Origin of the sequence: Streptomyces sp. CBMA29, from assembly GCF_014596445.1 — a bacterium.
GTDB lineage: Bacteria > Actinomycetota > Actinomycetes > Streptomycetales > Streptomycetaceae > Actinacidiphila.
Genome location: NZ_MECL01000083.1, coordinates 1 through 113,271 on the forward strand (window position 1 = coordinate 1; position 113,271 = coordinate 113,271).

Sequence of the window (113,271 nt, forward strand, 5' to 3'; positions counted from 1 at the left end):
CGGCGGTCAGGGCCCCGGGCACGGCGGCCAGCCGCTCGCCGACCAGGATGACGGCGCCCGCGGCGCGCAGCGCCTCGGCCGCGGCCTGCCCGGTCTCGTCCAGGCCGACGCCCCCGGCGAGCGCGTCCAGCCACTCGGGTTCCGTGCCGGGGGCGGCGGGCAGCAGAACGCCACCCGCCTTCTCCAGGCCGCGGGTGGCGTGCGTGGCCAGGGCGTACGTCTGCTGCTTGCGCTTGCGGTGCGCCTTGCGGAGCCGCAGGAAGACCCCGGGGGCCTCCTCCTCGGCCTCAAGTCCCGCCAGCAGTACGGCCGGCGCCTTCTCCAGCGCCGTGTACGTGATGCCGGTGCCCGACAGGTCAAGGCCGCGCCCGGCGACCGTGGCGGCCAGGAAGTCGGCCTCCTCGGCGGAGTGCGCGCGGGCCCTGAAGTCCACGTCGTTGGTGCCGAGCACGACGCGGGCGAACTTGGCGTACGCGTACGCGTCCTCGACCGTGACGCGTCCGCCGGACAGCACCGCGGCCCGGCCGTGCGCCGCGCTGAGCCCGGCCGCGGCGGCGGCCAGCGCCTCGGGCCAGGACGCGGGGACGAGTTCGCCCTCGGCGTTCCGGACCAGGGGGTGGGCGAGGCGGTCGGGGCGCTGCGCGTAGCGGAAGCCGAAGCGGCCCTTGTCGCAGATCCACTCCTCGTTGACCTGCGGGTCGTCGGCCGCGAGCCGCCGCATGACCTTGCCGCGGCGGTGGTCGGTACGGGTCGCGCAGCCGCCCGCGCAGTGCTCGCACACCGACGGCGACGACACGAGGTCGAACGGCCGGGAGCGGAAGCGGTACGCGGCCGAGGTGAGCGCGCCGACCGGGCAGATCTGGATGGTGTTGCCGGAGAAGTACGACTCGAAGGGGTCGCCGACCCCGGTGCCGATCTGCTGGAGCGCGCCGCGCTCCAGCATCTCGATCATCGGGTCGCCCGCCACCTGGTTGCTGAACCGGGTGCAGCGCGCGCACAGCACGCACCGCTCGCGGTCCAGCAGCACCTGGGCGGAGATCGGCACCGGCTTCTCGTACGTCCGCTTCTTGCCCTCGAAGCGCGAGTCGGTGTCGCCGACCTGCATCGCCTGGTTCTGGAGCGGGCATTCGCCGCCCTTGTCGCAGACCGGGCAGTCCAGCGGGTGGTTGATCAGCAGCAGCTCCATCACGCCGCGCTGCGCCTTCTCGGCGACCGGCGACGAGAGCTGCGTCTTGACGACCATCCCGTCGGTGCAGGTGATCGTGCAGGACGCGACCGGCTTGCGCTGGCCCTCGACCTCCACGATGCACTGGCGGCAGGCCCCGGCCGGGTCGAGCAGCGGGTGGTCGCAGAACCGGGGGATCTCGATGCCGAGCAGTTCCGCGGCCCGGATGACCAGCGTCCCCTTGGGGACGGACACCGCGATGCCGTCGATCTGCACGGAGATGAGATCTTCCGGCGGCACCGCCGCCTGACCCCCTCCGGAGGGTGCGTTGGTAGTGACGGTCACGCGTGGGCCTCCGTACGGGACTTGTCGGCCCAGGCGGTGGAGCGGGCCGGGTCGAAGGGGCAGCCCTTGCGCTCGATGTGCTCCTCGTACTCCGCGCGGAAGTGCTTGAGTGAGGAGAAGATCGGGGCGGCGGCGCCGTCGCCGAGCGCGCAGAAGGACTTGCCGTTGATGTTGTCGGCGATGTCGTTGAGCTTGTCCAGGTCCTCGGGCCGGCCCTTGCCCGCTTCGATGTCGCGCAGCAACTGGACGAGCCAGTACGTGCCTTCACGGCACGGCGTGCACTTTCCGCAGGACTCGTGGGCGTAGAACTCGGTCCAGCGGGTGACGGCCCGCACCACGCAGGTCGTCTCGTCGAAGCACTGGAGCGCCTTGGTGCCGAGCATCGATCCGGCGGCGCCGACGCCCTCGTAGTCCAGCGCGACGTCCAGGTGCTCTTCGGTGAACATCGGGGTCGAGGAGCCGCCGGGGGTCCAGAACTTCAGCCGGTGGCCAGGGCGCATGCCGCCGCCGAGGTCGAGGAGCTGCCGCAGCGTGATGCCGAGCGGCGCCTCGTACTGCCCGGGTTTGGCGACGTGCCCGGAGAGCGAGTACAGCGTGAAGCCGGGGGACTTCTCGCTGCCCATCGCCTTGAACCAGTCCTTGCCGCGCTGCATGATCGCGGGAACCGAGGCGATCGACTCCACGTTGTTCACCACGGTGGGGCAGGCGTACAGGCCCTCGACGGCGGGGAAGGGCGGGCGGAGCCTGGGCTGGCCGCGACGGCCCTCCAGGGAGTCCAACAGCGCCGTCTCCTCACCGCAGATGTACGCGCCCGCGCCCGCGTGGACGGTCAGCTCCAGGTCGAATCCGCTGCCTTGGATGTCGCGGCCGAGGTAACCGGCCGCGTACGCCTCGCGCACCGCCTCGTGCAGCCTGCGCAGGACGGGGACCGTCTCGCCGCGCAGGTAGATGAAGGCGTGGCTGGAGCGGATCGCGTAACACGCGATGATCATGCCCTCGATGAGGGAGTGCGGGTTCGCGAAGAGCAGCGGGATGTCCTTGCAGGTGCCCGGCTCCGACTCGTCCGCGTTGACCACGAGGTAGTGCGGCTTGCCGTCGCCCTGCGGGATGAACTGCCACTTCATGCCGGTCGGGAAGCCCGCGCCGCCACGGCCGCGCAGCCCCGAGTCCTTCACGTACGCGATCACGTCGTCCGGCGCCATCGCGAGCGCCTTGTCCAGGCCCTGGTAGCCCTCGTGCGCGCGGTAGGTGTCCAGCGTCCAGGACTCCGGCTCGTCCCAGAACGCCGACAGCACGGGGGCGAGCAGCTTCTCCGCCGAGTCCACGGTCATCACTCGCCCTCCTCGGGGGCACGGGTCGCTCCGCCGGTGGGCCGGTCGTCCGGCTCGGCGCGCTGGGTGACCACCCGCGAGGGGGTCTCGCCCTTGTGCAGCCGCAGACCGGTGAGGGACGCGGGGCCCGCGCCGCCGCTGGCCTCGACCGCGCCGGGGCGCTCGTCGGGGAAACCGGCCAGGATGCGGGCGGTCTCCTTGTACGTGCACAGGGGCGCGCCGCGGGTCGGCCGGACCTCGCGTCCGGCGATCAGGTCGTCCACGAGCTGCTTGGCCGACTCCGGCGTCTGGTTGTCGAAAAACTCCCAGTTGATCATCACGACGGGCGCGAAGTCGCAGGCCGCGTTGCACTCGATGTGCTCCAGCGTGACCTTGCCGTCCTCGGTCGTCTCGTCGTTGCCGACGCCGAGGTGCTGCTTCAGCTCGTCGAAGATCGCGTCGCCGCCCATGACCGCGCACAGCGTGTTCGTGCACACGCCGACCTGGTAGTCGCCGGACGGCTTGCGCCGGTACATCGTGTAGAAGGTCGCGACCGCGGTGACCTCGGCGGTGGTCAGGCCGAGCACCTCGGCGCAGAACCGGATGCCGGTCCTGGTGACGTACCCCTCCTCGGACTGCACGAGGTGCAGCAGCGGCAGCAGGGCGCTGCGCGATCCGGGGTAGCGGGCGATCACTTCCTTGGCGTCGGCCTCCAGCCGGGCGCGCACATCGGCCGGGAAGTCCGGGGCGGGCATCTGCGGGATGCCCAGGGACACTCCCCCGGTGGCACCCATGGCCACGTCTGTCATCGGTCGACGCCTCCCATCACGGGGTCGATGGACGCCACCGCGACGATGACGTCGGCGACCTGGCCGCCCTCGCACATCGCCGCCATGGACTGGAGATTGGTGAAGGACGGGTCGCGGAAGTGCACCCGGAACGGGCGGGTGCCGCCGTCGCTGACCGCGTGCACCCCCAGCTCGCCCTTGGCCGACTCGATCGCCGCGTAGGACTGTCCCGCCGGGACCCGGAAGCCCTCGGTCACCAGCTTGAAGTGGTGGATCAGGGCCTCCATCGAGGTGCCCATGATCTTCTTGATGTGGTCGAGCGAGTTGCCGAGGCCGTCGGGGCCGAGCGCGAGCTGCGCGGGCCAGGCGATCTTCTTGTCCTCGACCATCACCGGGCCGGGCGCGAGCCGGTCGAGCACCTGCTCCACGATCCGCAGGCTCTGGTGCATCTCCTCCAGGCGGACCCGGAAGCGGCCGTAGGAGTCGCAGGTGTCGGCGGTCGGTACCTCGAAGTCGTAGTTCTCGTAGCCGCAGTACGGGTCGGACTTGCGCAGGTCGTGCGGGAGTCCGGCGGCGCGCAGGATCGGTCCTGTGGCGCCGAGCGCCATGCACCCGGCCAGGTCCAGGTAACCGACGTCCACCATGCGGCCCTTGAAGATCGGGTTGCCGGTGGCGAGCTTGTCGTACTCGGGCAGATTCTTGCGGAAGGTCTTCACGAACTCGCGGACGAGGTCGATCGCGCCGGGCGGCAGGTCCTGCGCGAGGCCGCCGACGCGGACGTACGCGTGGTTCATCCGCAGGCCGGTGATCAGCTCGAAGATGTCGAGGATGTACTCACGGTCGCGGAACCCGTAGATCATGATCGTGGTCGCGCCCAGCTCCATGCCGCCGGTGGCGATGCAGACCAGGTGGGACGCGATCCGGTTGAGCTCCATCATGAGCACGCGGATGTCGGTGGCGCGCTGCGGCACCTGCTCGGTGACGCCGAGCAGGTTCTCGACGGCCAGGCAGTACGCCGTCTCGTTGAACAGCGGCGTCAGGTAGTCCATGCGCGTCACGAAGGTGGACCCCTGGGTCCACGTCCGGAACTCCATGTTCTTCTCGATGCCGGTGTGCAGGTAGCCGATACCCGACCTGGCCTCGGTGACCGTCTCGCCGTCGATCTCCAGCATCAGCCGGAGCACACCGTGGGTGGACGGGTGCTGCGGGCCCATGTTGACGATGATGCGCTCGTCGTCGGCCTTGCTGACGGTCTCGGCCAGCTCGTCCCAGTCGCCGCCGGTGACGGTGAAGACCCGGCCTTCGGTGGTCTCCCGCTCGTCGGCCTGCTGGGGTGCGTGGTGAGTACTCATTTAGCTGTACGACCTCCGCTGGTCGGGAGCCGGGATCTGGGCGCCCTTGTACTCGACGGGGATACCGCCGAGCGGGTAGTCCTTGCGCTGCGGGTGGCCCGGCCAGTCGTCCGGCATCATGATCCGGGTGAGCGCCGGGTGGCCGTCGAAGACGATGCCGAAGAAGTCGTACGTCTCGCGCTCGTGCCAGTCGTTGGTCGGATAGACCGCGACCAGCGACGGGATGTGCGGGTCGGCGTCGGGGGCGCTGACCTCCAGGCGGATCAGCCGTGTGTGGGTGATCGAGCGCAGGTGGTAGACCGCGTGCAGCTCGCGGCCCTCGTCGCCGAGGTAGTGCACGCCGCTGACGCCGAGGCACAGCTCGAAGCGGAGCGCCGGGTCGTCGCGGAGCGTCCTGGCGACGGTGACCAGGTGTTCGCGGGCGATGTGGAAGGTCAGCTCGCCGCGGTCCACGACGGTCTTCTCGATCGCCTCGGCCGGCGGCAGGCCCTGCTCGTCGAGGGCGCCTTCCAGCTCGTCGGCGATCTCGTCGAAGACGCCGTCGGGTCCGCCCTTGGGGCCGCCGTACGGCCTGCTGCTCGCGCCGGGCAGCCGGACGGTACGGACCAGGCCGCCGTAACCGCTGGTGTCGCCGCCGTTGTTGGCGCCGAACATGCCCTTGCGGACGCCGATGACCTCACCGGCGTCGGCGCGCTGTCCTGGCAGGTTCTCGGGGGTCTCGGGTTCTTGGCCGGTCACCGGAGCAGCCCCTTCATCTCGATCGTCGGGAGCGCCTTGAGGGCCGCTTCCTCCGCCTCGCGGGCCGCCTCTTCGCGGTTCACGCCGAGCTTGGAGTGCTGGATCTTCTCGTGCAGCTTGAGGATCGCGTCCAGCAGCATCTCGGGGCGCGGCGGGCAGCCGGGCAGGTAGATGTCGACCGGCACGACGTGGTCGACGCCCTGCACGATCGCGTAGTTGTTGAACATCCCGCCGCTGGAGGCGCAGACACCCATCGAGATGACCCACTTGGGGTTCGGCATCTGGTCGTAGACCTGGCGCAGCACCGGGGCCATCTTCTGGCTCACCCGGCCGGCCACGATCATCAGGTCGGCCTGGCGCGGCGAGCCGCGGAAGACCTCCATGCCGAACCTGGCCATGTCGTAGCGCCCGGCGCCCGCGGTCATCATCTCGATGGCGCAGCAGGCCAGGCCGAAGGTGGCCGGGAAGACCGACGCCTTACGTACCCAGCCCGCGGCGGTCTCCACGGTCGTGAGCAGGAATCCGCTCGGCAGTTTCTCTTCGATACCCATGCGTTGGCTCCTGGTCCCCTCTGTCCCCTGGTCCCCTGGTCCTCTCGGCGTTCCCTAGTCCCACTCCAGGCCGCCGCGCCGCCACACGTACGCGTAGGCGACGAAGACGGTGAGCACGAAGAGGAGCATCTCCACCAGGCCGAACATCCCCAGCCGGTCGAAGGTGACGGCCCAGGGATAGAGGAAGACGATCTCGATGTCGAAGACGATGAAGAGCATCGCCGTCAGGTAGTACTTGATCGGGAAGCGTCCCCCGCCGACCGGTTGCGGGGTGGGCTCGATGCCGCACTCATACGCTTCCAGTTTGGCCCTGTTGTACCGTTTTGGCCCGATGATCGAGGCCATCAAAACGGAGAAGATCGCGAACCCGGCCGCAAGGGCTCCCAGTACGAGGATGGGCGCGTAGGCATTCACCGTCCCCCGCTCCTTCCTTTTCAGTCGCCAATGACTGCGTGGGTGTCCCCCCGCCGCGGTAGGCGGAGGAGCCGGCCCCGGCCGGTGGTCCGCGTCACCGAAACGACGAAGATCGCTTCTATGTGAGGCAGTTCACAAGCCTGAGCCGCCTGCATCCTATGCCCGGCGGTCTGTGATCTGCGACACGGGGTACGCCAAGACCTTTGTGATCTCCACCACCTGACGAACGATCATGAAGTCGGATGAGCGGTGATCATGGTGCGGAACGGCCGCAAAGGATCACTTCACATCACAAGCGGAAGCGTTGTCCCTGGTCAGAGCGGTGCGCGCATTATCAAGGCGTGCTCGGCAGAGGCAAATTGGCACTGGACGAATCCGCGTGATAGCGCGCGGCGGTCGAGCGGCGACGACCCCGGAGCCCGGCATTCACACGTGATTCACCCGCGTGAAAGCGTGCACGAGCGCATAGGTGACCGCCTATCCGAAAACGGGTGAAAGCGCTCGCGCGGCAAGATCACAAACTGGGCATTTGAGCCGTGAGCACGTCAACTGTGTCGCATCCCACCTTTGTTGAACGGAACCAAGCATTCCTGATAGCCAGGACCGCATGTCCCCGAACCAGATACGGACCTCCGCGTCCGACCGGACCTCCGCGTCCGGCTCGCATCCCACCGAATCGCATACCGGCCGCCGACGGCACGCCGCCCCCGGCCGCCCCAACTGGGTACGCAGGGCAGGACTCGTCGGCGGCGTCGTCAGCGCGATCGCTCTCGGCGGCTCCGCCGCCCCGGCTCTGGCCGACAACACCGACACCACCACCACTCCGGCGCACGGCATTCCGGCCCTGACACCGGCGGACCTCGTGGCCGCCCAGGCGTCCACGCTGACCACCGAGGTGACCGCGGCGCAGGCCGCGCAGGCGATCGACCAGGCCGCCATCGCGATGCAGCTCCAGGCCGCCAAGGACGCCTCCGTGGCCGAGGCGGCCAAGGACGCCGCCGCCACGAAGAAGGCCGCCGACGCCAAGGCCGCCGCGAAGGCGAAGGCCGAGGCCGAGGCGAAGGCCGCGAAGGCCGCGGAGGCCGCCAAGGCCGCTAAGGAGCGCGCCGCCGCGCAGGCCGCCTCCCGCTCGGCCGAGCGCACCGCGCTGGTCACGGCGTCGACCGACTCGTCTGGTTCTTCTGGTTCATCCGGTTCGTCCTCTGTTACGTCGACGCCCACCGCGTCGGCCACCCCGTCCACGGCGACCGGCAGCGCCGCGAAGCTGATCAGCTTCCTGAAGTCGCAGATCGGCAAGCCGTACGTGTACGGCGCCGCCGGTCCCGACTCGTACGACTGCTCCGGCCTCACCCAGGTCGCCTACGCCACCGTCGGCGTCGACCTGCCGCGCACCTCCCAGGAGCAGTCCAACGTCGGCACCCCCGTCTCGGTCAGCAGCGTGCAGGCCGGCGACATCATCTTCTGGGGCGGCCAGGGCAGCGCCTACCACGTCGGCGTCTACATCGGCGACGGCCAGTACCTGGACGCGGCCAACCCCTCGACCCCCGTGGCCATTCACCAGATGGCCGACTACATGCCCGACTGGGCAGTCAGGGTTCTCTGAGGACCTGCTTCCGCAGAAGGCCGCCGCGACCGCCCCTGCCGGGGAAGTCGCGGCGGCCTTAAGCCCGTTATGTTCTCTTTGCCGCTTACGTCCTCCGTGGGTGGCGGCTCAGACCAGCCACTTCCCGTCCCGCATGAGGGTGCGCCCGGCCAGCTCCGGCACGGTCCCGTATGCGCGCAGCACCTCCAGGGTCACCCGGTAGAAGTCGTAGCGCCCGTCGGACGTGCGCGGGTCCCAGCCGTCCTTCGCGGCGAAGGCGTCCCCGACCCCGTCGGGCAACTCCTCGGCGGTGTACGCCCGCACGGTGCCCTCGATCTGCACGACGTCCCTCGTGGTCCCCAAGGCCAGCCGCACCTGGCCGGTGGCCGCCATGTTCGCGCCGGTCGGATTGGTCGGCCGGGTCGACAGCCAGATCGCCTCGCCGTCCCACCAGAAGGCCAGCGGCACCAGGCACGGCACCCCCGTCGCGTCGGCGGTCGCCGCCCACACGTCGCCGTCCTCCGCCAGCCGCCGCAGCGCGTTCTCCTTCCGCGCCACCCGGCTCCGCGGCCCGCCGCCGCCCACCACCGCCTGCTCGTTTCCCGTCATACGCCCGCACGTTATGCCCCGCGCGAACCCCGCGCCTCGGCCCCCGGTCCTCGGCCTCCGGCCCTAGGTCCCGCGCAGGTCCCGGGCAGATCCCGCGCAGATCCCGGGCCCGAAATCCCGTTGCCCCCCGGGCCGGACGCGGTGAAAAGTCGCCCCATGACCGAGCGACCCGGGACGCCGAACCGGCGTTCAGACGGTGCCGAACTCCCCGTCCCGGAGCGCGCCGAGGAAGGCGGTGAACGAGTCCACCGGGAAGCCGAGCGCGGGCCCGGACGGGTCCTTGGAGTCGCGGACGGCGACGGTGCCGCGCGAAGCCGCGGTGTTCGTGGCGACCTCGACGCACTGGCCGCCGTTGTCGCTGTAGGAGGACTTGAACCAACGGAGCGATTCGGTCGTCACGGGGTGCCCTTTCGCATGTGCTCGATCATGGCCACGGACTCCGCCTGGGACGGCGCTTCGGCCTGTAGCTGATGATAGGCCGCGAGCATCGGCAGCACGGAAGTGCTTTCCCGCTCCAGACGTCCGTGCTGGGCCGACTCCGCGTACGACATGAGGGAGCGGTCCGCCATGGTCAGCACCGTTATCGGCAGGTTGAACGGCCGCCGGACACCCATGGAGAACGGGGCCACTTGCAGCACGCTGGTGGACAGCTCGGCGAATCCCAGCAAGCGGTCGAACTGCTCCTCCATGACCTCCGGTCCCCCGATGGGCCGCCGGACACAGCTCTCGTCCAGCACCACGAAGACCAGCGGCGCGGGCTGACGGACGAGCGCGGCCTGCCGGTCCGCCACCAGGTCGATCCGCTCCTGCGCCTGCTCGGGGGTGATCACGCCGCGCTTCACCGCGCTGTCCGCCAACACCGCCGCGTAGGCGGGCGTCTGGAGCAGACCCGGGATGACACCGACCTCGTAGAGACGGATCTCCGCGGCCCTAGCCTCGTACCCGACGTATTCCGGGAAGCCCTCCAGCAGGCTGCCCTGCCGCATCTCGCGCCACTCGCGCTCGAAGGAGTCGAAGGTGTTGGCGAGGCCGAAGGCGGTGTCCGCATTCCGCGCGAAGCGGAGAGTTGGCACCCTGCGACCAGTTTCGATCGCCGAAATGTGCTTGCTGGAATATCTGATCTCGTCGGCCAGACTCTCCTGGATCCAGCCACGCGCCTCGCGCAAACTGCGTAAACGCGCTCCGAAGGCCGCCTGCGGGCTGCTTTCAGGGTGCAGTTCCTTGCGGTTGACCACCGTGCCCCCAACTCTCTCGCCGGGCCCCCCACGTTGAGGGATCACCGACTGTAAGCCACTCTGAGGGCGCTGGGTAGTGGCAGCACTACACAGAGGAACGGCGGTGTCTGAGCGCGCCGCTGTTCCGGCCGCTGCCGAGCCGAGTGACCGTCCGTCCCCACCGCCCCCGGCGGCCCGCTCCACGCCGCACCCGACGCGCAAGGCTCCGACATGAGAGACGCGAGTAACTCCACGCACCACCTGGAACTGGCCTGTGAACCGGCGGCCGTTCACTGGGCCCGCGCCCATGCGCAGGCCGTGTTCAAGCAGTGGGAGCTTCCGGCCGACACCGCCGAGGATGCCCTGCTGGTCATCTCCGAGCTGGTCACCAACTCCCTCCGCCACGCGGGCGAGCCGACCAAGGCCCGCACCTGTCTGCTGACGCTGCGCCGCTTACCGGACCACCTGCTCGTCTGTGTCTACGACGACGACCGTCGGCCCCCCGTCCTGCGGCAACCGGCCGACGACGAGACGGGCGGGCGGGGGCTGCGGCTGGTGAGCGGCCTCAGCCGGCGATGGGGGTACGCCTATCCGGCCCCGACCTCGGGGAAGACGGTCTGGGCACAACTGCCCTTTCCGGCCGCCGCCCCCGCGAACGCCGCATGAGCCGAACCGGCCGCCCCGTATGCGGCGAACGCACCTACCTCAGCGCCGAACTAGCCGACCGGGCAAGGGACTTCCCGTCCAGGCGCGGAGCCGCCGAGCCCGAGGACGTCCAGCGGCAACTGCGCTGCACCCTCGAAAGCCACGACTCCGGGGACCACCACGCCTTCGTCATGGAGCTGGACGGCCCCGAGTCCGGCTCGCTGTGGACCCGTTGGATCCGTGGCCACCACCCCACCGCCGTCTTCGCCCTCCCCGACTGCCAAGCGGTTGGCCCCGCCCCCGACTCCGTGCCCTGCTGCGAATACGCCGACCACCCAGGCGCCCACACCTGGCAGGTGACCGACCCGTGGCGCGTCCCGATCGACACCTGCCGGGATAGCGTCGAGCCATGAAGCTGCCCCCGTAGCAGAGAGGTTCCGCGCATGGGTGGGCAGCCCACGTTCGACGCCGACCAAAAGCTCCTCGCCGGGCCAGGGGCCCTTGCCCGGCGAGGCTCGCGAGCGCAGGACCCTCGGGGGAGCGTTCGCGACAGGAGGCACGGCCCGGATCAGTCCGAGAACTCCCCGGGCCGGCCGTGCCTCCCGACACTCTCCCGACCAGCTGAGCAGCGGCGGGAAGGTTGAGGCGCAAACAGGAGTGTCCTCATGCGACTCCCTTGGAAGTGCGGGCCGGAAGTACCTTCCCGCCGCCTGACGTGCCCGTCCAGCGAGTTGCTCCTCGCCGGCCGGACCCTTCTAATTCACCACGCCGATTCAGAAAGGGGGCGGTTCAGGAATCGGGAAGTGGCGAAATTGCGACCACATTGTCTGGGTTGACCTCACGCACGCGACTAACTAAGTCGTAGGCCAATCCGGAAACTCCGCATGCCTGAATTAATTTCAACGTCATTCACATATGCCAGTTGCGACACAGGCTCAATTCCCTCTTCCCTTGGCCGAGTCGACGGGCTAGCTTTCCTGGGCGAGCAGGAATTCATTTCCGCTCGGTAAACAATCAGTCTCTACATCGGAGGTATTGCCTTGTCCACTGCGACCGAGATCAAGCCGGTCAACGCCACGGTCAACACCACGACCACCACCCCGGACGAGTGGCAGCTCGACATCGCCATCACGGACTCGCCCACCGTCGTCCCCACCGACTGCGGCACCGGTGACGGGTGCGGCAGCACGTGCGCCTCGGCGTGCGCGAGCTGACACCTGATCCGAGCTGAAGTCCGAAGTCCGTGCGGGGCGGGGAACTGCCCCGCACGGGCAGGGCAGAAGGGAACCTCGATGTCTCGGGCCAGAATCCTCCGAAGGGGCGACGTGCTCCTCGTACGGGCCGCCGTACTGCCGCTGGACGCCCAGAGCATCCGCTGGCCAGCGGAGAACGACCCATCAGACTGTCGACGTTGGATAGAGGAGGTCTGGGCCGTTCCGCCCTTCTCGGAAGCCGTTCGGTCCGCCACCCCTCAGCTCGCCCAAGCGGTGGACGACGTGCTGCGGGGCCAAGAGGTCTCGTCCAAACAGCTCCGCAAGGTGGTGCACGCGACCGCCAGATATTTCCTGCGGGCAGCCGGACGACCCACTCCGTTCGGGCTGTTCGCCGGTGTGGCCATAGCCGGCTGCGGACCGTGCGAGGGCATAATCAGCGCGGTGCACAAGCCCCTCGCCCGGCCGGACGCTCTGTGGCTGGACCATGTTCGCCGTGGGCTTGTGGCTCGGCCGGACGTGGTGCCTCATCTGCGTTTCTGCGTAAGCGACTTGGCCGTGCGGCGCGGCGATGTCCTCGACATGCCGTTGTCCGGCGGCCGGCTTGCAAGCACGCGAGTTCTCCGCCCCATGGCAATGCTCTTGGACCTCGCCGCAAGTCCGGTGATCGGGAGCGAAATCCTCGATCGGCTCTCGGGATTGGGTGGAACGCCCGCCCAAGCGACGCGGCTCCTCACCGACGCGCTGGAAGTTGGCGCGCTGACGAGCGACCTGTCCGCGCCCATGACCGATACCGATCCTCTCGGACACATGCTTCATGTGCTCATGCCGACGTCAGCGGACCTGAAACCGGACACGGTGGCTCTGCTCAACGAACTGAGCCTCGTGCACCGCTTGTTCGTGCTCCACAACTCCGCCCAGTCCCCTGTGGCGGCGAGGAAGCTGCGGGAGACAGCAGCCGCCAAGATGACCGGTGTCTGCGACGAGGGCCGTACGCGGCTCAGCCTTGACTTACGGCTGGACGCCACGGTCCGCGTCCCCCCGCTCGTCCTGGAGGAGGCTGAGCGCGCCGGGGAGGCGCTTCTTCGCCTGACCAGGAATCTGCGGGAACAGCCGATGTGGTCCAGCTACCACGAGGTCTTCTGGGAGCGGTACGGCGCTGGCAGTCTCGTTCCGGTCCGCGATGCTGTCGACCTGGCCGCCGGAGCGGGTCTGCCGGCGGACTTCCCCATGTCGCCGCTGCCTGAACCCCCTGTACGAGCACTGCCGCGCGATGAACAGTTCCTGCGCAGGGCGTGGCAGGCCGTCATGCACGGGGCCGAGGAAGTCCTGCTCACAGACGCCGATATCGACGAACTGTGCACCGCAGACCTCGACGCGCTGCCGATCGTGCCGCACATGGAACTGGGGATGCGCGTACTCGCGAAATCGCCAGCCGCAGTCGACCAGGGAGATTTCACCCTCGCAGTCCGCCCCGCGTGGAGCACCGGGACGCTCTCAGGCCGTTTCGCTGTCACGCTGGACGGCGACAGCATCGGGGCAGCCTACGGAAAGCTGCCGACACTGGTCGACGGCGCGCTCGCCGCCCAGCTCTCCTTCACCCCGCCGCATCCGCACGCCGAGAACATCGGGCGCATTCCCGCGTTCCTCCCCTACGTGATCCCCGTCGGCGAGCACCGGGAGCCGGCTGACAACGTGATCCCGCTCGGGGATCTCGCTGTGATGTCCACAGGCACGCGGATGCTGCTGGTGAGCATGTCGCGCCGCCGTGTGGTTGAGCCCGTCGTACTTCACCCGCTGGCCCTGGAGAAGCAGGCCCCGCCCGTCGCCCGGTTCGTCGCCCTGGTCGCGCGCAGCTTCGCCGGTGCCTGGACGCGCTTCGACTGGGGACCGCTGACCGTCGGTATGCCGTATCTCCCCCGTGTCCGCTACGGCCGGTCCATCCTGTCGCCCGCCCGGTGGCACCTGACGGTCAACGACTTTCCCTCCGCTGAATTCGGGCCCGCCTGGCACGAGGCCCTGTCCGAATGGGCCCGGACGTGGAAGTGCCCGTCCCGTGTGGAGTTGTATTCCGACGACCGGTACCTGCGGCTTGATCTCACCGAACCGTTGCACGCCCATCTGCTGCACGCCCATCTCCGGCGCAAGGGGAGCGCTGAACTGGTGGAGACTCCACCTGACCAGGAACTAGGTTGGATCGGGCATGCACACGAACTCACCTTGCCCATGACCTCTACGCGTTCGCCATTACCGCACCCCGACGTCGAGGTCGCCCCGATAGTCCGCAACCGCATGCTGCCACCACCGGCGGCTGCCAAGCAGCAGTGGGCTCAGGCCAAGATCTTCACGCACCCGAGCGTGATGGATCAGATCCTTACCCGTCGGCTCCCGGAACTGCTCTCCTCGTTGGACAGGCCGGCAACGTGGTTCATCCGTTACCGCACATCGCAAGAGGACGACCATCTCCGGCTGCGGATTGCCTTACCCGAAGCTGACGCCTACGCCACGGTCGCCGAGGCCTTGGCGACCTGGACCGGGCAGCTCCAGCGCAGCGCGCTCGCCTCCCGGCTCGTGCTCGACGGCTACCGCCCCGAGTTCGGCCGCTACGGCACCGGGGACGCGCTCAAAGCTGCCGAAGAAGTGTTCGTCGCGGACAGCGACGCCACCCGGTACCTGCTCGCTGATCTGCCCAAGGTCGACCGCCGCGTCCTGGTGGCGCTGGGCATGATCGATGTGGCGACCGGACTGTTGGGGTACAGGGAAGGCACGCGCTGGCTGGCCACCACTGCCGCCGATATGGTCGGCCGGCAGGAAGTCACGCGGACAGTACTGGACGAGGTCCGCGTTCATGGCCTTGGTCCACGGTTGGGATGGTCAGACCGCGTCAACGCCGCGTTGCAGCGACGTCGCGAAGCCCTCACCGCGTACCGCGCGCAGGTCCCGCACGGCCGACCCATCGGTCCGGTGTTGGAATCTCTCCTGCACATGCACCACAACCGGCTTATGGGTCCGGACCGGGAAGCGGAGGCAGCTTGCCGTCACGCGGCGCGGCAAGCGTGCCGGTCCCTCGTCGCGCGGTGGGCTGCCGATGAATGACATCACGCATGACCTAGGGCGGGGCCTGGCCGGGACCGTCGTATATGAAGCTGCGCTCGCCCGGGTCAGCGGTCAGTGGGACGCCGCGCACCGCGCGGCACGCGCGGTGGCTGCCGAGCCAGCCGCTGGTCGTCACGAGAGCGCCTCCCTGTTCTACGGAGCCCCGGCGGTGGCGTTCGCCCTGCATACCGCCGGGCATCCGGCGTACCAGTCCGCGCTCGGTCATCTGGACGGGGCGCTGACCGATTTGGTGGCCGTGCGGTTGTCGACCGCCAATCAGCGGCTGGAGACCGGTCGGCCCGCCCGCATGCGGGAATACGACTTGATCAGCGGCCTGACCGGGTTGGGGGCATATTTTCTGCACCGGGGGTCGAGCCCCGAGTCGCTTCACGGCGTGCTCCGGTACCTCGTACGCCTTCTTCAGCACCCACTCAATGTCGACGGCCATCTGCTACCAGGCTGGTGGACCTCGGACAGCCCCACCACCCTGCCCGAAGACGCCATGCCGGCCGGACATGGGAACTTCGGAATGGCTCATGGCGTCGCCGGACCGATTGCGCTGCTGGCTCTGGCCGGCCGAGCCGGGTATACCGTGCCCGGACAGTTCGAAGCCCTGGCGGCATCGTGCCGGCTCCTGGAGCGATGGGCTCAGCCCGAGCCGGGCGGCGGCGCGGCCTGGCCCGAAGTCGTCGACCGCGAGACGTGGTTGACCGGTCCGGAGCCCCGGTTCCGCGCGGGCAAGCCCTCATGGTGCTACGGCACACCGGGCATCGCCCGAGCGCTCCAACTGGCCTCGCTTGCCTGCGGTCTGGATGGCACACGGCGCCGAGCCGAGGCCCTGCTGAACGCGTGCCTGCGTGATTCCGACCAGCTCGCACGCGTTACCGACCCCACGGTCTGCCATGGCTGGGCGGGGCTCTGCCTCACAGCAGACCGGGCTGCCGCTGACGCAGATGCCAGCAGCCCGCTCCGTCATACGCTGCGCGGCCTCGCCGCCCGCCTGGAGCAGCATCCGATGCCCGAGAGCGCGGGGCTGCTCACCGGCTCTGACGGCGTACGCCTCACGATCCACACCCTCACACCTCCCCGCCCCGTTGCATCAGGGTGGGAGACCTGCCTTCTCCTCAATTGAAAGGGAACCTGTGAACAGCACGTCCGCAATCAACAGCCTCCGCAATCAACTCGTTGACGAAATCGTGGCCGCCCGTCCCCTGCCGGCCGCCGTCGAATTGGCCCTGCGCACTGTCGCGCGTGACAAGCACCTCCCGGGCCTCGACCCCGAAAACGCGTACACCGACGAGGCCGTGAGCATCAAGGACAACCCCGGCGGTCCGCTGCCGCTGTCGCTGGCCTCGGTACCGTCCATCGTCGCGATGATGCTCAAGCAGCTCAACGCGCAACCCGGTGACCACGTCCTGGAGATCGGCGCGGGAACCGGCTACAACGCCGCGCTCCTGGCCGAGATCGTCGGCGAGGACGGTGAAGTCACCACCGTGGACATCGAACCCGACGTTGCCGTGCACGCCCGGAACGCGCTCAACGCGACCGGATACGAGCGTGTCACCGTGATCGAGCGCGACGGCCTCAAGGGGGCCTCCGAGCATGCTCCGTACAACCGGATGATTGCCACCGTCGGCCTCTGGGACATCCCCTACGCCTGGCGGGAGCAGCTCGCCGACGGCGGTCGGGGCGTGGTGCCGTTCCGGTGGCGCGGCCAGACCCGATCCGTCGCCCTCACCCGCCACGGCGACACCCTCGTCTCCGACGGCATGGAGCTGTGTGGCTTCGTACCCATCATCGGCCAGGATGGCGAGCGCGTGGCCGAACTCGCCGACGGAACGATCCGCGTCCACTACGACCAGGATCAGGCTGTCGTCAGCGACCTTCTCGGTGCCACGTTCTCCGGGCCGCTCAAAGAAGTGTGGGCGGATGCCCGCGTTGGCGGCCAGGAGCCGTTCGACGGAATCTGGCTGCGCGCCACCGTCTCCGACGACACCGTGTGCCGCCTGGAGGTCACCAAGGAGGCGCTCGACGCAGGAGTGCGGCGGCCGGCGATCCCCGTACGGAGCCCGGCCCTCGTGGTGGGTGACTCTCTCGCCTACCTGATCCTCCACCGGGAGGACGCGCACCCGGACAGGCCCTGGCGCCTCGGTGCCGCCGGCTACGGGCCGGACGGGGCCGACCTGGCGCGCAGGCTGGTGGCCTACGTGGACGCCTGGGGCGCCGAACGCGAGGCCGTGCCCACCATGACGATCTACCTCGGCGGCACTGCTCTCGACGGCCTCGCCGAAGGGCACGTCATCAGGAAGAACACCAGCGTTCTCGTGCTGGCCTACTAGACGCCGGTCATCCTCTCCCTGATGGCCTGGAGAGTGGCGAGAGCCATATCCCACTCCCCCAGGTCTGGACGCCCAAGGCCGTGAACTCCCGTCCTGGGACACGCACAAGAAGTCGGAGACCTCGCAGGAGACCTCGATCAGGACAAGTCTCGACGGACATCCGACGAGGGCAGCGACCAGAACGGCGACAGTGACTGACCGTGCCGGCCACGCTGGTTTCGACTTCGGCCTGGCGCACGACGGGCGCTGGTGGTGGTACGAGTGCAACCCGAACGGCCAGTGGGCGTGGTTCCCGCCGGGAATCAACACGCCCATCGCGTCCGCCATCGCCGACCAGTTGCAGAAAGGCCCAGCCACGTGAGCACATCCGCTCAACTGCGCGCCGCCCTCGCCGAGGACGGCACGCTCACGGACCCGGAGTGGCGGACCGCGGCCGAGATGGTTCCCCGGGAGCTGTTCGCGCGGGCTTACTTCCTGCCGGTCAAGGGTACCGGTCCCACTCGGTACCGGCCTGTACACGAGGGTGAGGCAGGGTGGTTGGAAGGCGTCTACACCGACCAGACGCTCGTCACCCAGCTCGACGGTCTCACCCGGCCCGGCGATATCCCGAGTGGCACCGTTACGGGTTCCCCGTCATCGTCGTCCACCTTGCCGTCACTGGTGCTGCGCATGTGGCAGCAGCTCGACGCCGAGGCAGGACATCGGGTGCTGGAAGTCGGGACGGTAACCGGGTACTCGACAGCCCTTGGGGCTCATCGTCTCGGTGACAAGGATCTCACCAGCATCGAATACGACCCGTTGGTCGGCGCTGCTGCTGCGGCCGCGTTGCGGGGCGCCGGGTACGCGCCCCGGCTGGTCGTCGGGGACGGCCTGCGGGGCGACCCGGACGGGGGCACGTACGACCGACTGATCGCCGCCTGCTCGGTGCGCCACATCCCCATGGCGTGGCTGTACCAGGTGCGCCCGGGTGGGAAAATCCTCGTCACCCTCTCCGGCTGGAGCTACGCGTGCGGACTGGCGCTGATCACGGTGACGGGCCCCGGTACCGCCACCGGCCGATTGCTGTCCGGTTACACCAGCTTCATGATCGCTCGTTCGCACGACCGGCCGCCCCGCCCCACGCTGGCTCTGTTGCCCGGCGAAGAGCGGCCCAGCCGGATCGACCCCGCCGTCCTGGACGACTGGACCGGCCGCTTCGTCGCCCAGCTCGCCGCCCCGTCCGCGGAACGGCTGGGCATGGGCACCGGGCAGATCCTGCTCGACGTCGGCACGGGATCGCAGGCGCGGACCCGTCCGGCGGCGGACGGCAGCGGGTGGACGGTGACCCAGCGCGGGCCGGTCCGGCTGTGGGACGCCGTCGAGGACGCGATTGAGGTGTGGGAGCGCGCGGGCTCGCCACACCTGTCCGCATTTGGGCTGACCGTCACGGCGGACGCGCAGCGCGTATGGCTCGGAACGCCCGGGGGACCGAGTTGGCGGCTGCCCGTGTGAGGGGCTAGGCGCTTGGGGTGATTTTGGTCAGGCCGTTGATCACGCGGTCCATGGCGTCGCCGCCGGTGGGGTCGGTGAGGTTGGCGAGGAGTTTGAGGCAGAAGCGCATCAGCATGGGGTGGGTGAGGCCGCGTTGGGTGGCGATCTGGAGGACCTTGGGGTTGCCGATGAGTTTTACGAAGGCGCGGCCGAGGGTGTAGTAGCCGCCGTAGGTGTCCTGGAGGATGCGGGGGTAGTTCTGGAGGGCCAGTTCGCGCTGGGCGGAGGTGGCGCGGGCGTGGGCCTGGGTGATGACGTCGGCGGCGATCTGGCCGGACTCCATCGCGTAGGCGATGCCCTCGCCGTTGAACGGGTTGACCAGGCCGCCCGCGTCGCCGACCAGGACGAGGCCCTTGGTGTAGTGCGGCTTGCGGTTGAAGGCCATCGGGAGGGCCGCGCCGCGGATCGGCTGCGTCATGTTGTCCGGGGTGTAGCCCCAGTCCTCCGGCATCGAGGCGCACCACGCCTTGAGCACCTCGCGCCAGTCCAGCTCGCGGTACGCGGAGGAGGAGTTGAGGATGCCGAGGCCGACGTTCGACGTGCCGTCACCGAGGCCGAACACCCAGCCGTAACCGGGCAGTTGCCGGTCCTGCGGCCCGCGCCGGTCCCACAGTTCGAGCCAGGACTCCAGGTAGTCGTCCTCGTGCCGCGGCGAGGTGAAGTACGTGCGGACCGCGACGCCCATCGGCCGGTCCTCGCGGCGGTGCAGGCCCATCGCCAGGGAGAGCCTGGTGGAGTTGCCGTCGGCGGCGACGACCAGCGGCGCGTGGAAGGTGACCGGCCGCTTCTCCTCGCCGAGTTTGGCTTCGACGCCGGTGATCCGCCCGGTGCGCGCGTCCGTGATCGGGGCGCCGACGTTGCACCGCTCGTACAGCGTCGCGCCCGCCTTCACCGCCTGCTGGGCGAGGATGTCGTCGAAGTCGTCGCGCTTGCGGACCAGTCCGTAGTTCGGGTACGCGGCCAGCTCAGGCCAGTCCATCTGGAGGCGCACGCCGCCGCTGATGATGCGCAGGCCCTTGTTGCGCAGCCAGCCCGCCTCCTGCGAGATGTCGATTCCCATCGACACGAGCTGCTTGGTAGCGCGCGGGGTCAGGCCGTCGCCGCACACCTTCTCGCGCGGGAACGCGGTCTTCTCCAGCAGCAGGACGTTCAGTCCCGACTTGGCCAGGTAGTACGCGGTCGTCGAACCGGCGGGCCCGGCCCCGACGACGATCACATCGGCGCTGCGCTCGGACAGGGCGGTGTCGGTCACGGTGGGCTCTCCCGTTTCGGCGAGTGTCGGTGTCGGTGTAGGCGACGGTGTCGGTGTAGGCGACGGTGTCGGTGTAGGCGACGGTCGTTGTCGGCCGGGCGCTGCTCGGCCGAGCAGCGCCCGGCCGGTACCGAGTCTATGAGGCCCGGCGACGGGACACAGCGGGGCCCACCTGAACCGCGGTTCGCGGCAGCGCGACGCGTTGACGCGAGCGCGCGGCCCTACGCGGACGGAGCCGTCGCCGGAGCCGTCGCCGGAGCCGTCGCGCGGTGCAGAGCGACGATGCCCCCGGTGAGATTGCGCCAGGCCACCGCGTTCCAACCGGCCTCCTGGAGCCGGGTGGCGAGCCCCTTCTGGTCGGGCCACGCGCGGATGGACTCGGCGAGGTAGACGTACGCGTCGGGATTGCTGCTGACAGCCGTCGCGACGGGCGGCAGCGCCCGCATCAGGTACTCGGTGTAGACGGTCCTGAACGGCCGGTACGCGGGGTGGCTGAACTCACAGATGACCAGCCGTCCGCCGGGCTTCGCCACCCGCCGCATCTCGCGCAGCGCGGCGGCGGTGTCGTGGACATTGCGCAGCGCGAAGGAGATGGTGACCGCGTCGAAGACGCCGTCCGCGAACGGCAGCCGGGTCGCGTCCCCCGCCGTCAGGGCCAGCTCCGGGTGCCGCTTCTTGCCCTCGCGCAGCATCCCGATCGAGAAGTCGCACGGCACGACGTCCGCGCCCGCGGCGGCGAAGAGCAGCGAGGACGTGCCCGTCCCCGCCCCGAGGTCCAGCACCCGCTCGCCCGGCCCCACCTCCAGCGCCTGCGCCACGGCCTTCCGCCACAGCCGCGTCTGGCCGAGCGACAGCACGTCGTTCGTCACGTCGTACTTGGCCGCCACGTCGTCGAACATCGCGGCGACTTCGTGCGGTTGCTTGTCCAACGATGCTCGCGTCACCCCCCCACCCTATTCGCCTCCCGCCACCGCCGAGGACGGTGCCCGCCTCGGGTACGGGACCGGGTACCGCCTCGGGTACGGGACCGGGTACGGGACCGGGCCGCCGAACCGGTCGTCCGGAGGCGTCAGGACCCGGGCAGGTTGATGACGTACCGGCCGGCGGAGTCCCCGCGCATGGAGCGCGCCAGCCCGCTGACGTGCTCGGCCTGGCCTGCGGACAGGCGCCGCGCCTCCCACAGCAGCGCCGCCGCGTCCACCGCCTCGGGGGCGGGCGGCGGTGGCACCTCGCGCAGCGGGACGCCCGTCAGCCCGGCCAGCTCCCGGGCGTCGATCCCCAGCAGGGCCGCGATGTCCGTGACCAGGCGGGGTGTCAGCACCTTCCTGCCGTTGCCGATCGAACCGTAGGTGGCCGACGACAGGTAGGTGGGCGTCACGACCGCCAGGATCTTCGCCATGCCCGTCCAGCCCAGATTGCGGTACTGGAGCATGCGGATGAGCCACCCGCCAGGACCCGCGTCGGGTGCGAGCCGCACCGCGGCGGAGCCGGAAGGCCGTTCCTCCTGCGGCAACGAGCGGATGACCCGCAGGAGTTCACCGCGCCCGGCGGCGGGAAGGTGCACCGCGTCCTGCACGAGCTCCGCCGCCCACCGCCCGGCACCGGCGTCCAACGGCGCCATGTCGTCCGGGACCGCGATCTCCGCGAGGAGGAACAGATCCACGGCGTGGAATCCCAGGGCGGCCGCGATCCGCCCGAGCGTTCCCTCGCCGGGGGCCTCGCCCGCGAGCACCGCCAGGACCTCGTCCGCCGTCAGTCCCGCCCGGCCGGCCAGCTCCCGCGCGCTGAGCTTTCTGTGGTCGAGCAGCCATGCCAGCGTCTCGCCGAATCCGGGGTGCTCCGTCATGTCCGCCGCCTCACTCGTCTGCCGCCTCACTCATCCGCCGCCTCACTCATCCGCCGCTGGAACGTGCTCACCTGCTCACCTGCTCAAGGTGTAACGCATCGCGGCGCTACGCGCGGCGGTGGACGAGGCGGCCGGCCAGGACGGTGGCGACGCAGGAGCCGTCGGTGGCGAGGACGGCGAGGTCGGCCCGGCCGCCGGGGGCGAGTCCGGGCGAGGTGGTGCCGGGCCAGAGCCGGAGCAGGCCGGTGCGGTCGACGGCGGAGCGGACGGCGGCGTCGGTGAGGTCGTCCACCACCCCGGTCACCCCCCGGGAGAGCAGTTCGTGGATGCCGCGCCGCACCGACTCGGCACGGTCGCGCGGCCGGTCGGGGTCCTGCGGGTCCTCGTGGTAGGTCTCTTCGAGGAAGACGCGCACGCCGTCGGCGACGAGTCCGGGGCCGATGGTCCCGCGCCAGCGCCGTACCCGGGCGTCCGGGTGCGCGGCGGCGACCTCGTCCATCGGCCCGACGGCGACGACCCGGCCGCCGTCGACGAGGACGGCGCCGTCCGGGACGGCCTCGCCGCCCGCGGTGAGCCGGAGCAGCGGGGCGACGTGAAGGGTCAGCATGGGTCCATGATCCAGCACGCCGGGCATCCGGGGGCAGACCGCCCCCGCACGCCGGGCGCCCGGGGGCGGACCGCCCCCGGTCACCTCAGCGCGAGACGTCCAGCAGCTTCAGCTCCGGGTGCGCCGTACCGCCCTCGATCGCCGTGGACGACAGGTGCGACACGACGTGGTCGTTGACCGGGTCGTTCGCCGGGTCGTCGTGGATGACCAGGTGCTCGTAGGTGGTGGCGCGCTGCGCCGGGACGCGGCCCGCGGTCCTGATGAGGTGGATCAGCTCCATCCGGTTGGAGCGGTGCTTGGCGCCGGCCGACGACACCACGTTCTCCTCCAGCATCACCGAGCCGAGGTCGTCGGCCCCGTAGTGCAGCGAGAGCTGGCCGACCTCCTTGCCGGTGGTGAGCCAGGACCCCTGGATGTGCGCCACGTTGTCGAGGAAGAGCCGCGCGATGGCGATCATCCGCAGGTACTCGAAGAGGGTGGCCTGCGTCTGCCCCTTCAGGTGGTTGTTCTCCGGCTGGTAGGTGTACGGGATGAAGGCCCGGAAGCCGCCGGTACGGTCCTGCACGTCGCGGATCATCCGCAGGTGCTCGATCCGCTCGGCGTTGGTCTCACCGGTGCCCATCAGCATGGTGGAGGTGGACTCGACGCCCAGGTTGTGGGCGGTCTCCATGATCTCCAGCCAGCGCTCGCCGGACTCCTTCAGCGGCGCGATGGCCTTGCGCGGCCGGGCGGGCAGCAGCTCGGCGCCCGCGCCCGCGAAGGAGTCCAGGCCCGCCGCGTGGATCCGGCGGATCGCCTCCTCGGCGCTGACCCCGGAGATCCTCGCCATGTGCTCGACCTCGGACGCGCCGAGGGAGTGGATGACGAGCTGCGGGTACGCGGCCTTGATCGCGGAGAAGTGCTCCTCGTAGTACTCGACCCCGTAGTCCGGGTGGTGGCCGCCCTGGAACATGATCTGGGTGCCGCCCAGCTCCACGGTCTCCGCGCAGCGCCGCAGGATGTCGTCGAGCCCGCGCGACCAGCCCTTGCCGGTGTCTTTGGGGGCCGCGTAGAAGGCGCAGAACTTGCACGCCGTCACGCAGACGTTCGTGTAGTTGATGTTCCGCTCGATGATGTACGTCGCGATGTGCTCGGTGCCCGCGTACCGGCGGCGGCGCACGGCGTCGGCGGCCGAGCCCAGCGCGTGCAGGGGCGCCGAGCGGTAGAGGTCCAGCGCCTCCTCCGGCGTGATCCGGCCACCGGCGGCGGCACGGTCGAGGACGGCTGCGGTATCGCTCACCGGGAGGTCCTTTCGGAGGAGTACGGACGTGGAGTACGGACACGGACGGGGAACGCGGACGGACCAGCCCAGCGTACGCCAGCGTCCCGGACGGCCCACGGCCCCCACGTACGCGTGTGCGCCGCGGCGAGGGGACCACCGCGGCGCACACGTCGGACCTGAGCCCTGCGGCTCGCGGGACAGCTCAGCCGTTCAGACCCTTGGCGAGCTGCTCGTCCGCCTGCTGGAACGCGTCGGCCGCGCTCTCCAGGAACTTGCCCATGCCGTCCAGACCCTCGATGGTCTTGGTGGCACCGGTGTTGAACTCGCTGTAGGACTGGTCGAACTGCTTCGAGGAACGGTCCGTGACGTAGCCGCCGTTGACGAGATCCTGAACGAACTTGTGCAGCGTGTTCAGCTTCTCGGTGATCTCGTGCTGACCGGTGCGCAGCTTGGTGGCCGCATCCCGCATGTCCTGATACGTAACGTTGACATTAGCCATAGCGGCTTACCTCTCGTCGAACGTGCCGCAGGGCCGACCCCCGTGGCTCCTGATCGCAGATTTGTCTGATGGTCTGCTGATGCCTCAACTTACAGGGGAGGACGTGAGGGGTGCAGCCCCTGGTTCCCGGTACCGAAACGTCGACGTGACGGCGTCGAAGATGTCGAAGAACGAGTCCGCCAGGTCGAGTACGGCGCTGCTGCCCGCCACGAGCGCGACCTTGTCGGTGTGCCCCGGCAGCGGGATGAACGTCTGCATCAGCACGGTCCGCACCGTCCGCGAGTCGCCCGGCACGGTCACGTCCTCGATGCCGTACGTCCGCGCCGCGAGGCCCGTCTCCGGGATGTCGACGGTGGTCACCTTGCGCCACGGGTCGCCGTCCTTGGCCGCCTCCCGCGTGCGCAGCCCGGCCACGATCGACGCCGGGTCCGCCGCGAGCAGTTGGCCCTCCGGCGTCCGCGCGCCGACCAGCGAGACCGTCACCGACGCGGTGAGCGGCAGCGCGCCAAAGTTCTGCGCCATGCAGCCGACGTACACCGCGCCGCTCTCGTACGCGTCCCGCGCCGCCTTGCGCAGGAACCGCGCCAGCACGTCGCGGTGTTCGGCCAGCGCCGGATTCTCCTTGACGCGCTGCGCGAGGGTGCGGCGCACGCTCTCGTCGCGGGTCGCCGGGTGCAGGTCGAACTCCCACCACGTCATGGGCACCGTGATGGAGAAGCCCTCCCGCTCGACGGGCATCACCCGTACGGGCCGCGGCTGTTCCGTATCGTCGGCGTCCGCGCCGGGGGTCGTCACTTGCCGTCTCCCTTGGCGGACTTGGCGAGTTGGTCCGCGAGGTCCTTGTCCGCCTTCTTGATCTCGCGCACCGCGGTGTCGGCCATCTTCGACAGCCCCTCCAACTGGCCGTCGATCTCCTTACGGCCGTCCTTCCAATTGTGCTCGAAGCTGTCGAGCGCCCCCGACACCTTGTCCGAACCCAGCTTGGCCTCGTACGAGTCGAAGAGTTTCCGCGTCCCGTTCATGGTCGTCCGCACGGAGTCCAACGTCCGCGCGAAGTCCTCAAGCCCGGTCAGATCAACCGCGAGCCGATCCGGAGCCCCACCCATCCAATCCCCCTCCCCACGTCACGTCGCCCACTCCGACAGTCCCACTGTCCCCCCACCGTCCGGCGTCCCGCCACCGTCCGGCCGCCGGGAACCCGCCCGCCCGCGTGTCAGTCGGCATGGCGGGTCCAGACCGGGGAGTCGCGCGGTGGGGCCGGGCGGACGCGCCAGCGGGTGCGGTCCGCTTCCGGTTCCCAGTACGGCACATCGCCTTCGTAGTACAGGCCGTAGGCCCAGTGCTCGGGGTCCTCGTGGCCGAGGAGGTCGGGGCCGGTCGCCAGATCCTGTCCGCCCCACGCCTGGTTGACGCGCGCCACCGCCTCGGCGCGCGACAGGCCGAACAGGCCGACCAGCTCGTCGGTGATGTCCCGCAGGGACTCCCGCGCCTCGGGAGACGTCGGCATGATGAACTCGGTCTCGGACACAGCGCCTCCCTCAGCGCACCAGTGAACGGGTGAACAGGTCGGCCGCCTTCGAGCCGAAGACGGCGATCTGATGCCCGTCGAAGACCCCCGCCGCGCCCTTCCGGAACGCCTTGAGGTTCAACAGCATGGGCCCTTCCACCAGTTCGTAGTCGTGCATGGCCCCGCCCATACGGTTGTGCCGGATGAAGTTGGCCAGCTCGTCGCTCGTACCGTTGAAGACCTTACTTCTCAGGGCCTCCAGCTCGCTCTTGGGCACCTTGAAGTGCACCACCTCGGGGATGTCGCCGGAGCGCCCGGCCAGGATGCGCGACCACTTCTGCGCCTGTTCGAGATCGTTGGTGACATAGAAGCCGCCCTTGCCGAAGTCCATCGCACGGGTGCTGAACGTGGTGTCCACGCCGTTGGCGAGGATGCCCCGCAGACCGCCGCCGGTGGTGCCGTGGTACAGGTCGACCAGGCACTTGCCCTTGAGGCCGCGCGGGTCGGACCAGTTCAGCGGATTGAGGACGTAGGCGTAGGGGTCGGTGCCCGCGTCCAGGCCCAGCGGGTCGGGGCTGAGGTAGCGGGCGGTCTCGGGGTCGTAGTACCGCTCGTAGTTGTAGTGGAGCCCGCTCTCCGCGTCGTAGTACTGCCCGGGGAAGCGCAGCGGGCAGTCCGCGGCGTCGTCACGGCCGCCGTCCCCGCCGCCCCACAGGGCCGGTCCCGGCCGCCGCCACACCACGACGCCGTAGAGATCGACCATCTCGGTCGGGGTGCCGATGAGGTCGGTGACGATGGCGTGGAAGCGCTCGTCGACCTCCCGCGGCGACAGCTCCGCGCTCCCCGCGGGCCGCTCGGGGCCCGTCGTCCGGACCGTCTGGGCGATCGGGACGTCGTCGTCACCGTAGTCCCAGGTCACACTGGTCCCGTCGGAGGTCCGCTCCGCCAGCCGGGTGCCGTCCCACGTGAAGTCGGTGTGCTGTACGGCGTCCCCCGCCTCCGACACGCGCGTCTTCGCGATCCGGCGGCCGAGCGGGTCGTAGCGGTACCGCCACGTCTCGCCGTCCGGCGTACGCAGCTCCGTGAGCCGGTCCGCCGCGTCCCATGCGTAGTGCCAGGTCCGCCGGCCGCCGGACAGCAGCCTGCGCACGCGCCGGACGACCCGGCCCTGCGCGTCGTGGACGAAGGTGCTCCGCCCCACCGACCGGACCCGGGGCCCGGCGTCGTACGTGTGCGCCGCCTCGTCGTCCCGGCTCGCGCCGACCCTGGACGAGCCGAGGCCGCCGCGGGCGTCGTACGCGTACGACTCGCTCCAGTCGGCCCCGGTCACGGCGGTCACCCGTCGACGGCTGTCGAGCCCGAACCGCACCGTGGTGCCGTCGAAGTCCGTCACGCCTTCCAGATAGCCGTCGATCGTGTGCTCGTACGTCCGGGTCGTCGGCCGGCCGTCGGCGCCGCGGGTGACGCGCAGCGCGGTGGCCCGCGCCTCGTCCCGCCAGTCCCAGGTCAGGGTCAGGTCCGTGCCGATCCGGCGGACCGACTCGCGGCCCACGGTGTCGTAGCCGATGTCCACGGTCTGACCGCCGACCTCCCGGCGCGTCGGCCGGTTCCCCGCGCCGTAGGTCCAGGTGCTGACGGCCCCCGCGGGCGTACGGCGCCGCGTTCGTCGGCCCAGCGGGTCGAACCACGACCTGAGCTCGCGCCCGTTGACCCGTTCGGCCAGGACCCTTCCGGCCGGGTCGAGTTCGAAGGCCACGTCCGCGGCGGGCCCGACGGCCCGGGTCATGCGGCCGAGCACGTCGTAGTGGAATTCGGTACGTTCCCCGTCCGCCGTCTGCTCCACGACGTCGCCCAGGACATCGCGCCGGAAGGCGATGGCCTGTCCCGCCCCGTTGACCCGCTCCGTCAACTGCCCCGCTTCGTCGTAGCGGTAGGTGAGGGACCGTCCGGCGAAGTCCGTCTCGGCCGTCAGCCGTCCGGCCGCGTCGAAGGTGTAGCTCCACCGGTCGCCACGCGGATCGACGACGGAGGTGAGCCGCAGTTCGGAGTCGTACGTGAACTCGTAGCGGGAGCCGTCGGGTTCGGTACGTGCCGTGCACAGGTCGAAGTGCGTGTTCTCGTAACGGGTGACGCCACCGGTCGCCGACCGGTGCTCCGCCAGGCTGCCCTCGACGTCGTACGTCCACTCGTCCACGGCACCGTCCGGTGTCACCCGCCGGGCCAGCCCTCCCTCCGGCGTCCACTCCAAGCGCGTGACCGCGCCCGCCGGGTCGCGGCTGAGGGTCACCCGCCCGAACGCGTCGCGTTCGACCTCGGTCACCGCGCCGGTCCCGTCCGTCACGGTCAGCGGAAGTCCCGCCGCGTCGTTGACGACGGTCTGCCGCACCGTGCCCAGCCCGTCGATCACGGCTTCGAGCGCACCGCGCGCGTCGTAGCGGAACCTGGTCGTCACGCCCAGCGGATCGGTGGCGGACACCTGGTTGCCGGCCTCGTCGTACGTGAAGCACGCCGTCGACCCGTCCGCGTGGGTGACCAGGACAGGCCGTCCGAACGCACCGTATTCGACCTGTGTGGTGGCCCCGTCGGGGCGAGCGGTGCCGGTGACGTTCCCGGCCTCGTCGTAGCGGAACCGGGTGGTCCGGCCGAGTGCGTCGGTACGGCTCAGCAGGCGTTCCCCGACGCCCGGCGCGGGGTCCCAGGCGAAGGAGGAGGTGTGGCCGAGCGGATCGGTGATGCCGGTCAGTTGGAACGCCTCGTTGAAACGGTATTCCGTCGCCTCGCCCAGCGAGTTGGTGGCGACCGTCCGGCCCTCCTCCGGCGCGTACGCGTAGGAGTAGTCGAGGATGCCCTCCGAGCCGTGGGCGCGGACACAGCGCCCGCCGGCGTCGTACTCGTAGGTGTACGTGGTCTCCCGGCCGTCCCGCCAGCCGGTGACACGACGCTGGTCGTCGTAACGGAGGGAGAACGCGCCGCCGTTGGCGTCCACCGTCCGGTTCAGATTGCCGCGGTCGTCGTATCCGTACGCGACCAGGTTCGGCTCGCGCGGGTCGCTCAGCAGCCGCATCGCCGTGATCCGGCCCTTCCGTGTCTCCACTCCGACCCGGTAGCCGCCGGAGCTTTCCACGGTGAGCGGGACGCCGCCCGGTGCGTAGGTGATCTCGACGGTGTTCCCGTTGCGGTCGACGCTGCGGCGCAGCAGCAGTTCGGCGGCTCCCTCGCGCGGGAGGAAGTGGTGCGTGGTCCCCGACTCCGGCAGGTGGACGGTCATCCCGTCGTCCGGGTCCCCGTTCCACCGCAGCGGCCAGAGCGGCCCCACCACCGGAAGGATGTCGGTGTCGGGCCGCGGGACCGGGTAGTGGGTGACGGTGCCGTCCTCCTTGACGAACCGCACCCCCTCGTCGTCGAGGATCAGCCGCATGTCGAGCACCGACGACCAGGAGGGGCCGAGCCAGCGACCGCCCCGGAAGGTCGACCGGTGGTGCCGTTCCAGCGCGACAGGCAGAATCCCCGGCAGCCTGAAGTCCGTGGCCGACATGACCACTTGGCCGGTGGCCACGTCCACGGGGTCGCCGCACGTGATGAGCTTCTGGAACTCGCGGCCCATCTCCCGCAGGCCGGTGGCGCCTTTGCGGACGCTGTTGGCGATGCTCTCCAGTGCTTTGCCGGATTTGAGGAGGGTGGGGAGTTCGCGGGCCATTTTGAGGAGGCCGCCGGCGGTGGTGAGGCCCTTGAACATGGGGATGCAGTCCAGGGCGGCGAACAGGACGTCCCACAAGGACGCCTGGCCTTTGAGGTACTTCATGACGGTGTCGGCCAGGACGAGGACGGCGGCTGCCAGGACCAGCCAGGCCAGGGGGCCGCCGATGATGAGGACGACGATGCCCAGGACGGCGACGATGACTTTGCAGACGGCGATGATGTCGTCCCAGTGGTCGGCGACCCAGTCGACGGCCTTCTCCCACCAGTGCTTGTTCTTGATGCCCGCGTCGGAGGCTTCGTGCAGGGCGTGCTGGGCGGTGGAGGCGGCGTCGTCCCGCAACTGGGCGGCGTCGGCGGCCAGCTGCTTGGCAGCGTCCAGCTTCGCCTGCGCGCTGTGGACAGCCGTGGACGCGGTGGTGTGGGCGCTCTGCGCGTCGGTGGCGTTACGGGCCGCGGCCCGGACTTCGTCTGCGGACGGCGGCGGCACATCCGGCTTGGGGTCGTCCTGATAGGACTTGGACTTGTCCTGCGCCCGCTTCACCCACGCGTCGGCGTTCGTCAGCTGGGACTTCGCGGAGTCCAGCTCCTGCCGTGCGGTGCGCCCCTGGGCCAGCGCCCGGTCCGCGTCGGACTGCGCGGTCTCCAGCTTCGGCCAGTAACCGTCCAACGCCCCCGACGCCAGACGGTAGGAGCGCTCCAGCTTGTCCAGCTCACCCGGCAGGTCCCCGAACTGCTGCCGGTACGCATCACCCGAAAGCCCCGCCCACTCCTGCACCACGGAGTCACCGCTGAGCCCGCGCACCGACCTGAGCGCCGCGGCCACGTCATCGGCGAAATCCCCGAGCTTGCGGGCGAGTTCCTTCACCTCGAACGGATCACCCGGCACCGGATCCCGGTCCAGATCCAGCACATCCCAATCCGTCGGACGCCCCGCCACCCGTCAGCACCCCCGCCGCAGTACGACAACACCTCAACTCAACGCATCATGCCCGCTAGGACGGTGCGCGCAAGGGTGCCGGTTCCCGGGGACGGGGACGGGGGCGGAGGACGGGAAGGAGGGGGTGCGGGGTCAGATGAGGTCGACCTTGGCGCTGGGCGGGAAGCCGACGCGGCGGGCGAATTCGGCGATGCCGGTGAGCTGGTCGCGGCCGAGGGAGAAGTCGAGGGTGGTGAAGTAGCGGCGGAGCAGGTCCTGGTCGAAGGACTCCCAGCGGGCGGCCTGTTCGGCGACCTTCTCGACCTCTTCGAGGGAGAGGTCGCGGGAGGCGAGGAAGGCGCGGTGGACGTCGCGGACGGCGTCGGGGCGGGCGGCGAAGTAGTCGCGGCGGGCGGCCCAGACGGCGAAGACGAAGGGCAGTCCCGTCCAGTCCTTCCACATCTGGCCGAGGTCGTGGACCTCCAGACCGAGGCGGGGCGCGTCGTGGAGGGAGGCGCGCAGGGCGGCGTCGCCGATGAGGACGGCGGCCTGGGCCTCCTGCATCATCAGCGAGAGGTCGGGCGGGCAGCGGTAGTAGTCGGGCGTGACGCCGTACCGCTCGGTGAGCAGGAGTTCGGCGAGGCGGACCGAGGTGCGGCTGGTGGAGCCGAGGGCGACGCGCTGGCCGTCGAGGCGGTCGAGCGGGAGCTGGCTGACGATCACGCAGGACATGACGGGGCCGTCGCAGCCGACCGCGATGTCCGGGAGGGCGACGAGCTGATCGGCGTGCTTCAGGTACTCCATGAGGGTGATCGGGCCGATGTCGAGGTCGCCCTCGACGAGTTGGGCGCTCAGCTTCTCCGGAGTGTCCTTGGTCAGCTCCAGGTCGAGCAGCGCGCCCGTTCTGGCCAGGCCCCAGTAGAGGGGGACGCAGTTGAGGAACTGGATGTGGCCGACCCGGGGGCGGGTCCGGCCGCTTTCGGCGTCACGCTCAGAAGTGTCCACCTGTCGGACGCTACTCCTGGGCCGGGGCCGTACCGCCCTCGGCCCTCCCCCGGCACCCTCCCCGGCGCCCCTCCGCGACCCCTTCCGCGACCCCCTCCACGGCCTCTCGCACGGGCTCGAAAAGACCGATCTTGAGACCCTTCCCCGGCCTCGACCCTGCGTGCTACGCTCATCGCAAGTTGCAGTTTGGTTTCCCTTGCAGTACAGAGCCTGCGGAGCATGTAACCCGCAGGCTTTTGTAGTTTTCAGACTTCGCAGTTGCAGGTTCTGGAGCAGGGCAACCCTTTGGGCCCAAGGAGGGCTTTATGGCTACCGGAACCGTGAAGTGGTTCAACGCTGAAAAGGGCTTCGGCTTCATCGCCCAGGACGGCGGCGGCCCGGATGTCTTCGTTCACTACTCCGCGATCAACGCCTCCGGCTTCCGCTCCCTCGAGGAGAACCAGCCGGTGACTTTCGACGTCACGCAGGGCCCGAAGGGTCCTCAGGCGGAGAACGTCACCCCCAACTAGTCCTTGGACTAGCTCAAGGGTAGAGATCACATCGCCCGAACCTGCAGTACCAAGGGGCCCCGCACTTCCGTGCGGGGCCCCTGCCTTTTACGGGTCAGCGAGGCCGCTTCCGGTACAGCTCCTCGATCTCCTCCGCGAAGTCCCGCGCCACATTTGAACGCTTCAACTTCATCGACGGCGTGAGATGCCCGCCCTCTTCGGTGAATTCCACCGGAAGCACCCGGAATTTCCGGATCGACTCGGCTTGTGACACCGAGGAGTTCGCGTCGTCCACCGCCTTCTGGAGTTCCGCCAGCAGCTCCGGATCGTCGACGAGCTGGGCGGGCCGCAGCCCCTCCTTGTGGTGCATCCGCTGCCAGTGCCCGAGGCCGTCCGCCTCCAGGGTCAGCAGCGCCGCCACGAAGGACCGGTTGTCGCCGACGACCATGCACTGGCCGACCAGCCGATGCGCCCGCAGCCGGTCCTCCAGCGGCGCCGGGGCGACGTTCTTGCCGCCCGCCGTGATGAGGATCTCCTTCTTCCGGCCGGTGATCGTCAGATAACCGGCCTCGTCCAGCGCCCCGATGTCCCCGGTCGGGAACCAGCCGTCCCCGGAGTCCTGCCCGGGAGGTGCCACGGGCGCTCCCGGTACGCCGCCGGGCGTGTTCCAGTATCCGGCGAAGATCTGGCCGCCGCGCAGCAGCACCTCGCCGTCCGGCGCGATCCGTACCGCCGTACCCGGCAGCGGCCAGCCGACCGTGCCGAGCCGGGGCCGCAGCGGCGGTGTCACGGTGGCCGCGGCCGTCGTCTCCGTCAGGCCGTACCCCTCGAAGACCATCACGCCCGCGCCCGCGTAGAAGGCGGCGAGCCGCTTGCCCAGCGGTGAGCCGCCGCAGATCGCGTACCGCACCTTGCCGCCGAGCGCGGCGCGGATTCGCCGGTAGACCAGCGGGTCGTACAGCGCGTGCGCCAGCCGCAGTCCGAGCGAGGGGCCGCCGCCCGCACCGGACTGCCGGGCGACGACGGCCTCCCCGTACCGCTGCGCGATCCCGGCGGCCCGGTCGAAGGACGCGGCCCTGCCGATCTTCTCGGCGGTGGCGCGGCCGGTGTTGTAGACCTTCTCCAGGACGTACGGGATCGCCAGCAGGAACGTCGGACGGAACCCCGCCAGGTCGGCGAGCAGGTCCTCGGTCGCGATGCTCGGCGCGTGCCCGAGGCGTACCCGGGCGCGCAGGCAGCCGATCGCGACCATCCGCCCGAAGACGTGCGACAGCGGCAGGAACAGCAGCGTCGAGGCGGGCTCCTCGCTCACCGACGTGAACACCGGGTGCAGCAGCTCGATCGCGTTGTCGACCTCGGCGAAGAAGTTGCCGTGCGTCAGGACGCAGCCCTTCGGGCGGCCGGTGGTGCCCGAGGTGTAGATCAGGGTCGCCACCGACCCGGGCGTCAGGGTCGCCCGCCGGCCCTCCACCAGCGCGTCCGGCAGCGTCCTGCCCTCCGCCGTGAGCTGCGCCAGTCCGCCCGCGTCGAGCTGCCACAGATGCAGCAGGTCCGGCAGCCCGCGCCGCTGCCCGCTCACCAGGCGGCTCTGCTCCACGTTCTCCACGACGCACGCCGCCGCGCCCGAGTCCGCCAGGATCCACGCCGTCTGGGACGCGGACGACGTCGGATAGACCGGCACCGTGATCAGGCCCGCCGCCCAGGCCGCGAAGTCCGTCAACGTCCACTCGTACGTCGTCCGCGCCATGATCGCCAGCCGGTCGCCCGGCTTCAGCCCCGCCGCGATCAGGCCCTTCGCGACGGCCACCACCTCGTCCCTGAACTCCGCCGCCGTGACGTCGTGCCACCGGGCCTGGTCGTCCTTCCTGCTCAGCACGGGTTCCCGCGGAGCCTGCGCCGCGTTCGTGAACGGGATGTCCGCCAGGCTTCCCTTCTCCGGGGGCGGGACGAGCGGCGGGACCCCGGCCTGGACGACTCGGTCGCCGTCCCTGAGGGTTTCGGGTTCCCCGCTGGTACGTATCGGCATGCTGCGGCTCCAGACGTGGTGAGGGTTCCCCCTGCCGGGGGTGAGCTGTGCGCTGCACTGACGGAGGACCTGTTTTCAGGGGCTCGGCCCCTGGCCCCCGCGGCTGACGGTGGACGGTGCCTAGTTAGGGGCGCGGGGCTGTGTCTGATCTGCGGCTGCCGCCGCGCGGGCGCGACAAGCCCCCACCGGCCGGTGGTCAGGAGACGACCGAACTGCCCCGCCAGGGCGGGTGGTGACCTGCGGGGGCACCGCGGCTGGCCGCGCAGTTCCCCGCGCCCCTGGGGGGGCGCCCACTTTCGTCGGCGGACCGCAGGTCAGGGGCGCTCCAGGACGGCTGTCACGCCCTGGCCGCCGGCGGCGCAGACGGAGATGAGGCCGCGCCCGGTCCCCCCGCCCTCCGCGAGGAGCCCGGCGAGGGTGGCGACGATACGGGCGCCGGTGGCGGCGAAGGGATGCCCGGTGGCGAGGGAGGACCCGGCGACGTTGAGGCGGGCGCGGTCGACGGCGCCGAGGGGGCCGTCGAGTCCGAGCCGCCGCGCGCAGTAGTCCTTGTCCTCCCAGGCGGCGAGGGTGGCGAGGACCTGGGAGGCGAACGCCTCGTGGATCTCGTAGAAGTCGAAGTCGGCGAGGCCGAGCCCGGCGCGGGCGAGCATGCGGGGTACGGCGTAGGCGGGGGCCATCAGCAGCCCCTCCTCGCCGCCGACGTAATCGACGGCCGCGGTCTCGTACGCGGTGAGGTAGGCGAGCGGTTCGAGCCCGCGCTCGCGCGCCCACTCCTCGGTGGCGAGCAGGACGACGGCCGCGCCGTCGGTCAGGGGCGTGGAGTTGCCGGCGGTCATGGTGCCGTCAGGGCCGCCGTACACCGGGCGGAGCCCGGCCAGTTTCTCGACGGTGGAGTCGGGCCTGAGGTTCTGGTCGCGGTCCAGGCCGCGGTACGGGGTGACGTACGGGTCGAGGAAGCCGCGGTCGTACGCGGCGGCGAGATTCCGGTGGCTGGCGGCGGCCAGTTCGTCCTGCGCCTGGCGGGTGATGCCCCAGCGCTCGGCGGTGAGCGCGGCGTGGTCGCCCATGGACAGGCCGGTGCGGGGTTCGGCGTTGCGCGGGATGTCGGGCGCGAGGTGCCGGGGCCGTACGGCGGTCAGCGCGCGGGCCCTGGCGCGGGCGGACGTGGCGCGGCGGGCGGCGAGCAGGATGCGGCGCAGATCGTCGTTGACGCCGAGCGGCGCGTCGCTGGCGGTGTCGGCGCCGCCCGCGATGCCGGAGTCGACGACGCCGAGGGCGATCTTGGCCGCGACCGCGAAGACGGCCTGGAGGCCGGTGCCGCACGCCTGCTGGATGTCGTACGCGGGGGTCGTCGGGTCGAGGACGCTGCCGAGCACGGTCTCGCGCGCGAGATTGAAGTCGCGGCTGTGCTTGAGGACGGCGCCCGCGGCGAACTCGCCGACGCGTTCGCCGCGCAGCCCGGTGCGGTCGGCGAGGCCGTCGAGGGCGGCCGTGAGCATGTCCTGGTTGGAGGCGGTGGCGTACGGGCCGTCTGAGCGCGCGAAGGGGACGCGGTTGCCCGCGACGACGGCGACACGGCGGAGGGTCTGCATGCGATCTCCCGGGCTCCCCGAGGCGGCTCGGGGCTCTTTGCTGGAACGGTGACTCACCAGTAGCCTTACCGCCGGTAAACTTACTCCAGAGTAAGGAGAAGGCCAATGGCCGATCGCTACCTTCGTCTGACCGGCACGGCCCCCGGCCGCTTCCTCACCCGCCGTCTCGGCCTGCCCCAGCCGGCCCCGCTGCTGCGGTGGTCCGCCGAGCACCCCGAACTCGACGGTCCCGTGCTGCGGTTGACGGCGGGCGACCCCGCTCCCGCCGACGGGGCGCCGTACGGCGCGGTCGTCCTCGACGCCACCGCCGTCGCCGAGCCGGCCGGGCTCGGCGCCGTGCACGCCGCCCTGCACCCACTCGTACGGTCGCTCGCCGCCTGCGGTCGGATCGTCGTACTCGGCGCGCGTATCGACCCCGCCGACCCGCACCAGGCCGCCGCCCAGCAGGCGCTTGAAGGCTTCACCCGCTCCCTCGGCAAGGAGGTCGGCCGGGGCAGGACCGTACAGCTCGTACGACTGGCGCCCGGTGCCGACGCCGGGGCCGCGCTGGGGTTCCTGCTGTCGCCGAAGTCGGCGTACGTCAGCGGGCAGGTCATCGAGGTCGGCCCGGCGGCGTCCGGGGCGGAGGCCGCCTCGCGCGACCGCGCGCGCGTCGCGCTCGTCACCGGCGCGGCCCGCGGCATCGGGGAACAGGTCGCCGCGACCCTGGCCAGGGACGGCGCGCACGTCGTCTGCCTCGACGTACCGCGGGCCGCGGACGCGCTGGCCGCCGTCGCCGCCCGGCTCGGCGGCAGCGCGCTGCCGCTGGACATCACGGCGCCGGACGCGGGCGAACGGATCGCCGCCGCGGCCCCGGGCGGCCTCGACGTACTCGTCCACAACGCGGGCATCACCCGTGACCGCAAGCTCGCCAACATGCCCGCCGACCGCTGGGACCCGGTGCTGGACGTCAACCTCGGCAGCGTGCTGCGCACCACCGACCACCTGCTGAAGTCCGGCGCGCTCAACGCCCACGGCCGGATCGTCGCCACCGCCTCCATCAGCGGCATCGCGGGCAACGCGGGCCAGACCAACTACGCCGCGTCCAAGGCGGGCGTCATCGGCTTCGTCCGCGCCCTGGCCGCCGTCCCCGAGGTCCGCGAGCGCGGCATCACCGTCAACGCCGTCGCCCCCGGCTTCATCGAGACGCAGATGACCGCCGCCGTTCCCCTCTTCATCCGCGAGGCGGGCCGCCGGATGAACTCCCTCGGCCAGGGCGGCCTTCCCGTCGACGTCGCCGAGACCGTCGCCTGGCTCTCGGCCGCGGCCTCCGGCGGGATCACCGGACAGGTCGTCCGCGTCTGCGGGCAGTCCCTGCTGGGGGCCTGACCATGGCCCTCATGCTGACCCTCGGCCGCGGCGTCGTCACCGGCATCGGCAAACGGCCCTCCGCGACCGCCGCCGTGCCGCCGGTACGGCTCACCGATCCGGCCGTACGCGTCGACCCGGCGCGGCTCGCCGCCTACGCCTCGGTCTGCGGCTTTCCCGCCTCCGGCGCGGGCCCGCGCCCGCTCCCCCTCCCCCTCACGTACCCGCACGTCCTCGGCTTTCCGCTCGCCGCGCGGATCATGGCCGCCCGCGCCTTTCCGCTGCCGATGCTGGGCCTCGTCCACACCTCGATCTCGCTGGTCTCCCACGCGCCGCTGACCGCCGCCGACCGTCCCGACATCACGGCCTACGCGGCCGGGCTGCGCGGACACCGGCGGGGTACGGAGGTGGAACTGGTGACGGAGGCGCGGCTGGACGGGGAGGTGGTGTGGGAGGACCGCAGCACGTATTTGGCGCGGCACGGGACCGACTACGTCGCGGCTGACGACACCCCGGCCCACGCGGAGCGGCCCCCGCTGCCGACGCTGGCCGAGTGGCGGCTGCCCGCCGACCTCGGGCGTAGGCACGCGCGCGTCTCGCGCGACTACAACCCGATTCACCTCTATCCGGTGACGGCTCGGATGCTCGGCTTCCCCCGCGCCATCGTGCACGGCATGTGGACGGTTGCGCGGTGCGCCGCCGAGGTTCCTGAGGCCACCGGCCTTAGCGCGGCCTTCCACTCCCCCGTGCTGCTCCCCGCCACCGTCGCCTACGGCGCCACGGCCGACAGCTTCGAGCTCCGCTCGGCGCCCCACCGGCTCCACCTCACCGGGACCGTCTCCGCCCCGTAGGGGCCTTGTTCTCCTTTTTCCCGCCCGCCCACCCGTGCGGGTGCTTTCTTCGTCTGCGGGTGCCGCTTGTGCCTGGTCGGTCCCGGCCCGGGGTACCTCCTCGAAATCCGTAACACCTGGCCCTGGGTATCCGGTGACCTTCTTGTCAACGTATTTCTGCGGGGGCACCCCGCCCCGTCCCCTCCTCGCCCGTCGGCGTCCGCCTGTCCGTGGATGGCCGGGGAGGGTGTCAAAGACCGTGAGGTCGCCCCGCGCGTCCTCCGCCCAGGGTGCTGGGTGACGCCCTCGGACGGTCCGCAGACGGACGGGTGCCAGAAGACAGCCGGCGTCCGCCAATCCCCAAGGTGGACGAACAGCCGGACACCGTCACCCGCCGCCGTACCCAAACCCACCCACGCCCCTCCCGCCCCCCCGGCTGGACGGCCGGTCGCCCAGGGGCCCAGCCCCCACCCACCCCCTTCCCCGGCCACCCCCACCGGACAGCCGGACGCCGACGTACCCGAGCCCCACCCACCCCCTTCCCCGGCCACCCCCACCGGACAGCCGGACGCCGACGTACCCGAGCCCCACCCACCCCCTTCCCCGGCCACCCCCACCGGACAGCCGGACGCCGACGGACCCGAACCCACCCACCCCCGCCCCCCCAGCCACACCGGACAGGCGGACGCCGACGGACCCGGAGGGGACGGGGCGGGGTGCCCCCGCAGAAATACGTTGACAGGAACGGTGCCGGATACCCAGGACCAGGTGATACGGATTTCGAGGAGGTACCCCGGACCGGGACCGACCAGGCACAAGCGGCACCCGCAGACGGAGAACACACCCGCACGGGTGGGCGGGCGGGAAAAGAAGAACAAGGCCCCTACGGGGCAGGCACCCAGCGGTGGCCGGACATGAGGTTGGCGAGTCCTGACCAGGCGAAATTCATGAGGGTGGCGGCGGACTCCTTGCCGGAGGAACCGGCGGGATGGGTGCTCGCACCCCACCCGGCAAGGGATTCGGCGGCGCCGACAAGGGCGTGCGCGAGGGCGGCCACCTCGCGCTCGGCGAGGGCCTCGTCGCAGCCGGCGCCGGCATCGCGAGCCGCGGCGGCGATGAGTTCGGTGACGAAGGCGACGATCTCCGCCCGCATGACGGCCACTTCGGCCGCGAACGGCTCACCGACCGTACGGGCCTGGCTGTAGAGGACGGTCCAGCCGTCCGGATGGGCCTCGGTGTGCTCGAAGAAACCGAGAAGCCCGCTCCAGAGCTGCCGGTCGGCGGCGGCGCCGGGCTCGACGGCGGCGCGCACGGCCGCCTTCAGGGCCTCGGCCTCGCGGCGGATGCAGGCCGTGAAGAGTTCGTCCTTCGAGTTGAGGTAGAGGTACACGAGCGGCTTGCTGACCCCCGCCGCCTCGGCGATCTCGTCCATGGACGCGGCGCGGTACCCGCGCCGCGCGAAGGTCGCCACCGCGGCGTCCAGCATCTGCTGCTCGCGTACGGCTCGCGGCACCCTCTTGCCCCGGACAGCCACCGGCCCCACCTCTCCCCTGACACCCCCAGCCTAAACGGCAGGCGTCAGGCGGTGTGCGGCTCGGCGTCGCGCGCGGTCTCACGCGCGGAGTCGCGGGCGGCGTCGTCCGCCTCGTCCTCCATGGTGGTGTTCGCGGCGAGGTTCAGCCGCGTGCGCTCCACCCGGTCGGACACCTGACGGGCCGCCCGCTCGCGGGCTCCGCGCAGCAGCACCCAGCTCAGGGGGGCCGACACGATCAGCGCGAGCAGGACCACCCACAGGTAGTTCGAGTTTCCCAGCCCCGCTGGCAGGACATGCAGCCGGACCAGCCCCCAGATGACGCCGAAGGAGGCGACCATGAGGCCGAAGCGCAGTGCGGTGTAACGGAACATGTCTTCAGTGAAGCACGCCGCCTCCGCGCCGGCGGAAGAGGGTACGCGACCCGGAACACCGGCCGCCCCTCGGAGCGTCGCGCCGACGTCACAGCGTCAGGAGCATCACGATGTCGTCGCGGTCGTCACCGGGAGCGACCCGGATGGCGGCCGGAATGCGGCCGACCTCCTTGTAGCCGCAGGCGGCGTAGAAGAGGTCGACGCCGGTGCCGCCGCGGCAGGTGAGGCGGACGGCCTCGATGCCGTGGAAGCCGCGGGCCGCCTCCTCGACGGCGGCCATGAGCGTACGGCCGTGGCCGTGGCCCTGGTGGGAGGGGTGGACCATGAGCGTGTAGAGCCAGATCCAGTGCGTCATGAGCCGGTGGCTGTTGTACGCGAGGAAGGCGGTGGCGGCGACGCGCCCGTCCTCGTCGCGGCCGACGAGCAGGCGGCGTTCGCCGGAGCGGACGGCGGCCAGCGACCGGTCCATGTCGGGACGGACGTCGTCCGGGGTGACGGGAGGCACGAAACCGACGGCACCGCCCGCGTTGGACACATCGGTCCACAGGGCGAGGATGCCGTCGGTCAGTTCGTCGTCAATGAGCGGATCAAGCTCACAGGTAAGACCCATAGGGCGAGCTTAGCCATTACCGGCGCGGGACGCTGTCACCGGCGTCACACCCGCATGGGCTGCGGCGACTCCCGGCGCGACTCGTCGGGGCCCGGGTACTCCCGGATGATCTCGTAGCGGGTGTTCCGCTCGACCGGCCGGAACCCCGCGTCGCGGATGAGGTCCAGAATGTCGTCCCGCGTCAGCTTGTTGGGCGTGCCGTAGTCGTCGGCGTCGTGCGTGATCTTGTACTCGACGACCGAGCCGTCCATGTCGTCCGCGCCGTGGTTGAGGGCGAGCTGCGCGGTGGACAGGCCGTGCATGACCCAGAAGACCTTGACGTGCGGGACGTTGTCGAAGAGCAGCCGGGAGACCGCGAAGGTCTTGAGCGCTTCCGCGCCGGAGGCCATCGTCGTACGGGCCTGGAGGGTGTTGCGGACCTTGCCGTCCTTCATGTCCACGAAGTCGTGCTGGTAGCGCAGCGGGATGAAGACCTGGAAGCCGCCGGTCTCGTCCTGGAGTTCACGCAGCCGCAGGACGTGGTCGACGCGGTGCTTCGGCTCCTCGATATGGCCGTAGAGCATGGTCGAGGGGGTCTTGAGGCCCTTGGAGTGCGCGAGGCGGTGGATCCGGGACCAGTCCTCCCAGTGGGTGCGGTGGTCCACGATGTGCTGGCGGATCTCCCAGTCGAAGATCTCGGCGCCGCCGCCGGTCAGCGACTCCAGACCCGCGTCGATGAGCTCGTCCAGGATGTCGGAGGCCGACATGCCGGAGATCGTCTCGAAGTGGTGGATCTCCGTGGCGGTGAACGCCTTGAGCGACACCTGCGGCAGCGCTTCCTTGAGCGCCTTCAGCGAGCGCGGGTAGTAGCGCCACGGCAGCGACGGGTGCAGGCCGTTGACGATGTGCAGCTCGGTGAGGTTGTCGCCCTCCATCGCCTGGGCGAGCTTGACCGCCTCCTCGATCCGCATCGTGTACGCGTCCTTCTCCCCCGGCTTGCGCTGGAAGGAGCAGTACGCGCACGACGCGGTGCACACGTTCGTCATGTTGAGGTGCCGGTTGACGTTGAAGTGGACGACGTCACCGTTCATCCGCGTGCGCACGTGGTGGGCGAGGCCGCCCAGCCACGCGAGGTCGTCGGACGCGTAGAGCGCGATGCCGTCCTCGCGGGTCAGCCGCTCACCGGCGTAGACCTTCTCCTCCAGCTCGCGCTTGAGCCCAGCGTCCATCTGCTCCTCCTACCGATTCGACCCGATCGACAGTACCCCTACGCCTCCTCGGGAAGCGCCCCGACCCGGTTCTCCCACTTGGTGGACAGCACGATCGTGGTACGCGTCCTGGCCACGCCCTTGGTGCCGGACAGCCGCCGGATGGTGCGCTCCAGGCCGTCCACGTCGCCGACCCTGACCTTGAGCATGTACGAGTCGTCGCCCGCGATGAACCAGCAGTCCTCGATCTCGTCCAGGTCGCGCAGCCGGGTGGCGACCTCCTCGTGGTCGGCGGCGTCACTGAGCTGGAGGCCGACGAGCGCGGTCACACCGAGGCCGAGCGCGGTGGGCGCGACGGTGGCGCGGTAGCCGGTGATCACCCCGGCCTGTTCGAGGCGGTTGATACGGTCGGTGACGCTGGGACCGGAGAGACCCACGAGTCGGCCCAGCTCCGCGTACGACGCCCGGCCGTTCTCGCGCAACGCCTGGATGAGCTGCCTGTCCACCGCGTCCATCAGAATGGACCCTCCCGTTCGTGCCGTGACTGCGCTGTCCGGACAAGAATCTAAGGCATGAACGGGTGTGCGCCCTGCGCATCTGCTCTTCCGATGCCCGAATCACCCAGGTCCGGACCATCTGACCGGCGGGAATCGTACGCATCGTGCGCGCCGCGCGACTCAGCCGCCCGCTCCTTCACTCAGCCGCCCGCTCCTTCGCCCAGGCCCCCGCCCAGCTCGCCGCGCCAGCGGCGGTACAGCTTGTGCGGCACCCCCGCCGCGTCCAGCGCCCGCCCGGCCACGAAGTCCACGAGATCCTGGATGTGCGTGGCGCCCGCGTAGAAGGCGGGCGAGGCCGGGAGCACCACGGCGCCCGCGTCGTCCAACGCCACCAGGTGACGGAGCGTCTGGCCGCCGAGCGGCGTCTCGCGGACGGCGACCACCAGCGGGCGCCGCTCCTTGAGCGTGACGCTCGCCGCGCGCTGGAGCAGGTCCTTGGACAGGCCGAGCGCCACCCCGGCCACGCACGCCGTGCTCGCGGGCACGATCAGCATCCCCTTGGCCGGGTACGAGCCGGAGGAGGGACCGGCCGCCAGGTCGCCCGCGGGCCAGTACCGTACGGCCGACAGGTCCGCGATCCCGGTGTCGCGGGTGATGTCGGTGGTGCCGTCCGCGCCCCGGGCCAGCCAGCGGGCCAGGTCCTCGCGCCAGTGCGCGTCCCTGAACGGCTCGCCGGTCTCGTCCAGCAGCGTCAGCCGGGCGGCCCGGCTGACCACCAGGTCCACCGCCTCGCCCGCCGACAGCAGCGCGCGCAGCACGGCCGCGGCGTACGGCGTCCCGGAGGCCCCGGACACGCCCACCACCCACGGCCTGCGCTCGGTGTCGTCCATACGGTCGACCCTAACGATCCCGCGATCGACCCGCGCGAGCGGGAACCCGGGAGGCGGGTGCGGACGTTGTGCACACTGAAGAGCACTGGACCTGAGGGGGGATTCGGTGACGTACGGACAGACCGCGGGACGACCAGCCGGTACGGGAGGGCGCGCCGACTCGCTGCTCGCACCGCTGCGCGCGGGCGGCCGGGTGACGGCCGCCGGCGTCCTCATGCTGGGCTGGGTCGGGCTGCTGTGGGTGATCGAGGCGGTCGACGTGATCGCCGGACACCGTCTCGACTCGCTCGGCATCGTGCCCCGCAAGCCCGCCGAGCTGATCGACGTCATCCCGTCCGCCTTCATCCACTTCGGCTTCGGGCACGTGGCCTCCAACAGCCTGCCGCTGCTCGTCCTGGGCTTCATCGCCGCGCTGCGCGGCATCGGCCGCTATCTGGCCGTCGCCTTCACCGTCATCGTGATCGGGGGCCTCGGCGTGTGGCTGATAGCCCCGGCCCACACCAACACCGCGGGCGCCTCGGGGCTGGTCTTCGGGCTGTTCAGCTATCTGCTGGTGCGCGGCTTCGTGGACCGCAGGGCGCTGGACATCGTGGTCGGCGTCGTCGTCGGCGCGGTCTACGGCTCGATCCTGTGGGGGGTGCTGCCGACCGCGAGCGGAGTCTCCTGGCAGGGGCACCTGTTCGGGCTGATCGGCGGCGTGGTGGCCGCGTTCCTGTTCCGCGAACGGACGGTGGCCGTCACGGCCTGACGGTGTCACGTCGTCAGACCACAACACCGGGACGCCGCGACTCCGTAACACCGCGACCGCGATCACGCGCTGAAGTGCGCCGATCCCCCGCCGAAAGCCCCCGCCGAAAGCCCCCGCCAGCAGCCCCGTGCCGGGCGGAAACTCCCGCGAGTCACAGCCTCCGCACAGTTATCCTTCTAGTCATACTTTCTTCCGTCACGTCCAAGGACCAAGGAGTCCGTCATCATCACCATGCGCAAGGGCCTTGCCGCCGCCGGAGTCGTGGCCATGATCGCCGCCGGTTCCGCAGCCTGCGGGACGGCCGCGGCCTCCAGCCCGGACACGAAGGTCAAGAACGCTTTCGAGAAGCTCAACGGCGAGAAGTCGCTGACCCTCGGGGTGCGCTTCGACGCCTCGGCGGACCAGATCTACACCGCGCTCCAGGGTGAGGAGGACTTCACCAAGGAGACGGCCAAGACGCTGGCCGGTCTGCGCGTCGCCGTCGCCCTCAGCGCCGACAAGGCGTTCAAGGACCTCAAGGACGGCGACAAGAGCTCCTTCGCCTTCCAGCTCGGCGCCGACGGCTCCGGCAAGAAGAGCCTGGTCGACGTCCGGGCCGTGAACGACAAGGTGTACCTGCGCCTGGACCTCAAGGGCTTCGAGACGCTGATCGGCTCCTCCAGCAAGGACGCCGCGCAGCTCAACGAATTCCTCGGCATGGCCGACGAACTGCCCGCCTCGCTCGCCTCGGTGAAGTCCGCCCTCAAGGGCGACTGGATCAGCCTGGACCTGAAGTCCTTCGAGTCCTTCGCCAAGTCCATGTCCAAGGACGGCGACTCGCCGCTCGGCGCGCTCCCCGACACCAGCAAGGGCCTGGACGCCAAGACGCAGCAGCAGGTCGTGGACGCGCTGCGCAAGGCGCTGGTGAACAACGCCAAGTTCAAGGAGCTGGGCAACCACGACGGCGCCGACCACGTCGAGGTCACCGTGCCCGCGCGGCAGCTCGCCAAGGAGCTGGAAGGCAGCCTCGGTTCGCTGACCAAGCAGATCCCCGACTTCAAGCCGTCGGACCTGGAGAAGGTGCCGAACAAGACGGTGGCCGTGGACGTCGCCGTCAAGGGCGGCAAGCTCGCCGGGATCAGCCTGGACGTCGCCCAGTTCGACACCGAGGCCAAGGGCAAGCTGCCCCTGGTGGTCGACGTCAACAGCGGCGCCGACCCGGTCAGTGCCCCCTCGGGCGCCAAGGTCCTCAACCCGCAGGACCTGATGGGCCTGTTCATGTTCGCCTTCGGCCACGGCGACGACAGCTCGGCTGACGACTCCGGCCTGGAGTCGTAAGCCTCAGTGGTTCAGCCTCGCGGCCTCGGTCTCACCGACGTTCAACGACGTCTCACAGACCGAGGCCGCGCACGCTCAGGTCGAGCAGCGCGCACACGAAGAGCGCGATCCCGATGAAACCGTTCACCTGGAAGAACGCCCGGTTGAGGCGGCTCAGGTCGTGCGGCCGGACGATCGAGTGCTCGTAGAGGAACGCCGCGCCGACGACGGCCAGGCCGATCCACCAGAAGACGCCCGCGTGGGTGGCGAGTCCGTACCAGACCAGCAGGCCCGTGGTCACGGCGTGGCAGACGCGGGCGCCGTATAGCGCGGCCGGGATGCCGAAGCGGGCGGGGACGGACTTCACGCCCTCGGCGCGGTCGGCGGCCACGTCCTGGCAGCCGAAGATCAGGTCGAAGCCGCCGATCCAGACGCCCACCGCGAGCCCCAGGATCACCGCGTCCCACGACCAGGCGCCGGTCACCGCGAGCCACGCGCCGATCGGGCCCATCGCCTGCGCGACGCCCAGGATGGCGTGCGGGAAGTTGGTGAACCGTTTCCCGTACGGGTAGACCACCATCGGCACCACCGCGACCGGCGCGAGCGCCAGGCACAGCGGGTTGAGCAGCGCGGCGGCGCCGAGGAACACCACGACGGCGATCAGCGCACCGGTCCACGCGGACCGTACGGAGACCGCGCCGGTGACCAGTTCGCGCCCGGCGGTCCGCGGATTGCGCGCGTCGATCTCGCGGTCGATGATCCGGTTGCACGCCATGGCGAAGGTCCGCAGGCCCACCATCGCGACGGTGACCAGCAGCAGTTGCAGCCAGTGCACCGAGCCGTCGTCGAGGAACATCGCGGTCAGCGCCGCGGTGTAGGCGAAGGGCAGCGCGAAGACCGAGTGCTCGATCATCACCAGCCGCAGGAAGGCCCTGACCGGTTCGCCCCCGCTCGCGCGGGGAGGCCCGGCCTTCGCGCTGCCTCCGTCCAGGATCGCCTCGCCGCTCACAGCCCGAACTCCGGTTCACCTCCGCGGATGCGGAGAGCATCCACGGCTCGGCATTCCATAAGGATCAGCCTACGACTCACAGCCCATACTCCTTCCAACGCTTGGTCACCCGTTCCGCGGTCTCCGGGTCGGAGAGCACCATGTCCGGCCAGCCGCCGTCGCGGGTGTAGCCCTCCTCCGGCAGCTTACGGGTCGCGTCGATGCCCGCCTTGCCGCCCCAGAACTGCTGGTACGAGGAGTGGTCGAGGTGGTCGACCGGGCCTTCGACGACGGTGAGGTCACGGGCGTAGTCGGTGTTGCCGAGCGCCCGCCAGGCGACTTCGTGCAGGTCGTGAACGTCACAGTCGGCGTCCACGACGATCACGAGCTTGGTGAGGGACATCATGTGCGCGCCCCACACGGCATGCATCGTCTTCTGCGCGTGCTTCGGGTACTTCTTGTCGATCGAGACGATCGCGCAGTTGTGGAAACCGCCCGCCTCCGGCAGGTGGTAGTCCACGATGTCCGGAATGATGACCTTCAGCAGCGGCAGGAAGAACCGCTCGGTGGCGCGGCCCAGCGGTCCGTCCTCGGTCGGCGGGCGGCCGACGACGATGGACTGGAACAGCGGGCGCCTGCGCATGGTGACGCAGTCGACGGTCAGCGCGGGGAACGGCTCCTGCGGGGTGTAGAAGCCGGTGTGGTCGCCGAACGGCCCCTCCGGCAGCGTCTTCCCCGGCTCCAGCCAGCCCTCCAGCACGACCTCGGCGTGCGCGGGCACCTGGAGCGGCACCGTCTTGCAGTCGACCATCTCCACCCGCTTGTTCTGCACGAAGCCCGCGAAGAGGTATTCGTCGATGTCGCCGGGGAGCGGCGCGGTGGAGGCGTAGGTGACGGCGGGCGGGCAGCCGAAGGCGATGGCGACCGGGAGGCGTTCGCCGCGGCGCTGGGCGGCCTGGTAGTGGTTGCGGCTGTCCTTGTGGATCTGCCAGTGCATGCCGATGGTGTTCCGGTCGTGCCGCTGGAGCCGGTAGAGGCCGAGGTTGCGGACGCCGGACTCGGGGTCCTTGGTGTGGGTCAGGCCGAGGTTGAAGAAGGAGCCGCCGTCCTGCGGCCAGGTGAACAGGGCGGGCAGCGCGTCGAGGTCGACGTCGTCGCCGGTGAGGACGACTTCCTGTACGGGGCCGTCCTTGATCTTCTTCGGCGGCACGTGCGTCATCCCGGCGAGCTTGCCGAACGCCTCCCGCATCCCGACGAAGCCCTGCGGCAGTTCCGGCTTGAGCAGCCCCGCGATCTTGTCGCTGATGTCGGAGTACGCGCTCAGGCCGAGCGACTTCAGCAGCCGCCGGTCGGTGCCGTAGACGTTCATCGCCAGCGGGGCGACCGAGCCGCGGACGTTCTCGAAGAGCAGCGCGGGGCCGCCCGCCTTGTTGACCCGGTCGGTGATCTCGCCGACCTCCAGATACGGGTCGACCTCGGCCTTGATCCGCCGGAGGTCGCCGTCCTTCTCCAGGGCCCGCAGGAACGAGCGGAGATCGTCGTAAGCCATGGGCCCCAGTCTTCCATCCCGCTCCCGCCGCCGACGCGCCGCCTCGTTAGGCTGAGGGCCTTGAGCCATGCTTCGTGGGGGGCCTTCGTGCTGCGGTATCTGCCTTATCTGATGGTGATCGCGCTGTGGATCTACGCCTTCGTGGACTGCCTCGGCACTCCCGAGCGGGAGGTGCGCGGGCTGCCGAAGGTGGTGTGGGTGCTGATCATCCTGTTCTTCGGCGAGGTGCTGATCGGGCCGGTCGCCTGGCTGCTGATCGGCCGGCGGCGCGGCCCGGTACGGGTGCGCACCGTCGAGGGCGCCACGCCCTCGGAGTGGCACCGGGACCACGAAGGGACCCGCGGGCGGCCCGAGGACCCGCGCGAGGTCGACGGGCCGCGGACGCGTACCCGCCAGGTGTGGGTCGCCCCGGACGACAATCCGGAGTTCCTGCGCTCGCTCGGCGAACTGAACAAGCAGAACAACGGGGAAGGCAAGGACGGCGGCGCGACGCCGTCCGAGGGCGACCAGGAGGACTCCGAGGGCGACCGGTGAGGAATCCGGCCCCCCGGGATCAGACCCCCGGGGGATCGGACCCCGCGAGATCAGACCCCGGCGTACGAGTGCTTGCCGGTGACGAAGATGTTCACGCCGTAGTAGTTGAACAGGAAGCACGCGAAGGCGATCAGCGCCAGATACGCGGCCTTGCGGCCCTTCCACCCGGCGGTGGCCCGTGCGTGCAGGTAGCAGGCGTACGCGACCCAGGTGATGAACGCCCAGGTCTCCTTCGGGTCCCAGCCCCAGTAGCGGCCCCAGGCGGCCTGCGCCCAGATCGCGCCCGCGATGATGGTGAACGTCCACAGCGGGAAGACCAGCGCGTTCATGCGGTACGCGAACTTGTCGAGGCTCGCCGCCGCGGGCAGCCGGGACATGATGTCGGCCCAGCGGCTGTCCTGCGTACGGCCCGCGGCCAGCGCGGTCTCGTAGCGGTCGCGGAACAGGTAGAGCAGCGTGCCGACCGCGGCGAGGTAGAAGATCGCGCCGGAGATGATCGCGCACGACACGTGGATCCACAGCCAGTACGAGTGCAGCGCGGGCACGAGCTGGTCGCTGGAGGTGTAGAGCACCGACAGGGCCAGGCCCAGGTCGAGCAGGACCGTCGTGGTGAGGAACAGACCGATCCAGCGGACGTTCTTCTTCAGCACGAGCAGCAGCAGGTACGCGCCGACGGCGACCATGCCGAAGGTGGTGGAGAACTCGTACATGTTGCCCCACGGGGGGCGCTGTACGGAGATGGCGCGGAAGAGGACGCCGCCGAAGTGCAGCAGCCAGGCCAGGACGGTGAAGGCCACCGCGATCCGCCCGTACAGGTCGCCCTTCTCGTCCTCGCCCGCGGCGCCGGGGCCGTCGGCGATGCCGCGGTCGCTGGCGGAGGCGCGGGTGATGACCTTGGGGACGTTCCGCGGGCGCGGGCGCTCCAGCGTGGTGGTGGCGCCGCCGCGCTGGGCGACCTTGACGGTGACCGCGGGGGCCGCCGCCTTGGCCGCCTCGGCCTCGCGCGTCTGCGCGGCGAGGGCCGCGGACTGCACGGCGACCTTGCTGCGGCTGCCGAAGACCCACTCCGCGAGGTGCGCGAGGAAGGCCAGCGCGTACACGAACATCGCCGAACGGATCAGGTAGTTGCTGTAGTTCGCGAAGTTCTCGTTGACCGCGGACGCGATATTCACGCGCGGGCTCCTTCGTCGTCGGTCCCGGGGGATGTCCGGGGAGTTGACTCTGGTTCGTCGTCGTCCGGGAGGGCCGGGGCCTCCGGCTGGAGCTGGAGCGCGATGTCGCCGATCTCCTCGGCGATCCGTACCGACTCGCTGCGGCCGAGGCCGCCCATCTCGACCACGGTGGTGCCGTCGGGGCCCGGCGCGGCGCGCAGCCAGATCCTGCGGCGCTGGATGAACAGCGAGCCCATCAGGCCGAGGATCGCGGCGACACCGCTGATCAGCGCGGTCTCGTTGCCCGACTGGTGGGAGACCTGGAAGCTGGCCCAGGTCTTGACCCCGGTGAAGGTGAGGCTGCCCGCGCCGTCCGGCAGGGTGATGGCCTCGCCGGGCTTGAGCGCGACGGCGTTGATGCCGGGCGTCGAGGTCTCCAGCTTGAACTGCTTCATCTTCGTCGTGTCGAGCTGGTAGACGTTCTTGGAGACGCCCCCGTCGATGCCGAGGTCGCCGTGGTAGGCGTTGAGGAACAGCAGCGGGCTCTCCAGGCCGGGGAAGAACGAGCGCGGGCCCTGGCTCGCGTCGCCGGTCGGCGTGAAGTAGCCGGTGAAGGCGAGCTGTTGCGGCTTGCCGTTCTTGCCGACCGCGTCGGGCACCTTGACCGTGCCGGTGGACGTGATGTTGCTGTCCTGCGGCAGGAACGGCACCGGGCCCCGGAAGGCCACATTGCCCTGGGCGTCCTTGACGGTGACGATCGGCGCGTAGCCGTGGCCGATCAGATAGACCTTCTCGCCGCCGATGCTCAGCGGGTGGTTGGTGTCGATCGTGCCCTTGACGGGCTTGCCGTCGGCGCCGTCCCAGTAGTGGATGTTGGCCTTGAAGACCCGCGGGCTGCCGATGTCGGGGCCGCTGGTCTCGTAGGCGGAGTCGAAGCTGTCGAGCGTGAAGCCGAACGGCTTGAGGTCGTCCGCGGTGTAGAGGGTGGACGGCGAGAAGTCGTCGTACTGCGTGAGGTTGTTGGTGAAGCCGTCGCCCTCGACGATCAGCTTGCCGCCCTCGGCCTTGTTCAGGGAGGTGACGGCGAAGGAGATCAGCAGGCCGAAGAGCGCGATGTGGAAGAGCAGATTGCCGGTCTCGCGCAGGTAGCCCTTCTCCGCGGCGACCGCACCGCCGCCGCCCTTGCCGTCCTTGCCGGTGCCCTCGCTCAGCGCGGTACGGAAGCGGCGTCCGCGCAGCGCCTTGTGCGCGGCGTGCAGCACCTGCTCGGGCTCGGCGTCGGTGCGCCAGGTCGAGTACGCGGGGAGCCGGGTGAGGTGGCGCGGCGCGGCCGGGGGCCTGGCCCGGAGCTGGCCGACGAACTGCCAGGTGCGCGGGACGATGCAGCCCGCGAGGGAGACGAACAGCAGGATGTAGATCGCCGCGAACCACGGCGAGCTGTAGACGTGGAACATCCCGAGCCGGTCGTACAGCGGGCTGATGCCGGGGTTGGCCTTCTTGAACGCCTCGACCTTGAGCGCGTCGGAGTGCTGCGGGATGAGCGAGCCGGGGATGGCGGCCAGCGACAGCAGGAAGAGCAGGACCAGGGCGATCCGCATCGAGGTGAGCTGCCGCCACATCCAGCGCAGCAGGGCGAGGGTGCCGATCGCGGGCGCGCTGCGCAGGGTGTCGACCGGCTGGGTGCTGAGCTGCGCGCCCGCGGCGCCCAGCTCCTCGCGTTCCTCGGGCGCTTCGCCGCCCGTCCCCTTGCCGTTGCCCTCGCGCGGCTCGCGCTCGGTTTTCTCCGTGACGCTCATGGGTCAGACCCCTGGGGTGAAGCTGCTCGACCAGATCTGCATCTGGTAGGTGATGTGGTCCCAGACGCCGGTGACGAGGAGGACGCCGACCGCGACGAGCATCGCGCCGCCGGCGCGCATCACCCACACGTAGTGGCGTTTGACCCACGCGAACGCGCCGAGCGTACGACGGAAAGCTATGGCGGCCACGATGAACGGCACACCGAGGCCGGCGCAGTAGAACGCCATCAGCAGCGCCCCGCGGCCCGCGCTGGCGTCGTTGAAGGCCAGCGCGTTGACGGCGCCGAGGGTGGGGCCGACGCAGGGCGCCCAGCCGAGGCCGAAGAGCAGGCCGAGCAGCGGCGCTCCCGCCAGGCCCAGCGCGGGCCGGTAGTGGAAGCGGAATTCGCGCTGGGTCAGACCGCCGACGATGCCCATGAAGGCCAGGCCGAGGACGATGGTGAGGCCGCCGAAGATCTTGGAGAGGATCTGCCGGTGCACGAGCAGTTCCGCGCCGAAGTTGCCGAACAGGGCGCCGCCGGAGACGAACAGGGCGCTGAAGCCGAGCACGAACAGCGACGAGCCCAGCAGCATCCGGCCCCGCTTGGCCTCGGCGAGGTCGGTGCCGGTGACGCCGGTCACGTACGACAGGTAGCCGGGGACCAGCGGCAGGACGCAGGGCGAGAAGAAGGAGATCAGCCCGGCGAACATGGCGATCGGGATGGCGGCCAGCAGCGCCCCGGTGAGCACCGTCTGGTTGGGGTCGGTCGCCGCGCTCAGCGTGACGACGACGGCGGCGCTTGCCTGCACGTCACTTCTCCGCGATGAGCGGGTCGATGATCTGGTGCAGGTCCTCGACGCTCAGCGGCTTCAGCGCGCGGACGGCGAGCTTGCCCTGCCGGTCGATGACGAGGGTGGCGGGCAGGCTCTGCGGGTTGAGGCTGCCCTTGGGGAAGCGCAGGATCAGCGAGCCGTAGGGGTCGTACAGGCTGGGGTACGGGATCTTGAAGCGCTTGTCGAAGCGTTCGGCGTTGGAGACGTCCAGGTCCCGGGTGTTGATGCCGAGGAACTGCACGCCCTTGTCCTTGTCGGCGTTGGCGACCTCGGCGAGGTTCGGCGCCTCCGCGCGGCAGGGCGCGCACCACGAGCCCCAGATGTTGACGACGACGACCTTGCCCTTGTACGCGGCCAGGCTGTCCGTGCCGCCGGTGACCGTCTTGCCCGAGATATCAGGGGCGGGTTCGCGGTCGGCGGCCTTGACGACGTTGATCTCGCCGGTGCCGCCCATGAAGTTGGCGTTGTCGGTCCCCGAGGTCGAGGTCGACGAGCAGGCGGCCGTCGTCATCGCGAGCGCGGCGGCCCCCACCAGTGCCGCGGCACTGCGGGGGAAGCGGCGTCGGAGGGCGCGCGTAGGACTCATGTGAAAAGTTTCGCATGGGCCTTCGCACGATCTTCCACGCCCCCGACGCCAACCCCAAAAACGGCAATTGCCCCAAGTAAGGATCAGGTAGTCGCGGTTCCGGCGCCGACCGGCGCCTTGCTCGAGCCGCTGGTTCCGCTGCTGGTCCCGCCGCTGTTCACGGCGGGCGCGGCGAGGAATTCCCGCCAGCCGCCGGTGGGCGCCTGCCCGACCTCCAGCGTACGGAGCTTGTCCAAAACGGCCGGGTCCTGCGCGTCCAGCCAGTCCACGTACTGCCGGAAGGACACCATGCGGATGTCGCCGTTGTTCGCCTTGTCGCGGGCCGCGGCGACGTGCTTGAACGCTTCTTCAACGGCGTCCATGTAGATCCCGCCGTTCCACTGCTCGAAGTGGTTGCCGATGTAGAAGGGCGCGCGGTTGGTCGTGTACGCGCGCTGGAAGCCCGCGATGTACGAGGCGGTGGCCTGCCGGCGCCAGCCCGGGTAGTTGGCCGGGTCGGACTTGGTCGCCGCGTGCGACTGGTTGGCCAGCATGTTGTAGTCCATGGACAGCACCTCGAAGGAGTGTCCGGGGAACGGGATGAGCTGGAGCGGCAGGTCCCACAGGCCGCCGCGCTTGGCGGGCCACACCTGGTTGCCGCCCGGCGAGCTGGCGTCGTACCGCCAGCCCAGTGCCTTGGCGGTCGGCAGCAGATTGTCCTGGCCGAGCAGGCACGGGGTCCGGCCGCCGACCAGCTCCTTCTCGTAGTCGAAGGGCAGCGGGTCCTGGTCGTGCCAGCCGGTGCTGGTCTTCCAGCTCTTCACGAACGACTTGGCCTGGTCGATCTCGCTCTTCCAGTCGGTCGGCGTCCAGCGGCCGACGGAGCCGCTGCCGGCGCAGAAGTGTCCGTTGAAGTGCGTGCCGATCTCGTGGCCGTCCAGCCACGCCTGCCGGACGTTGTCCAGCGTCATCCGTACGTGCTGGTCGGTGAGGTAGCCGATATCGGAGGCGCCCCGGGGGCTGTTCGGCGGCGCGTACTGGAGCTTCTTGCCCTCCGGCAGCAGGTAGAGGCCGGAGAGGAAGAACGTCATCAGCGCGCCGTGGTTCTCGGCGAGCTTGCGGAAGCGGGGGAAGAGGCCGTTGCCGACCTCGCCCGCGCCGTCCCACGAGAAGATCACGAACTGCGGCGGCGCCTGGCCGGGCTCCAGCCGCTCGGGCCTGGCCTGATTGGGCTGTACCCCGGTGTACGCCGTCGATCCGTCGCCGATCAGCGTCACGGTCTTCTTCGGGGCCTGGCGTCCGCTGGCTCCCGACTTCTCACCGGTCTTGCTCGCCACAGGCGTCGCGCCGCCACCGCCCACCCCCTTCCCCGTACCGCAACCGGCGACGCCGAGCCCGGCTGCCGCCGCGCCCGCGCTGGTGGTCAAGAGGGTCCTGCGGCTCATGGCGCACATCGTGGAACGATCCCGTCTCTCGGCTTCTCCGGCCTGACGGCCGAGATGGGCAGAAAAGTGGTCACCCACCATGACGTTCACACGTTCCTCATGGTTACGTCCCATGCGGCAAAACTTGCCGAGCTTCCCTCGGGTGGCTCCTACATATCACTGGGGCGGTGTACGCACACCGACGCGGCGCCGAACTTCTGGGGGCACGCCCTAAAGGAGCCGCGCGGGGACCAGGTCCCGGGCGGGCTCGCTGTAGCCGACGGAGACGATGCGGTCGCCGTCGTAGGTGAAGGAGGTCAGGGAGGCCAGCGTGCACTGGCGGCGGCGCGGGTCGTGCCACAGGCGGCGGCGCTCGGCGTAGCTGCGGGCGATCCAGATGGGGAGCTGGTGGGAGACGCAGACGGCCTCGTGCCCACGGGCGGCGTCGCGGGCGGCGGCCAGCGCGGCCGTCATCCGGACGACCTGGTCGACGTACGGCTCGCCCCAGCTCGGCCGGAAGGGATTGGTGAGGTACTTCCAGTTCGCGGGCTTGCGCAGCGCCCCGTCGCCGACGCCGAAGGTCTTCCCGGCGAAGACGTTCGCCGCCTCGATCAGCCGCTCGTCGGTGCCGACCTCCAGCTCGTGGGCGGCGGCGATGGGCGCGGCGGTCTCCTGGGCGCGCTCCAGCGGGGAGGCCACGACATAGGTGATGTCGCGCGAGGCCAGGTGTTCGGCGACCCGGTCGGCCATCTTGCGGCCCAGCTCGGACAGGTGGAAGCCGGGGGCACGCCCGTACAGGATGCCGTCGGGGTTGTGCACCTCGCCGTGCCGCAGCACGTGGACAACGGTCATCTCGCTCATGCGTGGGCCTCCGCTGCGGCGCGTGCGGCGGCGGGCAGCGCGGCGGCGATCCGCTCCACGGCCCGCTCGTCATGGGTGGTCGAAACGAACCAGGACTCGAAGGCGGAGGGCGGCAGATAGACGCCCTGCGCCAGCATCGAGTGGAAGAAGCCGGTGAAGCGGAAGGCTTCCTGCCGCTTCGCGCCCTCGAAGTCACGGACCTCGTCGTCCGTGAAGAAGACGGAGAACATACTGCCCGCGGTCTGCACGCGGTGCGCGACCCCCTCCTTGGTCAGCGCGGCGCCGACCAGCTCCCGGATCTCCGCCGACACCGCGTCGACGCGCGCGTACGCGGCCTCGTCGAGCAGCCTGAGCTGCGCGAGGCCCGCGGCGGTCGCGACCGGGTTCCCGGACAGCGTGCCCGCCTGGTAGACGGGGCCCGCGGGGGCGAGACGGCTCATCACGTCGGCCCGGCCGCCGAAGGCCGCGGCCGGGAAGCCGCCGCCCATGACCTTGCCGAAGGTCATCAGGTCGGGGCGCACCCCGTCGAGCCCGTACCAGCCGGAGCGGCTGACGCGGAAGCCGGTCATCACCTCGTCGGAGATGTAGAGCGCGCCGTCGTCGGCGCAGAGCTGCTGGAGTCCGGCGTTGAAGCCGGGCAGCGGCGGGACGACGCCCATGTTGCCGGGCGACGCCTCGGTGATCACGCAGGCGATCTCGCCGGGGTGCGCGGCGAAGGCGGCGCGTACGGCGTCCAGGTCGTTGTACGGCAGCACGAGGGTGTCCCCGGCCTGCGCGCCGGTCACCCCGGGGGTGTCGGGCAGGCCGAAGGTGGCCACGCCGGATCCCGCGGCGGCCAGCAGCGCGTCCACATGACCGTGGTAGCAGCCCGCGAACTTGACGATCTTCGCCCGGCCGGTGAAGCCGCGCGCGAGCCGGATCGCCGACATCGTGGCCTCGGTGCCGGACGACACCAGCCGTACCTGCTCCAGCGGTTCGACCCGCGCGACCATCTCCTCGCCGAGCGCGACCTCGCCCTCACCGGGTGTGCCGAAGGACGTACCGCGCGTGACCGCGGCCTGGACGGCGGCGATCACCTCGGGGTGCGCGTGGCCGAGAATCATCGGTCCCCACGAGCAGACGAGGTCGACGTACTCGCGGCCGTCGGCGTCGGTGAGATAGGGGCCCGTGCCGGACACCATGAACCTGGGCGTGCCGCCCACGGCGCGGAAGGCCCGCACCGGGGAGTTCACACCGCCTGGTGTCACGGCCGCCGCGCGGTCGAAGAGTTCCTGGGACACTGGTGCTTCGTACGGATAGCTCACATGCACATGCTCTCAAATGCCTGGCGTTGCGCGGCAACGTCTCAACCCTGCATCTGAGACGATGATCGGGTTGCGTGGTTGGGTCTGCGGATGGTCGGGTAGTGGAATGCAGCAGCGCGGTGGCGGACCGGGCGAAGGACCGGGCGAGCACGAGCCCGAACGCGCCCGTCCCACCGGCAGGCGACGCCGTCCCGCGAACCCCGCCGACCGTGTACCGGAAAACCGTTCAACCGCGAGCGAGGGCAGGAGCAGGGGTGGCCGAGTGGGGGTGACCTACAAGTACTTCGGTGCGCCCGACGGCGCCACCGCGGCACGCGTCCCGATCTCCATGCGCCCCGAGGAACTCGGCGGCGACGAACTCGGCCACGGCATGTACACCAAGGTCAAGCCGGAGACGATGGCCGCGATGGTCCTCACCGGCATCGAGGGCATACCCCCCGCCAAGGTCCCGCCGCTCGAACTGGTGGTGCTGCACCCGGACTACGCGGTGGTGCGGCTGCCGCACTCGGTCGTCGAGCCGCTGCGCACCGCCAACGAGGAATCGCTGGGCGCCGCCGCCTTCATATGGTCCACCGTGCCGGACCGACGAGGTCCGAGAGACGCGTTCGTGATCTATCAGATGCTCCACGAATGGCAGGATTTCGCCCGCCGCTGCGAGGAGTCCGGTCACCAGCTCTACTGTCTCGTCTGGCCCTGACCGGCCGCCCGGATTGCGCGTTTCCGGCCACCTGGTGACTGGCGGATCACCGCAACGGCTTGCACGCGCCAAATACCCCCCGCGATACGGGATATCGCACCCTCAAGCGCTCAATTTCCCGCGCGTGCCGCCGAGTCCTCGTACAGCTCGAAGTCGGCGAAGCTGAAGCCGGGCGTCACCAGACAGCTCACCAGAACCTCGTGCTTCTGCGCGGGCTCGGCGCTCTGCCAGGTGCCCGCCGGGACGAGAGCCTGGAGATGGGTGACGGGATGGTCATGTCCCGGCCCCAGCAAGGTCGTTGAGGCGCTCGCGCCGCTCTCCTGCGGGGCGTCGCCGGTGCCGCCCTGCCGCAGCAGGAGCTGGCCGCCGCGCCGCCACAGCCACAGCTCGTCCGAGCGCACCCGGTGCCAGGCCGACCGCTCCCCCGGACTCAGCAGGTAGTGGATCAGCGTGGCCGTCGGCCGGACACCGTCGAGACCCGGCACGGCCACCTCGACCGGTGAGCTGTAGACCCGGCCGTACCAGCCGCCTTCGGGATGCGGTTCAAGACCCAGTTCATGCGCGGTACGCGGACGTAGACCCATATGACACCTCCTGCGCCACTACGGCTGCGCCCGCGGAGGCGGACGCCGTACCGTCGCGGCGACCGTACCCCGCGGGGGCGGCGGCGCCGTAATCAGGCCGTCGTCACCGTCTTGATCACGCCGACTTGGGTCACGCCGTCTTGAGGCGGAGGATCAGGGTGATCACCGACAGCACCGCGAGGACGGCGGGGAAGGCGGCGACCGGTGCCGGGTCGTGGACCTTGAGGTGGGTGCCGGTGGCGCCGATCAGCAGCAGGACGGCGCCGGTCGCGGCGGCGACGCCGAGCGGGGCCCAGGCCAGACCGATCAACAGGCCGCCGCAGGCGGCGATTTCGAGCAGGCCGATGGCGCGGGACAGGGGCAGGGACAGGCCCAGGTGCTCCGCGGTCTCGGCCGCCTTCGGATGGTTGATCACCTTGAAGGTGCCGAGCGCGGCGAAGACCAGCGCCAGGACGAGGGACAGCACGACGGTGACGGCGAACATCGGGGCTCCGGGGTGAGGGGAAGGCTTACGGGGTCGCATACGGCCGTCAGATCCAGCTCGACAGCCGGCCGAGCTGGGGGATGATGTGCGCTTCCTCAAGGTCCAGGTGGGCCGCGAGGTGGTCGGCGAGCGCGCGGACGGCGTCCTGCGCCGGGGCCCAGTCGGCGTCGGGCAGCGCGCCGACCGACGTGATCATCGCGTCGAGCAGCGAGCCGAGCGCCAGGTGGTCCGCGGTGAGCTTGTCGACCACCGGGCCCAGCTCGGGGGCGATGCGCAGCACCGCGGGGAAGATCCGGAAGTCCTCGATGGAGTGGTGCGCGTGCACCGTCTGGCAGTACATGTCGCAGAACGACTTGAGCTGCCAGGCCGCTTGACGCAGCGTCAAGTCGTCCATGCGGGCGTGGACTTCGCCGAGCGCGGCCGGGTCCTTCGCGGCGAGCAGCCGCAGGGCCTCGCCGAGCGAGTCCAGGTCGCGGCGCAGCGCGGCGTGCGCGCCGAGCAGCGTACTGACCATCGCGCGGCCCGCGGGCGTGGTGGCCGTACCGCCGCCGCCCGTGCCCGGGGTCTCGGGCGCGCTCATCGGTTCGCGCCTTCCTTGCTCACCGCTTCGCGGACCGCCGGGACGACCTCGGCGTGGAAGGTCTCGATCTGCCGGGCGTGGTCGGCCATCGGGGTCAGGACGAAGGCGCTGACGCCGCCGTCGAGGACCAGTTCGGTGAGCCGTTCCGTCCACGCGGCGCTGCCCTCGTTGAAGGGCGCGCCGCCGTTCCCGTCGATCCGGCCGATGATGTTGTAGAGCCGCCGGACGTCGGACGGGGCGCGTCCTGCGGCCGAAGTGGCCTCGTCCATACGGTGGTTGAGCGCGATGACCGCGGCCGGGTCGAGGTAGGGGAAGCTCGGCAGCCAGCCGTCGCCGAGCCGCGCGGTGACCTCCAGCATCCGGGGCCGGTACGCGCCGAGCCAGATGCCGATCGGGTGCGCGGGCGCGGGCCCGGGGACGACGCCCTCCAGGCGGTAGTGCTCGCCCTCGTACGCGGCGGGGGCGTCCCCGGCCGCCCACACCCGGCGGATGACCGCGACGGCCTCCTCCAGGGCGTCGATGGCGACCTTGGGCGAGCGGCGCGGGCCGCCCATGCCGCCGCCGCCGTGGTCGGCCGCGGCTCCCGCGCCGAGGCCGAGTTCGACCCGGCCGCCGCTGATCAGGTCGAGCGAGGCGGCGGCCTTGGCGAGCATGGCCGGCGGGCGCAGCGGGAGATTCGCCACGTCGGGAAAGAGCCGGATGCGCTCGGTGCGGGCGGCGAGCACGGACAGCAGCGTCCACGCTTCCAGGGCGGCGCCCATGTAGGGGTGGTCCATGAGGCCGAGTAATTCGAAGCCGCGGCTGTCGGCGAGTTCGGCGAGCCGGATCAGCTCGTCGATCCGGGCGGCCTCCGGGTTCAGCGCGATGCCGAATTCCAGCGGGTGGACGCGCTCGGCGGTCGTCGGGGCGGGTGCGGGCACGGGCTCGGACATGAGTGGTCTCTCCGGGAGTTCGGCGTGAAGTCGTTGTCATTAAAGCCGTCGGCCGCGGGCCCCCGCTGTACCGTTGGCGTGACGGTAATTGACACTGGGCGTCAGGAAAACTGACGGTGCCCGGGACGGGAGGGGCTGCGGCGTGCTGGACGTGAGGAAACTGCTGCTGCTGCGCGAGGTGGAGGCCCGCGGCTCGATCGCCGGGGCCGCGCAGGCGCTCAACTACACGCGGTCGGCGGTCTCCCAGCACCTGTCGGCGCTCGAAGCGGAGACCGGGGTGCCGCTGCTCGACCGGACGAACGGCAAGGCGACGCTGACCGCCGTCGGCCGGCTGCTGGTCAGGCACGGCGAGGACATCCTGTCCCAACTGGAGACCGCCGAATCGGAGTTGCTGGAATTCAGCGGCCAGGTCTACGGCGACCTGCGGGTCGGCATGCCCTTCCACGAGGGCCCGGCGCTGCTCGTGCCGGTGCTGGCCGGGCTGCGGCGCGACCATCCCAACCTCCGGATCACCTTGCACGACGTCCGCAGGAGCGAGGCCCGGCAGGCCGTGCGGCTCAATCAGCTCGACCTCGTCGTCGCCTCCCGCTACGACCAGATCCCCGAGCCGGACGTGCCGGGGCTGACCGAGGAGCCGGTCGCGGGTGACCGCGTCCGGCTCGCGGTGCCGCCGGGCCACCCGCTGGCGGAACGGGGCGCCTCGGGGACGGCGGTGCCGCTGGCCGACTTCGCCCGTGACCCGTGGATCTACGACGAAGGCTCGGCGCTCGGCCGGCTGACCCTGCACGCCTGCCACGGCGCCGGTTTCGCCCCGGACGCCGTGGCCGAGACCGACGACATGCAGGCCGTCCTCGGCCTGGTCTCCCACGGCTGGGGCGTCGCCCTCGTCCCCGACCTGGTCCCCGACCGCCCCGGCTTCCCCGTCGTCCGCGTCACCCCCGCCGCCCTGACCCTCACCCGCCACGTCACCCTCGTGGCCCGCACCGGCACCCTCGCGTGCCCCTCGATCGCGGCCGTCCTCACCGCCGTCCGATCCCTGGTCACCCCCCACCCCCCGGCTGCCGCCGACCCCCCACGACGGCCCGCAGCCGCCGCCGCTGCGGCCGCAGCTGACCCCCACTGACCGCCATCCGGCGGTGGCTGTCCTCCCGTCCGGGAAGACCGAGGCCATCACCTCGACCGCGTCCGCTGACGATGCCCCGCGGCAGCGCGGACAGCGCGGACAGCCGAACCGTAACGGCCTGGCCGCCGTGCGCCGACGCATCGGCGAACGCCCCCCGGCCGGGGACAGAGCCGAAGCCCGCGCCTCGAACAAACCCCGCTGGCCGCAAAGCCCATGCGCCCGCAGGCCGGTGCGGGCCGTAACGGCCTGGCCGCACGCACCACGAGCCCGGCCGCAGGCCGGGGGGCGGGCATCGAGGCTCGCGCCTCGGCCGACTCGCGCTGGTCGCAAGGCCAGCAGGGCGTGCGGAGCCGGCCGGAGGCCGTATCGGGGGCTGTTGGCGGTCGCAGGCCGCGCGCGCCCACGTCGGCGACGGCCTCTCGGCCCGGGGCCGACTCACGCTCGTCGCAAGCCCGGCCGCAGGCCGTTTCGGCTGCGGGCCGGACGTCACGCACCTGCCCGGAGGGCTATTTGCGGGCGGTTACCAGGGCGACCGGGCCGTCGAGGGGGCGGGCGGAGCAGGACGTGAAGCCGGTTTCCTCCAGCCAGCGGACGCAGTCGGCGCCGGTGTAGTCGAAGCCGCCGGGGCTTTCGAGGAGCATGTGGAGGCTGGTGAGGAGGCCGAAGGCGTTGACGCGGCGGTCGTCGTCGATCATCGACTCGTAGACGACGACGGAGCCGCCGTCCGGCAGGGCCTCGTACGCCTTCTTCAGGAGCATCCGCTTGGTGTCGAGGTCCCAGTCGTGCAGGACGCGGCCGAAGACGACGACATCGGCGGTCGGCAGGACATCGGTGAGGAAGCTGCCGGGCTCAAAGCGGAGCCGGTCGCCGAGCCCGGCGCGCCGTACCGTCTCGTGGAAGGTGGGCGCGACGGCCGGAAGGTCGAAGCCGGTGCCGCGCAGGTGCGGGTGCGCGGTCAGTACGGTGTTGAGCAGGATGCCCTCGGAGCAGCCGATGTCCACGACGCTCGTGACGTCCGTCCAGGCGAAGGCGGCGGCCAGCGCCTGCGAGGCGGCGAGCGAACCGCCGGTCATCGCCTTCTGGAAGCGACTGGTCAACTCCGCGTCGGCGTACAGGACATCGAAGGGGTTGCCGTCCGCCCCGCCGACGTTGTTCTGCGGCTCGCCGGTCCGCAGCGCCTCGGTCAAGTGCCCCCAGGACTGGTACCACTGCTCCTGCGCCATCTCCAACAGGCCCCCGATGTACGTGTCCTGGGCGCGGTCGAGGAAGGCCGCCGTGTCGGGCGTGTTCGCGTACACCCCGTCCGTCCGCTCCAGCAGGCCGAGCGCGACCTGGCTGTCGAAGAAGTCGCGGGCGCCGCGCGGGTGCAGGCCGAGGCGGGCGGCGAGCGCGGACGCGTCGGCCGGGCCGTGCGCGGCGAGGTCCGAGTACACCCCCAGCTCCACGGCGGTCAGCAGCACCTTGGACTGCCAGAATCCGAGGCCGAGTTGGACCAGTCGGTCCTGGGCGTTGCCGACGGGCGGGCGGGACGCAGTGCTCACGGCGTGTCCTTCCTGGGGTGGGGGTACAGGGCGCGGGCGGGCGGGTCACAGGGTCACAGGGTCACAGGGTCACAGCACGACGGCGGGGAAGGGCGGTGACGGCAGCGGCACCCGGCGCCTGAAGGCCGTGGCGGCCGTGGCGGCCGTGGCGCGAGCCCCCGCGCGCGGGTAGCTGCCGAGGAAACTGGCCCGCGCCCCGACGTCGGAGAGCGCGGCCACGGCGCGGCGGACCCGCTGGTCGTCGATATGGCCCTCGACGTCCACGAAGAAGCGGTAGGTGCCCAGGCGCAGCCCGGTCGGCCACGCCTGGACCCACGCGAGGCTGACGCGTCCCGCCGAGAAGACGGACAGGATCCCGGGCAGCGCGGCCGGTGTGCCGTCGCCGACCGACACCAGCAGGGACGTACGGTCCCGGCCGGTGCGGGCGGGCGGCGCCCCGGCGCGGCGGACCATGACGAAGCGGGTCACGGCGTTCTCGCGCTCGCCGATGTCGGTGGCGAGCACGCGCAGCCCGTACCGCTCGGCGACGGCGGGCGCCGCGACGGCCGCGTCCCGCGGGTCGCCGGACCCGGCCAGGTCGCGGGCGGCGCCCGCCGTCGAACCGGCCGCCTCCGTCACGGCGTTCGGGAGCTTCAGGCCGAGCCAGCGGGCGCACTGGGCGAGCGCGTGCGGGTGGCTGCGGACCCGCTCGACGCCGTCGAGTGGGGCGCCGGGCAGGCCCAACAGCGCGAAGGTGACGCGCAGTTCGGTCTCGCCGACGATGTGCAGATCGTCGGTGGCGGCGGCGAAGCCGTCGAGGGTGGCGGGGACCACGCCCTTCAGGGAGTTCTCCACCGGCACCATCGCGGCGGCGCAGTGGCCGCGCCGCACGGCGTCCAGGGCGTCGGCGACGGTCGGGTACGGCTCGCACACCGGACCCGGACCCGGCACCGGCACCGCGCCGAGCGCGGAGCGCAGCGCCGTCTCGGTGAAGGTGCCCTCGGGCCCCAGATAGGCGTACCTCATGAGGGCCGCTCCCTCAGCTCTCGATGAGGCGGTGGAAGAGGACGGTGTCGAAGATGTCCTCCATGGCGGTGGCCCGGCCGTCGCGCATCGTCCAGGAGTGGACGAACTGAAGGGTCTCGGTGTGGCCCGTCAGCGACGTGACGTGCCGGATGCCGAAGACCACGATCCGGTCGCCGGACTCGATGAACTCCATTGGTTCCAGGCGCATTCCGCCCAGGACGGTGGGGACGTGGGCGAGGAATTCCTTGACGCCCGCGTGCCCCTTCTTCGTACCGCCGAGTCCGTAGACGTCCATCCCGTCCGGATGCACCCAGTCGACGTCCGGGTGCAGGGTCGCCAGCAGCCCTTCGACGTCGCGTTCCGCGAAGGCGCGGTAAGCGGCCCGGACCGCCTCGGAGTTGCTACGCCTGGACACCGGCGCCCACCTCCCCGGCGCTGTGCTCGCGCAGGCGCCCGGGGTACATCGCGGCCAGTGTGCGGCGGATGCCGTCGCGCCAGCCGACCTCGCAGGGGCCGGTCAGCTCGCGGCGCAGCGCCGGGTCGAACTGGTAGGTCTCGCGGGTGACTTCGGACGGTACGAGCGTGGCGGTGATCCCGGTCAGCTCCTCCAGGTACCGCACGCAGTCGGTGATGCCGACCGCTTCGTCACCGCCCCAGTTGACGAGCGTGGTGGGGACGGCGGCGGCCTCCCACAGGCGCGGGACCTGGCGTACGAGGTCGTCGGTGTGCAAGAGCGAGCACCAGTTCTGGCCCTCGACGGGGACGGGGATCGGCTCGCCGGCCAGCATCCGCTTGAAGTAGAGCATCGGGACGCCGCCGTAACCGCCGGGCCCGTAGGCGATGTTGAGCCGGGCGATGGTGGTCGGCAGGCCGAGCACCTGGCCGAAGGCGCGGACGGTGCCCTCGGCGGCGATCTTCCCGACCGGGTACGCGGGCAGCCAGTCGGCCCTGCCGTCGACCGGGTCGGTCTCGGTGTAGCGGTGGTCGAGGGTCTGGCGGGCGTAGAGCGCGCCGGTGGACACGTACAAGAACGCGTCGGCGGCGCGGCAGTGGGTCATCAGCCGCCCCGCGGCGATGGAGTTGACGGCGACGGCGGCGTTGAAGTCGCCGTCCTCGCCGCGCCGGACGGCGCAGTGGACGACGTGGGTGAAGTCGTCGGGGAGGCCCTTGAGGGTGTCGGGGCCGAGGTCGTCCATGTCCCAGCGGAAGGTGGTGATGCCGCTCGCGGTGAGTTGGGCGGCGACGCCAGGGGTCCCGAAGCGGCCGAGACACCAGACGTCGTTGTCGGCGGCGAGCGCTTCGGCGACGGGCCTGGCGACCTGCCCCGTGCCGCCGGTGACCAGGATCTTCTTGCCCTTCACGGTGTCACGTCCCCGATCGTGTCGTCGGCGTCGCCCATCGCCTTGTCGAGTTCACGGCGCAGGATGGCCTGGAAGGCGGCGACGTGCTGCGGGCCCATCAGCGTGTAGTGCTCGCCCGGCACGTCGATGTAGTCGTTGGGCCCGGTGGTGTAGTCGTCCCAGCGGCGCAGTTCGTTCTCCAGCCAGTCCTGCTTGGTGCCGCGCAGCGGAACGGCGTAGAAGACCTTCATCGAGCGGGTGGTGCCGCTCGGCTGGTAGCCGCGGCCCAGGTCCGTGAGGCCGTCGGCGAGTTCGGCCCAGGCGGCGAACTTCTCTGCCGTCAGGTCGAGTTCGGCGAGCCGGTCGGCGGGGGCGATGTCGATGAAGTGCTGGAGCTGCCGTTCGCGGGGCAGCCCGCGCAGGGTGCCGGGGATCTCCAGCGACTGCTTCTTGTTGATCAGGGCCAGGAAGAAGGCGAGGTTGGCGGCGGTCTCGACGAAGTCCAGTTCTTCCATGCGGTACTTGATGTGCGGCGGGAGGTTGAAGCTGCCGACGAAGTCGACGCGTTCGCCCTGCGCCTCAAGGGTCTTGGCGATCTCGAAGGCGACCGCGCCGCCGTAGGAGTAGCCCGCGACCGCGTACGGCCCGTGCGGCTGCTTGGCGCGGATCGCGTCCACGTAGGTGGCGACCATCTCCGCGAAGGTGGCAAAGGGCTTCTCGCCGCGGTTGAAGCCGCGGGCGCGCAGCGCGTAGAAGGGCCGGTCGGCCACGAAGTACTTGGCGAGGTTGACGAAGACGAGGACTTCGCCGACGCCGGGGTGCACGCAGAACAGCGGGGTCTTGCCGCCGCTGAGCTGCATGGGGACGATCGGGTCGTACGGCCGCTCGCCGGGCGTGGTGTCCCCGCCCGCGGTGGCCCCGGCCGCGAGGTCGGCGGTGATCCTGGCGGCCAGGCCGCGGACGGTGGGGGCGGTCAGCACGGTGATGATCTGGAGGTCGGCGGCGCCGAGCCGCCGGGCGACGCTGAGCCGCAGCCGCAGGATGTCCAGCGAGGTGCCGCCGAGGTCGAAGAAGCTGGCCGTGGCGCTGATCCGGTCGGCGGTGGTGTCGAACATCTCGGCGTAGATCGCGGCCAGTTGCCACTCGGTCTCGCCCTCGGGGGCGGTGTATCCGCCGAGTTGACGTGCGGTCAGCTCCTGTACGGCCGCGGTGGCGGCGGCGAAGTCGCCCTTCTCCAGGCGCTTACGGAGCAGCGCCCGCTGGATTTTGCCGAGGCTGGTCTTGGGGAAGGCGCTCTCGGGCAGCGGCAGCAGCAGCGCGGGACGGAAGCCCCAGTGCATGACGACGGTGGAGCGGACGGCGGTGAGCAGCCGGAACAGCCCGGCCTCGTCGTCGGCGGGGATCTCGGGATGGAAGGCGACGACGAGCTGTTCGGTGTCGGCGCCGGGCACGCGGGTGGGGAAGGCCGCGACGAACGAGCGCGCGACACCGTCCAGTTGCTCCAGGGCGGTCTCGATGTCGTGGCTGTAGTAGTTGACGCCGTTGACGATGACGCTGTCCTTGCTGCGGCCCACCAGGGTGAGCCGTCCGCTGTCGATCCGGCCGAGGTCGCCGCTGCGGAACCAGCCGTCAGCGGTGAACGCGTCGGCGGTGGCCTTGCCGTTGTTGTAGTAGCCGCCGGTGATCATCGGCCCGCGGAGCTGGAGTTCACCGACCTGCCCCTCCGCCAGCGGCCGGTGGCTCTCCTCGTCCGCCACCCGGATGGCCAGGCCCTCCACGGGCAGTCCGAGGTTGGCGAACTCCTGCCCCGCGTCCAGTTCGGGGAAGCCGGTGGAGTAGACGCTGCCCGCGCACGTCTCGGTCATCCCGAAGGCGGGCCACAGCGCGAAGGACGACAGGCCGTACGGGGCCAGCTCGTCGAGGAAGGTACGGCCGGTGGCGCACACGATGGCCTCGCCGCCGCTGATGATGTGGCGCAGGCGGGACAGGTCGAGCGGTTCGCCGCCGGTCGCGGTCTCGGTCGCGGCGGGCGCGATCGTGGGTGCCCCGCTCACGGCCGCGTTGACCAGGCCCAGCAGGAAGTTGGGCGTGAAGGTCATGGTGACCCGGTGGCGGGAGAGCAGCCGCAGGAAGTCCAGCGGCTCCTTGAGCACCACCTGCGGCTCGACGTGGAGTTGGAGCGCCCCCGCGTACAGCGGCAGCAGGTGGCACTCCAGCAGCGCCGCGACATGGTCGAAGGACACCCAGTTCAGCGAGGTGTCGGCGGGGGTGAGGCGGTGGAAGCCGTTCTTGCCCGCCATCGACGCCAGCAGATTGGCGTGGGTGAGCATCACAGCCTTGGAGTTGCCGGTCGAACCCGAGGTCAGCACCAGCAGCGCCAGCTCACCGGGCTCGGCGTCGTACAGCTCCCCGGCGGGCTCGTGCCCGCGCAGCCCTTCCAGCGGTACGGCCGACAGGCCCGGCACCTGCGGGAGTTCGGCGGCCAGCGCCTCGTCGGCGATCAGCAGCGGCTTGTCGAGCAACTGGTCGACGTGCGCCAGTTGGGCCGCCCAGCGCTCCGGGTCGCCGCGCAGCGGCACCAGCGGGCAGGGCACGAGTCCGCCGAGCAGACAGGCCCAGAAGACGGTGAGGAATTCGTGCGGGCGCTCCACCAGCAGCGCGACCTTGTCGCCCGCGCGCAGTCCGTGTGCGCGCAGTCCGGTGAGCGACCGGCGCGCGTCGTCCACTAATTGCGGGTACGTCTGGAGCCGGGTGGATTCACCGGCCATTCCGTGACAGTAGCGGATGCCCGAGTCCTGGTGCTTTTCCGCGGCGCGCAGCAGCAAGTGCGCGATATTGCGGACGTTCTCGTCGGCGGCGGGATTTTCCGAAGCCTCGCGTAATCGCGGCGCATTGGACATGGCTGTGCCGGGTCCTTTCGTCGCACTGTCCGGTTCACCGAGGGAATCCGTGTCAGCAAGCAAGCCCCTGAGCAGCACAGTTGACCGGCGAAGGCGTGACGCCGGCACCGTACCGATGTAGCACAGGGGTAACGAAGGAGGTACCTCGGGCAAACTTCCGGAAACACTCGACATTGAGAGAACCGGCCAGCGCGGATTATTTCCGAAACACTGGGTGAGGTCGATGGTTGAACTTTAAGAGGTCGCTCACCGCGCATTCAAGGCGGCCGGGGCTACATGGCTCAAAGCAGCCGGACGCGACTGCCGCGAAGCATGAATTCCGCAGTTGGCGGCGCTCCACGTGAGATGAGCCACAACGCGGCGGCGCTGGCCGAAAACACGTGACGCACCCGCCCGACCGCACAGCGCCACCCGCTGGGCCCCCGCGACCGGCCGCTTATGCTGCTGATGCCCAGGGCAGACACCCAGCAGGCACCGTCCGTGGAAGGCAGCACGACATGAGCCCCCGTACCGCAGTGGTCACCGGCGCGAGCAGCGGCATCGGTGCCGCCACCGCGCGCAAACTCGCCGAGGCGGGCTTCCATGTCGTGCTCACCGCGCGCCGCGCGGACCGGCTGGAGGCGCTGGCCAAGGAGCTGACGGAGCAGGGGAGTTCGGCGTCGGTGTACGGGCTGGACGTCACGGACCGGGCCGCCGTGGACGCGTTCGCGGCGGGCCTGGACCAGTACCCGCCGGTGCACGTCCTGGTGAACAACGCGGGCGGCGCTGTCGGCACCGAGCCGGTGGCCACCGCGGACCCGGCCGACTGGCGGGCGATGTTCGAGGTCAATGTGCTGGGCGTGCTCAACGTGACGCAGGCGCTGCTGCCCGCGCTGACCGCCTCAGGTGACGGCACCGTCGTCGTGCTGTCCTCGACCGCGGGCCTGGCCACGTACGAGGGCGGCGGCGGTTACGTGGCCGCCAAGCACGGCGCGCACGTGATCGCCGAGACGCTGCGCCTGGAGCTGAGCGGCAAGCCGGTGCGCGTCATCGAGATCGCGCCCGGCATGGTGCGTACCGACGAGTTCGCCCTGACCCGCTTCCGCGGTGACGCCGACCGCGCCGCCGCCGTCTACGCGGGCGTCGCCGAGCCGCTGACCGCCGACGACGTGGCCGACACCGTCTCCTGGGCGGTCACCCGGCCCGCGCACGTGAACGTCGACCTCCTGGTGCTGCGCCCGCGCGCGCAGGCCAGCAACTACAAGGTGCACCGTGAGGAGCCGCAGTGATATCCGAGCCGGAGCTGACGGGCGGCGACCCCAGCAAGCGCGGCGAGCTGGACTACGGGGTGCTCGGCGCGGCCGACGCCGCCGATACGGCCGACGGGCCCGGCGCCTCGGGCCGCGCGGCCGACCTCGTCGTGGACTTCGAAGGCGGTTCCGAGGGCGGTTCCGAGGGCGGCCCGCCGCCGGCCGCCGCCTCCCGCGTACGACCGCCGTGGGTGTGGGTGCTCGGCGCGGCCGTCGTCACCTCCGCGCTGTGGACGGGCGGCCTGTTCGTGTACGACCGGGGCCACAGCGACCTGCCGGACCTGCACGGGTACCACGTCGCCGACAGCCCCTGCGAGGGCGCGACCCTCCAGCCGCTGACCGCCGCCGTCCGGGCCAACAGCCCGGGGACGCTCTCCGTGGGGACGCCCGAGACGTCCTCGCCCGCGATGCGGCACCTCGGCTCCGCCCTCGACCAGGTCGCCTGCGACTTCTCCACCCAGGCGCCGTACGCGCGGGGCGCCACGATGTCCTACATCGTCGACGTCGCCGTCGACCTGCACAAACAGACCGATCCCCGCGTCGAATTCGAGGACCAGGTGCGGATGATGACCGGCAGCCTCCAGACCGCGAGCGAGGTCTCGTCGGTGCCGGGGCTCGGCGACCAGGCGTATTTCCTCACGCGCAGCGACGAGGGCCAGGAGCTGAAGATCCTGCACGGCGGCGCGGTCATCTCGCTCAGGTTCAACGCCTACAGCGACGTCAACGTTTCCGAGGACACCCTCAACGGCCTCGACGGCGGCTCCTATCCGCTCTCCCCCGACCTCCTCCAGTACCAGCCCGCGCTGATCGAGACGGCGCGCAACATCATGGGCGCGCTCCGGAAGTAGCCGCGGGCCGCGGGCCGCCCTCATGACGTTCCCTGCGGGCACGGCGTACGCGGCTGGCGAGCCGTACCGCCCGCGCCGTCACCGGCTGCCCGGTCAGGACGCCGGCCAGGACGAGCGCCAGGCCGCCCCACTGCTGCGCGCCCAGCGTCTCGGCCGCGACCAGCGTCCCGAGCAGGACGCCGGTGACCGGGTTGAGCAGGCCGATCAGCCCGACCCCGGCCGCCGTGAGGTGCCGCAGGCCGGTGAACCAGGCGGCGAAGGCGACGGCCGTACCGACCGTGGTGACGTAGCCGAAGCCCAGCAGCGCGCGGCCGTCCAGGGCGGGCGGCGCGCCCTCGGCCGCGGCGGCGACCGGCAGCAGGACGAGCGCGCCCGCGACGAGCTGCCAGGCCGTGGAGGACAGGACGTCCACGGCGCCGCCCCAGCGCTTGGCCAGGATGTAGCCGATCGACGACATCGCCATGGCGGCGACGGACGCGAGCAGGCCGAGCGGGTCGATGCCGTCCGCGCCGTCGAGCACCATCAGGCACACGCCCGCGATGCCGACGCAGGCGCCGAGCAGCGGCAGCGCGCGCGGGCGTTCGGACAGCAGCGGCCAGGCGAGCAGCGTCATCACGACCGGCGAGGTGGCCATGACGGTGGACGCGACGCTGGTCGGCAGGAGCTGCGCGGCGACGTACACGAGCGCGAAGAACGCGCCCATGTTGAGCGTGCCGAGCACCAGCGACTTCCACCACCACGCGCCGTGCGGCGCCCGCCTGCGGACCGCCAGCAGGAGCAGCCCCGCGGGCAGGGCGCGCAGCACCGCGCCGTACAGCGGGTAGTCGGCGGGCAGCGCCTCGCGGGTGACGTAGTACGTCGTGCCCCAGGCGACCGGGGCGACGGCCGTGACGAGGGACCACCGCACATTAGCTTCCATGGAAGCTAATGTAGCTTCCTCGGAAGGTATTGTGGAGGGCATGACCGCACGCAGACCGCCGGACTCGCCTGAACCGCCCGATCACGTCGCCCGGATCCAGCGGGAGTGGGCCCGCGAACGGCCCGATGTGGACGTACGGCCGCAGGGTGTCATCGGCAGGCTGCACCGGCTCGCGGGCCGCCTCACCGAGGAGCTGTGCGTCGTCTACCGCGAACACGGCCTCGGCGAGGGCGACTTCGACGTCCTGGCCGCGCTGCGCCGTGCGGGCGCGCCCTTCGAGCGGGCGCCCTCGGAGCTGGCCGAGCACACCATGGTCACCACCGGCGCGATGACCAAACGGATCGACCGCCTGGAGCGCGCGGGCCTGGCGACCCGCCGCCCCAGCGAACTCGACGGCCGCGGCCGGGTGGTCGCGCTCACCGCGCACGGCCGCCAGGTCATCGACCGCGCCTTCACGGCCCACATGGCCAACGAGCGCCGCCTGCTCGGCGCCCTGACCGGCGACGAGGCCGCCCAGCTCGAAGCCCTGCTGACGAAGTGGCTGGCCCGGGTCGAACCGCCCGGCGCGTGACCCGGTCCGTCGTCAGGAACGGGTTCAGCCCTCCGGGTCGAGGTCGACGCGCATCGTGAGCAGGTTGGTCCCGAACACCCGGACCGCCGCGCTGTTGAACCTCGGCAACCGCTTCAGCCGTTCACGCGGGTCGTCGTCGTCCACGAGGGCGGCCGTACCGGCGTGCCACGTGCCCTTGATCTGCACGCGTACGCGCGGGTCCGCCTCGATGTTCCGCACGTACTGCGACTGCCGGCCGAATTCACTGACCCACCAGAACGTGGTGCCCTCCAGCGCACCCCCCACCGGCGTCCGCCGGGGCAGCCCGGACACCCGGCCGGTCGTCTCCACCACCGCCGCCCCCGGCGTGAACGCCGCCGTCCGCCGCGCCACCGGATTCACCACCCACCGCTGCCCCCAGACCACCAGCCCACGACCCGCCACACCCACCACTCCCTCATCCACCCGCACCAACCCAACACCCCCACTTCTACCCCCCGCGACAGCCGATCCGCACACACCAGGCGCGGACCCGCCCAGCACAAACCCCGCCCGCCCCCCGGCAACCCACCACCCCCGGCCAACACCCCCGCGGCAGCGGATTCGCACACACCGGACGCGGACCCGCCCAGCACAAACCCCGCCCGCCCCCCGGCAACCCACCACCCCCGACGAACACCCCCGCGGCAGCGGATTCGCACACACCGGACGCTCGGTGGACACGGAACCGTCGCCGGATGGCGGGATGGTGCTGATGTGGTGTGGGTTGACGTGAGCATGTTTGGCGAAGCCAAATCCTTGGGGATGATTCCCGCGGCGTTCTTCGCGCGTAGATCCTTACGACAGCAGGGCCGTTGACGCTGGAGCCGCTCGATGCCACACCCCGTGCAGTCAGAGATCAGAGCGTTACCCCGTCCCCCCACTCACCCTCACGCCCCCACCCTCACCCCCCACCGTCACCGCCATCGCGGTCTACCGCTCAGAGCCATCTTGACATGCCCACATCAGTGCACCTCGGCGCAGCTCGTTGCTGAAGTGACCGCTGAAGCGATCGTCCCGCCGATGGAGGTTCCGTGAACCGCACCAAGTCCCTGTCCGTGCTGGCCACGTTGGTCATGGGCGCCGCCCTGGCCCTCGTGGGCGTCAGCCCGGCCCACGCCGCAGGCCCCGCCTATGTCGCCCTGGGCGACTCGTACTCGGCCGGAAACGGCGCGGGAAACTACGACAGCGCCAGCGGCGACTGTCACCGCAGCTTCAGCGCGTACCCGTACTTGTGGAAGAACGCGCACGCCCCGTCCTCCTTCGCCGACACCGCCTGTTCCGGCGCGGTGACCTCGGACGTGCTGAACAACCAGCTCGGCCCGCTCAACTCCTCCACCGGCCTGGTCACCCTCACCATCGGCGGCAACGACGCGGGCTTCTCCGACGTCATGACCACCTGCGTGACCGGCTCCGACAGCGACTGCGTCAACCGGGTGAACACGGCGGAGAACTTCGTCAGGAACACGCTGCCCGGCCGCCTCGACGCGGTCTACAACGCGATCCACGCCAAGGCCCCCTCGGCGCACGTCGTCGTCCTGGGCTACCCCGACATGTACACCCTGAACACCTTCTGCATCGGTCTCAGCGCCACCAAGCACGCCAAGATCGACGAGGCCGCCGACGTGCTCGACACCACCACCGCCGCCCGCGCCGCCGCGCACGGCTTCTCCTTCGGTGACGTCCGCTCGACGTTCAAGGGCCACGAGCTGTGCTCGGGCGACGCCTACCTCCACTCGCTGGTCATCTCGCCGAGTTGGGAGTCGTACCACCCGACCGCAACAGGTCACTCCAACGGCTACCTGCCGGTGCTCAACGCCAACGACTGACGGCACCGGCTGACGGCGTCGGCTGACAGCCGCCCCGCTCCGGCCGAAGGCCCCCCGCCCGCTCAACCCCCCACCGGGCAGGGGGCCTTCGCGTACGCACGTCGCGGCGGCGGCGGCCTCAGAAGTCGACGTCCTTCGTCGTGACCGTCCCCGCCGTGCGGCCGGGGGCCGCCTGAAAGCTCCAGTAGAGATTGGTGTGGGCGATCACCTGGGCCGGGGGCGGCGCGCCCCACTCGGTCAGATCCTCCGTCGTGTGGGCGTCGCCGACCAGCGTCGTGTCGTATCCCCGCACGAGCGCGCCGTGCAGCGTGGAGCGGATGCACGCGTCGGTCTGGCCGCCGACGACGAGCAGGCGCCCGACGCCGAGACCGGCCAGGACCTCCTCCAGGTCGGTGTCCTCGAAGGAGTCGCCGTACGCCTTGTCGATGTGCGGCTCGGCGTCGTCCGCACCCAGTTCGGGCGCGATCCGCCACGGCTCGCTGCCCTTCGTCCTGTCCTCGCCGGAGTCCTGGACCCAGACCACCGGGGTCTGTTTCTCCCGTGCCCGCGCGACGAGCGCGGCGATGTTGGCGACCACCGCGTCACGTTCGTGGCAGCCGTTGAGCACGCCCACCTGCGAGTCCACCACGAGGAGTGCGGTGTGCGGCCGGTTCCTGAGAGTGGTCATGGTCTTTCCCCCTTGCTCACGCGCCGTTCTGCTCACGCTCTGTGTCGCACCGCGCGTCACGCCTGCGTCGTCACGCTCTGTGCCGATCTCCGTCCACCGTAACCCCCACCACCGACAACGGGCCCGACGATCTCTTTGCCGTTTCGAGCCGCGCATTCAGGTGATTCCGGCACGAACGGCGATTTTCAGCCACCTAGTATCTGGTTCCGTGACAGACGGGAAGAGCCGGCGGCGACCGGCCGGCCACGCGACCGGGGCGGGCGGCCACGCGACCGGCGTGGTCGTCCTCGGGGCCGGTCCCGCCGGGCTCGTGCTCGGCAACATCCTTGCGGACCGGGGGATCGACTGCGTCGTCCTGGAACGGGCCGAGGCCGCGCAGGTACGGACCCGTGCGCGCGCCGGATTCCTGGCGGCCAACACCGTACGGATTCTCGAACGGCACGGCCTCGCCGAGGGGTTGCGGCGGCGCGGGCAGCCCCACAGCACCTGCGAGTTCCGTACCGAGGACGGCCGGTTCCGGCTGGACTACGGCGCGCTCGGGCAGCGCGAGCCGCACACCGTCTACCCCCAACAGGACCTGGTGAGCGACCTGTCGGCCCGGTTCCTGGAACGCGGCGGGCAGATTCGTTTCGGCACCGAGGCCGTGGCCGTACGCGACGTCGACAGCGAGCGGCCCGAGGTCGTCGTGCGCGAGGCCGACGGACGGCCGGGCCTGTGGCGGGCGCGGTACGTGGCGGGTTGCGACGGGCGGCACGGCGCCGCCCGGCGTTCGCTGCCGCCCGGCGTCGTCCGCCACCACCGCGATCACGGCGTGACCTGGCTCGGCCTGCTCGCCGAGGCGCCGCCCAGCCTGGACGCCGTCGGATACGCGGTGCACGAGCGCGGGTTCGCCGGGCACATGGCCAGGACCAGTGAGGTCACCCGCTACTACCTCCAGTACGAGCGCGGCGCCCCGGCCGACGCCTGGTCGGCGGAGCGGATCTGGGACGAGCTGGAACTGCGCATGCGGGCGAAGGAGTTCGGGCCGCTGCTGCGCGGCCGGTTCGTCCAGCGGTCCGTCGTCGACCTGACGTCCGACGTGCTCGAACCCCTGCGCCACGGCGCGCTGTTCCTCGTCGGCGACGCCGCCGGTCTGATCAGCCCGTCGGCCGCGAAGGGCGCCAATCTGGCCGTACTCGAAGCGGCGGTCCTGGCCGACGCCCTGACCGCCGATCTCACGGCCGGGGACCCGCGCGGCCTCGACGCCTATTCGGCGCGCTGCCTGACGCACATCTGGCGGGCGCAGGAGTTCTCGCACTGGATGATCGGGCTGCTGCACGGTCCGTCCGGCGCGGACGGCGAGTCGCTGTTCCACAACTCCCTGCGCCGCGCCCGCCTCGCCTCGTTGCGCACGTCGCGCAGCCAGCAGGACTGGTTCGCCGAGCACTACGTCGGCGTCTAGCCGCTCCGGCCCGCCGCCCCGGCCGCCCACCCGGCCGCCCACCCGTACGCACGCGTCCGAACCCCGAACGAATGAGGGTCCCCCCGCAAATGATCACGGCACTGTCGGGCGATACGTCCGACGCGTCCCGCCTGCGCGCGACGGTCGGCTTCGTCAGGGAGCAGGACACCGCCACGCTGCTCCGGCTCCTGCTTCCCGGGCTCGACGGACCGGAGTCGCGGACGCTGGCGGAGCACTGCGCCTTCTCGCACGCCGCACTGCTCGTCTTCCCGTCCGACCGGGCGGAGTTGGAGGCCACGCTCGCCGGCTGCGGGCTGGTCGCGGACGCGCCGCCGACGCCGAGCGTCGTCGTACGCGAGCGGCTGGCCGTGCGGCACAAGCGGAGCGCGGCGGAGCTGGACGTCGGGATTCTGCGGCCCGCGGTGGAGTGCCGGGACGGGGAGCGGCGGACGGTCGAGGTGTTCGCGCTGACCGTGCCGCCGGGCTCAGAGCTCGGCGAGGTCGCGGCGTACGAGCGTGAGCGGCAGCACGAGACGCATGTCGCCTTCGAGGTCGGGGCACCGGACCCGTCGGTGCTGCGCGGTCTGTGCGCGGCCTTCGGGCGGTACGGCGCGACGCCCGACGGCGGCGGCTACAACCCGCACGAGAACGGCACGGTGTTCTACTTCGCCGCGCCCGCCGAGGCCAAGGCCGGTTACCGGCGGGTGGAGTTGTACGTGCCGGGCGACCACCGCGACCTGCTCGACGGATAACCGTAGCCCGTTGCCGTACCCACCCCTCAGCACGGCCCGTAACCCCAAAAGCCGAAGCGGCCACGGGCGCACGGTTCCAGGAGCCGTGCGCCCGACGCGTCAGCCCTTGACGCAGACGACCTGCTTCAGCTTGGCCACCACCTCGACCAGGTCGCGCTGCTGGTCGATGACCTGGTCGATGGGCTTGTAGGCGGCGGGGATCTCGTCCACGACGCCGGAGTCCTTGCGGCATTCGACGCCGCGGGTCTGGTCCTCCAGATCGCGGGTGGTGAAGCGGCGCTTGGCCGCGTTCCGGCTCATGCGGCGGCCGGCGCCGTGGGAGGCGGAGTTGAAGGCGGCGGAGTTGCCGAGGCCGCGGACGATGTAGGAACCGGTCCCCATGGAGCCGGGGATGATGCCGTGGTCGCCGGAGCCCGCGCGGATGGCGCCCTTGCGGGTGACCAGGAGGTCCATGCCGTCGTAGCGCTCCTCCGAGACGTAGTTGTGGTGGCAGGAGATGACCTCGTCGAAGGTCGGCCGGGCCTTCTTGAACTCCTTGCGGATGACGTCCTGGAGGAGCGCCATCATGATGGCGCGGTTCTTCTTGGCGTACTCCTGCGCCCAGAACAGGTCGTTGCGGTACGCGGCCATCTGCGGGGTGTCCGAGATGAAGACCGCGAGGTCGCGGTCGACCAGGCCCTGGTTGTGCGGCAGCTTCTGCGCCTGGCCGATGTGGAACTCGGCCAGCTCCTTGCCGATGTTGCGGGAGCCGGAGTGCAGCATCAGCCATACGGCGCCGGACTCGTCGAGGCAGACCTCCACGAAGTGGTTGCCGCCGCCGAGCGTGCCCATCTGCTTGGTCGCCCGGTCGGCCCGGAACTTCACGGCCTCCGCGAGCCCGTCGAAACGGTCCCAGAAGGAGTCCCAGCCGGAGGTCGCCATGCCGTGGAAGCGGTCGGGCGCGACCGGGTCGTCGTGCATTCCGCGTCCGACCGGAATCGCCTGCTCCACCTTGGAACGCAGCCGGGAGAGGTCGCCGGGCAGGTCGTTCGCCGTCAGGGAGGTCTTGACCGCGCTCATGCCGCACCCGATGTCGACGCCGACCGCCGCGGGGCAGACCGCGCCGTGCATCGCGATGACGGAACCGACCGTGGCGCCCTTGCCGTAGTGGACGTCGGGCATGACGGCCAGGCCCTTGATCCACGGCAGCGAGGAGACGTTGCGGAGCTGCTGCATCGCGACGTCCTCGACCGTGGTCGGGTCCGTCCACATCCGGATCGGCACCCGGACACCCGGCACCTCCGTATAAGACATGACAATCCCCCGTAAACGGCAAAATCAAGGATGCTTCACGCGATAAAACCGCCCCAAGAGGTGGTTTGGGTGAAGCTTGCGGTAGACATTGTGTCCACGGCGCACCCGCTCACGCCAAAGGTTTAGCGCGCGGGAGCGGCAGAACCCGAGGGGAAGGGGGCCCGCCAAGTGCGGTCCACGCGAAGTGTCCCGGCGGCGCGAGGTGCCCAGGCGACGCGGCGTGCCCCGGTGGCACGCGGCCTCCCGGCCGCCGTCGGCACGGCCGTGACCGCGGTGGCGCTGGCCCTGGCCACACTCGGCGCGTGCACCGGCGGCGGGGACTCGGCGGGTTCCGCCTCGGACCAGAAGGCGCAGCTCGCGGGCGGCGGCAGTACGAGCACGGTCTCGCCCGCGCCGCCCGGCAAGTACCAGACGCTGCCCGCGCCCTGCACGGCCGTCGACCAGGACCTGCTCAAGTCCCTGGTCCCCGCCGTCCCCGACGTCGCGGGCTCGGAGTCGCTCACCTACGACACGGACCGCCGGGTCGGCTGCTCCTGGCGCGGCACCCAGGCCGACGGCACGTCGAACACCCTGAAGATCGACCTCGAACGCGTCGTGTCGTACGACCCGGCCGTCAGCGACGAGGTCCAGGCCGACCTCGACTTCTCCAACAAGGCGGCCGACGCCTCGATCCCGCCGCTGTCGCCCTCCGCCACCCCGACCGGCCAGCAGACCAGCGCCACACCGACGGGCGGTACGACGAACGGCGGTACGACGAACAGCGGTACGACGAGCGGCGGTACGACGAACGGCAACGGTTCCACCCCCGGAAGCAGCACGAGCGGCAACGGCACGAGCACGGGGAACGGCACGAGTTCCGGCGCGGCCGGTGACGGCGGTGCCGACCTCCTCCCCCGCCGCCTCACCGATGTGGGAAACGCCGCATTTATCAATGACGTCCTCACGCCCCACTCACAGCCTCCCCGCCGCGACGTGACACTGGTTTTCCGCACTGCCAACGTCCTGGTGACCGTCACCTACGCGGAGTCGTCACCCCGTGGCAGTACGCCACCGGACAGCGCTGACCTGCAAAAAGGTGCCCGGCAGGTCGCGGAGCAGCTCGTGCGGAAAGTCAAGGACTGACCGGGGGCCGACAGCGCGGCCCTTTAGGGTGACCCCCATGGAACGACGACACACCGCCTCCCGCCTCGCTCTGCTGCTCGCCTGTGCGGCCGTCCCCGCGATGGCTCTCGCGGGATGCTCGTCCGGTTCGGGCTCGTCCGACGCGAAGTCCACGGCCCCTTCGGGCTCCTCATCGACGGGCTCCGGCTCGTCCGGCGGCTCGGCCACCCCGACCCTCGCGCCCGCGAAATTCGCCGCGCTCCCGGCGTCCTGCAAGGCGGTCGCGCAGACCACCGTGAACGCGCTGGTGCCGAAGGCCAAGACGCCCGGCGGCAGCCCGGTGAAGTCCGACGACATCACCTCGCGCGCCGGCTGCTCCTGGACGGGCAACGGCAAGGACGGCTACCAGTACCGCTGGCTGTCGGTCACCCTTCAGCGCTTCACGTCCTCCACCGCGCTCGGCGCGGCCGAGGACCAGGCGAAGAAGCGGTACACCGAGCAGGTCGGCACGTTGAACCAGGTCCCCGGCGCGGCCTCCGCCACCCTCACCGGCTTCGGCGACCAGGCGGCCTCGGTCGGCAGCAAGGCAACCGTCGCGAAGGTCACCTCGCAGAACGACTCGGTGGTCGTCCGCAGCGGCAATGTCGTGATCCTGGTGGAGTTCAACGGCGCGGGCCTCGAAGGCAAGAAGAACCCCTCGGCCGGCGACGTACAGAGCGGTGCGCAACGGGCGGCGAAGGAGGCCGTCGCGGCGGTCGCGGCGGCGAACGCGTAACAACTCCCGCCCCCCTCGCCCGGTATTCGCGCGTTTGTACGGCGTTCGTTCGTCAACGCCGCGCCTCCGCGTCTCACCCGTATGGCAGTCTGGGGCCCGCTGGAGCCGGTACGGTTCCGGTCCGCCAGTGAGGCTGGAGCCAAGGGGTAGGAGGGGTCGCGGGTGGCCGCGATACGTTTGACCCGGACGCACCGCATATTGATCGGCGTGGTCGTCACCGGAGCGGTGGTGATCGCGGGGATCGGCTTCGCCGGTTCGTACGCGGCCGTGCGCTCGCTCGCCCTGGACAAGGGATTCGGCTGGTTCGCGAACGTCTTCCCGATCGGCGTGGACGCGGGCATCGTCGTTCTGCTCGCGCTCGACCTGCTGCTGACCTGGCTGCGCATCCCGTTCCCGCTGCTGCGGCAGACCGCGTGGCTGCTGACGGCCGCGACGATCGCCTTCAACGGCGCCGCCGCCTGGCCCGACCCGCTCGGCGTCGGCATGCACGCGATCATCCCGGTGCTGTTCGTGGTCTCGGTGGAGGCCGCCCGGCACGCGATCGGCCGGATCGCCGACATCACCGCCGACAAGCACATGGAGTCGGTGCGCATCACCCGCTGGCTCCTCGCCCCCGTCCCCACCTTCCGGCTGTGGCGCCGGATGAAGCTGTGGGAACTGCGGTCGTACGAGGAAACGATCCGGCGCGAGCAGGACCGCCTGGTCTACCGGGCGCGGCTGCGGGCGCGGTACGGCGCCGCGTGGCGCCGCAAGGCCCCGGTCGAGGCGATCATGCCGCTGCGGCTGGCGAAGTACGGGGTGCCGCTGGCGGAGACGGCCGACGCCGGACTCGAAGCGGCGGGCATCGAGATCACGCGCCCCGCCAAGGAGTTGACGGCCGCGCCCGAGTCGGCCGCGCCGATCGCGGCGCAGGCCGCGGAGCCGGTGGCGGCGCCGTCGAAGGCCGCCGCTCACGGGACGGTGAACGGAGCCGTGAACGGGGCGGCGAACGGCCATGTGAACGGCCATGTGAACGGCCACACCCTCCCGAACGGCGTTCCCGACCTCGCGGCCGAGGCGGCCGCGGCCCTCGCGGAGGCGGCCCGGCAGCAACAGAACGGCCAGCAGAACGGGCAGCCCGGCGGGCAGCAGCTCCAGCCGCAGTCGGAGTTCGAGCACCAACAGGCTTACGAGCAGCGGCAGTTCGAACAGTTCCAGCAGTATCAGCAGTACAACCAGCAGCCGTACCCGCAGGAGTGGCCCCAGCAGGACATGCCGGGCGCGCACGACAGCCCGTGGTTCGCCGCCGCGCAGCTCCAGGCCCAGCGCGAGCAGCAGGCGTTCATGGCGCAGCAGATGCAACAGGCCCAGCAGCAGGGACAGCAAGGGCAGCAGGGCCAACAGATTCAGCAGCAGCCGGAGCCGGACCAGCCGCAGATCATGGTCCCGGCCGGTCCCAACCGGTCGCGCCCGCTGGGCGGTTCCGGACTGAACGGCAACGCCGCCGCCGCGCAGCAGCGGTTCCAGCAGGGCCCCGAGCCGCAGTACGCCGCTCCGGAGCCGGAACCGGTGCCCGCACCCGAGCCGGAGCAGGCTCCGGCACCGGAATTCGTCTCGGGGCTCGAATTCCCCGACGGCATCTCGCAGGACGAGGCGTTCTTCGGCGCCTACCGCCGCTACGTCCGCGAGTTCGGCACCTTCCCCAACGCCCGCCAGTTCGCCCGCTTCCTCGCCGACATGTACACCGGTACGCCGCCGGAGGAGCGCGAGCTGGTCCCGTCCCTGCGCGACCTGCGCTACCGCTTCCAGTCCGAGTCGGACACCGAGCACATCCCGTAGACCGCAGACCGTAGACCGTAGACCGGGGCCCGCGGCCGGGGCCCGCGGCCGGGGGGCGGGACCGGGATCCCGCACCCCCGAACGCGAACTACGCGCTCGCGCCCAGCAGCGTGCGGACGCGGTCGGCGCCCACCGCCAGGAGCAGCGTCGGAAGGCGCGGACCGGTGTCGCGGCCGACCAGCAGCTCGTAGAGCAGGGCGAAGAACGACCGCTGGGCGACCTTCAGCTCAGGAGTCGGCTTGGCGTCCGGCTCAAGACCGGCCAGCACCTTGGGCACGGCGTAGACGAGGGTCGTCAGGCCGTCCAGCGACCAGTGCGAGTCGAGGCCGTCCACCAGGAGCTTGAGCCCGGCGCGCTCGCTGTCGCCGAGGGCGGCGAGGCGGGCGGTGTCGGGCTCGGCGCGCACGACGGTGCGCTGCTCGGCGGGCACCTGGGTGGTGATCCAGGACTCGGCCCGGTCGAGCCGGGGCCGTACCTCGTCCAGCGAGCCGATCGGCCGGGCCGGGTCCAGCTCGGTCAGGATGCGCAGCGTCTGGGCCTCGGCGCCCGCGGTGATGTCGGCGACGGACGCCAGCGTGCGGTACGGCAACGGCCGTACGGTACGCGGCAGCTCACCGGCGGCGGTGCGGGCGGCCCTGCTGTGCGCGGCGACGTCGGCCGGGAGCGCGGTGCCCTCGGCGACCTTCCGCTCCAGCGCGTCCCACTCGTCGTAGAGCCGCTGGATCTCCTGGTCGAACGCGATCTTGAAGGACTGGTTGGGGCGGCGGCGGGCGTAGAGCCAGCGCAGGATCTGCGGCTCCATGATCCGCAGCGCGTCGCCGGGGACGGGCACACCGCCCTTGGACGACGACATCTTGGCCATGCCGGAGATGCCGACGAAGGCGTACATCGGGCCGATCGGCTGCTTCCCGCCGAAGATCGGGCCGACGATCTGCCCGCCGACCTGGAACGACGAGCCGGGCGAGGAATGGTCGACGCCCGACGGCTCGAAGATCACGCCCTCGTACGCCCAGCGCATCGGCCAGTCGACCTTCCACACCAGCTTGCCGCGGTCGAACTCCTCCAGCCGGACCGTCTCCCCGTGCCCGCAGGCGCAGGTGTACGTCAGCTCGGTCGTCCCGTCGTCGTACGCGGTGACCGTGGTGAGGTCCTTGCCGCAGACCGCGCAGTACGGCTTGTACGGGAAGTAGCCCACGCCGGAGCCGCTGCCGTCGTCCTCCTCCGCCGCGCCCGAGCCCTCGGCGGCCTCCAGCTCGGCCGCGTCCACCGGCTTCTGCGACTGCTGCTTGGCCGGGGCCTTCTTCGTCCGGTACTGGTCGAGGATCGCGTCGATGTCGGCGCGGTGCCGCACCGCGTGCAGGATCTGCGCGCGGTAGGCGCCCGCCTGATACTGGGCGGTCTGGCTGATGCCGTCGTACTCCACGCCCAGCTCGGCCAGCGACGCGGCCATCTGCGCCTTGAAGTGCTCCGCCCAGTTCGGATACGCGGACCCGGCGGGCGCGGGCACCGAGGTCAGCGGCTTGCCGATGTGCTCGGCCCACGACTCGTCGACCCCGGGGATGCCGACCGGGACCTTGCGGTACCGGTCGTAGTCGTCCCAGGAGATCAGGTGCCTGACCTCGTGCCCGCGCCGCCGCACCTCGTCGGCGACCAGGTGCGGGGTCATGACCTCGCGCAGATTCCCGAGGTGGATCGGGCCCGAGGGGCTGAGCCCGGACGCGACGACAACGGGTTTCCCGGGTGCGCGGCGCTCCGACTCGGCGATGACGTCGTCCGCGAAACGGGAGACCCAGTCGGCCTCGTTGCTCTCAGCCACGGTCCTCTTCTTCCTGAGGGTTCGATGGGGGTGTTCCGACGGCTCCGATTCTCCCAGACATCCGGCCCCCGATCGCCAGCGGATTACCCGGCCTGTGGATAACTCGCACGCTCCGTCCCCACCTGTGGATAACCGGCTCGGCCCATCGGGGCCCGCGTGGGACACTGGGACCTCGCCTCACCGCGAGGCGAAGTCCGCCATCCACGACACACGGAACGGCACACCCATGGCCTCGGTCACCTCCCTGTCCGCTTCACTCCAGCAGCGTGTCTCGGCCGCCCTCGCGGCCGCCGTGCCGTCGGCCGACGGCGCCGACCCGCTGCTGCGCCGAAGCGACCGGGCCGACTTCCAGGCCAACGGCGTGCTGGGCCTCGCCAAGAAGGCGAAGGCCAACCCCCGGGAGCTGGCCGCCGCCGTGCTGGCCGGGCTGCCCGCGGACGGCCCCGACGGCCTGATCGGCGAGATCGAGGTGTCAGGACCCGGCTTCCTCAACATCTCGGTCACGGACACCGCGATCACCGCCAACCTCGCGCTGCGGGCCGTGGACGACCGGCTCGGTGTGCCCCTCGCCCAGCACCCCGGCACCACCGTCATCGACTACGCGCAGCCGAATGTCGCCAAGGAGATGCACGTCGGGCACCTGCGGTCCTCCGTCATCGGCGACGCGATCGTGCGGATTCTGCGGTTCAGCGGCGAGACGGTGATCCCGCGGCACCACATCGGCGACTGGGGCACCCAGTTCGGCATGCTCGTCCAGTACCTGATGGAGCACCCGGACGAGTTGGAGAGCACGCAGACCACCGCGGATTCCGCGGTGGCCGGTGAGGCGTCGATGTCCCGGCTCGACCGGCTCTACAAGTCGTCGCGGACGCTCTTCGACTCCGACGAGGAGTTCAAGGACAGGTCCCGCAAGCGGCTGGTCGAGCTCCAGTCGGGTGACGCGGAGACGCTGAAGATCTGGCAGTGGCTGGTCGACGAGTCGCTGATCTACTTCCACTCCGTCTACGACAAGCTCGACATCGCGATCCAGGACGCGGACATCGTCGGCGAGTCCGGGTACAACGACATGCTGGTCGAGACCAGCGACCTGCTGGAGAAGTCCGGTGTCGCGGTCCGGTCCGACGGCGCGCTGTGCGTGTTCTTCGACGACATCAAGGGCAAGGACGGCGAGCCGGTCCCGCTCATCGTCCGCAAGTCCGACGGCGGCTTCGGCTACCCGGCCACCGACCTGTCGGCGGTCCGGGACCGGACGCGGAATCTGCACGCCACCACCTTGCTGTACGTGGTGGACGCCCGGCAGGCGCTGCACTTCCGGATGGTCTTCGAGACCGCCCGGCGGGCGGGCTGGCTGACCGACGAGGTCACCGTCAAGCACATCCCGTTCGGCACGGTGCTCGGCAAGGACGGCAAGCCGTTCAAGACCAGGGCGGGCGAGAGCGTCAAGCTGGAGGACCTGCTGGACGAGGCCGTGGAGCGGGCGACGGCCGTCGTCAAGGAGAAGGACGCCAAGAGCGAGCTGTCGGACGCGGAGGTCGCCGAGCGCGGCGCCGAGGTCGGCATCGGCGCGGTGAAGTACGCGGACCTGTCCACGTCCCTGGGCCGGGACTACGTCTTCGACCTGGACCGGATGGTGTCGCTCAACGGCGACACGAGCGTGTACATCCAGTACGCCTACGCCCGGATCCAGTCGATCATCCGGCGCTCGGGCGACGCGCGGCCCGCGGCCCACCCCGAGCTGCCGCTGGCACCCGCCGAGCGGGCGCTCGGGCTGCTGCTCGACGAGTTCGGCGAGGCGCTGGCCTCGACGGCGGAGACGTACGAGCCGCACAAGCTCGCCGCGTATCTCTTCTCGGTGGCCTCGGCGTTCGCGACGTTCTACGAGCAGTGCCCGGTGCTCAAGGCGGACAGCCCCGCCGTGGTCGAGAACCGGCTCTTCCTCTGCGACGTCACCGCCCGCACCCTGCGGCAGGGTCTGACGCTGCTCGGTATCCGTACCCCCGAGCGCCTCTAGGAGCCCTCGGCCCCGGCGGACCGGCGGCTTTTCGGCCCACCGTTCGACCCGCTCCTCGGTGCGAACTCCGGCCCGAACCGTGGCTCGCGGAAGATCGCCGCTGTGTCGAAGTCCCCGTGGACGACGTCGTAGGCGAGCGCCGCGAGCCGCAGGTGGTGCGCGCGGGCGTAGCGGCGGAAGGCGTCGAAGGCGTCGTCCACCGACAGGCCCCAGCGCTCGGCGAGCACGCCCTTGGCCTGCTCGATCACGATCCGGTTGGTCAGCGCGGTCTGGAGCTGCACGCGCTCGGCCTGGCCGCGCTCCAGGTTCCGCTGCTGGAGGATCGCGATCGTGGCGATGTCCGCGAGCGCCTGCGCCAGCAGCCGGTCCTCCTCGCTGATCGGCGTCGACTCGCGCTGGAAGAGGCTGAGCGCGCCCACCACCCGCTGCCGCAGCCGCATCGGGAAGGCGTGGGTGCGGACGAATCCGGCCTCGACGGCCCGCGCGGTGAACTGCGGCCAGCGGGTCCGGGTGATCGGCGCGGTCAGGTCCACGTCGACGCGGGCGTCGCCCGTGCGGAAGCACTCCACGCACGGGCCCTGGTCGTACGGGGACGCCTGGTCGTACGGGAACGCCTGGTCGTGCGGGGACGCCTGGTCGTGCGGGGACGCGAAGAGTTCCAGCAGCCGGGTGCTCTCGTCGGACGCGGCCAGCGGATGCGGCGTGCCGTGCTCGTCCACGAGCAGGATGCCGACCGTCGCGATGTCCAGCAGTTCCGCGCAGCGCTGGGCGAGCCGCTGGACGAAGTCGATGGTGTCGAAGTCGTCGGACAGCGAGTCGGCGACCTCCACGAAGACTTCGGTGAGGCGTCGCACACTCGTCATGGGGATCAGTCCTTGTCCGCTGCGGTGGAGGGGAGGGCGCCGTCGCCGTTGACATCGAGGCGCAGCCGTCGGGCCACCACATCATGCGCCACGCCGCGGACGGCCCGCCCGCTCCGGAGGGCGTACGCCCGCGGGCGCGGGAGCGCGCCCGCGGGCGGGAGGCCGAGCCGCCCGCCCGCCATGCCCGCCGCCTGCTGGACGACGGCGCTGTCCGCCGTGCCGGGCGGTTCGGCGCCGCCCTCGTCCCCAAGGTCCCTGGGCAGCGGGCGGTCAGCCCGCCGATCCGGGTGGCGTCGAGCGCGCTCGGGCAGCGGAACACCGCGCGGACCGGCCGCCGTTCGGCCTCCGGCACCAGCGCGGGCCAGCGGTCGACGCGCACGCGGCGCACTTCGGCCGCCTCTCGGCTCCCCGCCGGGGTCTTCCCCCGCAAGGTGGCCCCCGCCGGAGCCGTCGACACACAGGCCACCCCGAGCGCCCCGGCCGCGAGACGCGCCCGTTCCGGCCACTCGCCCCGGCGCGGCGACAGCAGCGCTTCCGCCGTCGCGTCGCTGATCACGGCGCAGCGCACAACAGCCCTTGTCCCGCGGCGGATCTGTCTGGACGGCCACCAGCGAGGTGCCTCCTCTGCCGGGCAGTTCGCGGTCGCCGGCCGCCGTGCGGCCTCCGGTGTCGTTCCCGCGTGCGCGATCACCCCGTTTACGGACGTTACGGGCGCACGCCACGTTGACGGGGTACGTCGTCGGGGCCGCGTCCCGTAGAACCCCCGGCTCGGAGAGCCCCGGCTCCGTTTGACGCGGATAGTTATATGGTCCACAATCATTGCTATGACTACAAACAATTCAGCATCCAGTAAGCGTGTCCTCCTCATCGGCGCCTCCCGCGGCCTCGGCCTCGCCCTCGCGCGGGAGTGGCAGCGCGAGGGGTGGCACGTCGTCGCGACCGTGCGCGGCACGCAGCGGACGGAGTTGCACGACCTCGCCGAGGCGCACCCGGACGGCGTCGAGATCGAGACGGTGGACGTCACGGTCCCCGAGCAGGTCACGGCGGTGCGCGAGCGGCTGGAGGGGCGCGCCTTCGACCTCCTCTTCGTGAACGCGGGCGTCACGAACGAGCCGGAGGGGACGGTGGCGGAGACGTCCACCGAGGAATTCGTGCGGGTCATGGTGACCAACGCGCTGAGCCCGCTGCGGGTCGTCGAAACGCTCTCGGACCTCGTGACGGGAACCGGCACCATCGGCGTCATGTCCTCGGGCCAGGGCAGCGTGGCCAACAACGAGCGCGGCGGGCACGAGGTGTACCGGGGCAGCAAGGCCGCGCTGAACACCTTCATGCGCAGCTACGCGGCGCGGCACGAGGGCGAGTCCCGGCCGCTGGTCCTGATGGCGCCCGGCTGGGTGCGGATCGGCGTCGGCGGGCCCAACGGGCGGCTGACCGTCGAGGAGAGCATTCCGAACGTCGTCAGGACGCTCGACTCCCTCCGGGACAGCCCCGGCCTCCACTACGTCGACTACCTCGGCAAAACCGTCGCGTGGTGACCCCGGCCCCGGACCCGACGTCGGACCCGGACCCCGCCGCCGCCGCCTCCGCCGAGGGGGTCTGGGCCCTCATGCACGGCTTCGTCGACGCGAACAACCGCCACGGCGAACTGGCCGAAGCCCTCGGCTTCCGGCTCGGCGCCGGACGCGGCAAGGCCCTCTTCCTCCTGCGCGACGCGCCCATGACCCTCACCCAACTCGCCGCGTCCATCGGCGCCGACGCCCCCTACACCACCGTCATCGTCGACAAACTCGAATCCCACGGCCTGGTCGAACGCCTCCCGCACCCCGCCGACCGCCGCCGCAAGCTCGTCACCCTCACCCCGGCGGGCCACGACGCCATCGCCACCGCCGACGCGATCCTCCACCGCCCCCCGCCGGCCCTCTCCGCCCTCACCCGGAAAGACCTCGCCGACCTCACCGCCCTCCTGACCCGCCTCACGGCCACGACCGGCGACGCCGAGCCGGCCGACCCCGCCGACCCGCCGCGATGAGTTCCGGGGCCGGGCCGAGTCTCTTGTAGTGACCGCCGCCGGAAATCCGGCGCCGGACACAGCCGAGAACGAGGCCGAGAACACGGCCGACAGAGCGCGGAGGGCATCGTGACGAGCACACAGGGCGAAGCGGGCGGCGGCGGACGGCCGCCGGTGGTCGGCATGGAGACGTGGCAGGCGGCGCGGGACGAGCTGCTGGTCAGGGAGAAGGCGCATACGCGCGAGGGGGACGCGATCGCGGCGGCGCGACGGCGGTTGCCGATGGTGGAGTTCGACGGGTCGGTGGAGGTGACGGGCGCCGAGGGCCCGGTGCCGTTCAGGGACCTGTTCCAGGGGCGGAACGAGCTGCTGGTCTACAAACACATGTGGCACGACGGGGCGCCGCACCAGGGCCAGTGCGAGGGGTGCACGGTCACGGCGTGGCACATGAAGGACGCCGCGTATCTGAACGCGCGCGGCATCTCGTGGGCCGTGCTGACGACGGGGCGCTGGGACGAGGTGCCGCCGTTCGTGGAGTTCATGGGCTACACGGAGCCCTGGTACTCGGTGCGCGACGTGGCCGCGCCGGTCGGCGGAGCGATGGGCCATCTCACCAGCTACCTGCGCGACGGCGACCGTACGTTCCTCACGTACGACACGACGGGCCGCGGTACCGAGGCGGCCAGTGGGAGCTTCGCGCTGCTGGACATGACGCCGTACGGGCGCGGCGAGGCGTGGCAGGACACGCCGGAGGGCTGGCCCGAGGGGAACGGCCCGTGCTGGTACTGGCGCGCGGACGTGGAAGGGAACGCCACCTGGGGCCCGACCGGCCGGCCCGTACCGCAGTGGACGCGTCCCGGCGTGACCGCCGAGCAGACCCTGGGCCGCAGCGGCGAACACCACTGACGCGCCGCGCCGTACGCCCCACCCCTACCCCCACCCCCGTGAGACGAAAAACAGATAAGGCAGGTTGATAAAGTAGCCTTAGCGTATGAACGACGCTCTGGACCCCGCAGCCGTCGCCGCCTCCCTCCTGACCGGCGTCGGCGCATTGGTGCGCCGCGCCCGGCAGGTGCCGACCGGCGGGGGCCTCACCATGCCCGAGCGGACGGCGTTGTCGCTCCTGAACCGCGCGGGCCCCACGACCTCCTCCGCCCTGGCCCGGCAGGTGCAGATCACCGCCCAGGCCATGGGCGCGACCCTCGCCGGGCTGCGGGAGCGCGGCCTGGTCGACCGCGGCCGGGACCCGGACGACGGCAGACGCGTCGTGCTGACGGTGACCGAGGCGGGGCGGCGGGCGCTGGAGGACAAGCGCAACGCGCGCACCGAGCAGATCACCCGGGCCCTGACCAGCGGCGCGTTCACCCCGGCCGAACTGGAACAGCTCGCGGCGGCGGCCCCCCTGCTCGACCGGCTGGCCCAGGCCGTCTGACGCGAAAAGCCCGCCCAAGGACGCACCAGGACGCACCAGGACACACCGGGAAGCCCCGGACGCGACAGGAAGCGAGCCGATGTCCCACTCCTCCCAGGCGCTGGGCGACCGGTACAAGTGGACGGCGCTGACCAACACCACCGCCGCCGTCTTCATGTCCGCGCTCGACGGCTCGATCGTCCTGATCGCGCTCCCCGCCATCTTCCGCGGCATCCACCTGGACCCGCTCGCGCCGGGCAACATCGCCTACCTGCTGTGGATGATCATGGGGTACCGGCTGGTCCAGGCCGTCCTCGTCGTCACCGTCGGCCGCCTCGGCGACATGTACGGCCGGGTCCGTATCTACAACTCCGGTTTCGCCGTCTTCACCTTCGCCTCGATCCTGCTCTCCTTCGACCCGTACGACGGCAGCCACGGCGCGATGTGGCTGATCGGCTGGCGGGTGCTGCAAGCCGTGGGCGGTTCGATGCTGACGGCCAACTCCGCCGCGATCCTGGTCGACGCCTTCCCCGAGGAGCAGCGCGGTTTCGCGCTCGGGATCAACCAAGTGGCGGCGCTGGCCGGGATGTTCATCGGCCTGGTCGCGGGCGGACTGCTCGCCGCGTGGGACTGGCGCGCGGTGTTCTGGGTGAACGTGCCGGTCGGCGTCTTCTTCACCCTGTGGGCGTACCGCACCCTGCGCGACACCGGAAAGCGCGGCGGCGGCCGTATCGACTGGTGGGGCAACATCACCTTCGCGGTCGGCCTGAGCGCGGTGCTGATCGCGGTCACCTTCGGCCTCCAGCCCTACGGCGGCCACACCATGGGCTGGACGAACCCGCTGGTCGTCGCCCTGGTCGTCGGCGGCCTCGCCCTCCTGGCGGCGTTCGTCGTCATCGAGCGGCGCGCCACCTCGCCGATGATCCAACTGGGGCTGTTCCGGCTGCGGGCCTTCACCTTCGGCAATCTGGCGGGCCTGGCCATCTCGATCGGCCGCGGCGGCATGCAGTTCGTGCTGATCATCTGGCTCCAGGGCATCTGGCTGCCGCTGCACGGCTACGACTACAGCGACACGCCCCTGTGGGCGGGCATCTTCATGCTGCCGCTGACCGCCGGTTTCCTCGCCGCGGGCCCGGTCTCGGGCTATCTGTCCGACCGGATCGGCTCCCGCGGTCTGGCCACCGGCGGCGCGCTGCTGTTCGGCGCCAGCTTCCTCGGCCTGATGCTCCTGCCGATCGACTTCAGCTACTGGATCTTCGCGCTGCTGATCGCGCTCAACGGGATCGCGAGCGGCATGTTCGCCTCCCCCAACTCCTCCTCGATCATGGGCAGCGTGCCGGACGACCTGCGCGGGGTCGCGTCCGGCATGCGGGCGACCTTCCAGAACTCGGGCACCGCCGTGTCCATCGGCGTCTTCTTCTCCCTGATGATCGCCGGACTGGCCAGCAGCCTCCCGCACACCCTCACCAGCGGCCTCCAGCAGCAGGGCGTACCCGCGCACGTCGCGGCCCAGGTCGGCGGCCTGCCCCCGGTCTCGTCCCTGTTCGCCGCGCAGCTCGGCGTCAACCCGGTGCAGCACCTGCTCGAACCCACCGGCACCCTGGCGCGGCTGACGGCGGCGCAGCGGCAGACGCTGACCGGACACGAGTTCTTCCCCGACCTGATCTCGGGGCCGTTCCACTCCGGCCTGGTCATCGTGTTCGCCTTCGGCGCCGTCCTCGCCTTCCTCGCAGCCGTCGCCTCGGTGCTGCGCGGCGCCGACCCCGGCGCTCCCGGCCGCGAACGCCGGAAGCGCGAGCACCAGCCGTCCACGGCTCCCTGACGCCGCCGACGGCCCCTTACTCCAGGCACCCCAGTCACCCCAGTCACCCCGGAGAGACACATGCCCCTGCTCGGCCGACTCCTCAGCAACCGCAAGTCGGGCGACGCCCACGCGGCGTGGCAGCTGCCCAACCTCCAGGGCCCCGACCTGCTCACCCTCACCAGCGAGGACTTCACGGACGGCGGCACCCTGCCGCTGGAGCAGTGCGCGAAGAACGTCGGCGGCGCCGACCTCTCCCCGCGCCTGGCGTGGACCCCGCTGCCGGACGGCACCGCCCAACTCCTGCTGTCCGTCGAGGACATCGACGTGCCCATGTCCAAGCCCGCCGTCCACTGCCTCGCCCTGATCGACCCGGCGACGGCCGGTCACCTGGCCGCCGGCGCCCTGTCCGCACGCCGACCCGCCGCGGGCGTACGGGTGCTGCGGTCGACCCCGCCAGCGCGGCTGGCCGATCTTTAAAGGGCGCGCCCGAGGGCGGTTCTTCTCCCGGGGCGGCTGGCCGATCCTTTCAGGGGCCCGCTCCTGTGCGGTTCTCCTGCCAGGGCGGCTGGCCGATCTTTTAGGGGCGCGAGGAACTGCGCGGCCCGCCCCCACCGGGGCTGTCAGCCCGAGAACAACAGCATCTGCCCCACTGGGGCCGGTTCTCAAAGGCGCGCCACCGCCGTGGCTGGCCGCGCAGTTCCTCCCCCAGCTACCGCTGGGAGGTGCCCCCAGCGCCCCTGGTAGGCAACCTCCTGCGCAAGGGGCGGGCACAGGGGCCGCGCCCCGGAGGGGGCTGAGCTACTCGGGGGAAAGGTGGCATATGCGCGTGCCAGGCGCAGCCGGGGTGGTAGGGATCAGGCGTCCCTGTCCCCCAGGTCAACAGGAGTTTGAGCATGCGGAAGTTGCTCGGTCGGACGGCTGCGATCACGGCGCTGGCAATACTTTTGCTCGCCTCTGTGCCGGGCCCGGCCTCGGCCGCCGGGTCCGCACGACAGGGGCGGCCCTCGGCGATGGCCGACGAGTGCTACCGGCACCACGGCGTCTGGTACTGCGCGGACGGCTGGGACTGGTACCCCGACCGGCACAGCGCGGGCCCGGGTATTTGACGAGGCCCCGCGGAGCCGGGCCGGGGCCCGGCGCCTGACCGCCGGGAAAGCCCGCCCGCAGGGCCGGAAACCGTGCGTCCCGGATCCCGTCCCCACGGTCCGGGACGCACGGCTGACCGGCTGTCAGTGGTCGCCCCTAGAGTCGGGCGCATGGCGATGCTTCCCAACCCCCTGCCGCGACTCGCGGAGCTGGACCTTCGGCTGCCCGCGGGCACATTGGTCGACACGACGTTCGAGGGCCGCTGGCACGAACCGCTGCTGTGGATGGCCGACGGCCCCGCGGCGGACGGCTCGTGGGCGAGCCTGCTGCCCGCACGGGCGGCGGGCCTGCAACCGCTGCTGATAGAGGCGAGCGCGCCGTACTCGAAGGGCCCGGTGGACTGGCAGTTGATGCCCGACCGGGCGTCGTACGCCGGGGACCACGACGCCGAGGAAGTGCTCGCCGAGTTCTGGGCGGGCCTGATCGAGGGGGACGCGGAGGACGGCGGGGAGGACGACGTCCTCGCGCCGTACGGCGCGGCGTGGCCGGGCCTGGCCCCGGCCTCGAAGGCCGTCGCCGACCCCGGTGACCCCGACGACCTGGCCGCCGAGGTCACCGCCGACATGGTCGGCTCCGGCTGGCTGGAGAATCCGCGCGCGGCCCTCGTCCACGCCCGCCGCAGCGCCGACATACCGGCCGCGATCGGCTGGAGCGGCCCGCTCAACTACGAGAGCGACCCCGCCCGCCTGTGCGCGGTGCTCCGCTCGTGGGAGGACCGGTTCGGCATACGGGTCATCGCCCTCGCCTTCGACCGCCTCACCGTCTCCGTCGCCGCGCCCCCGAGCACCCGGGAGGAAGCCGAGGCCGTCGCCGCCGAGCACTACGCCTTCTGCCCGGACAACATCGACCAGGGCAGCTACGAGACGCTGCGCGAGTACGCGGAGAAGGCCGTCCTCGACGTCCACACCTGGTCCTTCTGGTGGGACTGACCCGCGCTCAGCGGGCCGCGAACTCGCACCACACGATCTTGCCCGGGTCCCGCTCCCCCACGTCCCACTTGTCGGCCAGCGCGTCGACCAGGACGAGGCCCCGCCCGGACTCCTCCTGATCGCGCTCGCGCACCGGCCGGTCGGTCAGGTGGGGAAGGCCGCCGCCGCTGTCGTGCACCTCGACCCGCAGGGCGGTGCCGAGGTCGCGGCGCAGCAGTAAGAGGAAGCCGCGCCCGGGGGGCACGCCGTGCAGCAGCGCGTTGGTCGCCAACTCGCTCACACACAGGAGGACTTCGTCCTCCCGGCTCTCGAACCCCCACGCGGTGAGGGCTTCCCGCGCGAACTCCCGCGCGGCGGGTACCGAGCGCCGTTCCCGACGGTAGAACCGCTCCCGGCGGTCCAGGTGCTGGACGTCTTCGTTCATGAAGCTCAGCGTCGCGCAGCGTGTTCGTTGTGTACTAGACCCGTTACTCGTACACGTCCTGTGTACGAGTAACAGGCGATACAGGTCGGGCGGGAGTGGGGTATTTCAGGTCCATGGCACCACGCAAACGGCAACAGCCGAAGAAGCCGAACCGGACCGTGTTCCAGTTGATCGGCGCGCAATTAGCCCTGTTCCGCGTCGCGAAGGGTTATACACAGGCCGAGCTGGCTCCCCTCGTCATCATCAGCGAGAGCAAGCTCGCCTCGATAGAGCAGGGTCGGCGCCCCCTCACCCTCACCTTGGCCCAGGAGTTGGACCGCGCCCTGGAGACCAAGGGGGCGCTGGAGGTGGCCGTGAACTACACACCGGACATCGACGTCTACCCGACGTGGGCGGCGGAGTACATGGATCACGAGCGTGACGCCCTTGCCATCTCCTCGTACGAGAACCAGGTATTGCCCGGACTCTTGCAGACCAGGGAGTACGCATGGGCGGTGTTCCGGAGCCGAGTGCCCATCCTGAGCGAGGAGGAGATCGAGGTCCAGGTCTCGGGCCGCATCGAACGGCAGGCGGTCCTGCACCGCAAGGAGCCCGTGTCGGTTTCCTTCGTCATCTCGGAGGCCGTTCTGCACGACCGCCTCGGCGGCGAGCAGGTCTACCGCGACCAACTCCGGCATCTGCGCGAGTGCAGCAATCTCCCTGGCGTCACGATCCAGATCCTGCCGCTCGCCCAGCAGTCCCACCCTGCGCTCGACGGGTCGTTCGTCCTCTTCGAGACCCGTCAGCACGAGCATCTCGCCTACGCTGAAACCCAGCGCGGCAGCCTCGTCATCTACGACCCAGACGAGGTGAGCATCCTCGCAATGAGGTATGCGATGCTGCGCACGCAGGCCCTCAACCCCTATGACACACAGGGCCTGTTGGACCGGCTGCTAGGAGAGTAATGAGCGCCCCACTGAAGTGGTTCAAGTCCAGCTACAGCGGAAGCGAGGGCGGCGAGTGCGTCGAGATCGCCTACGCGTGGCGTAAGTCCAGCTACAGCGGAAGTGACGGCGGCAACTGCGTCGAGATCGCCGCTCACCCCGCCGCCGTGCACGTGCGGGACTCCAAGGACCCCGAGGGTCCGAACCTCACGTTCACCCCGGCCGCGTGGGCGGCCTTCGCCGCCTTCGCCGCCACCGCCACGGCGGAACAAAGTTCCGATATGACCGACAAAACGCCGCTTCTTTAGGACATCCCTACAAATTACCCAGGGGTAGGGTGGGCGAATTCATTGACGTCTCTCTGTTCACCCCTAGGACACCCCGCCTATGAGCACCGTTGTTCGCGGAGATGCCGCCCCCACCGGCTCCGCGCCGTTGCCCGACCTCGTACCGGCCCCGGAAACCGCTGGTGACAAAGCGGGGAACGGGGCCGGGGGCGGGGCGCCGCAGCCGAAGAAGCGGCTGTACGTGCTGGACGGTCTGCGGCTGATAGCCGCGCTCATGGTGGTGGCCTACCACTACATGGGCTTCGACGACTGGTACGCGTCGCCGTGGGGCAAGTCGACGTCGACCGTCTTCCCGACGACGCAGACGGCGGCGTCGTACGGATGGCTGGGCGTCGAGCTGTTCTTCCTGATCAGCGGTTTCGTCATCTGTATGTCGTGCTGGGGGCGGACGCCGAAGCAGTTCGCGGTGTCGCGGTTCATCCGGCTGTACCCGGCGTACTGGTTCGCCATAGCGGCCACGACGACGGTGCTGGTGCTGCGGCCGGGCGGGACGGACGTACCGCCGACGGACATGCTGACGAACATCACGATGTTCCAGGAGCTGCTGGGCGCGCGGGACATCGACGGCGTGTACTGGTCGCTCTGGGTGGAGCTGCGGTTCTACCTGCTGTTCATGGTCGTGGCGATGATGGGGCTGACCTACCGCCGGGTCGTCGGTTTCTGTGTGATCTGGCTGCTGCTGGCCGGGATCGCGCCGCAGTCGGGGATCGACCTGCTGCCGCTGCTGATCGTTCCGCAGTACGCGGCCTTCTTCGTCGGCGGCATCGTGATCTACCTGATGCACCGGGTGGGGCCCACGCCGGTGCTGTGGCTGCTGCTCGGCACCTCGTGGCTGATGGCGCAGAACCAGCTCCCCGACCTGATCTCGACGGCCGAGGACTCGACGCACACCACGATCTACTGGACCGTGTGCCTGGCGGTCGTGACCCTCTTCTATCTGCTGGTGCTGGCCGCCGCCCTGGGGAAGCTGAACTTCTTCAACTGGCGCTGGCTGACCGTCGCCGGGGCGATGACGTATCCGCTGTACCTCATCCACGAGGACATCGGCTGGGAGGTCATCCGGCACACGCACCGCCTGATGCCGCCGTTCGTCCTGATCTCGTTGCTGGTGTGCACGATGCTGCTGGCGGCCTGGCTGATCCAGAAGTACGTGGAGACGCCGGTGGCCAAGGCGCTGAAGAACTGGCTGCTGCCCAAGAAGCCGGCCAAGCCGGTGCCCACTCCGGTGCCCGCACCGAAGGCCGGTGCCGACTCGGGAGCGACCGCCGGGTAGCACCAGAAAACCCACCGGACCCGGGCGTATCTCCGCGTATCACCTTGGACGAAACCGTGCACCGCCGGTTTCCGGCGGTGCTACGGTCTGCCAATCGTCCGCCGCTTTCGGGGCGTACAGGCATTGGAGAGCACCAATGCAGAGCCGTATCTCCTCAGGTCCGTTAGCCTCCACTCCCCCGCTCGAATCGGGCCCGCCTGCGTCCGATCACCTGCTGCGCGGATTTCGGCAGGCGGAGTTATCCCGAAGGGCCAGACCGCCCGCTTCCCGTTATGCCACGGACTTCGCGGTACGGGTCGCGCTGATGTCCGCCGGATACGTGTCGGTACTCGGCTTCGCGCGGTCGCCGCTCGTATCGCTCGGCGGAATCGCGTGGCTCGGCGGAATCGCGCTTTTCGCACTGGCGTCCGTTTCCATGGTCGGGTCCTGGTTCCACGACGCGGTGCACGGAAATGTGCGCGGCGGCCGGTGGAGGTCGGAAGCCGTATTGCGGGCGGGGTCGGCGGCGATCGGCCTCGGTCCGCGCTGGTGGTTTCACAAACACGTGCGGTTGCACCACCGGTACGTGGGGAATCCGGCGTTCGACCCGGACATCCAGTTCGGCTGGTTCGGGCGGGTGACCGCCGAGCAGCCGTGGCACGCCCTGCACCGCGCGCAGCACCTCTACATGTGGCTGCTCCTGCCGTTCTCCACGCTGAACATGCTCAAGCCGAGCGAGCTGTGGACGACGCGGCAGGCGGTCGTCCGGCGGGTGGTCGGGCCCCGGGGGCGCGGCTGGCCGTGGTTTCTGCTGGCCGACAAATACCTGCCGCACGCCGTTGTCTGGATTCCGGTCTTCCTGGTGCTGCCGACGCGCCGGGCACTGCTGACGTATCTGCTGTTCCACCTGATATCCGGGACCTTCGTGTCGCTGATCACCCAGGTGCAGCACAATACGGATCTGGCCGAATACGGTCCTTCCGCCGACGGAACGGAATCGCTTTCCGCTCAGCTCTCCCGGTCCACCGACGTGGGCGGCGGCCGGGGATTCTGGTACTGGCTCAGCGGCGGCACGACGTATCACTGCGTCCATCACCTCGCGCCCGCGCTGACCTTTCCCGAACTCCCGGCGGCGACGGAAAGGCTCGTCGCGCTGCTCGCCGGAACCGACATGACGGTACGGACGCATCCGTCGATGTGGGCGGCCGTGAAATCGCACGGCAGGCTCATCCGGGCGCTTTCCGTACCGGAGAACTCCGCAGGACAGAACTCTGCCGGACACGGGGGGAATCTGTGACCGCACCGACCACGGGGCCGAGCGGCGGCCCCGTCCCATCGCCGACGCCCGTCCCGACGCCGGTCCCGCCACCTGGCCCGCCTCCCACGCCCGTCCCGATCACCTCGGAAGAGCTGAACATCAAGCCCTTCCTCGTCGAGCCGATCCTCGTCTCGCGGCTGCTGAAGAAACGCTCGGCGACGCCCGGCCCGGCCGGCGGCCCCGAGGACGAGCGGTCGCCGTACGTCGTCGCGATCTGGGCGGTGCTCCTCGCCTGCCTGCTCGTGTCCTGGTCGGCGCTGATCATGAACTCGTTCTACCGGCCGCACTGGGACCTCAGCGTGCTCTCGGACGTGTGGTCCTTCCTGTCCCGGCGCAAGAGCACGGACGCGGACGCGGACGCCGTACCGTTCCTGCGCGACTACCCCTCCTGCATCCTGACCTTCTCGATCGCCTGGTCGGTCCCGCTGGTCTACGGCATCTTCCGCAGCCTCCAGACGCTCCACGAGAGCCTGGACAAGTCCGGCTGCATCCGCTGCGACGACCAGGCGCGCGCCCACCTGAAGGCGGCCGTGGACGACCTCAACGCCACATACGCCAAGCACGGCAAATACTCCTGGCTCGTGCTGCTCGGCATCGTCGGCGTCGTGACCGGCATCAACCTCCGCCTTCAGGGCCACCTCTTCCACTTCCTGGGCTCCGACGCGCTGTACGACCAGTGGTGGGGACGGGCCGCGCCGGTCACCTTCGGCGGTGTGGTGTGGATCTTCATGGGCACGGTCGGGATGTACATGGCGTACGCGGAGGGCGTCGTCGGCATCCACTACGTCAAGTTCCTCAAGCAGTTGAAGAACGAGTACAAATTCGGCACCAATCCGCTCAACCCCGACAACTTCTACGGCTGGGCGAAGCTGCGGCAGGCGGTGTCCAACCTCCAGGGCGGACTCACCTGCACCTTCGCGACGTCCTTCGCCATGTTCTTCTTCCTCCAGCCGGCCATCGGCACCTATCCGACGCTGTTGTGCCTGGCGGCTTTCGTGGGCATGGTGCTCTATGTGTTCATCGGCTCGATGACGCACATCAGGCGGCAGGTGCGGGTCGACCGCAAGGAGCAGATCGACCAGATCATCGCCGACATGCCGGACCCCGACTCGACCGATCCGTCCGCCGGGGTGCGCTACCTGGTGGCGCTGCAACGTCTGCGCGACGTACAGAAGTTGCCGTCCATGCCGATCCGCAACGGCCTGCTGTTCGCGGGCGCGTTGTCCGTCCTCGCGCCGACGGTCGCCATCGCCGTCCAGGTCATCAAGCTCATCAAGCCGTAGTCAAGGAGCCCCGATGCTTTCGGTCGCTGTTCAAGGTGGCGCGATGCGGTCCGTCTACGCGCTGGGGGTCGTTCGCGGCATGGTCGACCTCGGCATCCACAGCAAGGTGGGTTCCGTGCACTCCTCCAGCGCCGGGTGCGTGGCCGGGGCGGTGCTCGCCGGGCAGGCGCGGGCCGAGGACGCGCCGGACCTCACCGAATTGGTGAAGACGTTCCTGGACGAGCTCAGCGGACGGAACTTCATCGACAGCAGGCGTGTGACGAAGACGGTCGACGTGGACCTGCTCGTCTCCGTCATCCGCGAGCAGACCGGGCTCTCGCTGGCCAGCCTCACCAAGCACGCGCTGACCTTCGAGGTCGCCGTCACCAACGCGGTCACGTCCATCGCCGAGTACTTCGACCTCGGCCGGTGCGCCTCGGACGCCGAACTCTTCGAGGTGCTGCGGGCCACCATGGCCATCCCGGTGCTCTACCACCGGCGGGTCAGGCTGCGGTCCCAGACGTACGTGGACGGCGGCATCTCCGACCCGCTGCCGCTGCTGCGCGCGCTGGCCCGTAAGCCGAGCGCGGTCATCGCCGTCTCCACGGTCGGCGCGGGCTCGCTCGGCCACCACCTCAGCGGCAAGGAGGCGCTGGTCATCCGTACCGCGCCCGGCATCTCTCCCCCGGTACGCGGCCTGATGCTCGCCTACAACCCGCTGGCGCGGGTCTCCGAACAGATCATGGTCCAGGGCTCGTTCGGGTCCATCCCGATCCACCGCGTGACCCCGTCCGACCCGGACGTCCTGACCAGCCGGACGGAGACCGACCGCAAACGGCTGCTGCGGGCCGAGGAGTTGGGGTACGCCGACGCCCTGGCGGCGCTGTCCGACCGCGAGTTCGAGGACTTCCCGCAGGCGCGGGAGAGTTAGAGCTGCTGGGCGGCCTCGGTCGCCCAGTACGTGAGGATCATGTTCGCGCCCGCCCTGCGGATGGACGTCAGCGTCTCCATGATCGCGCGGTCGCGGTCGATCCAGCCGTTCGCGGCGGCGGCCTCGACCATCGCGTACTCACCGGAGATCTGGTACGCGGCGACGGGCACGTTCACCTCGTCGGCGACGCGGCGCAGCACGTCCAGGTAGGGCAGCGCGGGCTTGACCATCACCATGTCGGCGCCCTCCTCCAGGTCCAGCGCCAGCTCGCGCAGCGCCTCACGGAGGTTGGCCGGGTCCTGCTGATAGGTCTTGCGGTCGCCCTTGAGCGAGGAGTTGACCGCCTCGCGGAAGGGGCCGTAGAAGGCGGAGGCGTACTTCGCGGTGTACGCGAGGATCGCCACGTCCTGCTTGCCGATCTCGTCCAACGCGTCGCGTACGACGCCGACCTGACCGTCCATCATGCCGGAGGGGCCGACCACGTGGACGCCCGCGTCCGCCTGGACCTGGGCCATCTCGGCGTAGCGCTCCAGCGTGGCGTCGTTGTCGACGCGGCCCTCGGCGTCGAGCACGCCGCAGTGGCCGTGGTCGGTGTACTCGTCCAGACACAGGTCGGACATCACCACGAGCGCGTCGCCGACCTCGGACACGACGTCACGGATGCCGAGTTGGAGGATGCCGTCGGGCTCGGTGCCCTGGCTGCCGACCGCGTCCTTCACCTCGGGGACGCCGAAGAGCATGATGCCGCCGACCCCGGCCGCCGCCGCTTCCGCCGCCGCCTTGCGCAGCGAGTCGCGGGTGTGCTGGACGACGCCGGGCATGGAGGAGATCTCCTGCGGCGCGCTGATGCCCTCGCGGACGAACATCGGCAGGATCAGCTCCGCCGGGGACAGCCGGGTCTCGGCGACCATGCGGCGCATCGCCGGGGTCGTCCGCAGACGTCGCGGGCGCGCGCCCGGGAACTCGCCGTACCGGCTGCTCATGGCTGCGCCGCCTTCCCGTGGGCCCAGGCCCGTGGAGATCGAGGCACCCTCACGATCGAGGGCTCTGTCCCCACGGTACGCCCGCTCCCGGAGTGCTTTTCCCGACGCCCAGTCGGCTCCGCAAAGGGCCGCGGCAACGCAAAGGAGAAGAAGATCCGTACGCCCGCCACGCGATCTTCACCGCGCATGAGAAATCCCCGGCGGACAATTGCCGACCGGGGATCGCCACGCGTATATTGGTTTCTTCTGCGCGCATTCCGCGCACATGAGAAAGGCCCCGATCACGGGGCCAACAAGACTGAACCATATCCGACGGGGAGCCGTTTTGTCAAATCGGGAAAGCGTCGAATTGCGGGAAGAGCAGGAATTCATCGACCGCGTCCACGCACGGGTCGACGCCCTGCGCGGTGTCGCGGCGCAGGGCGTCGAGGACGCCCTGACGCCGGTCGGCACCGGCCTCCAGGCGCGGCTCGAACGCGACATCCGGGTCACGGAGCGCTCCGGCCTGCTCGCGGCGCTGAACGCGGTCGACGGTTCGCTGTGCTTCGGCCGCGTCGACCGCTCCGACGGCGCCACGCACCACATCGGCCGGATCGGCATCCGCGAGGACGACGCCGACCGTACGCCGCTGCTCATCGACTGGCGCGCGCCCGTCGCCCGCCCCTTCTACCTCGCCACCGGGCACACCCCGATGGGTCTGCGGCGGCGCCGCCACATCGCCAGCGAGGGCCGCACCGTCACCGAGCTGCACGACGAGATCCTGGACCTGGCCGACGGCGAGCGCACCGGCTTCGAGGACCCCAACGGCGACAGCGTGCTGCTCGCGGCGCTCAACTCCGCGCGCACCGGCCGGATGGGCGACATCGTGCGGACCATCCAGGCCGAGCAGGACACCATCATCCGCGCCCCGCACCGGGGCGTCCTGGTCGTGGAGGGCGGCCCCGGCACCGGCAAGACCGCCGTCGCCCTGCACCGGGCCGCGTTCCTGCTGTACGAGCAGCGCGAACTGCTCGCCAAACGCGCGGTGTTGATCGTCGGCCCCAACCCGGCGTTCCTGCGCTACATCGAAGAGGTGCTGCCCGCGCTCGGCGAGACCGGCGTCCTGCTCGCCACCCAGGCCGAGCTCTTCCCCGGCGTCCACGCCACCGGCACCTCCGACTCGCCGCGCGCCGCCGCCGTCAAGGGCGGCGAGGAGATGGCCGAGGCGCTGGCGACGGCCGTCCGCGACCGGCAGCAACTGCCCGAGCCCGGCGCCCCGTTGATCATCCAGCACGACGACGGCGACCTCATCCTCGACTGGGAGATCGCGTACGAGGCCCGGCAGGGCGCCCGCGACACCCTGCTGCCGCACAACCTCGCCCGCCCGCACTTCGTCTTCCGGGTGATCGACGCGCTGACCGCGCAGCTCGCCGAGCGCATCGGCGCCGACCCGTACGGCGGGCCCAACTTCCTCGGGCCCGACGACATCGCGCTGCTCGGCCGGGCCATCGCGGCGAGCAAGGAAGTCCACGCAGCCGCCGACGAGTTGTGGCCGCCGCTGACCCCCGAGGCGTTCCTGGCCGACTATCTGGCCGCGCCGGTGTACCTGCCCGCCGAGGACTCCGACGCGATCCGGCGCCCGCGCCCCGACCACCCCCTCGACGCACCGTGGACGCCCGCGGACGTGCCCCTGCTGGACGAGGCCGCCGAACTCCTCGGCGTGGACGACAGCGCCCGGCTGGCGGCCGAGGAGGCCGTACGGCAGGAGCGGATCGCCTACGCGCAGGGCGTGTTGGAGCTGTCGCGGGGCTCGGAGTCGTACGAGTTCGAGGACGAGGAGTCCGAGGTGCTGGCCGCGCACGACATCATCGACGCCGAGCGGATGGCCGAGCGGCACGAGGAGGACGACCACCGCGGCGCGGCCGAGCGCGCCGCCGCCGACCGTACGTGGGCGTTCGGGCACATCATCGTGGACGAGGCGCAGGACCTGTCGCCGATGGCGTGGCGGCTGCTGATGCGCCGCAGCCCGACGCGTTCGCTGACGCTGGTCGGCGACCCGGCGCAGACGTCGGAGGCGGCGGGCGTCGGCTCGTGGGAGAACATCCTGCGGCCGTACGTCGGGGACCGCTTCGAGCACGTCACGCTGAAGGTCAACTACCGTACGCCCGCCGAGATCATGGAGCTGGCGGCCGGGGTCGTACGCGAGCGGGACCCGGAGTACGTGCTGCCGGTGTCGGTGCGGTCGACCGGCGAGCGGCCATGGACGCGGGACGCGGGCGGGGACCTGGCGGGGACGGTCGCCAAGGCCGCCGCGGAGCTGACGCCGCTGCCGGGGCAGGGCCGCCTGGCGGTGATCGCGCCGCGCGAACTGCACGAGGAGATCGCCGCCGCGCTGGACGGGGTCACGGCGGGCGAAGCGCCCGACCTGACCCGGCCGTTGGTGCTGCTGGCCCCGCGCCAGGCCAAGGGCCTGGAATTCGACCATGTGCTGGTCGTGGAGCCCGCCCGGTTCGGATCGAGCGACCTGTATGTGGCCCTCACCCGCGCCACGCAGCGCCTGGGCGTCGTCCACCGGGAGCAACTGCCCCCGGCGCTGCGGTAGTCCAAGGCCCCGGGCCTCAAGTGCGGCCCTGGACGGGGACCCTAGACGCGGACCCTAGACGCGGGCCCTTCTGCGCGAGCCGGGACGGCGCTCGCTGGGGCGGGTGACCGGGTCGCCCGCCTCCTCGGCCGCGACCCGGCGGGCCGTACCGAAGTCGGCGAGGGCCTGCGCGAGGGCGAGCACGGACGGCTCGGGCGACATGACGTCCACCCGCAGCCCGTGCTCCTCCGCCGTCTTGGCGGTCGCGGGCCCGATGCAGGCGATCACCGTGACATTGTGCGGCTTGCCCGCGATGCCGACGAGATTGCGCACGGTCGAGGACGAGGTGAACAGCACCGCGTCGAATCCGCCGCCCTTGATGGCCTCACGGGTGTCGGCGGGCGGCGGCGAGGCGCGCACGGTCCGGTAGGCCGTCACGTCGTCCACCTCCCAGCCCAGCTCGACAAGACCGGCCACCAGCGTCTCGGTGGCGATGTCGGCACGCGGCAGGAAGACGCGGTCGATCGGGTCGAAGACCGGGTCGTACGGCGGCCAGTCCTCCAGCAGCCCGGCCGCGGACTGCTCGCCGCTGGGCATCAGGTCCGGCTTGACGCCGAACTCCACCAGCGACTGGGCGGTCTGCTCGCCGACCGCGGCGACCTTGATACCGGCGAAGGCCCGCGCGTCGAGCCCGTACTCCTCGAACTTCTCGCGCACCGCCTTGACGGCGTTCACCGACGTGAAGGCGATCCACTCGTAGCGTCCGGTGACCAGGCCCTTGACGGCCCGCTCCATCTGCTGCGGCGTGCGCGGCGGTTCGACCGCGATGGTCGGCACCTCGTGCGGCACGGCGCCGTACGAACGGAGTTGGTCGGACAGCGACGCCGCCTGCTCCTTCGTGCGCGGCACCAGCACCCGCCAGCCGAACAGCGGCTTGGTCTCGAACCACGACAAGTGCCGTCGCTGGGCGGTGCGTTCGCCCACGACGGCTATCGCGGCGATCGGTCCCTCGGGCGTCGGCAACGCCTTGGTCGCCTTCAGCTCCGCGGCGATGGTGGCCAGGGTCGCGGTCCAGGTGCGCTGCCGGGTGGTGGTCCCGGCGACGGTCACCGACAGCGGGGTGTCGGGCTTGCGTCCGGCGGCGATGAGTTCCGCGGTGGCGATCGCTACGGTCTGGAGCGTGGTGGAGACCACCAGCGTCGCGTCGCTCGCGCCCACCTCGTTCCAACAGCGGTCGCCGGCGGTGGCCGCGTCCACGAAGCGCACGTCACTGCTCAAGTGCACGCCCGCGTAGGCGGGTACGCCGACGGCGGCGGCCACGCCGGGCACGACCTCGAACGGGATGCCCGCGTGGGCACAGGCCAGCATCTCCTCGGCCGCGGACGAGTCGAGACCGGGGTCGCCCGCGACCGCACGGACGACCCGCTTTCCGGTCCGCGCGGACGCCATGACAAGCTGGGTGGCAGCAGCCGAGACAGCGGAGATGTCCAACACCTCGCCGTCTGCGGCGGGTTGGGCCGTGCCCACGTCCGCGCGGGCGTGCGTGCGGACCACGTCGAGCACCGGCGCGTCGCCGACCAGCAGGTCGGCACGGGCCAGCGCCTCCACAGCGCGCAAGGTCAGCAGCCCGGGGTCTCCGGGCCCGGCACCGAGGAAGGTGACGTGGCCGGAAGAAGGTCGGTTGGAACCGGCGGTCCCGGCGGTGTTCGTCGTTGCAGCGACGGCGGCGGGGTTCAAAGTGCGCGCTCCCCCATAAGACCGGCCGCACCCTTGGCGAGCATCTCGACGGCCAACTCGCGCCCGAGGGCACGCGCTTCGTCGTCGGACGCCGGTACGGGGCCGGTGATGGACATCTGCACCAGTGAGGCGCCGTCGGTCGTGCCGACGACACCGCGCAGGCGCAGCTCGGTAGTCTGCCCGTCGGCCACGAGGTCGGCGAGCGCGCCCACAGGGGCGGAGCAGCCGGCTTCAAGGGCGGCGAGCAGGGATCGCTCGGCGGTCACGGCGACCCGGGTGAACGGGTCGTCGAGCTCGGCGAGCTGTGCGGCCAACTCCTGGTTGGAGGCGGCGCATTCGACCGCCAACGCTCCCTGGCCGGGAGCGGGCAGTACGGCGTCGGCAGCGATCAGCTCGCTCGCCTCCGCGAGCCTGCCGATACGGTTCAGCCCGGCGGCGGCCAGTACGACCGCGTCGAGCGTGCCGGAAGTAACGTACCCGATGCGGGTGTCAACATTGCCACGGATCGGCACCGTCTCCACGGCCCTGCCGTGTGACCGTGCCCACGCGTTGAGCTGCGCCATCCGTCGCGGGGAGCCCGTGCCGACCCGCGCTCCGTCGGGCAGCGTCGCGAACGTCAGGCCGTCGCGGGCCACGAGTGCGTCCCGCGGGTCTTCCCGTACCGGGATCGCCGCGAGCGTCAGCCCTTCCGCTTGCGCGGTGGGCAGGTCTTTGAGGCTGTGCACCGCGAAGTCGATCTCGCCGGCCAGGAGGGCGTCCCTCAGGGCCGACACGAAGACGCCGGTGCCGCCGATCTGGGCCAGATTCTCTCGTGAGACGTCGCCGTACGTGGTGATCTCGACCAACTCGACCGGGCGGCCGGTCAGTTCCGTCACCTGGGCGGCGACCATGCCCGACTGCGCCATCGCCAGCTTGCTGCGCCGGGTCCCCAACCGCAGGGGCTGCGCCCCACGCAAAGAGGGTCCGCCCTCAACAGCTCCCTCCCGCAAGGGCGTTGCCCCCACCGGGTCGCCGTCCCGCCCGGAGGCAGAGCCGCTGGCGCTCGGGACCTGGCCCCCAGGGGCGCGGGGAACCGCGCGCTCAGCCGCAGCGGCGCCGCTCACGCCCGCCCGCCCCAGCGGGGCAGTCACGGCTGTCTCCGGACCACCGGCCGTCACGGGCTGGCCGCGCAGTTCCCCGCGCCCCTGCGGGACACGACCTGCCACGCCCGGCAGCGTCGCCGACTGCGGGTCCGCCGTGGTCGGCCGCGCAGTTCCCCGCGCCCCTACCGGGGCACCTCCCGCGACCACGCGCCCACGCGGCGGCAGCCGCACATCAGATGCAGCCCCGCGCCCCTGCGGGGCACGACCTGCCGCACCCGGCACCGTCGCCGACCGCAGGTCCGCCGTGGCCGGCCGCGGGCCGCTCGCGCCCACGCGTCCACGCGGCGGCAGCCGCAGGTCGGACGCGGCCCCGCGCCCCTGGGGGGCACGAACTGTCGCGTCCGGCACCGTCGCCGACACAGCGCCGGGCCCCTGGGGGGCACCCGTCTCGTTCATTCAGCGGCCTCGATTCGGTTCTGGGACGCCCAGGGTGGTGCGGGTCGGCGCGGAGCGGACGGCGGCTACGGCCTGCGGGTCGAGGTCGAAGAGCTCGCGCAGGGCGTCGGCGTAGCCCGCGCCGCCCGGCTCGCCCGCGAGCTGCTTGACCCGCACGGTGGGCGCGTGCAGGAGCTTGTCGACGACGCGGCGCACCGTCTGGCTGATCTCGGCGCGCTGCTTGTCGTCCAGATCGGGCAGCCTACCTTCGAGGCGGGAAAGTTCACCCGCCACGACGTCGGCGGCCATGGCGCGCAGCGCCACCACGGTGGGCGTGATGCGAGCGGCACGCTGCGCCGCCCCGAAGGCGGCGACCTCGTCGGAGACGATGGCGCGCACGGCGTCGACGTCGGCGGCCATGGGCGCGTCGGCGGAGGCGGCGGCCAGCGACTCTATGTCGACCAGGTGCACGCCGAGCACCCCGTGCGCGGCCGAGTCGATGTCACGCGGCATGGCGAGGTCCAGCACGGCGAGGTCGCTGCCCGCAGGGCGCTCGGCGAGGGCGGCGCGCAGGTCGTCCGCGGTCAGCACCAGGCCGGTCGCGCCGGTGCAGGACACCACGACGTCGGCGGTGCGCAGCGCGGCGGACACCTCGGACATGGGGATCGCGCGGCTGTCGAGGGCGCTGTTGTCGGAGGCCAGCGTCGCCGCGAGGCGCTCGGCCCGGTCGACGGTGCGGTTGGCGATGGCCAGCTCGCGTACACCCGCGCGCGCGAGCGTGGCCGCGGCCAGGGAGGACATGGAGCCCGCGCCGACGACGAGGGCGCGGCGGCCGGTGAGCGGTCCTGTCGTCACGGCGAGCTGGTCCAGGCCGAAGGTGACCAGGGACTGGCCCGCCCGGTCTATCCCGGTCTCGGAGTGGGCGCGCTTGCCGACCCTGAGGGCCTGCTGGAACAGGTCGTTGAGCAGCCGGCCCGCGGTGTGCAGCTCCTGCGCGGCGGCCAGCGCGTCCTTGATCTGGCCGAGGATCTGGCCCTCGCCGACGACCATGGAGTCCAGGCCGCAGGCCACGGAGAGCAGGTGGTGGACGGCCCGGTCCTCGTAGTGCACGTACAGGTGCGGGGTCAGCTCTTCGAGGCCGACGCCGCTGTGCTGGGCGAGGAGCGTGGACAGTTCGGCGACCCCGGCGTGGAACTTGTCGACGTCCGCGTACAGCTCGATGCGGTTGCACGTCGAGAGCACCACCGCCTCGGCCGCGGGCTCCGCGGCGAGCGCGTCCTGGAGCAGCTTGGCGCGGGCGTCCCCGGTGAGCGCGGCCCTCTCCAGGACGCTCACGGGTGCGCTGCGGTGGCTGAGTCCGACGACGAGAACGCTCATGCGGGCATCACGGCGGGTACGTCACCGTCCGGGTCCTGGCGGTCCTCGCCCGCCTTGCGCTGCTCGTGGAAGGCGAGGATCTGGAGCTCGATGGAGAGGTCGACCTTGCGTACGTCGACGCCGTCGGGAACGGTCAGCACGGTCGGCGCGAAGTTGAGGATCGAGGTCACACCGGCGGCCACGAGGCGGTCGGTGACCTCCTGGGCGGCGCCGGCGGGCGTGGCGATGACGCCGATCGACACCTGGTTGTCGTCGACGATCGACTCCAGCTCGTCGATGTGGCGGACCGGGAGCCCGGCGACCAGACGGCCCGCGAGCGCGGGGTCGGCGTCCAGCAGCGCGGCGACCCGGAAGCCGCGGGAGGCGAATCCGCCGTAGTTGGCGAGCGCGGCGCCGAGGTTACCGATACCGACGATGACGACCGGCCAGTCCTGCGTGAGGCCCAGCTCACGGCTGATCTGGTAGACGAGGTACTCGACGTCGTAGCCCACGCCACGGGTCCCGTAGGAGCCGAGGTAGGAGAAGTCCTTGCGCAGCTTGGCCGAGTTGACCCCGGCGGCGGCGGCGAGTTCCTCCGACGACACGGTGGGCACCGAGCGCTCGGAGAGTGCTGTCAGTGCCCGCAGGTACAGCGGAAGTCTGGCGACGGTGGCCTCGGGAATCCCTCGGCTGCGGGTCGCCGGTCGGTGAGATCGGCCAGTTGCCACGGTGCTCCTGCGGGTAGAGCTGGGCTGAAGACGACCACGGTCTTTGGGGCCGCCCCGTGGACGCCAGGCTATGTCTTTGTGAACGCGTGCACAAAGATGGTGTCCGATTTGCCCGGCGGACGTGACCGGCATCACGCGCTCCCATTACGGACATTGGGCACCATTCGCCGTGCGGAATCGTTGCTGCGGCGCTTCCAGAGTGCGTCAACGACCCCCGTCAGGCCAGTGGCCTGCGGCCATTCCACCGCGGCCGCCAGCGCCAGCCGCTCGTCCAGAACGGCGGATTCCGCGAATTCGACCGATTCCGCACCCCGAACGTAGTGCGAGAACAGCTCGGCCGTCGCAAGAGCGTCACCCAGCGCGGTGTGCGCGTGCCACTGCGTGACGCCCGCCGCCGCGGCGCAGTCGCGCAGTGACAGCCCGTGCGGAACGGGCAAGCGGGCGGCGGCCATCCGCATCGTGCAAAGTTCTGGTATAGACGGCAGCCGCACCCCGAGGCGGGCGTACTCGGCGGCCAGGAACGAGCGGTCGCACCCCACGTTGTGCCCCACGAGCACCCGGCCGCGCAGCAGATTCAGCAGCCGGGCCGCGATGCCCTCGAACGAGGGCGCCCCGCCGAGGTCGCCGCCCTCGATGCCGTGGATGTGCGTCGGGCCGACCGGACCGTGCGGATCGACCAGCGTCGCGAACTCGCCCTGCGGAGCCAGGTCCTTGTCCAGCAGGACGACCGCCAGCTCCACCACCCGGTGCCGCCGCGACGACGAACCGGTCGCCTCGACGTCGACCACGGCAAAGCCGTACGCCGAAGCCTGGCTCGGAGCCGAGAGCACGCGGTCACACTCCTCACGCATCGCCCCCGGCCGTACAAAACGACCTCGATCGTAATCGAATGTGCGCGAGTGCGAGTAACGCCCGCATATCGCCTGTGACACAGGTGCAGTACGGCTGCGCGGAGGGTCACGGGTGACAGTTGGTGCGATCCGGCGCCGTACGCGTAACCGTCCCGCGCGCCCGTTCCCCGTACGCGCACCCGTCGTACAGGCGCCCGTACCGTCCGGCGCACAATGGCCCGTATGACGAACGACGACAGCGCGGCGTCGGCCGTGCGCACGGTCACGCTCATCGGCAAGCCCGGCTGCCACCTGTGCGACGACGCGCGCGCCGTGATCGAGAAGGTGGCGGGCGAGACCGGCGCGGCCGTGGAGGAACGGGACATCACCCGGGACGAGGCGCTGTACGCGCGGTACTGGGAGCAGATCCCCGTCGTCCTGGTCGACGGCGAACAGCACACGTTCTGGCGCGTGGACGAGAAGCGGCTGCGCGCCGCGCTCACCGCGGGCTGACCCCCGGCGGGGACCCGTACCCGGTCACTGTCCGGTCGTGTGGCGTTCACGCCCGCGCATCGTGGGCGAACAGGGCTTGACGCGCCGGGTGGTTATGCTCGCGGTATGGCCGCACGCAGATGGCTCACCCCCCGTAGGCAGGCCGGCACCGAGCGCAGTGTGCTGGCAGGCGAGGCCGCGGCACTGGCCGCGGAGGCCGCCCTGGCCACCAAGACCCGGCCGCGGGACGCGGTTTCCGCCGGGCCGGAGGAGACCCCGGCCGCCGAGGCGGCGGATCCGGCCGAGAAATCAGCGCGCGCGGAGCGCGAGGCGCGCGCGGAGCCGACAGCACCCGGAGAGCCGGAGGAAGCCGAATTCCCCGCCTCCGACCAGCCCCGCGCGGCGGCCTTCTTCGACCTCGACAACACCGTGATGCAGGGCGCCGCGATATTCCACTTCGGCCGCGGCCTGTACAAGCGGAAGTTCTTCGACACCCGCGACCTGCTGCGCTTCGCCTGGCAGCAGACGTACTTCCGCGTGGCGGGCAACGAGGACCCCGGGCACATGCGGGACGTGCGCGAGAGCGCGCTGTCCATCATCAAGGGGCACCGCGTCGAGGAACTGACGTCCATCGGCGAGGAGATCTACGACGAGTACATGGCGGGCAAGATCTGGCCCGGCACGCGCGCGCTCGCCCAGGCCCACCTGGACGCCGGGCAGCGCGTCTGGCTGGTGACCGCCGCGCCTGTCGAGACCGCCACGATCATCGCCCGCCGCCTCGGCCTGACCGGCGCGCTCGGCACGGTCGCCGAGTCGGTCGACGGCGTCTACACCGGGCACCTGGTCGGCGAACCGCTGCACGGACCCGCGAAAGCCGAGGCCGTACGCGCCCTGGCCGCCGCCGAGGACCTGGACCTGTCGCTGTGCGCCGCGTACAGCGACTCCTCCAACGACATCCCGATACTGTCCCTGGTCGGCCACCCGTACGCCATCAACCCCGACAGCAGGCTGCGCAAGCACGCCCGCGCCGAGGGCTGGCGGCTGCGCGACTACCGCACCGGGCGCAAGGCCGCCAAGATCGGCATCCCCGCCGCGGCCGGGATGGGCGCGGTGGCGGGCGGCGCCGTGGCCGCTGTCGCGATCAGCCGCCGCCGGCACTCCTGACACCGCCCTCCCGTGACGCCTGTGGCCCCCGTGGCGCGGCAGCCTCGCCGTGCCACGAGGGGCCCGAAGTGCCGGGAGCGACACGCGTGAACACGAGCACAACACGCTCTCTCCGCGACCATTTCACGAGCAGAAGTGGTCAACTAAGCGCGCCTGTTCGATAATTACTCGATCACCATTCCGCTTAGGAAGTGGCGGAAACGGCGATTTGAGCAACTCGGTGTAGCGTCGCCTGTACGAAGCGTTATTCTCCTCAGACGCATTCCGGTACCCGCACGTCGCCACGACGAGTGAACGGTCCCGTACTGCACGTGATGGAAGTTCTGCCTCTGGGAGTCCCGTGTACCCACACGACGGGGTTGACACCTCTGGCCTGGCTGCGTTGCGCGCACTGGTGGTTGACCGCCTGATGCGCACAGTCCCCACGTACGCCGTGCCCGCCTTCGCCACGTCCGGTCCCACCGTCCCCGGCCACGCTTACGCGCTGGCCGAAGTCAGCACAGCCGCAGGCAGACGCACCCGCAGCAGCTCCACCAGCACCACCGGCACGGGCAACGGCTCCGGCGGCGGTCAGTCGACCGCCACGACCACCGCCCGGCGCCCGGCCTCCGACACCGACAGCGGCCGGATGATGGACCTGGTCGAAAGGGCCCAGGAAGGCGAGACCGAAGCCTTCGGACGGCTCTACGACCACTACTCCGACACCGTCTACCGCTACATCTATTACCGCGTCGGCAGCAAAGCCACCGCCGAGGACCTGACGAGTGAGACGTTCCTGCGCGCCCTGCGCAGAATCGGTACCTTCACCTGGCAGGGCCGTGACTTCGGCGCGTGGCTGGTCACGATCGCCCGCAATCTGGTCGCCGACCACTTCAAATCGAGCCGGTTCCGGTTGGAAGTGACCACCGGTGAAATGCTCGACGCGAACGAGGTCGAGCGCAGCCCTGAGGACTCCGTTCTGGAGTCGCTGTCGAACGAGGCGCTGCTCCAGGCCGTGCGCAAGCTCAATCCGCAGCAGCAGGAGTGCGTCACGCTGCGGTTCCTCCAGGGTCTCTCGGTGGCCGAGACCGCCCGCATCATGGGCAAGAACGAGGGGGCGATCAAGACCCTCCAGTACCGGGCGGTCCGCACCCTGGCCAGGCTCCTACCGGAAGACGCCCGGTGAGCCGGCCTTGTCCCGGACGGTGTCCCGTACCCCGGCAGGCCATCATTCGGCCTATCAGTCCGATCATCAGAGCCGACCCGATCATCAGACCTGCGTAACCCAACTGGCCCGGCACTCGTTGCATCACATGCAGACATATCTGTGCCGCGCGCTGCCTGTTGCTGTTCACTCGATCGGGTGGACGGCAGCCGGGAACGCAACCTTCCGGGCGGCATGGGGAGTCGAGTGTGGATGACGAGAGGAGGTGCCGCCCGTGATCGGACAGGCAACGGCACACCGCCGGGCGAACGCCTTCGCCCAGGCCCTTGAGGACGCTGCTGTCCTCGACGAGACCACCGGCGAGCGCGGTGGCGGCGGTGCCGGACCGGCGAGCGGGCAGCACGGCAGCCATGCCGCCGCCCGGCACGCGGATCCCGAACAGGACTCGCTGCTGTCGCTCGCCGCGGCCATCGTTGACCGGCCGGCGCCCGTACTGGACGCCGACAAGAAGACCGTCCAGCGCGCGCAGCTCATCGCCGCGATGGAACAGGCCATCGCCGACGGCAGTTTCGAGGTGGCGGGCCGGGTCCCCGAGCAGCGCTCGCAAGGACACGGCGGGCACGGCGCCCACCGGCTGCGCAAGCTCACCCCGCGCTCCCGGCTGTCCCGGCGGCTCGCGGTCGGCGGCCTGTCCGTCGGCGTCGCCGCCGGTGCCTTCGGCGGAGTCGCGGCGGCCAGTACGAACGCGCTGCCTGGTGACACCCTCTACGGCCTCAAACGGGGCATGGAGGACCTGAAGCTCGACATGGCGGGCAGTGACGCCTCCCGCGGCAAGGTCTACCTCGACATGGCCTCCACGCGCATGCAGGAGGCCCGGCGGCTCATGGACCGGCAGCGCGGCGGACAGCTCGACGACGAGTCCGTCGGCGATGTGCGCAAGGCGCTGTCCGGCATGCGGCAGGAGGCGGCCGAGGGACACCGGCTGCTCAGCCAGGCGTACGCGAAGGACGGCTCGCTCCAGCCGATGGCGCTGCTCAACACCTTCGCCGCGTCGCACCGGCAGGGCTGGACCGAGATGCGCGGCAAGCTGCCCAGCCAGCTCACCGATGTCTCCGACCAGGTCTCGTCGGTCTTCGCCGCCATAGACGATGACGTCAAGCCGCTCGAATCCGTGCTCCCCAAGCCGAAGGACGACAGCTCCTCCGGCTCGCAGGGCCACCGGCGTTCCGGCGGCGGAAGCGACGACGGTACGGGCAGCGGTACGGACTCCGGCTCCGGCACGCCGTCCGCGCCCGCGTCCGGGGACAGCAAGTCCGGGCAGGCGCCGGGCGGCGACCCGTCGGCGTCGCCCACCGCCCCGCAGCACGAGGGCCTGATCGGCGGGCCGCTGCTCCCGCCCCCGCCGAACAGCACTCCCGGCAACGGCAGCGGTGCCACGGACACCCCGTCCACCTCCGCCACCCCGCCGCACTCCGTCACCCTCCCCCCGCTCCTCCCCGGCCTCCTCCCGGGCCTCGGCCTCGGCGTGGACGACGCGAACGACTAGCCCCACCGCACCCCGAAGGGCGGCCGGCTCCCCGCAAGGAGAACCGGCCGCCCTTCGCTGTCCGCCGCGTGACGGGCTGGGCTCAGAAGAAGACCGAGCGGCGGTCCACCAGGAGCTTGTAGAGGGTGTGCTGGATCGTCTCGCGGACCTGATCGGTCAGGTTGAAGACGAGCATGGGGTCCTCCGCCGCCTCGGGCGGGTAGGCGTCGGTGAGGATCGGCTCGCCGAACTGGATCGTCCACTTGGTGGGGAGGGGGACGAGTCCGAGCGGCCCCAGCCAAGGAAAGGTGGGGGTCAGGGGGAAGTACGGGACGCCGAGCACGCGCGCGAGGGTGCGGGAGTTGCCGACCATCGGATAGATCTCCTCGGCGCCGACC

General features: G+C 70.9%; 107 protein-coding genes (1 of these 107 only partly in view). 46 read left to right on the plus strand and 61 right to left on the minus strand.

The features are described 5' to 3' along the window. From BGM09_RS12610 to BGM09_RS12640, 7 genes are all read right to left on the minus strand, one after another. The coding region (locus BGM09_RS12610) for an NADH-quinone oxidoreductase subunit G (protein WP_188281622.1) at positions 1–1,510 on the minus strand (1,510 nt) is incomplete at its 3' end. Continuing rightward, positions 1,507–2,841: an NADH-quinone oxidoreductase subunit NuoF gene (gene nuoF / locus BGM09_RS12615; RefSeq protein ID WP_188281623.1), complete on the minus strand. Its 1,335-nt coding sequence runs from the start codon at positions 2,839–2,841 to the stop codon at positions 1,507–1,509. The genes nuoF and BGM09_RS12610, both read right to left, overlap by 4 nt. After that, positions 2,841–3,629 (minus strand): NADH-quinone oxidoreductase subunit NuoE, encoded by a 789-nt coding sequence (gene nuoE, locus BGM09_RS12620; RefSeq protein ID WP_223186738.1) that lies wholly within the window; start codon positions 3,627–3,629, stop codon positions 2,841–2,843. Before nuoE ends, nuoF begins: the two co-directional genes overlap by 1 nt. Continuing rightward, the gene (locus tag BGM09_RS12625; RefSeq protein WP_188281624.1) at positions 3,626–4,960 is read right to left on the minus strand and encodes an NADH-quinone oxidoreductase subunit D; all 1,335 of its coding nucleotides are present in this window, start codon (positions 4,958–4,960) and stop codon (positions 3,626–3,628) included. Before BGM09_RS12625 ends, nuoE begins: the two co-directional genes overlap by 4 nt. Further along, positions 4,961–5,698 (minus strand): NADH-quinone oxidoreductase subunit C, encoded by a 738-nt coding sequence (locus BGM09_RS12630; RefSeq protein ID WP_188281625.1) that lies wholly within the window; start codon positions 5,696–5,698, stop codon positions 4,961–4,963. Next, positions 5,695–6,249, minus strand: coding sequence for a NuoB/complex I 20 kDa subunit family protein (locus BGM09_RS12635; RefSeq protein ID WP_188281626.1), 555 nt, complete (start codon positions 6,247–6,249; stop codon positions 5,695–5,697). Before BGM09_RS12635 ends, BGM09_RS12630 begins: the two co-directional genes overlap by 4 nt. Positions 6,250–6,303: 54 nt before the next feature. After that, positions 6,304–6,663 carry an NADH-quinone oxidoreductase subunit A gene (locus tag BGM09_RS12640; protein WP_188281627.1) on the minus strand — a complete coding sequence of 120 codons (360 nt, stop codon included), beginning with the start codon at positions 6,661–6,663 and terminating at the stop codon, positions 6,304–6,306. A 607-nt stretch (positions 6,664–7,270) separates the two neighbouring features. Between BGM09_RS12640 and BGM09_RS12645 the strand changes: the two genes are divergently transcribed. Further along, positions 7,271–8,266, plus strand: coding sequence for a C40 family peptidase (locus BGM09_RS12645; protein WP_188281628.1), 996 nt, complete (start codon positions 7,271–7,273; stop codon positions 8,264–8,266). Between the two features lie 108 nt (positions 8,267–8,374). On the opposite strand, the gene BGM09_RS12650 is transcribed toward BGM09_RS12645, so the two are convergent. The 3 genes from BGM09_RS12650 to BGM09_RS12660 form a co-directional block, all read right to left on the minus strand. Beyond that, positions 8,375–8,854, minus strand: coding sequence for a pyridoxamine 5'-phosphate oxidase family protein (locus BGM09_RS12650; RefSeq protein WP_188281629.1), 480 nt, complete (start codon positions 8,852–8,854; stop codon positions 8,375–8,377). A gap of 189 nt (positions 8,855–9,043) precedes the next feature. After that, positions 9,044–9,253 carry a DUF397 domain-containing protein gene (locus BGM09_RS12655; protein WP_188281630.1) on the minus strand — a complete coding sequence of 70 codons (210 nt, stop codon included), beginning with the start codon at positions 9,251–9,253 and terminating at the stop codon, positions 9,044–9,046. Next, a complete protein-coding gene (locus BGM09_RS12660; protein WP_317452678.1) occupies positions 9,250–10,089 on the minus strand; it encodes a helix-turn-helix transcriptional regulator in 840 nt (279 codons plus the stop codon). Before BGM09_RS12660 ends, BGM09_RS12655 begins: the two co-directional genes overlap by 4 nt. Before the next feature lie 210 nt (positions 10,090–10,299). On the opposite strand from BGM09_RS12660, the gene BGM09_RS12665 reads away from it, so the two are divergent. From BGM09_RS12665 to tgmC, 8 genes are all read left to right on the plus strand, one after another. Further along, positions 10,300–10,734, plus strand: coding sequence for an ATP-binding protein (locus tag BGM09_RS12665; RefSeq protein ID WP_188281632.1), 435 nt, complete (start codon positions 10,300–10,302; stop codon positions 10,732–10,734). After that, positions 10,731–11,126 carry a hypothetical protein gene (locus tag BGM09_RS38490; protein WP_188281633.1) on the plus strand — a complete coding sequence of 132 codons (396 nt, stop codon included), beginning with the start codon at positions 10,731–10,733 and terminating at the stop codon, positions 11,124–11,126. The genes BGM09_RS12665 and BGM09_RS38490 overlap by 4 nt, the downstream gene beginning before the upstream one ends. A gap of 627 nt (positions 11,127–11,753) precedes the next feature. Then, a complete protein-coding gene (locus BGM09_RS12675) occupies positions 11,754–11,927 on the plus strand; it encodes an FxLD family lanthipeptide (RefSeq protein ID WP_188281634.1) in 174 nt (57 codons plus the stop codon). 78 nt (positions 11,928–12,005) lie between these two features. Continuing rightward, the gene (locus BGM09_RS12680) at positions 12,006–15,020 is read left to right on the plus strand and encodes a lantibiotic dehydratase (protein ID WP_223186739.1); all 3,015 of its coding nucleotides are present in this window, start codon (positions 12,006–12,008) and stop codon (positions 15,018–15,020) included. After that, positions 15,013–16,152 carry a lanthionine synthetase C family protein gene (locus BGM09_RS37640; protein ID WP_223186740.1) on the plus strand — a complete coding sequence of 380 codons (1,140 nt, stop codon included), beginning with the start codon at positions 15,013–15,015 and terminating at the stop codon, positions 16,150–16,152. The genes BGM09_RS12680 and BGM09_RS37640 overlap by 8 nt, the downstream gene beginning before the upstream one ends. Positions 16,153–16,162: 10 nt before the next feature. Beyond that, entirely contained in the window at positions 16,163–17,359 is a 1,197-nt protein-coding gene (gene fxlM / locus BGM09_RS12685; RefSeq protein ID WP_317452679.1) for a methyltransferase, FxLD system, read from the plus strand. 190 nt (positions 17,360–17,549) lie between these two features. Next, positions 17,550–17,720, plus strand: a complete 171-nt coding sequence (locus BGM09_RS12690; protein WP_188281637.1) for a hypothetical protein — start codon at positions 17,550–17,552, stop codon at positions 17,718–17,720. Further along, complete coding sequence (gene tgmC / locus BGM09_RS12695) at positions 17,717–18,850, plus strand: ATP-grasp peptide maturase system methyltransferase (protein WP_188281638.1); 1,134 nt, start codon at positions 17,717–17,719, stop codon at positions 18,848–18,850. Before BGM09_RS12690 ends, tgmC begins: the two co-directional genes overlap by 4 nt. Before the next feature lie 4 nt (positions 18,851–18,854). On the opposite strand, the gene BGM09_RS12700 is transcribed toward tgmC, so the two are convergent. From BGM09_RS12700 to BGM09_RS12750, 11 genes are all read right to left on the minus strand, one after another. Then, on the minus strand, positions 18,855–20,141 hold the full coding sequence (locus BGM09_RS12700) for a geranylgeranyl reductase family protein (RefSeq protein WP_188281639.1): 1,287 nt from the start codon (positions 20,139–20,141) through the stop codon (positions 18,855–18,857). A gap of 221 nt (positions 20,142–20,362) precedes the next feature. Further along, positions 20,363–21,085 (minus strand): demethylmenaquinone methyltransferase, encoded by a 723-nt coding sequence (locus BGM09_RS12705; RefSeq protein WP_188281640.1) that lies wholly within the window; start codon positions 21,083–21,085, stop codon positions 20,363–20,365. A 125-nt stretch (positions 21,086–21,210) separates the two neighbouring features. Then, complete coding sequence (locus tag BGM09_RS12710; protein ID WP_188281641.1) at positions 21,211–21,987, minus strand: hypothetical protein; 777 nt, start codon at positions 21,985–21,987, stop codon at positions 21,211–21,213. A gap of 106 nt (positions 21,988–22,093) precedes the next feature. Then, positions 22,094–22,594 (minus strand): imidazolonepropionase-like domain-containing protein, encoded by a 501-nt coding sequence (locus BGM09_RS12715; RefSeq protein WP_188281642.1) that lies wholly within the window; start codon positions 22,592–22,594, stop codon positions 22,094–22,096. Positions 22,595–22,679: 85 nt separating this feature from the next. Then, the gene (gene mqnC / locus BGM09_RS12720; RefSeq protein ID WP_188281643.1) at positions 22,680–23,873 is read right to left on the minus strand and encodes a cyclic dehypoxanthinyl futalosine synthase; all 1,194 of its coding nucleotides are present in this window, start codon (positions 23,871–23,873) and stop codon (positions 22,680–22,682) included. A gap of 184 nt (positions 23,874–24,057) precedes the next feature. Then, a complete protein-coding gene (locus BGM09_RS12725; protein WP_188281644.1) occupies positions 24,058–24,354 on the minus strand; it encodes a WXG100 family type VII secretion target in 297 nt (98 codons plus the stop codon). Between the two features lie 84 nt (positions 24,355–24,438). Then, positions 24,439–25,092: a hypothetical protein gene (locus BGM09_RS12730; protein WP_188281721.1), complete on the minus strand. Its 654-nt coding sequence runs from the start codon at positions 25,090–25,092 to the stop codon at positions 24,439–24,441. Positions 25,093–25,145: 53 nt separating this feature from the next. Continuing rightward, the gene (locus tag BGM09_RS12735; protein ID WP_188281645.1) at positions 25,146–25,388 is read right to left on the minus strand and encodes a hypothetical protein; all 243 of its coding nucleotides are present in this window, start codon (positions 25,386–25,388) and stop codon (positions 25,146–25,148) included. Between the two features lie 179 nt (positions 25,389–25,567). Further along, positions 25,568–25,882: a hypothetical protein gene (locus BGM09_RS12740; RefSeq protein ID WP_317452680.1), complete on the minus strand. Its 315-nt coding sequence runs from the start codon at positions 25,880–25,882 to the stop codon at positions 25,568–25,570. 10 nt (positions 25,883–25,892) lie between these two features. Further along, entirely contained in the window at positions 25,893–30,470 is a 4,578-nt protein-coding gene (locus BGM09_RS12745; RefSeq protein WP_188281646.1) for an RHS repeat-associated core domain-containing protein, read from the minus strand. Between the two features lie 159 nt (positions 30,471–30,629). Continuing rightward, entirely contained in the window at positions 30,630–31,481 is an 852-nt protein-coding gene (locus BGM09_RS12750) for a menaquinone biosynthetic enzyme MqnA/MqnD family protein (protein ID WP_188281647.1), read from the minus strand. Positions 31,482–31,786: 305 nt separating this feature from the next. Here BGM09_RS12750 and BGM09_RS12755 point away from each other — a divergent pair, with 305 nt between their 5' ends. Continuing rightward, a complete protein-coding gene (locus BGM09_RS12755; protein ID WP_033177709.1) occupies positions 31,787–31,990 on the plus strand; it encodes a cold-shock protein in 204 nt (67 codons plus the stop codon). A gap of 94 nt (positions 31,991–32,084) precedes the next feature. On the opposite strand, the gene BGM09_RS12760 is transcribed toward BGM09_RS12755, so the two are convergent. After that, positions 32,085–33,995 (minus strand): AMP-dependent synthetase/ligase, encoded by a 1,911-nt coding sequence (locus tag BGM09_RS12760; protein WP_188281648.1) that lies wholly within the window; start codon positions 33,993–33,995, stop codon positions 32,085–32,087. A 314-nt stretch (positions 33,996–34,309) separates the two neighbouring features. Then, positions 34,310–35,590, minus strand: coding sequence for an acetyl-CoA C-acetyltransferase (locus BGM09_RS12765; protein ID WP_188281649.1), 1,281 nt, complete (start codon positions 35,588–35,590; stop codon positions 34,310–34,312). Between the two features lie 105 nt (positions 35,591–35,695). On the opposite strand from BGM09_RS12765, the gene BGM09_RS12770 reads away from it, so the two are divergent. Continuing rightward, a complete protein-coding gene (locus BGM09_RS12770; RefSeq protein WP_188281650.1) occupies positions 35,696–36,958 on the plus strand; it encodes a 3-oxoacyl-ACP reductase in 1,263 nt (420 codons plus the stop codon). A gap of 11 nt (positions 36,959–36,969) precedes the next feature. Beyond that, entirely contained in the window at positions 36,970–37,788 is an 819-nt protein-coding gene (locus tag BGM09_RS12775) for a MaoC/PaaZ C-terminal domain-containing protein (protein WP_188281651.1), read from the plus strand. Between the two features lie 862 nt (positions 37,789–38,650). Here BGM09_RS12775 and BGM09_RS12780 read toward each other — a convergent pair. The 6 genes from BGM09_RS12780 to BGM09_RS12805 form a co-directional block, all read right to left on the minus strand. Next, the gene (locus BGM09_RS12780; protein WP_188281723.1) at positions 38,651–39,253 is read right to left on the minus strand and encodes a TetR/AcrR family transcriptional regulator; all 603 of its coding nucleotides are present in this window, start codon (positions 39,251–39,253) and stop codon (positions 38,651–38,653) included. A 92-nt stretch (positions 39,254–39,345) separates the two neighbouring features. Then, on the minus strand, positions 39,346–39,672 hold the full coding sequence (locus BGM09_RS12785) for a DUF4229 domain-containing protein (RefSeq protein WP_188281652.1): 327 nt from the start codon (positions 39,670–39,672) through the stop codon (positions 39,346–39,348). An 88-nt stretch (positions 39,673–39,760) separates the two neighbouring features. Beyond that, complete coding sequence (locus tag BGM09_RS12790) at positions 39,761–40,282, minus strand: GNAT family N-acetyltransferase (protein WP_188281653.1); 522 nt, start codon at positions 40,280–40,282, stop codon at positions 39,761–39,763. A 44-nt stretch (positions 40,283–40,326) separates the two neighbouring features. Then, positions 40,327–41,490, minus strand: a complete 1,164-nt coding sequence (gene mqnE / locus BGM09_RS12795; protein ID WP_188281654.1) for an aminofutalosine synthase MqnE — start codon at positions 41,488–41,490, stop codon at positions 40,327–40,329. A 38-nt stretch (positions 41,491–41,528) separates the two neighbouring features. After that, positions 41,529–41,984 carry an Lrp/AsnC family transcriptional regulator gene (locus tag BGM09_RS12800; RefSeq protein WP_188281655.1) on the minus strand — a complete coding sequence of 152 codons (456 nt, stop codon included), beginning with the start codon at positions 41,982–41,984 and terminating at the stop codon, positions 41,529–41,531. A 182-nt stretch (positions 41,985–42,166) separates the two neighbouring features. Then, positions 42,167–42,856 (minus strand): UbiX family flavin prenyltransferase, encoded by a 690-nt coding sequence (locus BGM09_RS12805; protein WP_188281656.1) that lies wholly within the window; start codon positions 42,854–42,856, stop codon positions 42,167–42,169. A gap of 214 nt (positions 42,857–43,070) precedes the next feature. Between BGM09_RS12805 and BGM09_RS12810 the strand changes: the two genes are divergently transcribed. Both BGM09_RS12810 and BGM09_RS12815 read left to right on the plus strand, forming a co-directional pair. After that, positions 43,071–43,604, plus strand: a complete 534-nt coding sequence (locus BGM09_RS12810) for a rhomboid family intramembrane serine protease (protein WP_188281724.1) — start codon at positions 43,071–43,073, stop codon at positions 43,602–43,604. 231 nt (positions 43,605–43,835) lie between these two features. Then, a complete protein-coding gene (locus BGM09_RS12815; protein WP_188281657.1) occupies positions 43,836–44,921 on the plus strand; it encodes a hypothetical protein in 1,086 nt (361 codons plus the stop codon). 52 nt (positions 44,922–44,973) lie between these two features. On the opposite strand, the gene mqnP is transcribed toward BGM09_RS12815, so the two are convergent. Continuing rightward, positions 44,974–45,891 (minus strand): menaquinone biosynthesis prenyltransferase MqnP, encoded by a 918-nt coding sequence (mqnP, locus tag BGM09_RS12820; RefSeq protein ID WP_223186759.1) that lies wholly within the window; start codon positions 45,889–45,891, stop codon positions 44,974–44,976. A 94-nt stretch (positions 45,892–45,985) separates the two neighbouring features. Next, positions 45,986–47,437 carry a menaquinone biosynthesis decarboxylase gene (locus tag BGM09_RS12825; RefSeq protein ID WP_188281659.1) on the minus strand — a complete coding sequence of 484 codons (1,452 nt, stop codon included), beginning with the start codon at positions 47,435–47,437 and terminating at the stop codon, positions 45,986–45,988. 87 nt (positions 47,438–47,524) lie between these two features. Here BGM09_RS12825 and BGM09_RS12830 point away from each other — a divergent pair, with 87 nt between their 5' ends. Next, on the plus strand, positions 47,525–47,971 hold the full coding sequence (locus BGM09_RS12830; protein ID WP_188281725.1) for a PLD nuclease N-terminal domain-containing protein: 447 nt from the start codon (positions 47,525–47,527) through the stop codon (positions 47,969–47,971). A gap of 50 nt (positions 47,972–48,021) precedes the next feature. On the opposite strand, the gene ccsB is transcribed toward BGM09_RS12830, so the two are convergent. From ccsB to hemL, 7 genes are all read right to left on the minus strand, one after another. After that, entirely contained in the window at positions 48,022–49,143 is a 1,122-nt protein-coding gene (gene ccsB / locus BGM09_RS12835; RefSeq protein WP_188281660.1) for a c-type cytochrome biogenesis protein CcsB, read from the minus strand. Continuing rightward, complete coding sequence (locus BGM09_RS12840) at positions 49,140–50,918, minus strand: cytochrome c biogenesis protein ResB (protein WP_188281661.1); 1,779 nt, start codon at positions 50,916–50,918, stop codon at positions 49,140–49,142. Before BGM09_RS12840 ends, ccsB begins: the two co-directional genes overlap by 4 nt. A gap of 3 nt (positions 50,919–50,921) precedes the next feature. Next, positions 50,922–51,707, minus strand: a complete 786-nt coding sequence (locus BGM09_RS12845; protein ID WP_317452681.1) for a cytochrome c biogenesis CcdA family protein — start codon at positions 51,705–51,707, stop codon at positions 50,922–50,924. Position 51,708: 1 nt separating this feature from the next. After that, positions 51,709–52,317: a TlpA family protein disulfide reductase gene (locus BGM09_RS12850; RefSeq protein WP_188281662.1), complete on the minus strand. Its 609-nt coding sequence runs from the start codon at positions 52,315–52,317 to the stop codon at positions 51,709–51,711. 83 nt (positions 52,318–52,400) lie between these two features. Next, on the minus strand, positions 52,401–53,750 hold the full coding sequence (locus BGM09_RS12855; RefSeq protein ID WP_188281663.1) for a hypothetical protein: 1,350 nt from the start codon (positions 53,748–53,750) through the stop codon (positions 52,401–52,403). 201 nt (positions 53,751–53,951) lie between these two features. Further along, positions 53,952–54,581: a histidine phosphatase family protein gene (locus BGM09_RS12860; RefSeq protein ID WP_188281664.1), complete on the minus strand. Its 630-nt coding sequence runs from the start codon at positions 54,579–54,581 to the stop codon at positions 53,952–53,954. Beyond that, positions 54,578–55,885, minus strand: a complete 1,308-nt coding sequence (gene hemL / locus BGM09_RS12865; RefSeq protein ID WP_188281665.1) for a glutamate-1-semialdehyde 2,1-aminomutase — start codon at positions 55,883–55,885, stop codon at positions 54,578–54,580. Before hemL ends, BGM09_RS12860 begins: the two co-directional genes overlap by 4 nt. Before the next feature lie 106 nt (positions 55,886–55,991). Between hemL and BGM09_RS12870 the strand changes: the two genes are divergently transcribed. Next, positions 55,992–56,582 carry a hypothetical protein gene (locus tag BGM09_RS12870; protein ID WP_223186742.1) on the plus strand — a complete coding sequence of 197 codons (591 nt, stop codon included), beginning with the start codon at positions 55,992–55,994 and terminating at the stop codon, positions 56,580–56,582. Between the two features lie 110 nt (positions 56,583–56,692). Here the strand turns inward: BGM09_RS12870 and BGM09_RS12875 are convergent, their stop codons facing one another. From BGM09_RS12875 to BGM09_RS12890, 4 genes are all read right to left on the minus strand, one after another. Next, positions 56,693–57,166, minus strand: a complete 474-nt coding sequence (locus BGM09_RS12875; RefSeq protein ID WP_188281667.1) for a cupin domain-containing protein — start codon at positions 57,164–57,166, stop codon at positions 56,693–56,695. A gap of 130 nt (positions 57,167–57,296) precedes the next feature. Next, entirely contained in the window at positions 57,297–57,650 is a 354-nt protein-coding gene (locus tag BGM09_RS12880; RefSeq protein WP_188281668.1) for a DoxX family protein, read from the minus strand. A gap of 46 nt (positions 57,651–57,696) precedes the next feature. Further along, positions 57,697–58,230 carry a hemerythrin domain-containing protein gene (locus BGM09_RS12885; RefSeq protein ID WP_188281669.1) on the minus strand — a complete coding sequence of 178 codons (534 nt, stop codon included), beginning with the start codon at positions 58,228–58,230 and terminating at the stop codon, positions 57,697–57,699. Next, a complete protein-coding gene (locus BGM09_RS12890; RefSeq protein ID WP_188281670.1) occupies positions 58,227–59,162 on the minus strand; it encodes an LLM class flavin-dependent oxidoreductase in 936 nt (311 codons plus the stop codon). The genes BGM09_RS12885 and BGM09_RS12890 overlap by 4 nt, the downstream gene beginning before the upstream one ends. A gap of 142 nt (positions 59,163–59,304) precedes the next feature. On the opposite strand from BGM09_RS12890, the gene BGM09_RS12895 reads away from it, so the two are divergent. Beyond that, positions 59,305–60,285 (plus strand): LysR family transcriptional regulator, encoded by a 981-nt coding sequence (locus tag BGM09_RS12895; RefSeq protein ID WP_188281671.1) that lies wholly within the window; start codon positions 59,305–59,307, stop codon positions 60,283–60,285. A 506-nt stretch (positions 60,286–60,791) separates the two neighbouring features. Here BGM09_RS12895 and BGM09_RS12900 read toward each other — a convergent pair. From BGM09_RS12900 to BGM09_RS12920, 5 genes are all read right to left on the minus strand, one after another. Beyond that, positions 60,792–61,826 (minus strand): methyltransferase, encoded by a 1,035-nt coding sequence (locus BGM09_RS12900; protein WP_188281672.1) that lies wholly within the window; start codon positions 61,824–61,826, stop codon positions 60,792–60,794. A 69-nt stretch (positions 61,827–61,895) separates the two neighbouring features. Continuing rightward, positions 61,896–62,831 carry a prephenate dehydratase gene (gene pheA, locus BGM09_RS12905; RefSeq protein ID WP_188281673.1) on the minus strand — a complete coding sequence of 312 codons (936 nt, stop codon included), beginning with the start codon at positions 62,829–62,831 and terminating at the stop codon, positions 61,896–61,898. A 13-nt stretch (positions 62,832–62,844) separates the two neighbouring features. Continuing rightward, complete coding sequence (locus tag BGM09_RS12910) at positions 62,845–63,246, minus strand: nuclear transport factor 2 family protein (protein WP_188281674.1); 402 nt, start codon at positions 63,244–63,246, stop codon at positions 62,845–62,847. Beyond that, positions 63,233–64,192: an NAD-dependent epimerase/dehydratase family protein gene (locus BGM09_RS12915; RefSeq protein WP_188281675.1), complete on the minus strand. Its 960-nt coding sequence runs from the start codon at positions 64,190–64,192 to the stop codon at positions 63,233–63,235. The genes BGM09_RS12910 and BGM09_RS12915 overlap by 14 nt, the downstream gene beginning before the upstream one ends. Next, on the minus strand, positions 64,189–67,071 hold the full coding sequence (locus BGM09_RS12920) for a non-ribosomal peptide synthetase (RefSeq protein WP_188281676.1): 2,883 nt from the start codon (positions 67,069–67,071) through the stop codon (positions 64,189–64,191). The genes BGM09_RS12915 and BGM09_RS12920 overlap by 4 nt, the downstream gene beginning before the upstream one ends. A gap of 497 nt (positions 67,072–67,568) precedes the next feature. Here BGM09_RS12920 and BGM09_RS12925 point away from each other — a divergent pair, with 497 nt between their 5' ends. Together BGM09_RS12925 and BGM09_RS12930 are read left to right on the plus strand one after the other, a co-directional pair. After that, on the plus strand, positions 67,569–68,339 hold the full coding sequence (locus BGM09_RS12925; RefSeq protein WP_188281677.1) for an SDR family NAD(P)-dependent oxidoreductase: 771 nt from the start codon (positions 67,569–67,571) through the stop codon (positions 68,337–68,339). Then, on the plus strand, positions 68,336–69,208 hold the full coding sequence (locus BGM09_RS12930; RefSeq protein ID WP_188281678.1) for a hypothetical protein: 873 nt from the start codon (positions 68,336–68,338) through the stop codon (positions 69,206–69,208). The genes BGM09_RS12925 and BGM09_RS12930 overlap by 4 nt, the downstream gene beginning before the upstream one ends. Here BGM09_RS12930 and BGM09_RS12935 read toward each other — a convergent pair. After that, entirely contained in the window at positions 69,186–70,127 is a 942-nt protein-coding gene (locus BGM09_RS12935) for an EamA family transporter (RefSeq protein ID WP_188281679.1), read from the minus strand. The genes BGM09_RS12930 and BGM09_RS12935 overlap by 23 nt on opposite strands. A gap of 40 nt (positions 70,128–70,167) precedes the next feature. Between BGM09_RS12935 and BGM09_RS12940 the strand changes: the two genes are divergently transcribed. Then, positions 70,168–70,698 carry a MarR family winged helix-turn-helix transcriptional regulator gene (locus BGM09_RS12940; protein WP_188281680.1) on the plus strand — a complete coding sequence of 177 codons (531 nt, stop codon included), beginning with the start codon at positions 70,168–70,170 and terminating at the stop codon, positions 70,696–70,698. A gap of 24 nt (positions 70,699–70,722) precedes the next feature. Here BGM09_RS12940 and BGM09_RS12945 read toward each other — a convergent pair whose 3' ends face one another. Further along, on the minus strand, positions 70,723–71,130 hold the full coding sequence (locus BGM09_RS12945; protein WP_411158298.1) for a nitroreductase/quinone reductase family protein: 408 nt from the start codon (positions 71,128–71,130) through the stop codon (positions 70,723–70,725). Positions 71,131–71,792: 662 nt separating this feature from the next. Between BGM09_RS12945 and BGM09_RS12950 the strand changes: the two genes are divergently transcribed. Then, positions 71,793–72,545 (plus strand): SGNH/GDSL hydrolase family protein, encoded by a 753-nt coding sequence (locus tag BGM09_RS12950; protein ID WP_188281728.1) that lies wholly within the window; start codon positions 71,793–71,795, stop codon positions 72,543–72,545. Between the two features lie 118 nt (positions 72,546–72,663). Here BGM09_RS12950 and BGM09_RS12955 read toward each other — a convergent pair whose 3' ends face one another. After that, a complete protein-coding gene (locus tag BGM09_RS12955) occupies positions 72,664–73,212 on the minus strand; it encodes an isochorismatase family protein (protein ID WP_188281681.1) in 549 nt (182 codons plus the stop codon). Positions 73,213–73,489: 277 nt separating this feature from the next. On the opposite strand from BGM09_RS12955, the gene BGM09_RS12960 reads away from it, so the two are divergent. Continuing rightward, entirely contained in the window at positions 73,490–74,653 is a 1,164-nt protein-coding gene (locus BGM09_RS12960) for a 4-hydroxybenzoate 3-monooxygenase (protein ID WP_188281729.1), read from the plus strand. A gap of 89 nt (positions 74,654–74,742) precedes the next feature. After that, positions 74,743–75,405 (plus strand): hypothetical protein, encoded by a 663-nt coding sequence (locus BGM09_RS12965; protein ID WP_223186743.1) that lies wholly within the window; start codon positions 74,743–74,745, stop codon positions 75,403–75,405. A 99-nt stretch (positions 75,406–75,504) separates the two neighbouring features. Here the strand turns inward: BGM09_RS12965 and BGM09_RS12970 are convergent, their stop codons facing one another. After that, positions 75,505–76,698 (minus strand): RtcB family protein, encoded by a 1,194-nt coding sequence (locus BGM09_RS12970; protein WP_188281682.1) that lies wholly within the window; start codon positions 76,696–76,698, stop codon positions 75,505–75,507. Between the two features lie 228 nt (positions 76,699–76,926). On the opposite strand from BGM09_RS12970, the gene BGM09_RS12975 reads away from it, so the two are divergent. The 3 genes from BGM09_RS12975 to BGM09_RS12985 all read left to right on the plus strand — a co-directional run bounded on the left by BGM09_RS12975 (position 76,927) and on the right by BGM09_RS12985 (position 80,392). Then, positions 76,927–77,820: a hypothetical protein gene (locus BGM09_RS12975; protein WP_188281683.1), complete on the plus strand. Its 894-nt coding sequence runs from the start codon at positions 76,927–76,929 to the stop codon at positions 77,818–77,820. 37 nt (positions 77,821–77,857) lie between these two features. Further along, a complete protein-coding gene (locus BGM09_RS12980) occupies positions 77,858–78,574 on the plus strand; it encodes a DUF3558 domain-containing protein (protein ID WP_188281684.1) in 717 nt (238 codons plus the stop codon). 162 nt (positions 78,575–78,736) lie between these two features. Continuing rightward, positions 78,737–80,392 (plus strand): DUF2637 domain-containing protein, encoded by a 1,656-nt coding sequence (locus BGM09_RS12985; protein ID WP_188281685.1) that lies wholly within the window; start codon positions 78,737–78,739, stop codon positions 80,390–80,392. Between the two features lie 88 nt (positions 80,393–80,480). Here the strand turns inward: BGM09_RS12985 and lysS are convergent, their stop codons facing one another. Further along, the gene (gene lysS / locus BGM09_RS12990) at positions 80,481–82,208 is read right to left on the minus strand and encodes a lysine--tRNA ligase (protein WP_188281686.1); all 1,728 of its coding nucleotides are present in this window, start codon (positions 82,206–82,208) and stop codon (positions 80,481–80,483) included. 226 nt (positions 82,209–82,434) lie between these two features. Between lysS and argS the strand changes: the two genes are divergently transcribed. Continuing rightward, positions 82,435–84,219 (plus strand): arginine--tRNA ligase, encoded by a 1,785-nt coding sequence (gene argS / locus BGM09_RS12995; protein ID WP_188281687.1) that lies wholly within the window; start codon positions 82,435–82,437, stop codon positions 84,217–84,219. Here argS and BGM09_RS13000 read toward each other — a convergent pair. Further along, entirely contained in the window at positions 84,216–85,082 is an 867-nt protein-coding gene (locus BGM09_RS13000; protein WP_188281688.1) for a GAF and ANTAR domain-containing protein, read from the minus strand. The genes argS and BGM09_RS13000 overlap by 4 nt on opposite strands. An 83-nt stretch (positions 85,083–85,165) precedes the next feature. Here BGM09_RS13000 and BGM09_RS13005 point away from each other — a divergent pair, with 83 nt between their 5' ends. The 8 genes from BGM09_RS13005 (at position 85,166) to BGM09_RS13040 (ending at position 92,380) form a co-directional block, all read left to right on the plus strand. Then, a complete protein-coding gene (locus BGM09_RS13005; protein ID WP_188281689.1) occupies positions 85,166–85,840 on the plus strand; it encodes a hypothetical protein in 675 nt (224 codons plus the stop codon). 66 nt (positions 85,841–85,906) lie between these two features. Further along, a complete protein-coding gene (locus BGM09_RS13010) occupies positions 85,907–86,617 on the plus strand; it encodes an SDR family oxidoreductase (RefSeq protein ID WP_188281690.1) in 711 nt (236 codons plus the stop codon). Then, the gene (locus tag BGM09_RS13015; protein ID WP_317452683.1) at positions 86,614–87,111 is read left to right on the plus strand and encodes a MarR family winged helix-turn-helix transcriptional regulator; all 498 of its coding nucleotides are present in this window, start codon (positions 86,614–86,616) and stop codon (positions 87,109–87,111) included. The genes BGM09_RS13010 and BGM09_RS13015 overlap by 4 nt, the downstream gene beginning before the upstream one ends. Before the next feature lie 108 nt (positions 87,112–87,219). Beyond that, entirely contained in the window at positions 87,220–87,996 is a 777-nt protein-coding gene (locus tag BGM09_RS13020) for a DUF899 family protein (RefSeq protein ID WP_317452684.1), read from the plus strand. Positions 87,997–88,081: 85 nt separating this feature from the next. Beyond that, positions 88,082–88,522, plus strand: a complete 441-nt coding sequence (locus BGM09_RS13025) for a MarR family winged helix-turn-helix transcriptional regulator (protein ID WP_188281691.1) — start codon at positions 88,082–88,084, stop codon at positions 88,520–88,522. A 79-nt stretch (positions 88,523–88,601) separates the two neighbouring features. Beyond that, on the plus strand, positions 88,602–90,323 hold the full coding sequence (locus BGM09_RS13030) for an MFS transporter (protein WP_188281692.1): 1,722 nt from the start codon (positions 88,602–88,604) through the stop codon (positions 90,321–90,323). Positions 90,324–90,383: 60 nt separating this feature from the next. Beyond that, entirely contained in the window at positions 90,384–90,782 is a 399-nt protein-coding gene (locus tag BGM09_RS13035) for a hypothetical protein (RefSeq protein ID WP_188281693.1), read from the plus strand. A gap of 779 nt (positions 90,783–91,561) precedes the next feature. After that, positions 91,562–92,380 (plus strand): DUF4253 domain-containing protein, encoded by an 819-nt coding sequence (locus BGM09_RS13040; protein WP_188281694.1) that lies wholly within the window; start codon positions 91,562–91,564, stop codon positions 92,378–92,380. 7 nt (positions 92,381–92,387) lie between these two features. Here the strand turns inward: BGM09_RS13040 and BGM09_RS13045 are convergent, their stop codons facing one another. Then, the gene (locus BGM09_RS13045) at positions 92,388–92,804 is read right to left on the minus strand and encodes an ATP-binding protein (RefSeq protein WP_188281695.1); all 417 of its coding nucleotides are present in this window, start codon (positions 92,802–92,804) and stop codon (positions 92,388–92,390) included. Between the two features lie 113 nt (positions 92,805–92,917). Between BGM09_RS13045 and BGM09_RS13050 the strand changes: the two genes are divergently transcribed. From BGM09_RS13050 to BGM09_RS13075, 6 genes are all read left to right on the plus strand, one after another. Next, the gene (locus BGM09_RS13050) at positions 92,918–93,748 is read left to right on the plus strand and encodes a helix-turn-helix domain-containing protein (RefSeq protein WP_188281696.1); all 831 of its coding nucleotides are present in this window, start codon (positions 92,918–92,920) and stop codon (positions 93,746–93,748) included. Next, complete coding sequence (locus BGM09_RS13055) at positions 93,748–94,035, plus strand: DUF397 domain-containing protein (RefSeq protein ID WP_188281697.1); 288 nt, start codon at positions 93,748–93,750, stop codon at positions 94,033–94,035. Before BGM09_RS13050 ends, BGM09_RS13055 begins: the two co-directional genes overlap by 1 nt. A gap of 79 nt (positions 94,036–94,114) precedes the next feature. Continuing rightward, a complete protein-coding gene (locus tag BGM09_RS13060) occupies positions 94,115–95,347 on the plus strand; it encodes an acyltransferase family protein (RefSeq protein ID WP_188281698.1) in 1,233 nt (410 codons plus the stop codon). Positions 95,348–95,651: 304 nt separating this feature from the next. Next, positions 95,652–96,623, plus strand: coding sequence for a fatty acid desaturase family protein (locus BGM09_RS13065; protein WP_188281699.1), 972 nt, complete (start codon positions 95,652–95,654; stop codon positions 96,621–96,623). Further along, complete coding sequence (locus BGM09_RS13070; protein ID WP_188281700.1) at positions 96,620–97,927, plus strand: hypothetical protein; 1,308 nt, start codon at positions 96,620–96,622, stop codon at positions 97,925–97,927. The genes BGM09_RS13065 and BGM09_RS13070 overlap by 4 nt, the downstream gene beginning before the upstream one ends. A 13-nt stretch (positions 97,928–97,940) precedes the next feature. Next, entirely contained in the window at positions 97,941–98,837 is an 897-nt protein-coding gene (locus BGM09_RS13075; RefSeq protein WP_223186744.1) for a patatin-like phospholipase family protein, read from the plus strand. Here the strand turns inward: BGM09_RS13075 and hemB are convergent. Further along, on the minus strand, positions 98,834–99,820 hold the full coding sequence (gene hemB, locus BGM09_RS13080) for a porphobilinogen synthase (protein ID WP_188281702.1): 987 nt from the start codon (positions 99,818–99,820) through the stop codon (positions 98,834–98,836). The two genes, BGM09_RS13075 and hemB, sit on opposite strands and share 4 nt — an antisense overlap. Positions 99,821–100,169: 349 nt before the next feature. On the opposite strand from hemB, the gene BGM09_RS13085 reads away from it, so the two are divergent. After that, complete coding sequence (locus BGM09_RS13085) at positions 100,170–102,401, plus strand: HelD family protein (RefSeq protein ID WP_188281732.1); 2,232 nt, start codon at positions 100,170–100,172, stop codon at positions 102,399–102,401. A 54-nt stretch (positions 102,402–102,455) separates the two neighbouring features. Here BGM09_RS13085 and BGM09_RS13090 read toward each other — a convergent pair whose 3' ends face one another. The 5 genes from BGM09_RS13090 to BGM09_RS13110 all read right to left on the minus strand — a co-directional run bounded on the left by BGM09_RS13090 (position 102,456) and on the right by BGM09_RS13110 (position 108,548). Then, the gene (locus tag BGM09_RS13090; protein WP_188281703.1) at positions 102,456–104,117 is read right to left on the minus strand and encodes a uroporphyrinogen-III synthase; all 1,662 of its coding nucleotides are present in this window, start codon (positions 104,115–104,117) and stop codon (positions 102,456–102,458) included. Beyond that, complete coding sequence (gene hemC, locus BGM09_RS13095) at positions 104,114–105,106, minus strand: hydroxymethylbilane synthase (protein WP_411158297.1); 993 nt, start codon at positions 105,104–105,106, stop codon at positions 104,114–104,116. Before hemC ends, BGM09_RS13090 begins: the two co-directional genes overlap by 4 nt. 549 nt (positions 105,107–105,655) lie before the next feature. Next, positions 105,656–107,011, minus strand: a complete 1,356-nt coding sequence (locus BGM09_RS13100) for a glutamyl-tRNA reductase (protein WP_188281705.1) — start codon at positions 107,009–107,011, stop codon at positions 105,656–105,658. Next, positions 107,008–107,718 carry a redox-sensing transcriptional repressor Rex gene (locus tag BGM09_RS13105; protein WP_188281706.1) on the minus strand — a complete coding sequence of 237 codons (711 nt, stop codon included), beginning with the start codon at positions 107,716–107,718 and terminating at the stop codon, positions 107,008–107,010. The genes BGM09_RS13100 and BGM09_RS13105 overlap by 4 nt, the downstream gene beginning before the upstream one ends. Before the next feature lie 131 nt (positions 107,719–107,849). Continuing rightward, positions 107,850–108,548: a 3'-5' exonuclease gene (locus BGM09_RS13110; protein WP_317452685.1), complete on the minus strand. Its 699-nt coding sequence runs from the start codon at positions 108,546–108,548 to the stop codon at positions 107,850–107,852. Between the two features lie 243 nt (positions 108,549–108,791). Between BGM09_RS13110 and BGM09_RS13115 the strand changes: the two genes are divergently transcribed. From BGM09_RS13115 to BGM09_RS13130, 4 genes are all read left to right on the plus strand, one after another. Beyond that, positions 108,792–109,061 (plus strand): glutaredoxin family protein, encoded by a 270-nt coding sequence (locus BGM09_RS13115; protein WP_223186745.1) that lies wholly within the window; start codon positions 108,792–108,794, stop codon positions 109,059–109,061. Between the two features lie 105 nt (positions 109,062–109,166). Further along, positions 109,167–110,204: an HAD family hydrolase gene (locus tag BGM09_RS13120; RefSeq protein WP_188281709.1), complete on the plus strand. Its 1,038-nt coding sequence runs from the start codon at positions 109,167–109,169 to the stop codon at positions 110,202–110,204. A 340-nt stretch (positions 110,205–110,544) separates the two neighbouring features. Continuing rightward, a complete protein-coding gene (locus BGM09_RS13125; RefSeq protein WP_188281710.1) occupies positions 110,545–111,369 on the plus strand; it encodes an ECF subfamily RNA polymerase sigma factor, BldN family in 825 nt (274 codons plus the stop codon). A gap of 253 nt (positions 111,370–111,622) precedes the next feature. Further along, the gene (locus tag BGM09_RS13130; RefSeq protein ID WP_188281711.1) at positions 111,623–112,894 is read left to right on the plus strand and encodes a DUF5667 domain-containing protein; all 1,272 of its coding nucleotides are present in this window, start codon (positions 111,623–111,625) and stop codon (positions 112,892–112,894) included. Positions 112,895–112,976: 82 nt separating this feature from the next. Here the strand turns inward: BGM09_RS13130 and BGM09_RS13135 are convergent, their stop codons facing one another. Then, positions 112,977–113,271 carry the final stretch of a lysophospholipid acyltransferase family protein gene (locus BGM09_RS13135; protein WP_188281712.1) on the minus strand. It continues 971 nt past the right edge of the window, so the window shows 295 of its 1,266 coding nt (coding positions 972–1,266); the start codon falls outside the window, past its right edge; the stop codon is at positions 112,977–112,979.

Bases quoted from the DNA above. Each gene is read 5' to 3' on its own strand.
- nuoF (WP_188281623.1), bottom strand. From the start codon at position 2,841: ATGACCGTGGACTCGGCGGAGAAGCTGCTCGCCCCCGTGCTGTCGGCG.
- nuoE (WP_223186738.1), bottom strand. From the start codon at position 3,629: ATGACAGACGTGGCCATGGGTGCCACCGGGGGAGTGTCCCTGGGCATC.
- BGM09_RS12625 (WP_188281624.1), bottom strand. From the start codon at position 4,960: ATGAGTACTCACCACGCACCCCAGCAGGCCGACGAGCGGGAGACCACC.
- BGM09_RS12635 (WP_188281626.1), bottom strand. From the start codon at position 6,249: ATGGGTATCGAAGAGAAACTGCCGAGCGGATTCCTGCTCACGACCGTG.
- BGM09_RS12645 (WP_188281628.1), top strand. From the start codon at position 7,271: ATGTCCCCGAACCAGATACGGACCTCCGCGTCCGACCGGACCTCCGCG.
- BGM09_RS12650 (WP_188281629.1), bottom strand. From the start codon at position 8,854: ATGACGGGAAACGAGCAGGCGGTGGTGGGCGGCGGCGGGCCGCGGAGC.
- BGM09_RS12665 (WP_188281632.1), top strand. From the start codon at position 10,300: ATGAGAGACGCGAGTAACTCCACGCACCACCTGGAACTGGCCTGTGAA.
- BGM09_RS38490 (WP_188281633.1), top strand. From the start codon at position 10,731: ATGAGCCGAACCGGCCGCCCCGTATGCGGCGAACGCACCTACCTCAGC.
- BGM09_RS12680 (WP_223186739.1), top strand. From the start codon at position 12,006: ATGTCTCGGGCCAGAATCCTCCGAAGGGGCGACGTGCTCCTCGTACGG.
- BGM09_RS37640 (WP_223186740.1), top strand. From the start codon at position 15,013: ATGAATGACATCACGCATGACCTAGGGCGGGGCCTGGCCGGGACCGTC.
- BGM09_RS12710 (WP_188281641.1), bottom strand. From the start codon at position 21,987: ATGACGGAGCACCCCGGATTCGGCGAGACGCTGGCATGGCTGCTCGAC.
- BGM09_RS12715 (WP_188281642.1), bottom strand. From the start codon at position 22,594: ATGCTGACCCTTCACGTCGCCCCGCTGCTCCGGCTCACCGCGGGCGGC.
- BGM09_RS12725 (WP_188281644.1), bottom strand. From the start codon at position 24,354: ATGGCTAATGTCAACGTTACGTATCAGGACATGCGGGATGCGGCCACC.
- BGM09_RS12730 (WP_188281721.1), bottom strand. From the start codon at position 25,092: ATGCCCGTCGAGCGGGAGGGCTTCTCCATCACGGTGCCCATGACGTGG.
- BGM09_RS12755 (WP_033177709.1), top strand. From the start codon at position 31,787: ATGGCTACCGGAACCGTGAAGTGGTTCAACGCTGAAAAGGGCTTCGGC.
- BGM09_RS12760 (WP_188281648.1), bottom strand. From the start codon at position 33,995: ATGCCGATACGTACCAGCGGGGAACCCGAAACCCTCAGGGACGGCGAC.
- BGM09_RS12765 (WP_188281649.1), bottom strand. From the start codon at position 35,590: ATGCAGACCCTCCGCCGTGTCGCCGTCGTCGCGGGCAACCGCGTCCCC.
- BGM09_RS12770 (WP_188281650.1), top strand. From the start codon at position 35,696: ATGGCCGATCGCTACCTTCGTCTGACCGGCACGGCCCCCGGCCGCTTC.
- BGM09_RS12775 (WP_188281651.1), top strand. From the start codon at position 36,970: ATGCTGACCCTCGGCCGCGGCGTCGTCACCGGCATCGGCAAACGGCCC.
- BGM09_RS12780 (WP_188281723.1), bottom strand. From the start codon at position 39,253: ATGCTGGACGCCGCGGTGGCGACCTTCGCGCGGCGCGGGTACCGCGCC.
- BGM09_RS12785 (WP_188281652.1), bottom strand. From the start codon at position 39,672: ATGTTCCGTTACACCGCACTGCGCTTCGGCCTCATGGTCGCCTCCTTC.
- BGM09_RS12790 (WP_188281653.1), bottom strand. From the start codon at position 40,282: ATGGGTCTTACCTGTGAGCTTGATCCGCTCATTGACGACGAACTGACC.
- mqnE (WP_188281654.1), bottom strand. From the start codon at position 41,490: ATGGACGCTGGGCTCAAGCGCGAGCTGGAGGAGAAGGTCTACGCCGGT.
- BGM09_RS12800 (WP_188281655.1), bottom strand. From the start codon at position 41,984: ATGGACGCGGTGGACAGGCAGCTCATCCAGGCGTTGCGCGAGAACGGC.
- BGM09_RS12805 (WP_188281656.1), bottom strand. From the start codon at position 42,856: ATGGACGACACCGAGCGCAGGCCGTGGGTGGTGGGCGTGTCCGGGGCC.
- BGM09_RS12810 (WP_188281724.1), top strand. From the start codon at position 43,071: ATGCTGGGCTGGGTCGGGCTGCTGTGGGTGATCGAGGCGGTCGACGTG.
- BGM09_RS12815 (WP_188281657.1), top strand. From the start codon at position 43,836: ATGCGCAAGGGCCTTGCCGCCGCCGGAGTCGTGGCCATGATCGCCGCC.
- BGM09_RS12825 (WP_188281659.1), bottom strand. From the start codon at position 47,437: ATGGCTTACGACGATCTCCGCTCGTTCCTGCGGGCCCTGGAGAAGGAC.
- BGM09_RS12840 (WP_188281661.1), bottom strand. From the start codon at position 50,918: ATGAGCGTCACGGAGAAAACCGAGCGCGAGCCGCGCGAGGGCAACGGC.
- BGM09_RS12850 (WP_188281662.1), bottom strand. From the start codon at position 52,317: ATGAGTCCTACGCGCGCCCTCCGACGCCGCTTCCCCCGCAGTGCCGCG.
- BGM09_RS12855 (WP_188281663.1), bottom strand. From the start codon at position 53,750: ATGTGCGCCATGAGCCGCAGGACCCTCTTGACCACCAGCGCGGGCGCG.
- BGM09_RS12860 (WP_188281664.1), bottom strand. From the start codon at position 54,581: ATGAGCGAGATGACCGTTGTCCACGTGCTGCGGCACGGCGAGGTGCAC.
- BGM09_RS12870 (WP_223186742.1), top strand. From the start codon at position 55,992: ATGCAGCAGCGCGGTGGCGGACCGGGCGAAGGACCGGGCGAGCACGAG.
- BGM09_RS12875 (WP_188281667.1), bottom strand. From the start codon at position 57,166: ATGGGTCTACGTCCGCGTACCGCGCATGAACTGGGTCTTGAACCGCAT.
- BGM09_RS12880 (WP_188281668.1), bottom strand. From the start codon at position 57,650: ATGTTCGCCGTCACCGTCGTGCTGTCCCTCGTCCTGGCGCTGGTCTTC.
- BGM09_RS12885 (WP_188281669.1), bottom strand. From the start codon at position 58,230: ATGAGCGCGCCCGAGACCCCGGGCACGGGCGGCGGCGGTACGGCCACC.
- BGM09_RS12890 (WP_188281670.1), bottom strand. From the start codon at position 59,162: ATGTCCGAGCCCGTGCCCGCACCCGCCCCGACGACCGCCGAGCGCGTC.
- pheA (WP_188281673.1), bottom strand. From the start codon at position 62,831: ATGAGGTACGCCTATCTGGGGCCCGAGGGCACCTTCACCGAGACGGCG.
- BGM09_RS12920 (WP_188281676.1), bottom strand. From the start codon at position 67,071: ATGTCCAATGCGCCGCGATTACGCGAGGCTTCGGAAAATCCCGCCGCC.
- BGM09_RS12925 (WP_188281677.1), top strand. From the start codon at position 67,569: ATGAGCCCCCGTACCGCAGTGGTCACCGGCGCGAGCAGCGGCATCGGT.
- BGM09_RS12935 (WP_188281679.1), bottom strand. From the start codon at position 70,127: ATGGAAGCTAATGTGCGGTGGTCCCTCGTCACGGCCGTCGCCCCGGTC.
- BGM09_RS12940 (WP_188281680.1), top strand. From the start codon at position 70,168: ATGACCGCACGCAGACCGCCGGACTCGCCTGAACCGCCCGATCACGTC.
- BGM09_RS12950 (WP_188281728.1), top strand. From the start codon at position 71,793: ATGGGCGCCGCCCTGGCCCTCGTGGGCGTCAGCCCGGCCCACGCCGCA.
- BGM09_RS12955 (WP_188281681.1), bottom strand. From the start codon at position 73,212: ATGACCACTCTCAGGAACCGGCCGCACACCGCACTCCTCGTGGTGGAC.
- BGM09_RS12965 (WP_223186743.1), top strand. From the start codon at position 74,743: ATGATCACGGCACTGTCGGGCGATACGTCCGACGCGTCCCGCCTGCGC.
- BGM09_RS12970 (WP_188281682.1), bottom strand. From the start codon at position 76,698: ATGTCTTATACGGAGGTGCCGGGTGTCCGGGTGCCGATCCGGATGTGG.
- BGM09_RS12980 (WP_188281684.1), top strand. From the start codon at position 77,858: ATGGAACGACGACACACCGCCTCCCGCCTCGCTCTGCTGCTCGCCTGT.
- argS (WP_188281687.1), top strand. From the start codon at position 82,435: ATGGCCTCGGTCACCTCCCTGTCCGCTTCACTCCAGCAGCGTGTCTCG.
- BGM09_RS13000 (WP_188281688.1), bottom strand. From the start codon at position 85,082: ATGACGAGTGTGCGACGCCTCACCGAAGTCTTCGTGGAGGTCGCCGAC.
- BGM09_RS13005 (WP_188281689.1), top strand. From the start codon at position 85,166: ATGCGCCACGCCGCGGACGGCCCGCCCGCTCCGGAGGGCGTACGCCCG.
- BGM09_RS13010 (WP_188281690.1), top strand. From the start codon at position 85,907: ATGACTACAAACAATTCAGCATCCAGTAAGCGTGTCCTCCTCATCGGC.
- BGM09_RS13025 (WP_188281691.1), top strand. From the start codon at position 88,082: ATGAACGACGCTCTGGACCCCGCAGCCGTCGCCGCCTCCCTCCTGACC.
- BGM09_RS13030 (WP_188281692.1), top strand. From the start codon at position 88,602: ATGTCCCACTCCTCCCAGGCGCTGGGCGACCGGTACAAGTGGACGGCG.
- BGM09_RS13035 (WP_188281693.1), top strand. From the start codon at position 90,384: ATGCCCCTGCTCGGCCGACTCCTCAGCAACCGCAAGTCGGGCGACGCC.
- BGM09_RS13040 (WP_188281694.1), top strand. From the start codon at position 91,562: ATGGCGATGCTTCCCAACCCCCTGCCGCGACTCGCGGAGCTGGACCTT.
- BGM09_RS13045 (WP_188281695.1), bottom strand. From the start codon at position 92,804: ATGAACGAAGACGTCCAGCACCTGGACCGCCGGGAGCGGTTCTACCGT.
- BGM09_RS13050 (WP_188281696.1), top strand. From the start codon at position 92,918: ATGGCACCACGCAAACGGCAACAGCCGAAGAAGCCGAACCGGACCGTG.
- BGM09_RS13055 (WP_188281697.1), top strand. From the start codon at position 93,748: ATGAGCGCCCCACTGAAGTGGTTCAAGTCCAGCTACAGCGGAAGCGAG.
- BGM09_RS13060 (WP_188281698.1), top strand. From the start codon at position 94,115: ATGAGCACCGTTGTTCGCGGAGATGCCGCCCCCACCGGCTCCGCGCCG.
- BGM09_RS13065 (WP_188281699.1), top strand. From the start codon at position 95,652: ATGTCCGCCGGATACGTGTCGGTACTCGGCTTCGCGCGGTCGCCGCTC.
- BGM09_RS13075 (WP_223186744.1), top strand. From the start codon at position 97,941: ATGCTTTCGGTCGCTGTTCAAGGTGGCGCGATGCGGTCCGTCTACGCG.
- hemB (WP_188281702.1), bottom strand. From the start codon at position 99,820: ATGAGCAGCCGGTACGGCGAGTTCCCGGGCGCGCGCCCGCGACGTCTG.
- BGM09_RS13100 (WP_188281705.1), bottom strand. From the start codon at position 107,011: ATGAGCGTTCTCGTCGTCGGACTCAGCCACCGCAGCGCACCCGTGAGC.
- BGM09_RS13115 (WP_223186745.1), top strand. From the start codon at position 108,792: ATGACGAACGACGACAGCGCGGCGTCGGCCGTGCGCACGGTCACGCTC.
- BGM09_RS13120 (WP_188281709.1), top strand. From the start codon at position 109,167: ATGGCCGCACGCAGATGGCTCACCCCCCGTAGGCAGGCCGGCACCGAG.